Consider the following 113,957-nt stretch of genomic DNA (forward strand, 5'->3'; position numbering starts at 1 on the left):
TTAATCTGGAAGAAAAAAGAATCATTGCGCAGCTCGCTCCGCCGCTCATCAAGGACGGCTCTTCCATTATGGCCGACACGAGTTCCACAGTGTATGAAGCACTGCAAGTGCTTCAGCAGTCCAAGGATCATCTCACCATTATTACAAACAGCGTATCTATTCTTCAGGACTTTGCGTTTTCATCCTTTGACGTTTTTTCTACTGGAGGAAGCCTTCGGAAAAACTCGCGTTCTCTGGTGGGACCGTCAGCCATTCGTTCAGCACAGCAGTACAACGTCGATGCAGCTGTTGTCAGCTGTAAAGGCATTTCCATGACGCAGGGCATCATGGATACGAATGAGCCGGAAGCTGATTTAAAGCAGTACATGCAGAATCAGGCCCGGCAGGTTATTCTGCTTGTCGACCATACAAAGTTCGGAGCTGTCTCCCTGGTCAAAACGTTTCCTTTTGAACAGGTGGACTGCCTGGTAACCAACAAAAAACCTGCGGAGGAGTGGCTCGATTTTTTCGGAGAGCACGGAATTGAGGTTGTTTTCCCTTCATAATAAAGCTCTGTCTCTCTGCTGTGGCTGCAGAGAGACAGAGCTTTTATTTACGAGCTGGTAAGGTGCTGGACCACGTCTTCGGCCATTTGATGGGTTTCCCAGGCCTGTTCATACATGTATTCTGGTATAATGTCCTGTTCCACAAAAGCCAGAAAGGTTGTAATAATAGTTTCAAAGCCGCGCTTTTTCAGCGTGGATTCCCAGTCGTTTTCTCCCTGGTGCCATACGTCTTTATTTTTATGAACACTCACGTCCCGGACATTACTTACCGTCAACGTCTGCTCCTGGTTCATCACGTCTACACGTTCCAGGGATGTGCCGGCTTCGCGGTTCATAATACCGAGCGCTGTCACATTGGGTGACTCAAGCTGAAGCGTCACATGGTGCAAGAGATCATATTCTCCTTTACCGCTCACCGTCATGTTCTCAATTGTTTCCGGGAACAAATACAAAATCGTATCAATCACATGAATAAAGTCGTCAAACACAAAAGTGCGTGCATCCACTGCCTGATGGCCCCGATGCTTTTGAACGATAATCATATTCGTATCCTCTGCTTCCATCAGCTTTTGATAGGAAGGCGCATGCCGGCGGTTGAAGCCGGTCATTAACAGCAGCCGCTTCTCCTTGGCTTTGGTGAGCAGCCGTTGGGCAGATGCGGCGTGGTACGTAATAGGCTTGTCCACATACACGTGGATGCCCATGTCGAGCAGCGCATCTATAATAGGCTCATGCGCTACGGTAGCTGTATGCACAAATGCTGCTTTCATACCGCAACTCAGCCACTCATCCATCTGCTGATACGTGTGAGGTATCGTATACGTATCAGCAATTTCTTTTAACGTGTCCGGGTTTCTTGTATACACGTGCAGTTCTACATCTTTTAAGTTGCTTAAAATCGGGAGATACGCTTTTTTCGCAATGTCCCCGATGCCAATCATTCCTATTTTCATGGTGTCCCCTCCCGGGCCTGAGTTCATCAAGATAACGGTTTCAAAATCAACAGGGTAATTTTGAATATCTTCTTCCCTCAGAATACCATAAATTGTTTCTTCACCGTTTTTTCACCAAATTATTTATAGTAATTTTCTTTTTGTTCTGCTATTTTCTGTACTTCAGCACGTATTTGCTGGTACGCAAGCCGTCCGCCCAGACAAAGCAGATCGTCTTCTTTGCTGTAGGGCGTGCGACTGGTTAAATGATCAATCTGTTTATCCAGATAAGCGGAGAGTAAATTGAGTTCTTCGTTTTTCACAACTCCTCCCACCCTTTTCGTACGGAAAGAATCCGGTCAAAAGAAATGTTATAATAACTGCCTTGTTCATCCTTCCAGTGAATAAGCCGCTTAATGTGATCAATATACGTGCATGTCCCTGTCGTTTCTACATCATTTTCTTCATTTTTCCAGCGCAGCTTCAATTCATGCTTTTCTGCCCAGGCTTTACGGAGAAGACGTTCCTTCTGTTTCCAGTCCTCCGTTTCTTTTTCCCATTCCGCCGCTATCATGCGGGCGATTGTTTTTTGTTCTTCATTCATCAGCCTCACATCCCTTCAAAGAGAAGTATATTACTTCCATTATACAAGAACGTACGTTCGAATAAAGGGTATTTTTTTACTGGATTATTATCTGAACAGAAAAAACCGCTCTCTGTAAGCATTTCTGTAGGCAGAAAAAAATTTTTTCTTCATACTGTACATAGCGTATTTTAAAGGAGGAAAAGCATGCAGGTAGATATTTGGTTTGATGTAATGTGTCCGTTTTGTTATTTAGGAAAACGGCGCTTTGAGACCGCTTTGGAAAACATTTCGTTCAAACACCAGGTGCAGGTGGTCTATCACAGCTTTCAGCTGAACCCGGAAATGCCAAAAAATCCGGATTCGGACATTCACACCTTTCTGTCTGAACAAAAAGGCATGGACCGGGAGCAGGTGCTTGCGTTTCACCGGCAGCTCACCGATCAGGCGCAGGATATTGGTTTGGAATACAACATGGACACAGCAGTACCGGCTAATTCCTTCGACGCCCACCGGCTGCTGCAGTTCGCCACAGAACGCGGCAAAAACAACCGCATGACAGAGCGCCTCCTGCGCGCATATTTTACCGAATCCAAAAACATTGCAGATATCGACACTCTCGCCGGACTTGCAGGAGATGTCGGCCTTGTGGAGGAAGAAACGAAAGAGCTGCTCGAGCTGGACGCCTACACTCCGAGTGTGCAAAAAGATTTGCAGGAAGCATCCTATATAGGAATTGACGGGGTTCCTTTTTATGTATTCGATGAAACGTACACCCTCTCCGGTGCCCAGCCGGCAGAAACATTTGAACAGGCTCTGCAGCAGGTTTGGGATGAAAAGCAGCAGGCATAACGGTAGAAGCTCTTCCTTTCTGGAAGGGCTTTTCGTATAAAGATAGGACGAAAGTAAAGCTTAATACGCCTGAGCACAGGGAAACCTATTCCCATAATTTTAAAATAGGAGGCCTGCGCCATGCTTGCTGTTAAAGTGAATCGTGCGCTCCATAAACTAAACAAACATGCAGCCCCTGCTGCCGAAAATACTTTGAAAAGAAACGAATCGATCGTAGTGAATTTAACCGGCACTCAGGAGCGGAAGGTACAGGACTCGCTTTATTTTCTTGAAGAGGAACAATTAATTTACTGTGCCAGATTAGAAGAACAAACCAACGCAGACCCCCGAATAGACAAAACGCTTGAGCTCATCCCCCTTCCCAGGCTGTTTAACGTTTTGGATGCATAAAAAAAGCCTCCCCGGGGGTGCGGGGAGGCGCATAGAGGGGTTCCCTGTCCAGGGAGATGAACCCGGGGGATCAACACCTCCTATATTAAGCCCCTAATGTAACGCTTGTGTGAAGAGCCTGTTAATATTTTATTATTTTCTTTGAACCTGCTGCTTTTTGCCTGTAAGTACTACAAAACAAAAAATCATGATACCAATTCCAATCCCCCCGGCGAGCCAGAGAGCATTTAACAGCGCGAGTACGGTAAACATAAAGGTAAGTAGAACATATAAAGCAGCAGTGCGCGGCTGCCAGTAAGCCGACACGTCAAACAATCTTCCCTGAAAATGAAGAACTAAATACATAATCGTATGCAGAAGAAAGCCAATAATAAACCATCCCTGGAAATTCGAAAACGGAATATCGTAATACCACCCGCCTTCATTCCATATCCAGTACCCCTGCACCAGATAGTTCACAGGATCGAGCACAAAATCAATTCCGGTGACTAAAAGCGCCCCCAGTAGCACATAAAGAATAAACGCTCCCCATCCACGCAGGCGTGGAAGCATGCCCAGCACATACAGCATTAACGCATGTGAACCGGAAACGATGGCCACCCAGGCTGCTCCAATCGTCAGCGGTACCCCTAGGACCATCGCCCCGAAATCAGAAGCATATTCATAGCTCCCAAAAAAGAGATTCAGCTGCACACCGATCCCTTCAAGAAACATCGAAAGCAGAAAAATAATGGCAGTCAGTCCGCCTCCAGTTTTGCCCCCGTAAGACCGAATCAGAAAAAAAGCTCCAATTACTCCGGTTAAATAAAGAAAAACAGCGTTTGCCCATTCCAGCCATACCGGGAGCAAATCAAATGTCAGCAGCATGATGCCGCATATGTACCAAAAGATAAAAAAACGAAATAAACCTATGTCGAACGGTAAGTTTCTCATGGCCCCTCCTGAAGTTACAGACTATTAATGGATGCCCCTTTCTATTTCCCGGGTAATACCTGTTTTAACTGTATTTTATAAAAAAAACAGAAAACCCCGAAGGATTTTCTGCCTGCAACTAATATTATCTCTATATTTTAAAGTAGCTGACCTCCTGTTGAAGGTCCTCTGCCATGGAAGCGAGTGTTTCAGCCGCAGAGGAGATTTCCTGCATTGAGGCGAGCTGCTCCTGCGTAGACGCCGCCACCTCTTCGGAGGAAGCCGCGTTTTCCTGGGCGATTGAAGAGATATCAGAAGCCGAATGAGAAATACGCTCGACGCTTCCGGCCATGCTCCGGATCGTTCCAGTCACTTCTTCGATCTTTGGAGCCATATGCTCCATGCTGTCAAGAATCTGCTGAAACTGTTTAGAGGTGTCCTCGGATACGGTCAGCCCCTGCTCCGCATTTTTTGACACGCCTTCCATTTGAATCACAGACTGCTCCGCATCATTTTGAATGCTTTTAATCAGCGTACCAATCTGTTCTGCCGATGTGGAGGACTGCTCAGCAAGCTTTCGCACCTCTTCCGCGACGACGGCAAAGCCCTTTCCCTGCTCTCCGGCCCGTGCTGCTTCAATGGCTGCGTTTAAGGCAAGCAGATTAGTCTGACTCGCGATGCCGGTAATAACCTCAAGAATGCTGCCAATTTCCTTGGAGCGGTCCGACAAAGCCTGAATCACCTGATTGGAGGCAGTAACAGATTGATGGATATCCTGCATCTGGGAGAGGTTGCTTTCTACATATCTGCTTCCCTCCCGGGCTCTTTCTGCTGTTTCAGCTGACAGCTGGAGCACGTTGTCCGTCCGTTCTTCAATTTTTTTCACCCCGCCGGTCACTTCTTCAAGCGCGGCGCTGTTATGTTCAATTTTTTCTGTCTGTCTTTCTGCTCCGCTTGCCACCTGTTCGGTAGCAACAGCTACTTCGCTTGTCGCCTGCGAGGTCTGCTCCGAGCTTGCTTTCAACTGCTCTGACGATGAGCTCATATGCTCCACAGACGCAGAAAGCTTAGTGAGAATGCCCCGTAGAGATTCCACCATATGATTAAAGCTTGCGGCAAGCGCCCCAATTTCATCGCTGCTGTTTACTTCCACCTGCCCGGTCAGATCACCGCGGCTGATTTTTTCAGCAGAAGCCTGAAGACGCTGGATCGGCTTCAAAATATTTTTTACGATAAAGTAGACAAACAGAAGCCCTCCAAGGAGTGCAGCGGCAATGACAATACCGGTTCTCCAGAGAATCGGCGCTGCTGCTTCCTGAAACTCGCTCGTATACATCGTGCCGCCGACTGTCCAGCCGGTCGTTTCATTCTGTATAAATTCCATTTCCTTTGCTTCTCCATTCAGCGTGTACGAAAAATGGCCGTCGCTCTTACCGTCGATTTGGCTGTAGATATTTTCTTCCATAGGTTCTCCAGCTTCTGCGTTAGGGTTAACCATATAATTGCCCTGCGTATCCGCCAATACAACATATCCTTCTTTTCCAATGGCCGCTCCTGCTGCCAGAGCCTCCAGGGAGGATAAATCGTAGTCAATAGCCATTACCCCCGAGCCGTCATCCAGCTGCTGGGTGATCGTTACGATCTGAGTTTCCGTTGCTGCGTCTACATAAACGTCGGTAAGTACCGCCTCGCCCCCAGCATCGACTGCTTCCTGGAACCATGGACGTTCTGTGGGATCATAATCCTCCGGCAGTTCCCCCTGGTCCGACGCAAACAGTGTTTCTCCTTAATTCGAGCCCGTGTAGATGGAAATAACCTTGTTATGTGTTTGAATATAATCATTAAAGGTTTCAAGCATACGTTCTTCGGCTTCAGGATCGGTAAATGATTCTTCGGTGACGAGGCCGGCGTAATGACTGATATCAGCAATTCTTGCATTCATTTCTTCATCCACCTGTTAATTAATAAGACCAACGCTTCCCCAGCATTGCTATTCATCTGGCTTCTGACTTCATTTTTGGCAGATGTGTAGGAGCTGAAGCCGATAATAATACCTGGGACCAGCAGCACAAGAAGAAATGATACGTATAATTTTTTTCGCAGCGTTAATGATTGCAGCATAGGCGTCCTCTTTTCTGAATAAATTTTTCTATGTAATATGCCCTCTACTATTATCTATCGGTTTATTGTTGCAATTCTTTGTTTATGAAATCGCTATTATTTACATTTGCATAAAAAAATCCTCTCCATATAAATCAGGAGAGGAAAACATTTTATTGATATTCAAGCTGCACACTGTTCAGCGAAGCAAAAACGCCGTTTTTATGGATCAACTCTTCATACGTGCCCTGCTCAGCAATGCGGCCGCCGGTCACCACCACGATATTATCGGCATGCCGGATCGTCGCAAGCCGGTGGGCGATTACAATCGTCGTCCGGTTCTCCGCCAGCTGGGTCAGCGACTGCTGAATCAATGCCTCGGTTTCCGTATCGAGCGCTGAGGTCGCTTCATCCAAAATTAAAATCGGCGGGTTTTTCAAGAAAGCCCGGGCGATCGCAATCCGCTGCTTCTGGCCTCCGGAAAGCTTTAACCCCCGCTGGCCGATTTCTGTTTCATACCCATCCGGAAGCTCCTCTACGAAGCCGTCCAGGTTCGCCAGCCGGGCAGCTTCTTCAATTTCTTCCTCCTCAGCCGTTAAGCGTCCGTAAGCAATATTTTCCTTCAACGTGCCGTTAAACAAAAACACGTCCTGCTGCACCATGCCGATCTGGGAGCGAAGGGATTCCTTTGTCATCTTCCGGATATCTATACCGTTAATTGTCACAGCACCGGCGTCCACGTCGTAAAACCGCGGAATCAGCGAGCTGATCGTCGTCTTCCCGGCCCCGGAAGATCCGACAAAGGCAACTGTTTTTCCAGCTTGTACCGTTACGTTCATGTCCCGGAGCACCGGCTGGCTTTTATGGTACCCAAAGGTGACATCTTCAAGCCTGATGTCACCTGTAAGCACCGGAGCTTCTACTGCCTCAGGGTGGTCGACAATATCTTTTTCTGCATCTGTCATTTGCACGAACCGTTTAAAGCCAGCCATGCCCTTCGGATACAGCTCTAAAATCGCACTGATTTTTTCTATCGGTTTAAAGAGCACGTTCACGTACAAAATAAAGCCGACAAACTCTCCGTTTGTAATAGCGCCTGTGTAAACGAGCCACGCACCGTAAACAAGCACTGCCAGAATCATGAGACGGGTTGTTAAGAAAATAGTCGCCGTGGTGTGTCCCATCGTCCGGTAGCCCGACAGCTTAGCCCGGCGGTAGCGGTTGTTGTTTTTGGCAAACCGGTCGATTTCAAAGGCTTCATTGGTAAAGGACTGTACTACACGCGCTCCTGAAACGCTGTCCTCCACCCGCGCATTCACGTCACCGATTTCTGCGTACATTTTTGTCCACGCTTTGTTCATTTGAATGTTCGTATAGGTGATAAGCGCAATTAAAAATGGCACAAAAACAAGAGCAACAAGGGCAAGCTGCGGATTAATCGAAAACATAATCGTAAAAGCGCCCGCAAACGTCATAATGGCAATAAATAAATCCTCCGGCCCGTGATGGGCAAGCTCTCCAATATCAAACAAATCGTTAGTGATACGGCTGATAATGTGGCCGGTTTTCGTATTATCAAAAAACCGGTATGACTGGCCCTGGACGCTCTTAAACAACTCCCGCCGCATATCTGTTTCAATGTTAATGCCAAGCTTGTGCCCCAGATAATTAACGATATACTGCAGGTACGCACTGAATAGGTAAATAGCAAGCAGGCCGGCCGAGACCCACACGACGAGGTTCCAATCCTCCTGGGGAAGCAGGGAATCAATAAACCACTGGACGACAAGAGGAAAGACCAGATCCAGGGCTGCAACAGCGATCGCGCTGAAAAAATCGATGAAAAACAGCTGTTTATGAGGAAGGTAATAGGAATAAAAACGTTTAAGCATCAGGGTCTCCTCTTCTAATCAAATTCACGTGGAAATACTTCTTTTATTGTATAGAAATGCTGATGAAATTCAATCATTTTCTACCTGGCTATTTCCATATAATGCAAATAACCATGAAATAATATGAAAACAGGCGCTTATCGGCATGGAAAGCAAATATTAGCTAAAAAACCGCATTAATTACCCGGATTCTTTTTTGTGTTTAATAGACAAACAAAGGAAATATGTTAATATAGATGCACTGAACGCCGTTAGGTATGTTGACCTTCCCGAAAACTTCCTAAGCTTCAGTATACAGCTGTAGAAGCTGTTTTTCTCTGTATATGCGGCGCGCTGTACGCCAAAAAGCCTGAAAGCATTGCTGCTTCCAGGCTCTTTTTTTGATTTTATTTAGATGGCTGTTTTTCTAAAGCTTCGTTGTCATTCCGTTCATGCGGCATAAGCAGCGGCTTCGGAACCGCCCTTTTCTTTGTAGCTTCAGAAACAACAAATATAAGAATAAATGCGATAATCACAATTACCGTACGGAAGGGGAAAAGTACAATTCCGTCTTCAATCATTGGGTACGGAAGAAAGATCGGCAGGCCGATCGCTGGCTCCCCGCCCCCAAGGCGTAAAAAGACCGATGCAATAAATGCCGTAAGGGAACCGTACACATTCGCATTTTTATAAAACAGGGCCATTGTCAGCTGCGGGAATAAAATACAAAAAATCAAATCCGACGCAAGGTACCACAGGGTATATACACTTCCAACATTTAAAGCAATCAGGGTAGAAGCCGCCCCGATAATCACAATCGAGGTCTTGATCACTTTTTTCAGTTCATCGTTGGAAGCTTTTGGACGAATCAGCGGACGGTAGATGTTCCATGAAGCCATCGAGGATGCGGACAGAATCGAGGAGTCCATGGAAGACATAACGGCTGCTGCAAGAGCCCCGAGGCCGATCGCCGCTACCCATCCCGGCGTCAGATGCTGGAGCACCTCTGGCAGTATCATGGCCCCTGTTTCCGGCGCTGAAGTACCAAAGGATGCCCAGTCGACATTATAGCCGATGATACCAATAAGAACAGCCGGGACAGCCGCAATAATACATACGACACCGGCAATGATCGAAAACCACATCGCCGTTTTTTCATCTTTAGCGGAAAGTACGCGCTGAAAATACACCTGCCAGGCAATGCCGCCGAAAATCAACAAAAAGGCATAGTCCCACCAGTTCCAGAAATAATTGCCCCATTCCGGATGGTTCCACCCGTCAAGCGGGGGAAAGAGGTTCGCATAGGTGCCAAGATCTGCCTGATAGTCGTTCCAGTTTACGCTCAGGCTGCCAGTATTGCCAAAGGCAAACGGCAGCACAAGAAACAGGCCGGCCAAAAGCAGAATCATTTGTAGAAGGTCTGTATAGGCAACCGCCCACATACCGCCAAACACAGTGTAGGCAATCGCAATAACGGCTGAAATGACTATCGACGTCGTAAAATCGATCCCTAAAATAGTACCGAAGGTAGTTCCAAGCGCTGTCAGAATCGCGCCGCTCCAGAACATTTCCCCCAGGAGCGCCGGAAGATACAGCAGACCTCCCATTTTCTTCCCAAACCGCTGCTCGAGTGGGTCAATTATAGTTTTGAATTCATAGCGGCGCATTTTTCTCGCATAAAAAATACCGCCAATAATAAGACTGAGGGCATAGCCCCATGGTGCCTGGGCCCATACAAGGCCGTCAACGTATGTTGATTCTGCGGTTCCGTTAACATAACCGCCTCCTACCCAGGTGGCGGCCATCGTGAAAATCATGATAACAAGCGGCAGACTCCGTTTGGCTACCATCATGTCATCGAGAGAATCAGACTTTTTAGCGGCAAAATAGGCGCCCACATAGTACATTAAAGCATAGAAAACGAGCATAGCAATAAAGCCGCTCCACATCACTTCGTCGCCAGTAGCAATTATGTAAAACAGTACCGCTGCTACCAGCAGGACGAATCCCAGACTTTTTAGCAAGTTTAAATTTTTTTCTATCACAAACAACACCTCAATTTTTAATAAAATTCTAAATATTTCGAAAAAAATCCTCAGAGAGATAATGTAAAGCTGTTATCTCTCTTTTTCATCGTCTTCTTCAACTGGAATATATTTAAACAGTTCTCCTGTTTCAATAGACTCCACGAGACGACCCAGCCATTTGTAGTACTTAATCGACTGGCTTAGAATTCGCTGAATCTCCCGTGCTTCTTCTTTTATGGGCTCGTCTGCTTCTTCCGACTGAATCAGCATGTCCAGTTGTTCCCAGGCGCTTTCGATGGCGCTCAAGTTCGTCCGCACTTCTCTCTCCCACTGCTGGGTAAAGAAATTGGTGAAAAAACGGAAGAAATCCTTTTCGGCTACGTAGGTCTGCTTTCGCTTTCCACGCCGATGCGTTTTCTTTACGACGTTGAACTCCTGCAGCTTCCGCACCCCGGTGCTCATACTCGGTTTACTCATTCCGAGTTTTTCTCTCATTTCATCCAGCGTCATATCGCCTTCAACATACATTGTCCCATACAAAGTGCCAACGCTTCTTGTTACACCGTACAAATCCATGGTCTCTGCCAGGGAATCAATTATAATATCTTTGGCGCTTTCGAGTGACTCCCTCCATTCATCCTGGTGATGAGAATCCGTCATGGGCCCCTCCTTTTCTATTAAAAAAATTCAATTTGTTAAATATTTTCTTCACAGTCTCTAATCTTAACGTATAAAAATTTCTTGTCAAACGCCTAATTAAAAATATTAGCCTGTGATTTTTATGTTTATTCCCTGGGAAATAAAAAGCCTTCGGATATACTCGCACGCGCGAGAGAGCCTAATAAAAATTTTAAAATTTATTTATTTCAGGGTAATGACTCCGGGCGCTGGATGAAAATTTCCCTGCAAGTCTTTGACAAGATAATTGAAAGCTGATAGATTTAGGTTATTCAAAACGTTAAATATTTTTTTAACAAAGTTAACGACTAGGAGGCATAAACATATGGATATTCGCATGTACATTGACGGCGAATGGGTCGACGCTGCTAACGGCAAAACCCGGGACATTATTAATCCGCTTGACCAAAGCGTTATTACGCAGGCAGCCGAAGGCTCCCGTGAGGATGCTGTAAAAGCAGTACAGGCTGCCCGCCGTGCATTTGATAAAGGACCGTGGGCCGCTACGCCCGCTTCAGAGCGCGGAGCGTATGTATTAAAGGTCGCCCAGCTCATTGAGCGGGATAAGGAAGAACTCGCAGAGCTCGAAACGCTCGATACAGGTAAAACAATGACCGAAAGCCGTGCTGATATGGATGATATCGCCGGAGTCTTTCATTATTTTGCCGGCCTTGCTGATAAAGACGGTGGCGAATATATCGCTTCTCCACTGCCCAATTCCGACAGCAAAGTTGTCCGTGAACCTGTCGGGGTATGCGGTCAAATCACCCCTTGGAACTACCCGCTGCTGCAGGCATCCTGGAAGATCGCACCGGCTATTGCAACGGGAAACACCATTATCGTCAAACCAAGTGAAATTACGCCGCTTACGACCGTCAAGGTATTTCAATTGATGGAAGAAGCCGGCCTTCCGGCAGGCGTGGCCAACCTTGTGCTCGGAAAAGGCACCGACGTCGGTGCGGAGCTTTCTGAAAGCGTGGACGTGGACCTGATTTCCTTTACAGGCGGTATTGAAACCGGCCGTAAAATCATGCAGTCCGCCACCTCCAATATGAAAAAAATCGCCCTTGAGCTCGGTGGTAAAAACCCTAACATTGTTTTTGCCGATGCGGATTTCGATCTTGCCGTGGACCAGGCGCTAAACGCCGCTTTTTTTCATGCCGGACAGGTTTGTTCCGCCGGAGCACGGCTTTTGGTGGAGGAATCTATCCATGACGATTTCGTTAACGCGATCGTTGATCGGGTGAAAAACATTCGTCTCGGCAGCGGTCAGAATGAAGAAACACAGATGGGACCGCTTATTTCTGCAGAGCACCTGAGCAAGGTCGAAAACTATATCGACATCGGTAAACAGGAAGGAGCAACCGTTGCGGTCGGCGGCGGACGCCCAGACGACGAAACGCTCCAAAAAGGGTTCTTTCTTCTGCCGACAATCTTTACCGACTGCCGCTCCGACATGAGAATCGTGCAGGAAGAAATCTTCGGCCCGGTACTTACCGTGGAAACCTTCACTTCGGAAGAAGAAGCCGTGGAAAAAGCGAACGACACAGTGTACGGCCTTGCCGGCGCTACGTTTACCACCGACATCAGCAAAGCCGAGCGGGTGGCCTCCGGCCTCCGTCTTGGCACCGTCTGGATCAATGACTTCCATCCTTATTTTGCCCAGGCGCCTTGGGGCGGCTACAAGCAATCCGGCATCGGCCGTGAGCTTGGCAAGGTCGGCATGGAAGAGTACACCGAAACCAAACACATCTTCCGTAACACGAACCCGGAAGCTCTGAATTTTTTCTAAAAAACCAGCAAAAATTACGGCGTCTTCCGCTTACGCGGGCTGACGCCTTCCTATAGACATAAACTCTATAAATCATTTCTCGTTTTTTATGTTGAGTAAGTATCATTTTATTAATAACTCTCCACGAAATAACATAGTTGGATCAAAAGTTATTATATAGCTTCACACACATCGTTAAACAAAGAAAATCTTTGGGGGTGCACAATATGAGTGAAACATTTGACTATGTAATTATTGGTGGAGGAAGTGCAGGATCTATACTTGCGAACCGGTTAAGCGCAGATAGAAATAATAGCGTGCTTGTACTAGAAGCAGGGCGAAGTGACTATGCGTGGGACTTACTGATTCAGATGCCGGCGGCGCTGCCATTCCCTGCAGGAAAGAGTCTCTATGACTGGAAGTATCTGTCTGATCCGGAACCATACATGAACGGCCGGCGCATTAAGCATGCGCGAGGAAAAGTACTCGGCGGATCCAGCTCTATTAACGGCATGATTTATCAGCGCGGAAATCCCCTCGATTATGAACGATGGGGTGCAGACGAAGGTATGGAGGAGTGGAACTACGCGCACTGTCTTCCATACTTCAAGCGGTTGGAAAACGCGCTGGCAGCTGAAGAAGGGGACGAGTTCCGAGGTCAGGACGGTCCGCTTAAGCTGGAACGGGGACCAGCAACGAGCCCGTTGTTCGAGGCGTTTTTTGAGTCAGCTGTAGAAGCAGGCTATACGCGCACACCGGACGTGAACGGTTACCGCCAGGAAGGATTTGGGCCGTTTGATAAGCATATCCATAAAGGCAGAAGAATGTCTGCTTCCCGGGCATTTTTACACCCGGTCATGAATCGGAAAAACCTTACCGTAAGAACCCGTGCGTTTGTTGAAAGCATAGATTTTAACGGGACAAAGGCAGAAAGTGTAACCTATCAACACAACGGCAAAACGCTGAAGGTGAACGCAGGAGAGATCATTCTTTCTGGCGGCGCGATCAATTCTCCGCAGCTGCTTCAGCTTTCCGGTGTCGGGGACGCAGAACACCTGCGTTCGCTTGGAATCGAGCCGGTCGTTGATCTGCCGGGTGTCGGTGAAAATCTGCAGGACCATTTGGAAGCATATATTCAGTATTCCTGCCCGCAGCCGGTTTCCATGCAGCCAAGCTTGAATAAGTTGAAAATGCCTTGGATCGGTCTGCAGTGGCTGCTTGGCCGTAAAGGTCCCGCAGCGTCGAATCATTTTGAAGGAGGCGGCTTTGTCCGCTCTAACGAGACTGTTCCTTATCCGAATTTAATGTTCCACTTTCTCCCGGTAGCAGTACGCTATGACGGCAAGAAAGCAGATACAAAGCACGGATTCCAAGTGCACGTTGGGCCAATGTATTCTGATGCACGAGGAAGCCTGAAGATCCGCTCCAGGGATCCAAGGGAGCATCCAAGCATGGTGTACAACTACCTTTCCACGGAGCAGGATAGACACGAATGGGTTGAAGCGATCCGCATTTCCCGTGAAATCATGGCACAACCAGCCATGAAACCATTCAATTCTGGAGAGATCGCTCCAGGGGACGCTGTACAGACAGACGAAGAAATTCTGGAATGGGTTGCGAATGATGCCGAAACGGCGCTGCACCCGAGCGGTACTGCGAAAATGGGACCTGCTTCAGACCCAATGGCCGTTGTTGATCCGAAGACGATGAAAGTGCATGGAGTCGACAATCTTCGCGTAGTAGATGCATCCGTCATGCCCTATGTGACAAACGGAAACATTCATGCACCAGTACTCATGATCGCTGAAAAAGCAGCGGATCTGATCCTTGAGCTTGAGCCGCTCGAACCGATGCATACAAAATTTTATCGTCACGGCGTTGATCCGTCGGATGCAGGGACAATTAAGTCCTAAAATAAAATATAAAAAGGATTCTTTTTATCCAGTGCAGCTTCTTGTAAAAGCCCTCGCTTTGAAAAAAAGGATCTTTTTTCATTCATTAAGGAGGATTTTCCCATGAGCATGAATATGAAAGTCGAAAGCATGTTAAGCTATCACACATTTGAAGTACCTACAGCAATCAAGCACGGCATCGGTGCCATTAAACATATTGGTGAAGAAATCAAAGTCTTCGGCTCTGACAAGGTACTTCTTGTCACAGATCCAGGCATCCATAATGCAGGCGTAACAAAGCCTGTTATCGAAAACCTTGAAGCATCCGGTGTAAAGGTCGTTCTCTTCAACAAAGTAGAGCCGAACCCTCCCGTCCGGCTCATTGAAGAAGGATCCAAATTTTACACAGCAGAAAACTGCAACGGTCTGGTTGCTGTCGGCGGCGGAAGCTCGATGGATACCGCCAAAGCCATCGGCGTTGAAGCTACCCACGAAGGTTCAATTCTCGATTATGAAGCTGCCGAAGGCAAAAAACCGCTGGAGCACCGCATTCCTCCATTTATCACGGTACCAACAACGGCAGGCACCGGCTCTGAAGTAACCCAGTGGGCGGTAATCACAGACGAAGACCGCGAATTTAAATTTAACACCGGCGGTCCGCTTATCCCGGCATATGTGACCATCATCGATCCCGAACTTCACGTTTCCATGCCTCCGCATGTAACAGCAATGACCGGTATTGATGCGATCGCTCACGCAGTAGAATGCTATACAATGAAATTCGCCCAGCCTGTCACAGATGCGGTGGCACTGCTTGCGATTGAGTACGCTGCAAAATACATTCGCCGCGCCTATGCCGACGGTGAGGACCTTGAAGCCCGTTACGGCATGGCTCAGGCAGCAATGCTTGCAGGTCTTTCCTACGGCAGTGAATCTGCCGGCGCTGCACACGCTATGAGCCAGACGCTTGGCGGTATCATTCCAGTAGCCCACGGCCAGTGCGTGGCAGCTATGATGGGACCGGTAATGGAATACAACTGGAAAGGTGCTCCGGAGCGTTTTGCACGTGTCGCCCAGGCATTTGGCATCGACTCTGCACGCATGAGCACCGAAGAAGCAGCTAAAGCTTCTGTGCAGTATATGTATGATCTCGCGGAAGAGCTCGACATTCCTTCTCTCGAGGAGCAGGGCGTAAACCCTGACATGACCGAGCGTCTTGCCAAAGAAGCAATGAACGACCCGCAGACAGAGGGCAACCCTCGCGATCTGAAAGTATCCGACTACGAGTGGATCTACAAGCGCTGCTTCCATCAGGTGCCAAAAACCGTTTAATTTTTACCCTTACGCAAAAGCCGGAAAGAGGACACTTCTCTTTCCGGCTTTTTTTATTTTATCCAACGCAAATTTAAAACTCTTCGTACACGGCCGGATCCTGATCATTTATGCGTCCGTCCGAATGGGTTAATGAAGCAAGCATTTCCATCTCCCGTTCGTCGAGCGCAAAGGAAAAGATCGAAAGGTTTTCAATCTGCCGGCGGGGCGACATTGATTTCGGTATCGGTATTGTGCCTAGCTGATAATGCCAGCGGAGAATAATCTGGGATACCGTTTTATTGTGGTTATTTGCTATTTTACGTAGCGTTTCATCCTGCAGCACATCGCTCGCCTTTGCCAGCGGACTCCAGGATTCGGTTTGAATATCATGCTTTTCGTGCCATTTTCTTGATTCTTCCTGATTAAAATACGGGTGCAGTTCAATTTGATTGATGCTCGGCTTCACGCCTGTCTCTTTTTCAAGACGCTCCAGGTGCTCCGGCAAAAAGTTACACACTCCAATGGATCGGACAAGCCCCCATTTTTTCGCTTCAATCAGTGCCTGCCATGCTTCAACGTACTGGCCCTGCTTCGGGTTCGGCCAATGAATCAGATACAGGTCATAGTAATCAAGCCCAGCGCGGTAAAGCGATTCCTGGATTGCCGGCACAGCCTTTTCATATTCCTGGTAGCGCCCCGGCAGCTTGGAAGTAATACGGAGCTCCTGCCTCGGAACAGAACTACGCCGCACGGCTTCTCCTACTGTGCCCTCGTTTTCATAGTTGTACGCTGTATCGATCAGACGGTAGCCTGCATGAATCGCCCGCTCCACAGCATTGGCCCCTTCGTTTCCAATCACCGCCGCCGTCCCAAAACCGATGACCGGAAGCGTCAGGCCGTCATTCAAACGAATTTCAGGAATTGAATTATTCATCAATGACTCATCCTTTCCCTGGAAGCTTAAAATATGGTCATGCTTTTGTTCGGTAATTGTCTTCCCTTTCCGCGGTGTTTATTAACCTAAGCAAAGAAATAAAGCATTTTTAAAAATTCCCAAAAACAAATATTCCGCCACAGCTTATTCGTTCTGCAGCGAAATATTCAAATGCCTTATACCTGTTTCAATGCTCTCCCTGCTCACGTATAGCGTGATATACCGCTCCAAGAAGATTGGAATGCTGGCGGAATCTGGAAGCAGCAAGCACGGGCTTCACAGTAGCTATTGCCAGACGCTTCAAAAGAACATCTATCTTTTCGTTGATGTGCTCGATAAGATCTTCTCTGGCACTAATGCCGCCACTGATCGTAATCAGCGCCGGATCATACATATACTGAAGATTATAAATTCCGACTGCCAGATAATGATAAAATTCATCTACTGCCTTTAGAGCGTCCGGGTCCTTCTTGTCTGCCAAATGGAAAACTTCTTCTCCTGCATATTTCTCTACAGGGTGTTGTTTTGCTTTAGCAAATCTCTGCACCAATGCCTGCTTGGAAGCAAGGCTGCTCCAGGTCTCTTCTTCACCCGAAGCTGCACTGTTTAAAAGCATATAACCAAATTCTCCGCCATGCAGATGAGCGCCGCGATGCAGTGCCCCGTTTTTTACAATCGCTCCGCCGATACCTGTACCGATAACCACAGCAAGCATGTCCCGGACCTGTGTTGCTGCCCCTTTCCATACTTCTGCATAAGCCGCACAGTTCGCATCATTTTCCATATAAACAGGCAGCCGGGTCGCTTCTTCAAACAGTTCTTTAATATTCGGTCCGTGCACATAAGGCAGAGCACTTGAGCCTTCAATGAAGCCTGTGACAGTAACTGCACCAGGCAGACTGACTGCCACAGCTTTTAAGGAAGTTGGCTGTTCTGCCAAATGCCCTACTTCTTTCTTTAACTCGTGTATAGTTTCAGGTGTTTTGATTTTTCCTTCCTGAACAATGTCTTCATGTTCAGACACAAACCCGTATTTAATAAATGAACCGCCTATATCTACAGCTAAATAAGTATCTATTCCTGTCCTCACTTTTTGGGAACCGCCCTTAATTTTATGTAAAAAGCCGCTTCAGATTCCGGATATCCCAGAAGCCTAAAGCGGCTTGTTTTGTATTAATTCCGAATAAACGGGCTTGTTTTTACTTCATACCTCTGATGCCTTGCTTCTTTGAGTAAAAAAACATACTTGGCCTGATGAATTTTGAACTGGATCGTAAGCTCTTCCGACGGCTCTACGCTTTTATTCAACAGCTGCTGGTACTTCTCCATTTTTTCCTTCGCATCGTAGATATGGTCCTTCAGCCGTTCGAGCTCCTGTTTTTTCAGCTTCTTATTCAGCGGCATACAGATCCCCCTACAGCTCGCGACGTCCTTCAATGGCTTTTGATAATGTTACTTCATCAGCGTATTCCAGATCCCCGCCGATTGGCAGACCATGAGCAATTCTTGTCACCTTCATACCGGTCGGCTTCAACAGCTTCGAAATATACATAGCTGTAGCTTCTCCCTCAATAGTCGGGTTCGTCGCAATGATCACTTCCTGAATCTGCTCGTCCTGCAGCCGGGTTAACAGATCCGGCACGTTAATGTCCTCGGGCCCAACGCCGTCCATGGGCGAAATCGCCCCATGCAGCACGTGGTACAGTCCTGAAAACTCCCGCATTTTTTCCATCGCTATAACGTCTTTGACGTCCTGCACAACGCATACGATAGAGCGGTCGCGCTGCTTATCCTGACAAATATAGCATGGATCCGTATCAGTAATGTGGTGGCAGACCGAACAATACGTCAGTTCCCGTTTTGCATTAACAAGCGCTTTGGCAAATTCGAGAACATCGTCTTCTTTCATATCTAATACATAAAAAGCCAGCCGGCCGGCCGTTTTCGGGCCGATGCCGGGCAGCTTCATAAAGCTGTCGATTAATTGCGAAATAGGTGTCGGATACTGCACCTGATCTCCTCCTAGAACATTCCGGGAATGTTCATTCCTTTAGTAAATTTCCCCATATCCTGCTCAACAAGCTCATCCACTTTCTTCAGTGCTTCGTTCATTGCTGCAAGCATAAGGTCCTGAAGCATTTCAACATCGTCCGGATCAACAACATCTTCGTCAATTTCAATGTCTAAAATCTGTTTATCCCCGGAAGCCACTACTTTTACAGCTCCGCCGCCGGCTGTTGCTTCTACCGATTTTTCCTTCAGTTCTTCCTGAGCCTTCTGCATATCCTTCTGCATTTTCTGCATCTGCTTCATCATATTTGCCTGGTTCTTCATTATAAATTCCTCCTCATATTAGTGATCCACGACTTCGACAAACTCAGAGCCGAAACGCTTCACTGCTTCTTCCACCAACGGATCCGGCGCCTCTTCCTGTGAATCTTCCGGAGCTTCGACTTCTTCGCTCTCTGCTGCTTCCGTTCCATTTTCCTGCTGATGCTGCTTATACTCTTCCTTAACCCTTTCCCATTCATTTGAGAGGATCGTGTATGGCTCCAGTTCTTTCCCTGTGATTTCCCGAAGGGCGTCGATAACTTCCTGGCGGAACTTTGTTTCAATCATGTTGCGGTGCATTTCGTTTTTAAAGGCTAAAAGCACGGCTGATTCATTCACGATCACTGGTTTAGAGTTGTTCAGCCAGGCATGTCCAGGCACGCTTCTCGCCCGCATCGCATTCATCACATTGTTCCATTGATTGGCCAGGTCCTGCAGGTCCTGCTTCGTCGCTGTTTTTAGAATCTCCCTAACTTTACCCTGGGACGGGGAAGAAGAAGCTCCTTTTTTGGAAGCACGCTTGGCCGGTTCCGGCTTCGGCTCTTCAGCTGCAGGAGCTTCCTGAACCGAAGCTGCTGGGGATGCCGGTTTTTCTTTCAATGCTTTTTCAAGCGACGCAATACGGTGTTCGAGACGCTCAGTTCTGTCATCCGAAATACTGCTTTCGGCCACCGGGGCGGCACTGCTAGAAGAGAGGTGGCAGGACTGAATCAGCGCAACCTCCAGAAAGATTTTAGGATGGCTCGACCAGCGCATATCCTGGTGAATTTTATTTAACTGATCAATCATCTGGTAAATCCATTCTGTCGGGACGTCAGAAGACAGGGATTCAAATTCCTGATCAAGCGTAGCCCGGTCCAGTAGCTCCTGCATCCCCGGAGCCGCCTGGTGCAGCAGCATATCCCGAAGATAGTAGATAATGTCTTCCATAAAACGAACCGGGTCTTTGCCTTCCTTTACCAGACGGTCGGCTGCCTGAACCGCTTCAGCTGTATTCTGCTCCTTCAATGCGCGCACGGTATCTGTCAAAAACTGCTGCGAAACGGCACCGGTGATCGCCAGTACGTCCTCTGCCTGGACCGCATCTTCAGCAAACGACATTGCCTGGTCAAGCAGGCTGAGCGCATCCCTCATGCCACCTTCCGCCGCCCGGGCAATCAGGTAAAGCGCCTGTTCCTCCGCCGAATCCTGCTGCTCATCGAGTATATATTTCATGCGTTCGACTAGCGTCTCCGGCTGGATACGCTTAAAATCAAAACGCTGACAGCGGGAAACTATCGTAAGCGGAATTTTGTGCGGCTCCGTGGTCGCCAAAATAAAAACAGCATGCTTCGGAGGCTCTTCCAATGTTTTCAGCAGCGCATTGAAAGCCCCGGTCGACAGCATGTGTACCTCATCGATAATATACACTTTATAACGGATATCCCTCGGAGCGGCAATCACGTTTTCGCGGATATAACGAATTTCATCCACACCGTTATTGGAGGCAGCGTCAATTTCTATTACATCCACGACTGAACCGTCCATAATGCCTCTGCAGGCATCACACTCGTTACATGGTTCAGCTGTCGGAGCCTGCACACAGTTAATTGCTTTGGCGAAGATCTTAGCGGCACTCGTTTTTCCTGTTCCTCTTGGACCGCTGAATAAGTAAGCATGGGAGAATTTTTCCTGCACGAGGGCGTTTTGAAGCGTTTTTGTAATATGTTCCTGGCCTACTACGTCTTCAAGCAGCTGCGGCCGCCACATCCGGTATAAAGCTTGATGGCCCAACCATATTCCCCCCTTCTTTTCCGTTTCTTCCTCTATTCATTATACCTATTTATAAAGGTATTTTCAAAACTCAAACGACCTGAGGAAGCATGCAAATATAAAAATAAAACGACCCCTGAAACGGAATCGTTTAGCTGATATGTTTATAGAGCCGTGCACCTTTCTTCGACAATATTTTCATAAGCGTTACCTGCGCAGTTTGCTCGGTCCAGGCAGCTCTGCGGCACACGGAAGAGTCCGCTTACTGCTGCTTCCTTCCGGACCTGACAGGGTTCGCGGGTTTCCGTTGCGCAGAACCTGGACGTCAACACCACTTACGCAGGGCAGACCCTACAAAAATAAAGCCTCGGAAAGGGATTCGGTCTTGCTATAGCGGATTGCAAGTACAGGGCACCGCTACCTCCCCACTTAGCACGGCAAATGGGTTCACTATATTTAGGCACTTCTTATCGAAGCGCATTAATAAGTATATCTATTTTTTCGATAATATGCAACCGGTGAAGTTTAATCGGCAGACATGGATTTACAAGAACTTTTACCGACTTCTTTTTCTTCCCATTCGGCAATCTTTTCTTTAATCAGATGAGGCGGTGTATGCATGATTTGCTCAGCCGGGACATTCAGCTTTTCGGAAAGCTTCTGCGCTGTTTCCACGGTAAATTGATTTGAACGCACTGGAAAACCTCCTGTTTATTCAATAATTTTGTTAAATATAGCACGGCCTGCTTCTATATTCCAAATAGAATTAAACGACTGTAGAGCTATTCCCCGTTTTCTTTCTTATTATTCTTTTTCTTATCTCTCATTCGCCGGAAAAATGACGTGAGAAGATTTGCACAGGCGGCGCTTTCAACTTCGGGAATGACGTCACAGCGGTGATTAAAGCGCTCCTCCTGAAGCAGGTTCATCAGCGTTCCGGCGCAGCCTGCCTTTGGGTCATACGCTCCAAAAACGACGGAAGGCACCCGGGACTGCACAATAGCCCCTGCGCACATCGGACACGGTTCAAGTGTAACGTAAAGCGTACATTCCTCAAGCCGCCAGCTGTTTAAAAACGTACAGGCTTCCTGAATGGCAATCATCTCAGCATGAGCGGATGCCTGCTGATCTTCCTCGCGCCTGTTCCGCCCCCGACCGATCACTTCATTCTGATAAACGATGACCGCACCAATCGGTACTTCTCCAGCTGCTTCTGCCTGCTCTGCCTCGCGGATGGCTTCCTGCATCCAATATGTATGTAGATCCATTACCGTCTGCCCTCTTTTCACTCGTAACGGATAGTGGCGTTAAAAAAAACTGCCGTCTGGGGCAGTTCTCACTGTAAATTAATGGCGGAGGAGGAGGGATTCGAACCCCCGCGGGCCGCAAAGCCCCTGGCGGTTTTCAAGACCGCTCCCTTCAGCCAGACTTGGGTACTCCTCCGTGCTGAAAAATATGTAGCTTGGTGACTGACAACGATAATCATAGCACAGGCCTAACCGTTGATCAACCCATACAGAAAGAAAATTTCCCCGTTCCTCTACGGCTTACGGAACGGGGAGATATAATTTATACCGGTGCCTGCTGCTGCATCTCTTCAAATTCTTTACTTGTGCACAGCACGTAGTGATCCTTTGTTACTTCCCGGAATTCAGGCTCTTCGCTCTGGTCATGATCTTCCGGGTTATAAGCAAGCCGGCGTCTTGTGCGCTCGTGTACCGGATCCGGCTGTGGAATCGCGGATAAAAGCGATTTCGTATACGGGTGCAGTGGATTTCTGTACAGCTCTTCACTCGAAGTAAGCTCAACCAACCGTCCGAAATACATGACACCAATACGGTCGCTGATATATTTTACCATGGACAAGTCGTGGGCAATAAACAAGTACGTTAAATCCTCTTCCCGCTGAAGCTTTTTCATTAAGTTAACCACCTGCGCCTGAATCGACACATCGAGAGCCGAAATAGGTTCATCGGCAATGATAAATTCGGGCTTCACAGCAAGCGCCCGCGCAATCCCGATCCGCTGGCGCTGGCCCCCGCTGAATTCGTGTGGATAGCGCTCCGCGTGCTCCCTGCTCAGCCCAACCGTTTCGAGCAGGTCATACACACGCTGGCGCCGTTCTTCTTTATCCTTTGCAAGTCCGTGAATATCAATGCCTTCCGCGATGATATCAATGACTTTCATCCGCGGGTTCAGCGAGGAATATGGATCCTGGAAAATCATCTGCATCTGGCGGTTAAACTTTTTCAGCTCCGCCCTGGATTTTTTTCCCTGCACATTTTCTCCCTTGAACAAAACTTCTCCGTTCGTTGCTTCATACAGGCGGATAATCGAGCGCCCGGTCGTTGACTTCCCGCAGCCCGATTCTCCTACAAGTCCAAACGTTTCCCCTTTGTATATATCAAAATTCAATCCATCGACTGCCCGCACGACACTCTTTCTGCCTGTTTTAAAGTGCTGACTCAGATTTTTGATTTCCAGTAATTTCTCATCACTCATATCTACTGTCCTGCCTCCCATTTCCCGTCCATCTCCTCAATGCGCTGCTGTACTGAGGCGGGTGGTTGTACGTCCGGTGAGTTTTCGTGCAGCAGCCATGTCGCTGCGTAATGCGTCTCAGAGACCTGAAACATCGGCGGTTGCTCTTCGTAATCAATTTTCAGCGCGTACCGGTTCCGGGGAGCAAAGGCGTCTCCCTTGGGCGGATGAAGCAGGTCCGGAGGCGTTCCCGGGATGGCAAACAACTCTTCCTCGCGTTGATCCACTGTCGGCATGGAACCGAGGAGACCCCATGTATACGGGTGCTTGGGATTATAAAAGAGTTCATCGACAGAACCGATTTCTACAATTTTACCAGCATACATGACTGCCACCCGGTCCGCTACGTTAGCAACAACGCCTAAATCGTGCGTAATGAAAATGATCGAGGTTTCAAACTCTTCCTGAATATCTTTCATAATATCGAGAATTTGCGCCTGAATCGTTACGTCGAGCGCTGTTGTCGGCTCGTCTGCGATCAATACCTTCGGGTCGCAGGCAAGTGCAATAGCAATGACCACCCGCTGGCGCATACCGCCGGAAAACTGGTGCGGATACTGATTCATTCTTGCCTTCGCATCCGGAATCCGGACCAGCTCCAACAGCCGCACCGCTTCTGTTTTCGCTTCCTCTTTGTTCATGCCACGGTGCATCCGCAGCCCTTCCATCACCTGAGTTCCTACCTTCATCGTCGGATTCAGGGACGTCATTGGATCCTGGAAAATCATCGCAAAATCCTTGCCCCGGTATCTGGTCATCTGTTTATCGCTCAGCTTGGCAAAATCCTCATCCCCGTATAGAATATTGCCGTTCTTAATATACCCCTTCGGTGCCGGAAGCAGTCCCATCAGCGCTTTTGTCGTCACCGATTTGCCCGATCCGGACTCGCCTACGATCGCCAGCGTTTCCCCTTTTCCGACTGAAAAACTAATGTCTCTTACCGCCTGAACTTCACCGTTGGCGGTTTTAAAGGAAACACTTAAATTTTTCACTTCTAAAATGGTTTCATTACTCATGTTCGTTCCTCCCACATTCTAATCGCGCATCTTCGGATCAAACGCATCACGCATACCATCAGCCAAAATGTTAAAGGCAATCATTAGCACCGACAGCACGACGGCTGGAAATATTAATACGTGCGGCGTAGTCTGCAGAGCGTCAAAGCCATTATCAATCAACACCCCGAGCGAAGCGTTTGGCGCCTGCAGGCCCAGACCGATAAAGCTCAGAAAAGCTTCGAAGAAAATCGCACTCGGAATTGTAAACATCGTGTTTATAATGATTAAGCCTAATGTATTTGGCACCAGATGCCTTGTAATAACTTTAGAATTAGATAAACCGAGCGTCTGGGAAGCCAGCACAAATTCTTCGTTTTTCAGCTTTAAGATTTCTCCCCGGACGATACGCGACATTCCGATCCACCCGGTAATCGCTATCGCAAGCGATATAGAGAGAATACCCGGATCCAGGACAACAATCATCAGAATTAAAATAACTAGATTTGGGATACCGGAGAGAACCTCGAGTATCCTCTGCAGAATGTTATCTGTCCTTCCGCCAAAGAAACCGGAAATACCGCCGTAGGCAACACCGATAAACAAATCAAGCAGCGTCGCAATCAGGGCAATGTAAAGCGATACCCTTGTACCGTCCCACGTTCTTGTCCACTGATCGCGGCCGAGCCGGTCTGTACCAAACCAGAAGTTCCCTTCCACGCCGGCTTCTGCATAAGTATCAACACTTGCCTGAACCTGGGCGGATCCTACAGAACCATCGCCTTCACTCAGCGTTTCATATTCTACGTAGTCTCCTTCGCCAAAACGGCTCTCAGCGTTCATTTGCGCCTGCTCGGCAGAGATATGCTCGAATACATAGGTTTCCTGGCCGTCCATATTTAAAAACCCAATGTTTTCTAAAACAGGTGCTTTCGGAGGCAGGTTAGATCTCGATAGATCCTGCTCTCTCGGCGTATATTCATTCATCATTGGGCCAAATATTGCAAGAAGTGTAATTAATACTAAAGCGGCCAGGGAAATCATAGCTGCTACATTTTTACGCAACGCGCGGAACGCATCCTGCCAAAACGTTCGGCTTTTACGGTTTATTTTCTCGGTTTCTCCTTCTCTGACGTCTGCCGGAGAAAACAATTCTTTATTATATTTTTTTTCTTTGTCATTTTCGTGCTGCATAATATATTATTTCCCTCCATCCAGGCGGATTCTCGGATCGATGATGCCGTAGAGAATATCAATGATTAAAATAATCAGAACGAACAAGAAGCTGAAAAACAGCGTTGTTCCCATAATCATTGGATAATCGTTAGTCGTTACAGCTGTAACAAACTGTTCCCCGATCCCGGGCACCGCAAAGATTTGCTCGATAACAAGCGTTCCGGTCAACAGACTGACCGCAAGCGGACCGAGCACTGTAATTAGTGGAATCAGCGCATTACGCAGCCCGTGCTTCAAAATTACAGAAGACCATTTAACCCCTTTGGCTCTTGCCGTCATAATATAATCCTTATTGAGTACTTCAAGCATTTCCGTACGCATAAACCTCGCACAAATTGCCATAGGGAATATTAATAACGCAATTGTCGGCATAATGGTGTGGGCAAGTGTGCCCCATGTGGCGACCGGCAATAGTTGCCATTGCACGCCTAAATAATATTGAAGAAGTCCTGCAAAAATAAAAGACGGAATGGAGGTCCCAATAACTGCAAGCAGCGTGGAGCCAAAGTCTAAAATACCGTTATGAAAAATAGCAGCAATCAGCCCGAGCATAGCTCCCAGAATAGAGCCTATAATCAACGACTGAATTCCGAGCTGCAGGGACGGGCCTATCCGGTTTCCAAGTATCGAGGAAACGTCCCGGTTATCAAACTGAAAAGAAACCCCCAGGTCCCCCTGGACGAGGCCAAGCATGTAGTCAACATATTGCAGCGGCACCGGCTTGTCCAATCCGTACTGCTCCAGCACAATTTGCTGCTGGGCTTCCGGCAGGCGGTCGGCAGCGCTCAGCGGTGTTCCTGGCATCAATTTCATAAGAAAGAATGTAATACTGGCGATAACAAAGAGTGTAATCGCCATATAAACAATCCTTGTGACAATGTAACGAGCCATGTGCTTTTTTCCTCCTTAGAGATTTTTGATGTTTTTCTTTGATACTCATCTTTGTAACTTAACAGGAAACAAGGGAAAAGAGAGTATAAGCCAATTATCATGGATATACTCTCTTGCCCCCTGAAAATATTATTTTATTTAGTTTTTATTCTTCTGTCGCGTCTTCGTTCATGTAGGCCCATTTGTATTCAAAATCAGGACCAGCAGAGTTTACGATAACTCCCTGCAGCGCCGGGTTCCAGAGGTAAGCCTGGGAGCGCTGGTACAATGGTGAAATTGCGGCATCCTCTTCAATGAGAATCTGTTCCATCTGGAGGAAGTTGTCCCAGCGTGCTTCCGGCTCTGTAGCCAAATCACTGTTTGCTTCTTCGAGAAGGGAATCATATTCTTCGTTGGAGTAGCCCATATGGTTATTTTCGCCGTCAGTTTCAAACAGGTTCATGAAGGTGTTTGGATCCACGTAGTCTGGTCCCCATCCGGCAAACTGCATGTCATAGTCCATGTTCGTGTCGCGGTCCAGACGCTCCTGGAAAGGCACTTCTTGAACATCTACCGTAAGCCCTTCAAGGTTGGTTTCCAGCTGTTCTTTAATATAGGCGTTGGTGTTCTGGGCTGTTTCTGTGTCATCACCGAGGAAACCAACCTCTACACTGTCAGAACCAAGCTCTTCAAGTCCCTCTTCCCAGAGGTCCTGAGCTTCTTCTTTGTTTACTTCAGCAAGGTTTCCATTCTGTTCACGGAAGTCTTCTTCACCGTCCGGACTGAATACAAAGTCGGCTGGCATTAAGCCTTCAGCAGGAATAGATCCGTTGTTCAGTATCGTATCTGTTAATCCTTCTTTATCCACAGACATTTGGATAGCCTTACGAATGTTTTCGTTATCGAGAGCTTCGTTGCCTTCCTGGTTCATTTTAAGATAGAAAACAGTCGGCTCCTCTACCGTACGGAAATCCTGCTCCGTGCTGTACTCGTCCACAAATTCTGCACTAACTCCTGTACGGTCCACTTCTCCGGTGTCGTAAAGGTTAACGCCGGTAGATACTTCTTTTACAACCTGGACGTTGATTTCTTCAAGCTGAACAGCGTCTGCGTCCCAGTAGTCTTCATTTTTCACAAACTTCATGCTTTCACCCTGATTCCACTCTTCCATTGTGAACGGTCCATTCGTCATCATGCTGTCAGGTCCTAAGGCATAATCATCTTCCTGCTCTTCCATAAATTCTTCATTTAATGGAAGGAAGGTTGGGAACGTAGCTAATGATTCAAAGTAAGGTGTCGCTTTTTCAAGCGTTACCTCAAGTGTGTGTTCATCCACTGCTTCGACGCCCAGTTCTTCCGGATCTGCTTCTCCCTCACTGATCTCGGTAGCATTGTCGATAACGCCACCCATCATGTAAGGGCCATATTCAGAAGCCGTTTCCGGATCCACAGCACGCTGCCAGGAATAAACAAAGTCTTCAGCTGTGACCGTGTCCCCATTTGTCCAGGTGGCATCCTCCCGGAGGTTGAATGTATACGTAAGAGCGTCATCACTCACTTCCGGTTCCCCCGTAGCAATCCCTTCTTCTGTCTCACCGTTTTCACCGAGGCGATAGAGACCTTCATAAATTTCCCCTGTCCACTGAATACCGTATGTATCGGTGGTGAGTGACGGGTCCATGGAAGGAATATCCGCAGACTGCGCCAGGTTGACTACCTGCTCGCCGCTTGCCTGGCCTTCGCCGCCTCCGTCACCACCGCCGTTGCCGCCGTCTCCGCCGGACTCTCCGCCCCCGCCGCCGGAACACGCTGCAAGCACTGTGCTTGCTGTTAATGCAGAAGCTAATACTGTCATTTTTGTCTTTTTCATAAGATATGTTGACCTCCCCAAAACTTTCGATATTTTATTGTGTAAAATTTCTGTTATCTCTATATTTACAAAGTATACAAGATATTGCGAATATTTTCACTAATTTTTTGATTTTTTGCGAAAATGAAAATTTATTCGCTTTGTCTATACGAAAAGCATTAATATTTTTCCCAAAGGGCAATTATTCGTAAATGAGATATTTCGTTCAGCGGCAGGCAGCAGTTATGCTATAATAATGGGCGTTATAAAATTCCTGAAGGAGTTCCGTCTATGCATTGGAAGCTGAATCTCTCCATATTTGCCGTTAATTTAATAGTTGCTAGCCTGCTGTTTTTCATTTTTTCTCCGGCCTTTGGGCTGCTGAATGTGATCAATTATGTGTTTTATGTAGCTCTGTTTTATCTAATCATTTTCATTGCAGCGTTTGTAATGCGCGGAGGATTTTTTGATGCCATTACCCACAGCTTTCGAAAAGTGGCTCACCGCCTCGCCCCCTCCAGACCTTCAACTCAAGGCTGGGAACAACGGCTTGCTCCGTCCGAGGTCATTCAGACTTCTTTTTTCCGTATGCTTTTCATTCAAACAATTGCACTGGTTAGCCTGGATCTTCTGCTGCTTGCTGTATACTACGCAGTTAATTAAATTTTTCCAGATTCATCAGCGCCCGTGGTACCACCACCTTTAATGTTTATATTCATTCAGGAGTTAAATAAGAGAACGAATCCTTATACTGTTTTAATTCCACATTCACATCAGCGTTCAAAATTCCGTCAATTTGTGCTAAATCTCTGTTAACAAAATTCACTAAATCCTCGTTATTTCTAAAATAAGCCTGTAAAATTAAATCATGATTACCAGAGAAAGCACCGACAAACCTTACTTCGGAAAAACGCTGGAGCTTACTCGCAATTTCGTCCTGCATCCCGAGTTTTGTGCTCAGCCCGATAATCGTCTGTACATCTAGGCCGATTTTGTTCGGATTGGTATGTATGATAAATTCAAAGACGTTATGCCGGAGCATTTTGTTAATTCTTGAACGGACAGTCCCCTCACTTACTCCCAGACAGCGGGCAATTTCACTGTATGACTCCTTGCCGTTAGCCTGCAGATACCCGAGTATCGACATATCTACCTGATCTAATGAAACGCTCATTGGCATCCCTTCTCTTTTTCCCATTCTCACCTTGATGACCTTGCATCCTTTATTACGAATTACCGAGACAACCGCAGCTCAATTTAGTAATTTCGTAACAATTCCCCGGGTGGATTAACGTAATTATAAGTAATTGTTCTTATTATTGCAATATTCGTGAAAGAATTTTATGAATTTTTTTGTAAGATTATATAACACTATATGATTCGAAAAAAGCCCCGAGATACTCCCTATACTACAATGTAATCGCTTTCATTACAATCGCAACCTCGAAAGTATTTTGCATAACTATAAAAAACTCTGGCCGTCTAAAGCGTCCAGAGTTTTATTGAAGCTGGATTATTTTGCTGTAATATATTCTTTGTTGCCCATATAACCGCGCAGCACTTCAGGAATCTTAATGCTGCCGTCCTCCTGCTGATGGTTTTCCATGATCGCTGCCACTGTTCGTCCCAAAGCAAGCCCTGAGCCGTTTAGTGTGTGCACAAATTCCGTTTTTGCATCGCGGTCCCGCTTAAAGCGGATATTCGCGCGCCGGGCCTGGAAATCCTCAAAATTACTGCAGGACGAAATTTCTTTATAGTCTTCATAGCTAGGGAGCCATACTTCGATGTCGTATTTTTTCGCTGCCGTAAAGCCTAAGTCCCCCGTGCACATATTCATCACACGATACGGAAGATCGAGCAGCTGCAGTACTTTTTCGGCGTGGCCTGTTAGAGTTTCAAGCTCTTCATAGGAATCTTCCGGCGTCGTAAACCGTACAAGCTCCACTTTATTAAACTGGTGCTGGCGGATTAAGCCGCGAGTGTCCCTTCCTGCCGAGCCTGCTTCAGATCGGAAGCACGCACTGAAAGCGGTATAGGCTTTCGGAAGTTCTTTTCCTGCGAGAATTTCTTCGCGGTGCATGTTCGTGACAGGAACTTCTGCCGTTGGCACGAGAAAATAGTCCTCTTCCTGGATTTGAAAAGCATCCTCCTCAAATTTCGGGAGTTGGCCGGTGCCGGTCATGCTGTCGCGATTCACCATATACGGGGGAATCAATTCTTCATAGCCGTGTTCATCGCTGTGCAGATCCATCATAAACTGAATCAGCGCCCGTTCAAGACGTGCCCCGGCTCCTTTATAAAACATGAACCGGCTTCCGGTTACTTTGGCAGCCCGCTCGGCATCAAGCATATTCAGATCCACACCGAGGTCCCAGTGCGGCTTCAGGGCAAAATCAAACACCGGTTTTTCTCCCCAGACTCTCACCTCTTCGTTATCTGATTCATCTTCGCCGACTGGAACTGTTTCATGTGGAACATTTGGAATGGAAAGCAGAATATGCTGCAGGCGTTCATCCTTTTCACGGATTTGTTCATCCAGTTTTTTAACCCTTCCTGATACGTCCCGCATTTCCGTAATCAATTCATCGGCGTCTTCTTTGTTTTTCTTTTTAGCTGCGATTTCATCGGATACGGTGTTGCGCCGCTGTTTTAACTCCTCCGTCTCCTGGATCAGTTCCCTGCGTTCGCGGTCGAGTTCTTCAAAGGAATCCAATTCACTGATATCTTCATTTCGCTTCGAAAGCTGCTCTTTTACTGCATTAAAATCATTTCGCAATCGTTTAGGGTCTAGCATAGGTGATTCCTCCTTCAAATAGTAGCTGTTTATATATTATAAAAAAGCCCCGCCCCTGTGAATCAGGGACGAGACTTTAATTTCCCGCGTTGCCACCCTCGTTGCAGTAAACTTTACTGCCGGCTTTCTCTCATCCATTAACGGGGACGAACCGAAAACGGCTACTTTCGTTCACCGTTTTACTCCGGACGGGATTCCTTTCGCATTTTCATCGGTTCACACCAGCCACCGACTCTCTGAAGAAAAAAGCAAAAGTACTATTGTCCATCAACGCGATTGTATTTACACATTTACTGCTGCCTGTGCTTCACGTACCATCTGTACGAAATACTGATGAAACCTGCGGTCGCTCGTCAGCTCCGGATGAAAGGAGCAGGAAAGCAGATGATCCTGCCGTGCAACCACGATTTCATCTTTATATTCTGCAAGCACTTCGACATTTTGTCCAACTTCCGTAATCAACGGGGCCCGGATGAATACCGCTTCGACATCATCCGCGACTCCGCGAATGGAAAGCTCGGTTTCAAAGCTTTCACGCTGACGGCCGAACGCATTACGCTGAACCGTCATGTCCATCAGTTCGAGATGGCCTTCCGGCTCGCCTACCACGTCAGTAGCCATTAAAATCAATCCGGCACATGTGCCAAACACTGGTTTTCCTGCTTTGGCGAACGCCTGCAGCGGTTCAAAAAATTGATATTTTTCCACCAGCCGTCGCATCGTCGTGCTTTCGCCGCCTGGAAAGACCAACCCATCAATTTCTTCAAGCTGTTCTGGCCGTTTTACGATAATAATTTCCGTATCAGGGGCCTCTAAACTTTTGACATGTTCACGAACAGCGCCTTGAAGAGCTAAAACGCCGATTTTCATCACGAGTAAAAACCCCCTGGATTTATATTACTGACTGCGGTCCTGCATACGGTCAAAGCCTTCAAGCTGGGAAATATCCATCCCGCTCATTGCAGTACCCAGTCCTTTGGACAGCTTAGCGATCAGCTCATAGTCTTCATAGTGCGTGGTCGCTTCTACGATGGCCCGGGCAAATTTATCCGGATATTCGGATTTGAAAATACCGGAGCCTACGAATACACCGTCGGCGCCGAGCTCCATCATTAAAGCGGCGTCGGCTGGTGTTGCTATGCCGCCTGCTGCAAAGTTAACGACTGGAAGGCGTCCTTCTTCGCGAATTTGAAGCAGCAGTTCGTACGGCGCACCAAGATTTTTCGCTTCTGTCATTAATTCGTCCTTCGACAGGCCGATCACTTTGCGGATTTGAGACTGGATCAAACGCATATGGCGTACTGCTTCCACAATATTGCCCGTGCCCGGCTCCCCTTTTGTCCGAAGCATGGAAGCTCCTTCACCAATACGGCGGGTCGCTTCACCGAGATCACGAGCTCCGCAGACAAACGGAACCGTGTACTCTGATTTATCCATATGATACACATCGTCCGCCGGTGTAAGCACTTCGCTTTCATCAATATAATCAGCGCCCAGTGATTCGAGCACCCGCGCTTCCACGATGTGGCCGATACGGGCTTTTGCCATTACAGGAATCGATACAGCGTCCATCACTTCCTGAACAATTGTAGGATCTGCCATGCGGGCTACGCCGCCGGCAGCACGGATGTCTGAAGGCACCCGTTCCAGTGCCATAACAGCTACTGCTCCTGCCTCTTCGGCGATTTTCGCCTGTTCTCCGTTAACGACGTCCATAATAACGCCGCCTTTTTGCATTTCAGCCATGCCTCTTTTAACGCGGTCTGTTCCTCTCTCTGCCATACTTCAGCCCTCCAGCTCCATTATTATATCTATTGCCACCGATCTTTGCGGTGTAATAATAACACTCAGTAGTCCTATTGTAACACTATACTATGTCCGGATAAAGCATCTTGTTTGCAGCTGAAAAAGCTTTTATGCCAGCTTTTATTTACCAGCAGCTGCGTGCCATACGCTGATGAACAGGTTGCTGACGCTCTGCACAATATTTCCAAACCACCCGCGCTCCTCTACGGCTTCATCTGCTGTCAAAGGTACTTCTGTACGGCTAGCTCCGCCCTGCACATACGAGGCTTCACTGTTTGCGACGACCACTGTACCGACTTCTTCTCCCTTTTCGATCGGGGCTTCACTTTTGGATACGGCAATTTCATATTCCGGTTCTATTTCCTCCGACGAAATGAGCTCCAGCTTTTCTCCAGCCGTCACGTCTATACTTTCTTCCTGTCCGCCTTCGACTTCAATGGATGATTCCCCATCGATTTCTGCGCCCTTCTCCACGAGTGTCCGGCTTTCAAGCTCACGTTCGGCATAATCGTATAGTTTAGCCGTTTCGGTAAAGCGCGACATTTTCGTTTCTGCATTCATCACTACCGATATATATCTGTTTCCGTCCTGTTCGATCGTCCCGGTAAAAGCATTACCAGCCAGATCAGTGGTGCCTGTTTTCAGGCCGTCCACTCCTTCGTATTCCTGCTCAAGCCCTGGAAGCATTTTATTCCAGTTAATCATATCGGTTGGTTCTTCCGTGCCTTCTTTGAATGTCTTTTTCGGAATGCCAGCCACATCAAGCACTTCAGGATACTCATCTAAAAGATGATAAGCCAAAAGGGCAGTATCGTTTGCCGACATCATGTTCTCTGCATTTTCTTCGCTGCCTTCCGGGGCGTGATCCATCATCATGGAATTATTCAGCCCGGTCGCATTCACGAATTCATAATTTTCCATACCAAGCTCTCCGGCCTGCTGATTCATTCGATCGGCAAAGGCTGCCTCACTGCCCTCGATATGTTCTGCCAGAGCTATCGTTGCGCCATTCGCAGAGTAAATGGCCATAGCCTCGTAGAGCTCTTCCACTGTATAGGTTTCGTCCTGGCGAAGAGGGACGTTTGATAAATTTGTTTGAAGAGAAAGTTCGCGGACTTTATCGCTGATTGCTACTTCATCGTTCCAGCTGATATCTCCGTCCTCGACTGCTTTGTTTACTATGTATTCTGTCATCATTTTGGACATGCTGGCCGCAGAAAGCAGTTCATCGGTATTGTCTTCAAAAACTACCTGCCCTGTATCTGCATCTATCATAATAGAAGCGCTTGCTTCTATATCTGGCTCTGCCGCTTGAGCCGGCACGCTGCCGAACGTCCAGATAGCTGCAGCCGCCACGCAGGCAACACCTGCTGTTTTTAACTTATTTCTCTTCAATCTCTGCACCTCCGTGGTGTTTTGCTATCGCATATTTTACCACAGCCCCATTTTAAAACATACCTGTCATTGTTCCTTTTATAAAGCCGCCTGCACTCGACAACGTTCATAGATATTTCCCGGGAAATATCTATCGACATAAAAAAGACGGGAGCCGGCGGCTCCCGTCTTTCGTTCTTAGGAAGAGTAGTTTGGTGCTTCTTTCGTAATCTGCACGTCGTGAGGGTGACTTTCCCGCAGGCCGGCGTTAGTAATCCGCACAAAGCGGGCATCTTCACGCAAAGATGAAATTGTCGGGGTACCGCAGTAGCCCATACCGGCCCTCAAGCCGCCAAGCAGCTGGTGGATCGTATCCTTCAGCGGGCCTTTATAAGGGATACGGCCTTCAATGCCTTCCGGTACAAGCTTTTGGCTGTTTTCTTGGAAATAGCGGTCCTTGCTTCCCTGCTCCATAGCGCTCATCGAGCCCATGCCACGGTAAACTTTAAACTGGCGGCCCTGATAAATTTCACGCTCCCCAGGACTTTCTGTCACTCCTGCAAGCAGGCTGCCGAGCATCACTGCATGAGCACCGGAAGCCAGAGCTTTGGCGATATCGCCGGAATATTTGATTCCGCCGTCGGCAATAATCGGTACGTTATGCTTATCCGCTTCTTCTGCACACTCATATACAGCGGTGATCTGCGGAACACCAACGCCAGCTACTACACGGGTTGTACATATAGAGCCCGGACCGATGCCGACTTTTACAATATCGGCGCCTGCCTCGATTAAATCCCTCGTGCCTTCAGCCGTGGCCACATTTCCAACTATCAGCACGACATCAGGATAGCTGCTGCGGATTTCTGCAATTTTGTCGAGTACGCCTTTGGAGTGACCGTGGGCAGTATCGATCACAATTGCGTCGGCTTCTGCTTTAACCAGAGCTTCCACACGTTTATCCGTATCGGCGCTCACCCCGACAGCCGCTCCGACGAGAAGTCTCCCCTGGGTATCCTTTGCCGAATGAGGGAATTCGATTACCTTCTCGATGTCTTTAATCGTAATCAGGCCTTTCAGGGTGCCATCCTTTTCTACAAGTGGAAGCTTTTCAATCCGGTGTTTCTGCAGTACATCCTCCGCTTCCTCAAGCGTAGTTCCCACTGGTGCTGTAACGAGATTGTTGGCGGTCATCACTTCTTTGATTCCAATCGAATAGTCTTCGATAAAGCGGAGATCGCGGTTCGTAATGATTCCCACCAGCTTTTGGTTCTCGTCAACGATCGGTACGCCGGAAATGCGGTATTTCCCCATTAGATGTTCTGCATCGAACACCTGGTGGTCCGGGTGAAGGAAGAAAGGATTCGTAATAACTCCGCTTTCTGAGCGCTTCACCTGATCCACCATTTCTGCCTGGGCTTCGATAGACATGTTTTTATGCACTATGCCAAGACCGCCGGCCCGTGCCATCGCGATCGCCATATCTGCTTCCGTCACTGTATCCATTCCAGCGCTTACAACAGGAATATTTAAAGGAAGCTTATCGGTTAACGATGTCCGTACTGATACATCCCTTGGATGAATATCAGATCTTGCCGGTAACAATAAAACGTCATCAAATGTTAGACCTTCTTGGGAAAACTTATCTGCTCGCACGAATCTTCCTCCTTCAAAATGGTTGATTTTACAGGATTTCTCACTGTCCTGCTGCCTGTAACTATATTTATTTCTAATATCTTATCACGTTTGAGCCAGACTCAGAAGTAAAAGGAAGATGTTTTATTTTTCCGAAAATTTATAAACAGGCGCTAATAATTATGTAAAGGATTTCAAAGCTGTATCCACCATGCTAGATCACATGGTGGATGGATGACTTTTCATTTAACTGGACGACCTGACCGTCTTTATCAAGCTGAACCAACGGATATTCTATCTCACGGCGGTCCATGTGCACGATCGAAGCAGAGCTGCCGTCGGCGAGCTGCACTTTCTTTCCGGTCATTACAGTAATGAACTGCTCTGTTAATGTTTCGACGACGGCGGGAGGAAGCTTTCCAAACGACTGCACCGTCAGCTCACGCATTGCATGAAAAGCCGATTTTCCCTCATTCTCCAATCGTTCGCTTGCCATGGCGTGATACATGTCCGCCGCTGCTACAATGCTGCTCAGCACATATATTTTGCCGCTTTTCATCCCGAATGGATACCCGCTTCCATCCTCACGTTCATGGTGCTGCAAAATAGCCAGCAATACCTCATCACTGAGCATACCGGTAGCCTTTGCCATCTGGTAGCTCTGAATCGGATGCTTTCCCGCCTTCTGACGCTCTACGGCAGAAACTCTGGCCAGGGAAGCGTCACATAAGAGCCCGGCGAGCGCCGCTCCAAGCCATTCCTTCCGGGTGCAGCCATGCTTTTTAGCCAGCAGCGCAGCTAAAAGCGCCACTGATACCGCATGATGACTTTCGTACTTTTCCTGTTCTGCAAACTGATAGCTGGTAAATATATGAGAAGCGTTTTCTTCAATATCCTCGAGCAGGGGAGCAACAACGGCACGTGCTTTTTTCATTTCAATCGGGGCTCCAGCTGTCCATGAGCGCCACATGACTTCATGCGCTTCCACTGCTGCATCATAAACGTCTTCAAATCTCGGCTGATGATGCCCCGTGGCTGTCTCAGCCTCTTCAGCTGGAGAAAAGGGATCACCATTGACAAGCACCGGCTTCACTTCAATATACTCCACAAGAAATTGTTTGATAATATCGACTAAATGCTCTGTCAGCGCCGTTTGTTTTCTGACCACCGGTGTTTCGTTCACTGCATAGATATCGTTCACCAGGACGCATCCAGGCACTGCCTGATTAATATGTATCCGCATGGAGACCACTCCATTCCTACTAATATAATACTTATATTTTACTATTTTCCCCGGAAAATACCACTACTTTCCCTGTTCTCATGAAGGTTTTTAGAATAAAATTCCATTTTTCATGCAAAAAAGCCCAGCCGTTTAAACTACGGCCGGACTTCAAACTATTCTTCCTCTGATTCTGTTGGAACGTTTTCTTCTTCGATGGCTTCATGTTCAATTACGGGCGCCACCGTAGAAACAGCCTCGCCTTTATCGAGACGGATGAGGCGCACGCCCTGCGCGTACCGTCCAAGTCTCGAAACATCGCCTACCTGCATACGGATCACCACTCCCTGAATGGTCATCACCATCAGGTCGATGTCCAATGGCACCGAACGCATCGCTGCGAGTTCTCCTGTGCGGCTTGTCAGTTTAATCGCCTTTAACCCTTTGCCGCCCCGGTTCTGCTTACTGAATTCTTCAATTGAGGTAAGCTTCCCGTATCCTTTGTTCGTTACCATTAGTATCATTTCATTCTCTACTGAAATATCCATACCTACTACTTCGTCATCTTCGCGAAGCGAAATGGCTTTAACTCCGGAAGCCGTCCGCCCCATCGAGCGCACGTCCTCTTCATCAAAGTGAATGGACATTCCCTGCTTTGTGCCGATAATTAAGGAATCGTCGCCGGAGGTGAGACGCACGCCGTGAAGCTCATCGTCCTCCCGGACGTTAATAGCGAACAGGCCGCCCTTGCGGATGTTTGAAAAGGCCGACAGCACAGTTCTTTTCGAAATTCCTTTTTTCGTCAGGAAGAATAGATAGGCGTTTTCCGAAAATTCCTCGATCGGAATCACCGTGCTGATATATTCACCTTTATCGATCTGAAGCAGATTAATTAACGGAATCCCTTTAGCCGTACGGCTTAATTCAGGAATTTCGTAAGCTTTCAAACGATATACTTTCCCTTTGTTGGTAAAGAAAAGAATTGTCTGGTGGGAATTGGTCGTCAGCAGATGCTCTACAAAGTCATCCTCATTCGTTCCCATTCCCTGTACGCCCCGTCCACCGCGGCGCTGGCTCCGGTACGTATCAATCGGCATACGTTTAATGTAGCCCTGGTGCGAAATAGTGACCACTACGTCCTGCCGCGGAATAAGGTCTTCGTCTTCGATGGAATTCTCTCCTGCTTCCAGACGTGTCCGACGGTCGTCACCGAATTTCTCCTTCACTTCGGTAAGCTCTTCCCGGATGATTTCGAGCACCCGCTCTTCGTTAGCCAAAATTTCTTTCAACTCCCGGATGCGCTCCATCAGCTCCCGGTACTCCTGTTCAATTTTGTCTCTTTCAAGGCCGGTTAAACGCTGCAGTCGCATGTCGAGAATAGCCTGTGCCTGATCTTCACTCAAATCATAGTTATCCATCAGACCATTTCTTGCGATCTCCGTTGTTTCCGATCCCCGGATCAGCTCAATCACCGCATCCAGATGGTCAAGCGCCACCCGTAAGCCTTCAACAATGTGGGCACGGGCCTCTGCTTTTCGAAGCTCAAAAGCAGTCCGGCGCTTAATAACTACTTTTTGATGCTCGAGATAGTGATACAGACATTCTTTGAGGTTAAGCACCTTCGGCTGGCCGTTCACAAGAGCCAGCATGTTAATGCCAAAGCTCGTCTGCAGCGCCGTTTGCTTGTATAGGTTATTTAAAATAACGTTAGCGTTGGCATCTCTTCGTACTTCCACGACGACCCGCATGCCGTTACGGTCTGATTCGTCGCGCAGGTCAGTAATGCCGTCGATTTTTTTATCGCGCACCAGCTCTGCAATACGCTCCACTAGCCGGGCTTTGTTCACCTGATATGGCAGCTCATCTACGATGATTGTTTCCTTGCCTTTTTTATCCTCTTCAATGTAGGCGTGCGAACGGATAATAATTGATCCTTTGCCCGTCTGGTAAGCCTTCCGGATACCCGAGCGGCCTAAAATGGAAGCAGCTGTCGGAAAATCCGGCCCAGGGATGTATTCCATCAGCTCTTCTACCGTAATATCAGGATCTTCACTCAGGGCGAGTACCCCGTCAATAACTTCTTCAAGACGGTGCGGCGGAATATTGGTAGCCATACCCACGGCAATTCCGGACGTACCGTTAACGAGCAGGTTCGGGAAACGCGCCGGCAGAACCACAGGCTCCCGCTCGTTACCGTCATAGTTTTCCTGATAATCAATCGTATCTTTGTTAATATCGCGGACCATTTCAAGCGATATTTTAGACATTTTTGCTTCGGTATAACGCATTGCCGCTGCTCCGTCCCCGTCCACGGACCCGAAGTTCCCGTGCCCGTTTACGATTGGATGGCGGTAGCTGAAATCCTGTGCCATGCGCACCATTGTTTCATAAACTGCGGAGTCGCCGTGCGGGTGGTATTTACCGATAACGTCCCCAACGATACGGGCGGACTTCCGGAACGGCTTTTCCGGGGTCATGCCGAGCTCACTCATTGCAAATAAAATACGCCGATGCACCGGCTTCATTCCATCACGAACGTCCGGGAGGGCCCGGCTGACGATAACACTCATCGCGTAATCCAAAAACGAGGTACGCATCTCCTCGCCGATACCAATCTCCGTGACTCTGGATTCGTTTTCTGCCATTGCAGTAACCTCCTACTTTCTATTCCAGCAGGCTTGAGTGCCTGTTTCTGCTATATTCGATAGAAACCCCCGCTTTAATCTTCCGCGGGGGTTTCTTTGTTTCACCTTAATGCCGGCTCTTATACGTCGAGGTTCTGTACGTAATGCGCGTTTTCCTGGATAAAGTCACGACGCGGCTCTACGTGATCGCCCATCAGTGTTTCAAACACTTCATCGGCCACCATTGCCTCTTCAAGCGTAACCTGCATGGTTGTTCTGGAATCCGGATCCATGGTCGTTTCCCAAAGCTGGGTCGGATTCATTTCCCCGAGCCCTTTATAGCGCTGAAGATTTGGTTTTGGCTGCGCCGGGAGCTCGGCCAGGGCAGGCTGAAGCTCACGCTCGAAAAAGAGATAGCGAACGTATTTGCCCTGTTGGACCTTGTATAGAGGCGGCTGGGCAATATAAATATATCCTCTTTCAAGCAGCGGCCGCATATAACGATAAAAGAAGGTTAGCAGAAGTGTCCGGATATGGGCTCCGTCCACGTCGGCGTCCGTCATAATAATAATCCGGTGATAGCGAGCCTTTTCGATATCAAATTCGTTGCCGATTCCCGTTCCAAGAGCTGTAATAATGGTTCTGATTTCATTGTTGGCAAGAATTTTATCCAGACGTGCTTTTTCCACGTTCAGAATTTTTCCGCGCAGCGGCAGAATAGCCTGGAAATGCCGGTCCCTTCCCTGTTTGGCTGAACCGCCGGCTGAATCCCCTTCGACGATATATACTTCACTGCTTGCCGCATCCTTCGAGGTGCAGTCGGCCAGTTTTCCCGGCAGGGAACTGACTTCGAGGGCGCTTTTACGACGGGTTAACTCCCGTGCTTTTTTCGCAGCGTCCCGGGCTCTTGAAGCCATAAGCCCTTTTTCTACGATCGTTTTCGCCGTGTCCGGATTTTCGCTCATAAACCTCGAAAAATGCTCCGAGAATAATGAATCTGTAATAGTCCGGGCTTCCCCGTTCCCTAACTTTGTTTTTGTCTGCCCTTCAAACTGCGGATCCGGAATTTTCACGCTGACAATCGCGACCAGTCCTTCACGCACATCGTCTCCGATTAAGTTTGGATCGTTTTCTTTGAAAAGGCTGTTCTTACGGGCATAGTCGTTAATAACTCTCGTCAGTGCCGTCCGGAATCCGGACTCATGGGTTCCACCTTCATGGGTGTTAATATTATTCGCAAACGAATACACATTGCTCGTATACCCGTTGTTATACTGCATCGCAACTTCCACCTGAATATCGTTGCGGTTCGCTTCAAGAAAAATTGGCTCTTTGTGAAGAGTATCCTTCTGACGGTTCAGATATTCCACAAACGAAGCAATACCGCCTTCGTAATGGTAGGACTGCACCTGTTCTTCTTCCGGGCGTTTATCCGTACATGTAATATGGAGTCCCCGGTTGAGAAACGCGAGTTCCCGTACACGGGTAGTGAGCGTTTCAAATTCAAACTCGGTCGTTTCTTCAAAGATATCTGAATCCGGTTTGAAACGGATCTTTGTGCCCCGTTTGTCTGTCTTGCCGACTTTTTCGAGGTCGTGCTGCGGGATACCGCGGCGGTAAGCCTGCTGATAAATTTCGCCTTCCCTGTGCACTTCGATATCAAGCGTTTCGGAAAGAGCGTTCACCACGCTCGCCCCAACACCGTGAAGACCGCCGGAAACCTTATAGCCGCCGCCGCCGAATTTACCGCCGGCGTGCAGTACGGTCATAATAACTTCCACTGCCGGCCTTCCCATTTTTTCGTGCATGCCGACAGGCACACCACGGCCGTTGTCTTCTACGGTGATGCTGTTGTCTTTTTCGATCGTAATATATATTTGGTCGCAATAGCCGCCCATGGCTTCATCAATGCTGTTATCAACAATCTCCCACACTAAATGGTGAAGTCCTCTGGACGTTGTAGAGCCGATATACATGCCTGGGCGCTTCCGGACTGCTTCGAGTCCTTCAAGTACCTGGATCTGACTTTCATCATATGAATTTTGATTCATCGACAATCTGTTCACCTTCGCTTCCTGCGGGATCAAATCTCGCGTGTAGTCCGTAAATACATGCTGCCGTTTTCATGTCTTTATAAGCTTAGTCCTCTTTGGCTGACTGTATTTCTTCATGATATTCATCATATTCTGAAATAATCTGCGATCTGCGTTTCAGCGTTAACGAAGAAATAGGAGAGAAATAAACCTTCTCTTTCGTAACTACGACGGACTTTGCTTCGGAATCTGCAATTTGCTCTTTATCGTCATTTTCGACTGCCTGCAGGAACTGTCTTGTAATACTTGAAGAATCCTGACTGTTGCTGTCTAAAATCGCAATGACATCTTTTGAACGTATTACGGTGCCGTCGCCTAAATGTATAAACAATGTGATTCACCACCTACTGTTTTTCCAATTGTCCCTGGCGGGCAGTAAACACGGTTGCCCGCTCGATTGTCTCATGCTTGATGCTTTCAATGCTTGTCGTTGTAACAAAGGTCTGTACTTTTCCCTGGATCGCGTCAAGTAAATGAGACTGCCGATGCTGATCGAGTTCAGAGAGAACGTCATCAAGGAGAAGGATCGGATACTCTCCTACATAAGCTCGGATCAGCTCTATCTCTGCCATTTTTAACGATAACGCAGCTGTTCGCTGCTGGCCCTGGGATCCGTATGTCTGTACGTCTCTTTCGTTGACCAGAAGCTTCATTTCATCCCGGTGCGGTCCTGCAAGTGACAGTCCACGTCGGATTTCATTTTCCCTGCGGCGCTCAAGCTCTGTCCGCAGCTGTTCAGCGAGTGCTGAGGCTTCCATTTCCGCATGAATGTTTGCGGAAGGGTCATACTGCAGCTCAAGCTGCTCCCGGTCCTGTGTGATCCGTGTATGAATCTCTGAGGCCCATCCTTCAAGCTGCTGTAAAAATCCGTAACGCCGCTGGATTACTTTCACGGCTGCTTCGATGTATTGTTCATCGATGACCTCAAGTGTTAATTCCTGCTCCCGGCTCGGCACGGGAAACATGCCCTTCAGCAGCTGGTTACGCTGCTTTAGAATGCGCTGGTATTTGGAAAGATCGTGAAGATACACCGGACTGATCTGGCCAATCTCCATATCAATAAAACGCCGCCTCATATTCGGCCCGCCTTTTACAAGGTTTAAATCCTCCGGGGCAAACATGACGACGTTGCATGCGCCTATATATTCGCTTAGCTTTTTTTGTTCGATGCCATTCTTTTTTACTTTTTTTCCTTTAGCCGAAAGAATAACTTCGAGATCAACATGACGCTGCTCCCGCTCGACTGAAGCTTCGATACGGGCAAATTCGTGGTCCCAGCCAATCAATTCCCTGTCTTTAGAAGTCCGGTGGGATTTCGCAAAAGCAAGCATATGAATAGCTTCCATCAGGTTTGTTTTTCCCTGGGCATTTTCCCCGACAATAACGTTTACAGTGTTCTCTATTTGCAAGGCAATATCACCGTAGTTGCGATACTGCTTGAGCCGAATGTTTTTTACATACACAGGCCTGTACTCATCCTTCGCCGGTATCGATAGTGAAGCTTCCGCTCTCTTCGACTTCCACTACGTCCCCTGGATATAGCTTTCTTCCCCTGCGGGCTTCTTCTTCTCCATTCACTTCTACAGCGAATTCGGAGAGAAACCACTTTGCCATACCACCTGTATCGATGATTCCAGCTTCTTTGAGGAACTGGCCGAGTGTTATATATTCGGTTGTGATATTAATCGCCTCTCCCATATCGATCCTCCCGACGCCGGATATTAAAGCATAATTATTATTTCTGCCTGTTTCCGAACATATTTCATTCATACTTTATATTTTACTAAAAATAAGCGGAAAATGCCAGTATATCGCACTATTCGTTTCATATTCCCTGTCAGCATAACATAAGAAAAACGGCCTCCTGTTTTATACAAAAGGCCGTATAATTGTTCAACTTTTAATACGTGCGTACCGGCGAAAATAAATGCAGCATCTGATCATGGTCTGTCGGTCGCACCACAAATGGGCTCATCGCCCCGGTAAATTGAATATGAATTTTTTCACTGTCGATTACTTTTAGGGCATCTGTGATATTTTTTCCGTTAAACGAAATGCGAAGTTCTTCTCCGTCTATTTTATCACAATCGATGTTTTCCGTCACTTTCCCAATTTCGGAGGAAACGGAGTTGATCTCCACCCTTCCGTCCCCGAGTGTTTTTAAGTTGATCACGTTGTTTTTTGTTTCTCTTGAAAGCAGCAAAGCCCGGTCAAGTGACTGCAATAATTCTTTCGTAGACAGCTCAACCCCGGTTTTCGTTTCAGAAGGAATCATATTTTTTGTGACCGGATATTTCCCATCAAGAAGCCGGGAATAAAACAGGAGATGTGGAAAACGGAACATTACCTGGGTTTCCGTAATAATAATTTCCACCGTGGAATCATCATCACTCAACAGACGGCTTAACTCATTCAGGCTTTTACCTGGAATGACAATGTTGGACAGATCAGGTGCATCCGAACCTGCTTCGAGATTTGCTTTCCGGAGAGCAAGCCTGTGGCTGTCTGTAGCAGTACAGATCAGTTCTCCGTTCTCACTTTCAAGGTTTACACCTGTCAACACTGGTCGCGTTTCCTGGGCCGACACGGCAAAAACTGTCTGGCGGATCATATCCTTAAGTAAGCTCTGCGGCAGATGGAACATATTTGTATCATCCAGTTTGGGAAGCCGTGGGTATTCTTCTGGGTCCAGACCATTCAGGTTAAATACGACAGAGCCGGAACGGATCGTAGTCGCGAACTGATCCTGTACGACGACTTCAATTTCTTCTCCTGGAAGCTTTTTTACTATTTCCGCAAAAAAACGGGCCTGGAGTACAATGCTCCCCTGCTCCTGCACCTGAACATACTGATTATCGTTTTCCTCTGTGGGAATGAACGTCTCGATGGATATATCAGAATCACTGCCCGTTAACGTTACGCCATCAGCGGCTGCAACGATTTTAATTCCTGTCAGTATTGGAATTGTCGTTCTGGAGGAGACAGCTTTATTTACGTTTTGTACATGTTGCACAAATTGATCTCGATCGACGGTGAAATGCATTAGGTCATCTCCCTTTATATATATTGTTTTTAAAGTAGTAATAGTAGTAGGGCTTGTTAGTAATGTGGATAAATAAGGTTTGAACTGCTAAATCAGGCATTTATAGTTGTGAATAAGCTGTGCATAACTTCGGGTCATTATCCACACCTATGTGCGTAATTGATCGATGATCCCCTGGACAGTTTTTTGCAGTTCTGTATCTGTCGACATCAGATTTGATATTTTTTCGTGGGCGTGAATGACGGTGGTGTGGTCTCTGCCTCCAAAAGCCTCACCTATTTTCGGCAGAGAGGCATCCGTCATTTCCCGGGACAGATACATGGCGATCTGACGTGGAAAAGCAATGCTCTTTGTACGCTTCTTTGCTTTTAATTCCGGCACAGGCATCTGAAACTGGGTGGCCACCCGTTCCTGGATATGCTCAATAGTGACTGTCTTAGGTTGGGCGGTAGGAATGATATCTTTTAAAGCTTCAGCCGCAAGGTCAGCATTCATGTCCTGATTGATCAACGAAGAATAAGCGACGACACGGATGAGTGCCCCCTCGAGTTCACGAATGTTTGTATCGATTTGATTGGCAATATAGAGCATGACCTCGTTTGGAATGTCGAGCATTTCCGCTTTCGCTTTTTTGCGCAGAATAGCGATTCTTGTTTCCAGGTCCGGCGGCGTGATATCAGTGATTAATCCCCATTCAAACCGGGAGCGGAGCCGGTCTTCAAGCGTTGGTATTTCCTTTGGCGGGCGGTCGCTGGAAATAACAATTTGTTTGCTTTCTTCATGAAGAGCATTAAAGGTGTGGAAAAACTCTTCCTGGGTCTGCTCTTTTCCTGCTAAAAACTGAATATCGTCGATAAGCAGTACATCGACGTTTCGATATTTGTTCCGGAAATGCACAGCTTTGTTGTCCCGGATAGCATTGATAAATTCATTGGTAAACTTTTCAGAGGACAGGTACATAACTTTGGCATTTGGATTGTGATCAATAACGTAATGGCCGATGGCATGCATCAAGTGGGTTTTTCCAAGGCCGACACCGCCGTAAATAAACAATGGATTGTACGCTTTGGCTGGTGCTTCAGCTACTGCAAGCGATGCAGCGTGGGCAAAACGGTTCCCGGAGCCGATCACGAAAGTATTAAATGAGTACTTATCATTCAGCATGCTCTTTGGAGGGTCCTGGCTGGAGTCGGACGGAGCTGCTTTTGGGGGCACTGGTTCGTTTTCAACTGGAACTTCAGCCTGCGGGATCACAAATTTCACCTGCAGCGCGGAGCCGGTAATATCTTCTAAAGCGTCAGTAATCAGGTTTGTATAACGGCTCTCAAGCCAGTCACGGGCAAACTCATTCGGTGCTTCAATAATTACGGTATCTCCTTGAAGATCCGAGGCCTCTGTCGCTTTCAACCACGTTTCATAGCTTGGTTTACTTACTTTTTCCTGCATTAGTTCCAATGTCTGGTTCCATAAATCAGTAATATTTTCCAATAAGGACGCACTCCTCTCGTACAGGTTTAGCAGTATACAATGGTTTGGCTGGAGACTCAAATCGCCGGAAAGACAGAAAAGGCTTCTATCTTATCATGGTGAAAGAAAGAAACCCAATAAGTGAATATGCGGGAGATGCATATTGTATGCGTTATAAAATTATTGTGCAATAATAATAAAATTATGTAAAAAAAGAAATACACATAATGCACAGGGCTGTGAATAACATTGTCCAATGGCTGTGGAAAATTATCCACAAAGTTATCAACAGCTGTGGATAAGGTTGCATTGCATGGAATGTTATTAACAGAAACTTAATCCATGATAGCAAATAAAAAGATGAATAACAACGGGAACATATTTGTTTATCCACAAACTCAAGAACTTGTGTATAGAAACTATCCACAGCACTAGATTATGTGTACAGGTTGTTCATAACGCTGTGGGCATTTTTTATGTTCGCTTTTGTTTATCCACACAGCAGGGAAAAATTGCTGGGCACAAATGCAGGAAAAACAGCCGGTGATATCGGTCAGGGGGTGGTTGACAGTTTTTCTTATTCTCTATATAATTTACGGGAATGTTTTCGAACGTTTATTACTCCTTAAGGAGGTGCGATACACTATGGGAAAACCAACATTTACCCCTAACAACCGGAAGCGTAAAAAAGTACACGGTTTCCGTGCGAGAATGGGAACAAAGAACGGTCGTCAGGTTTTGAAAAATCGTCGTCGTAAAGGTAGAAAAGTATTATCTGCATAAGAAGACCACGGATTTTATCCAGTGGTCTTTTTTTCTGTCTTCAGCCGGAAAGAAAAATAAAAATGCCGGCGGTTATTATAGGAAAAGGGGGAACCGGGTGATGAAAAAGCACAATCGTTTAAAAAAGAATCACGAATTCAGCTATATTTTTGCGCACGGAACTTCCTTTGCTAACCGGCAATTTGTGCTTTATACCTTAAAAAAAGAGGAACAGGTTCATTACCGGGCAGGACTTACAGTCAGCAAGCGGATGGGAAACGCCGTAATGCGCAACCGGATCAAGCGCTATCTGCGTGAAGCTGTATCGGAGCTTGAACCCCGGATCCCCGGAGGCTATGACCTGGTAGTGATAGCCAGGAAACCGGTAGCGGATATGGATTACCATGAAACGAAAAAAAGTCTGACCCATGTATTTAAAAAAGCCGGTTTGTTAAACTCAGGTAAAGCAAAGCCCACCAAGTAGACAAAAAGCTGTTTTCGCTTCTGACTGATAAGCGTCTGGGAGCGAAAAATACTTTTAAAATAGAGGGATTTCTGCCGGTGCTGAAGAAATTGTTTACAGAAACCGTGCGTAAATAAACTCAAAATCACTTTACACATACATGTATGTGCAGCATATGCCTATAGATGCCCATAATAAACGAAAAGCGGGTACTGAGAACGTAAGGAATGAGGAGGGCGGGGTAACGGTGAACCAATCGATGAAGGTTTCGGGGAAAACAGTAGAAGAAGCTTTAGATACAGCTGTGCGGGAGTGGGAAACGACAATAGACCGTATCGAGTACCAGGTGCTTGAAGAACCAAGAAAAGGATTTCTCGGTATTGGAGCGAAGCAGGCTTCCATAGAAGTATTCCTTCGGGTCGACCCTGTGGAGGAAGCGGCTGCATACTTAAAAGATCTGGTTCAGGCTATGAACGTAGAAGCAGAAGTGGAAGTACAGATCCTAAGAAAGCATACTGCGATGGAGATCAAAGGCTCTTCTCTCGGCCTTCTGATTGGAAAACGCGGAAAGACCCTCGATGCGCTCCAGCATCTTACGAATACAGCCGCCAATAAGTATGCTGACGCCAAACAGCATATAGTACTTGATGCTGAAAATTACCGTGGGAAACGAAAAGAATCGCTGCAGCGGTTTGCAGAGCGGATGGCCGGAAAAGCTCTCCGGGAAGCCAAAACAATTAAACTTGAGCCTATGGATGCAGCGGAACGAAAAATTATTCATCAGACCCTGCATCAGCATAAAAATATTGAAACAACGTCTTCAGGAAAAGAACCGAGGCGTCACGTAGTAATTACGCCCGGTGTAAAAGAAAAGTTAAAATGAGACAAATTGCCGCCTGGACTGCCGGGCGGTTTTTTAAAAGAAACAGGCAGATGTACACAGGTTATCCACATGTGGATAAAAACCTTTTTCGAACTGCGTTCATATGATATTCTATTTAGTTAGAAGCATATAAGGAAACTGACGAAAGCGATGCCGAAAAAGGTGTCGTCCTTTTCGTGTGTCTAATAGATGAAGAAAAACCCAGGGAGGGTTGATGAATGGAAACAGATACAATTGCCGCGATTTCGACTCCGAGCGGGGAAGGGGCTATTGCGATTGTCCGCCTGAGCGGAGACGAAGCGCTAAATATTGCGGATCATGTGTATAAAGGCAAAAAATCTCTTCATGACGTGGAAACCCATACGATCCATTACGGGCATATTATCGACCCAGCGGACGGCTCCGTGATTGAAGAATCCATGATCTCTGTCCTCAGGGCTCCAAAAACATTTACAAGAGAAGATATCGTGGAAATTAACTGTCACGGAGGACTGGTTTCGGTCAATCGTGTCCTTGATAATGTATTAAGCCAGGGAGCACGGCTCGCGGAGCCTGGAGAGTTCACGAAACGGGCATTTTTAAATGGGCGTATTGATCTTACACAGGCGGAAGGTGTCATGGACCTGATCAGAGCTAAAACCGACCGGGCCATGCAGAGTGCCTTAAAGCAGGTTGAAGGAAGGCTTTCCGAACGCATCCGCAAGCTTCGCCAGAAGCTTCTTGAAACAGTAGCCAATGTGGAAGTGAATATTGACTACCCTGAATTTGATGCTGATGTTGTGACGACAAATGTTTTGAAAGAAAATGTTTCGTTTGTCGGCGAAGAGATCGATCAGCTTCTCGTAACGGCCCGGCAGGGAAAAATTATGCGTGAAGGACTTGGCACAGCGATTATCGGCCGGCCGAACGTGGGAAAATCCTCCCTGATGAATAATTTGGTACATGAAAACAAAGCAATTGTCACGGAAGTGCCCGGCACCACAAGAGACGTGCTCGAGGAGTATGTAAACGTCCGGGGGGTGCCCCTTCGTTTAATTGACACCGCCGGTATACGTGAAACTGAAGATATTGTGGAAAAGATCGGCGTAGAACGCTCTCGCCAGGTGCTGCAGGAAGCGGAACTGATTCTTCTTGTCATCAATAGTGCAGAGCCGCTGTCCGATGAAGACCGAGCATTATTTCAGGCAGTTCAAGGCATGAATGTTATTGTTATAATGAATAAAACGGATCTCCCCAAGCAGGTGGATGAGGAAGAACTCCGGGAGTATACATCCGGCCGGCCGATTATTGCCGCTTCTTTTCTGAATGATGAAGGCATCGATAGTCTTGAAGAAGCAATTGCCCACCTCTTTTTTGATGAAGGGGTGGAGGCAGCGGACATGAATTATTTGTCCAATGCCCGCCATATTGGGTTGTTAAATCAGGCAAAACGTTCGGTGAATGACGCTTTGGAAGCCGTGGAAATGGGAGTGCCAGTAGACATGGTACAAATTGATATTACCCGGGCCTGGGAACAGCTCGGAGAAATTGTCGGGGAAAACGTGCACGACGGATTAATTGATCAGCTGTTTGCCCAGTTTTGTCTCGGAAAATAGATACATCCGCTGCAGGCGGAGGGTAATACTAGAAGGAGGAACCGTAATGAGTTACAACGGAGGAAATTATGACACGATTGTCATCGGCGCCGGACATGCGGGCGTAGAAGCAGGGCTTGCTTCTGCGCGCATGGGAGCTAATACATTGATGCTGACGCTGAACCTGGACGCTGTAGCGTTTATGCCGTGCAACCCGTCCGTAGGAGGGCCGGCAAAAGGCATCGTTGTCCGCGAAATTGATGCGCTCGGCGGAGAAATGGCTAAAAATATTGATAAAACCCATATCCAGATGCGGATGCTTAATACAGGAAAGGGACCGGCAGTTCAGGCGCTCCGTGCGCAGGCTGATAAATTTCTTTATCAGCAGGAAATGAAGCGGACCCTTGAGAACACAGACAATTTAACGATTCGCCAGGGACTGGTTGAGGAGTTGATCGTTGAAGATAACGTATGTAAAGGCGTAGTCACTAATACTGGCGCGAGCTATTACGCTTCCTCGGTCGTAGTGACAACGGGCACTTATCTGCGCGGCAAGATTATTCTTGGAGAACTTGCGTACGAAAGTGGTCCCAATAACATGCAGCCCTCCATCAATTTATCGGACAGCATTAAAGCGCTCGGGCTCGATATGGTACGGTTTAAAACCGGCACGCCTCCCCGGGTGAACAGTAATTCCATCGATTACAGCAAAACAGAGATCCAGCCCGGCGACGAGCAGCCGCGTGCCTTTTCCTACGAAACGGTGGAATTCATTACTGATCAGCTGCCGTGCTGGCTCACCTATACCGGCGCAGAAACGCATGAGCTGATTACAAACAATCTGCAGCGCTCTCCGATGTACTCCGGTATGATCGAAGGAACTGGTCCGAGGTACTGCCCTTCAATTGAAGACAAAATTGTCCGTTTTAACGACAAGCCGAAGCACCAGATTTTCCTCGAACCCGAAGGCAGAAATACAGATGAAGTTTACGTGCAGGGGCTCTCAACCAGTCTTCCGGAGGACATTCAGTTCGGCATACTCAAAACGATCCCGGGACTTGAAAACGTAAAAATGATGCGCCCGGGATATGCGATCGAATATGATGCAATTGTTCCGACGCAGCTATGGCCGACCCTTGAAACAAAAACCGTGGAAGGTCTCTTTACTGCCGGTCAGATTAACGGTACTTCGGGTTACGAAGAAGCTGCTGGGCAGGGAATTATGGCCGGAATCAACGCAGCCTGCAAAGCACAGGGCAAGGAAGGCGTCATCCTTGACCGTTCGGATGCGTATATTGGGGTTTTGATTGATGATCTGGTCACTAAGGGCACCAACGAACCATATCGCCTGTTAACGTCGAGAGCCGAATACCGCCTGCTTCTCCGTCATGACAATGCCGATCTGCGTCTAACCGATATCGGTCATGAGATCGGATTAGTTCCGGAGGCCCGCTACGAACGATTTGTGCATAAAAAAGAATCGATCGAGGCTGAGAAAAAACGATTGGAGAGCTTTACTCTGAAGCCGCATGAAGAAATTAATGATATGCTCATTTCCCGCGGTTCAACAGCGATGAAGGAAGCAGCTTCGGCGGCCCATCTGATGAAGCGGCCGGAAATCGGTTATGCTGATGTTGCTCCATTTGCAGACGCGCCTTCGTCTATTGCGCCAGATGTAGCCGAGCAGGTGGAAATTCAGGTGAAATACGAAGGATATATTTCCAAACAGCTTGAACAGGTCGAGCGGATGAAAAAAATGGAAGAGAAAAAAATTCCAGAAAGCATCGATTACCACTCCATCTCGGGTATTGCGATTGAAGCGAGACAAAAGCTTTCAGAAGTACGTCCGCTTTCTGTCGGACAGGCATCCCGTGTATCCGGAGTGAATCCGTCCGATATATCTATACTGCTTGTGTATATTGAACAGGGCCGTATGGCAACGACGTAACAGTACGTGATCAAGCCCCTGCTTACTGAAAGCAGGGGCTTTTTTTAAGACAACTCCGTTTTGCTGGGGGGTAAGCACCAGGAGGGTGAGTGTTGTCGTATTATCCAGTGAAGGGCAGGAAAGAAAGAATGAGTAAAGAAACGTTTCCGGAATGGCTTGAAGCCATACATATTTCTTTGGACGATAAACAGAAAAAGCAGTTTGAGCAGTATTATCAGCTGCTCGTGGAATGGAATGAGCGCATGAATCTGACAGGCATTACTGAAGAAGGGGAGGTATATGAAAAACATTTTTATGATTCTCTTACCGGGGCTTCCCTTTCGGCCTTTAAGGCAGAAGGCACTCTGATCGATGTCGGTTCAGGAGCCGGCTTCCCAAGTCTGCCTCTCAAGATCTGCTTTCCGGAGCTTCAGGTTACGATTGTCGACTCTTTAAAAAAACGCATCGGTTTTTTAGAGGAAATCGTCAGTGAGCTTGGGCTTGAAGGAGTGACCCTTATCCATGACCGGGCCGAGCAGCTGGCGCGTCAAACGGCGTACCGGGATCAGTTTGACGCAGCGAGTGCCCGTGCTGTGGCTAAGCTTCCAGTACTGCTCGAGCTCTGCCTGCCGTTTGTAAAGCCAGGAGGTGTTTTCATTGCGTGGAAGGGAGCCAGCGGGGAAGAGGAACTGCATGAGGCAGACAACGCGCTGGTAAAATTAGAAGCAGAAGTATTGGCCCCGAAGAAAATGAAACTCCCGGAAGAACAGAGCGAACGAGTGCTATTAACATTCGAAAAAAAGAAAAAGACCCCAAAAGCGTATCCAAGAAAACCAGGGACCCCGGCAAAAAATCCTTTATAATCACCTACGGCTCATTCGACAACCCTTAGAAACGTGATAGAATGAAAAGAGCAAATGTACGAAATCCACTAGTGAAACATCATAGGCCGCAGTTTTTAAGTGAGGTGATATACGGGTATGAAACAGTCGATTCAAAAATGGTTCGGTCTGGGGGACAACCAGGCTGAAAAAAGCGGCATTAATGAACACGAAGTTAAAATGATTCCCATCCATCAAATCATGGCAAATCCTTTTCAGCCACGGACCATCTTTTCAGATGAAAAGCTTTCGGAGTTAGCTCAATCGCTGCAGACGCACGGCCTTCTGCAGCCAATAACGGTCAGAAAGCAGTCCGGAGGCTATGAAATTATTGCTGGTGAAAGGCGTTGGCGCGCTTCGCAGAAGCTTGGATGGAAAGAGATCCCGGCGCTGGTGAAAGAATTTAATGATACCCAGACGGCTTCAATTGCGCTCATTGAAAACCTTCAGCGAGAAGCATTAACAGCGCTTGAAGAGGCAGCTGCATACGCCAGGCTGCTTGAAATGAATCAGCTCACGCAGGCAAGTCTGGCGCAGCGGCTGGGAAAAAGTCAGTCGACCATCGCTAACAAGCTTCGCCTGCTACATCTTTCTGAATACGTTCAGGAGAAGCTGTCAGAAAAAGAAATTACCGAACGGCATGCTAGAGCGCTTCTGAAGCTTCCGGAGGCGGAGCGCCAGGATCGTATCGTTGATGAGGCCATTGAAAAGGACTGGAACGTGAAACAGACGGAAGATAAAATTGCTGCTATGCTTGATCCAAAGCCGAAAAAGACAAAGCAGCCGAAAAAGCACGTCTCCAGGGATACCCGTATTGCCTTAAATACGATCCGGGAGTCGATAGACATGGTGACGAAAAGCGGTATGACAATTGATACTAATGAAGAAGACTATGATGGTTATTATCAGGTGACCATTCGAATACCAAAATCGAAGCAGTAAATAAGAAGAACAGCATGGAACTGGGAAAGTAGGTGTATCGATGGCAAAAACTGTTGCTATCGCCAACCAGAAAGGCGGCGTTGGGAAAACAACAACAGCAGTAAACATTAGTGCCTGTCTGGCACATGTAGGACAGCGGGTGCTTCTCGTGGACATTGACCCGCAGGGTAACGCCACCAGCGGGGCCGGCATTGAAAAAGGGGACGTTGAAAAATGCGTGTATAACGTTCTCGTTGAGGACACGGATATTCGTGATATTGTCCGGGGCACAGCCTTGGAACAACTGGACGTAGTACCTGCCACCATACAGCTTTCCGGGGCAGAAATTGAGCTGGTCTCCACTATTTCCCGGGAAATAAGGCTGAAAAATGCATTGGAGGATGTGGCTGCGCAGTACGACTACATAATAATCGATTGCCCTCCCTCCCTTGGACTTTTAACGATCAACGCGCTTTCCGCTTCGGACTCGATTTTAATCCCTGTGCAGTGTGAGTACTATGCCCTGGAAGGATTGAGCCAGCTGCTCAATACGGTCCGGCTTGTGCAAAAGCACTTAAACCATGACCTGGAAATCGAAGGGGTCCTGCTTACGATGCTCGACGCAAGGACCAATCTTGGATTTCAGGTTATAGAAGAAGTGAAAAAATATTTTCAAGAAAAAGTATTCGAAACGATTATTCCCCGGAATATACGTCTTGGGGAAGCTCCAAGCCACGGTCTTCCAATTATTATGTATGACGCAAAGTCTAAGGGTGCCGAGGTCTATTTAGAATTAGCAAAGGAAGTGGTTGCTGGTGGCCAAAGGTCTAGGTAGAGGATTGAACGCTTTTTTTCCGGAAGAAACAGGCGGCAACGAAGATCAAATCACTGCCGTACCAGTACAGGAATTACGGCCGAACCCTTATCAGCCCAGAAAACGATTTGAAGAAGAGGCGATTGAAGAGCTGAAGCAATCTGTGGCGGAGTTTGGTGTCCTGCAACCCATTCTCGTCCGCAAAAGTATTAAAGGGTACGATATTGTTACGGGAGAGCGGCGGTTCCGTGCTGCCTCAGCGGCAGGCCTAAAAGAAATTCCGGCGATCGTAAAGGATTTAAGCGATGAGCGGATGATGGAAGTCGCGTTAATTGAAAATCTGCAGCGGGAAGACCTGAATCCATTAGAAGAAGCCCATGCGTATCAGCGTCTGGTGGAATCACTCGACATTACTCAGGATGAACTGTCCAAGCGGCTCGGAAAGAGCAGACCGCACATTGCCAATTATATCCGGCTTCTGCAGCTGCCGGCAGAAGTGCAAAAGCTCGTTGAGACCAAGGAGATTTCCATGGGGCACGCCAGAACGCTTCTTGGATTGAAAAAGAAAGAGCTGGCGGTGAAGGTAAGCGAACAGATTGTTAAACAGGCACTCAATGTCAGGCAGACGGAAGCACTTGTTCAGCAGATGAACGAGGGTGTTCCACGTGAAACAAAGCAAAAACAGCCGGCCTCTCCTTTCCTTGAACAAAAAGCTGAGGAACTCCAATCATATTTTGGTACCTCCGTTTCTATACAGCAGGGAAAAAATAAAGGAAAGATTGAAATCGAATTCTTTTCGGATGAGGACCTGGATCGGATTCTTCAGCTTCTGAGTGAAGAAAAAGAATAAAGCAAAGGCTCCCGGTTCATGAACCGGGAGCCTTTGCTAATTTTTGTGAATTTAAAGATAGAGGCCGGTGAACAATATCAGGCATAGGAGGAAACGCGCTCAAGCACCACCATTGGGTGCCCATCGGAAAGACTGAATGTGCGGGAAATGACAAATCCGAATGAATGGTAAAGGTCGATTGCCGGCTGGTTCTTTTCACTGGTGTAGGCGTAAATTAAAGTGTCGAGATGGTGATTTAATAAATATTTCAGCAGATAAGAGGCAAAGCCCCGCCGGAAGAAATCCGGGTGGACGACGAGTCGTGTAATTTGCAGTTTTTTCTCCTGGTACTCATAAGCAATAAAAGCGCGGAGCTCACCCTCCACAAAGTAGCCAACAAAGGTTTCCTTCGATGAACGGATAGATTCTACGGTTTCATTTAGAGCAGGAATATCAAAATTGTCTATAAGCATAGCTTCTGTATAGTAGGCTTGCTGCTGCACAGCAAGAATACTTTTAGCAGTATCGTATTTATGATTGGGTAACAGGACGATCATTATAATCTCTCCTTGCAATGAAAGTGCGGAAAGAACGATAAAAGACATCAGCTATGTAACCTTTGCCGTTTAGGGCAAGCCCGCTCCAGTTCATTTATAGTAAAATATTTAAAGCCAGTCCAAAAGGCTCAAAAATCAATAGCCAAAAGCACAGGATGGAGAGGCTCACCATTGCTTCTAGCAGTTGGACTGCAGCTTATCAGCGCATCCCCAAAGGATTTCAAAAGAATATACAGAGAGAAATAAAGAAATAAATGGAAAAAGGGAGCGGACATTTATGGTGCTGACAGGAACATTGGTCAACGGAGTGACTATTATTATTGGATCATTAATGGGGTTATTGTTTCACCGTATACCGGAAAGAATGAAAACAACTATTATGCAGGCGTTGGCGCTGGCGGTTGTTCTTCTCGGCATTCAGATGGGACTGCAGACAGAACAATTTTTAATTGTCGTGGGCAGTCTGGTAACTGGAGCCTGGGCGGGAGAGCGCCTGCGAATCGAAGATGGTCTGGAGTCGGTCGGCCAGTGGGTGGAAAAACGAATGGGAAGCAGCGGTACAGAGAACACGGTAGCCAAAGGTTTTGTAACTGCCACGCTGGTATACGTGGTGGGAGCGATGGCGGTGCTTGGAGCAATGGACAGCGGGCTGCGTCAGGAGCACGATGTCTTATTTACAAAATCAATGCTGGACGGATTTTCAGCGCTTATTTTTACAACGACTATGGGGATTGGTGTGTTATTTTCTTTTATTCCAGTCGTTATTTACCAGGGGTCCATTGCCCTTTTTGCCGTCCAGATTGACAGGCTGGTGCCGCAGGAGGCCATGGATACCTTTATTACTGAAATGACGGCCACCGGCGGCGTGATGATTATTGCTATCGGACTAAAGCTAGCAGGTCTTTTAGAAATCCGGGTGGCAAATCTACTTCCGGCGATACCGATGGTGGCTTTTTTTGTGTTTATTATCCGTCTGGTCGGCGGATGAAGCCTCCCGGAGAAAGCGGACATGGTCGTCCTCGTTATGGAAAGTTACCGGAGGGGTGGTGGCTTCTTCCTCCTGCAGAACATGCTGCTTTGAGATTGATCGGTCGGCAAGAAGGAAGCTATCTGCTATTAAAGAAGCCATTGTGTCGATAGTATACAGCCTGGTATTTTGCAGTACGAAGTATTCCATCATTCCGCTGACATTCACTATGCCGTTAATGTGCATATCTCCAACCATTGGAAGCTGCTTTTTCATTGCAGCTCCCGGAGTTACTCCTCCTTCATTTAAAGTAACTTTCCCTACATTCTGAAGATAACCAAGACAGGCGTCCACAGCGATAATAAAAGCATGCGGATGCTCTGCTGCAATGATCGAAAGCGTTTCTTCTAAATTAACAGCATGTACCGGGTACTGGAGAGTGCCGTATATATAAAAGTTTTCCAGTTGCTTTTCAAGAAGCTTGCTTCCGGTTAAAGGCCCTAGAGAATCTCCGGTGGAGCGGTCTGTGCCGATACAGACCAGGACGATATCTTCATCTGTGACACGCTCCCGGATATGACCGGCCAGACAGTCCGCCAGCTCTCCAGCACTTCCGGGCTCATCCATGCTGACGTGACAGTGAGTACGGTAGGCTTCACGTGAAACAGCTTTTTTTCCCATAGCAGATAACTCCTTTCCAGAATTCTCCCCAAAAAAATTGTATTAGCCTACTATACCCGCGTTTGGGTAAAAATAACTGTCGTATTTAAGCAAAAGCCGCTCCCGGGCAGAAAGATGATCGTTTAATTGAGGTTTTTGACGGATTACGATAGGATAAAAAGTATCGAAACGTTCAGGTGAGATGAGAAGAAAGGAGAAAACAGGACTCATGGTGGAAAAGCAGCCTTTTGATATCAATAGTATTGTAGAAATGAAAAAACAGCACCCGTGTGGTGTAAACCGCTGGAGAATTATCCGGATGGGCGCCGATATCCGGATTAAGTGCGAAGGGTGCGGGCATAGCGTGATGCTTCCGAGAAAAGAATTCAGTAAAAAGGTGAAAAAGGTGCTCGAATAATTCCGGTAAAGCTGCTCTTGTTGTCGCAAAAGTGAAATTATACTATACTCAAAGCAATATACTAACGATAAAGAGTTGCTTTTAAGGACAGCTGCGGTTGTCCTCTTTGTTATGTTTAGAGAAATATTAATTGAAAGAAAGAAGGAAATAATAAATGGCTTTAACTACAGGTATAGTCGGACTTCCGAACGTTGGGAAGTCAACATTGTTCAACGCGATCACTCAGGCGGGAGCGGAGTCTGCCAACTATCCGTTCTGCACAATTGACCCGAACGTAGGTATTGTGGAAGTGCCGGACAGCAGGCTAGAACAGTTAACAAATATGTTCCAGCCGAAAAAAACGATTCCTACAGCATTTGAATTCACAGATATCGCCGGCATTGTTGAAGGGGCGAGCAAAGGGGAAGGCCTGGGAAATAAATTCCTTTCTCATATCCGTGAAGTGGACGCTATTTCCCACGTGGTACGCTGCTTTGACAGTGATGACGTCACTCACGTTTCCGGAAAAATAGATCCGATCCATGACATCGAAGTAATTAACCTGGAACTGATTCTTGCAGACCTTGAAACAGCAGAAAAGCGGATCGATAAAGTAGCAAAGCTTGCCAAGTCCAAGGATAAAGACGCAATGCAGGAGCATGCGGTACTCGAAAAGATCGTCGAAGCACTGAAAGAAGAGCAGCCCGTGCGCAGCCTGGAATGGACTGAGGAAGAGCTGAAAATCGTCAAAGGCTTCCAGCTTCTCACGATGAAGCCGGTATTATACGTCGCCAACGTCAGCGAAGACGACTTAATGGAAGAAGAAGACAATGAGCACGTCTCCCGCGTCAAAGAATTCGCAGCAGCTGAAGGTGCGGGCGTTGTAGTTATTTCGGGGAAAATTGAAGAAGAACTCGCGGAGCTTGAAGGAGAAGAAAAAAATGAATTTCTTCAGGACCTCGGTATTGAAGAGCCGGGGCTTGACCAGCTGATCCGGGAAGCTTATTCCCTGCTTGGCCTGCAGACGTATTTTACTGCAGGCGAGCCGGAAGTAAGAGCCTGGACGATACGCAAAAATACAAAAGCTCCCCAGGCTGCCGGGGTAATTCACAGTGATTTTGAAAAAGGCTTTATCCGTGCCGAGGTTGTCGGCTACGAAGACCTGATGCAGGCAGGTGCAATGAACAGCGCCAAAGAGGCAGGCAAGGTAAGGCTTGAAGGCAAGGAATATATCGTTAAGGACGGCGACGTCGTTCATTTCCGCTTTAACGTTTAATTTTTCCTCTGGGAATATTGTAAAATGCAATTCAAGCTGATATAATTTTAACTTGCGAGTTAAAAACGGATAAGCGTTTTTTGCTCCTTGTTCTTTTCCACCGGAGAAGAGCCGAAGACCAAAAGGAGGTGACGCAGCATGCGGAATTATGAGGTACTTTACATTATCAGCCCGAATGTTGACGAAGATGGTGTCAAAAACACAATCGAACGGTACAACAAAATCTTAACGGATAACGGCGCTGAAATTGAAAAAGTAGACGAAGTAGGAAAAAAACGTCTCGCATACGAAATCAACGATTTTCGTGACGGGTATTACGTTGTAACCTATATTAAAGGCACCGCGGACGCTACCAACGAATTTGACCGTCTGGTTAAAATCGATGATAACGTAATCCGCCACTTAGTTGTTCGTAACGACGACTAATTTCATTAACAATCAGGAGGGGTTTAAATGATAAATCGTGTCGTGTTAGTCGGTCGGCTGACCGCGGACCCTGATCTGCGTTATACCCCGAACGGCGTAGCAGTCGCTAACTTTCGCATTGCGGTAAATCGTCCATTTACCAACCAGCAGGGCGAACGCGAAGCAGACTTTCTTAACTGCGTCATTTGGCGGAAGCAGGCAGAAAATGTGGCCAATTACTTGAAAAAAGGCAGCCTGGCCGGTGTGGATGGACGTATGCAGAGCCGGAGCTATGAAAACCAGGAAGGCCGTCGTGTAACGGTAGTAGAAGTTCAGGCGGAGAGCGTGCAGTTCCTTGAACCGCGCGGAGCGTCCGGAGGCGGAGGTTCTTCGCAGGGAGGCGGCTATTCTCAGCAGCAGAGCAGCCAGAGCTCAGGTTCAGGCCAGCAAAATCGCGATTCGTCTAATTTAAACGATGATCCGTTTTCGGATAACGGGCAGCCAATCGACATTTCAGATGACGATTTGCCATTCTAAAACCCCTGAGAGCATAAACAATCTTTTATAAAGGAGGATAAACAATGGCAGCAGCAGCACGTCGTAGAGGAAAAAGACGGAAAGTTTGTTACTTCACAGTAAACAAAATTACTCATATCGATTACAAAGATACTGAACTCTTGAAGAAGTTTATTTCAGAAAGAGGGAAGATTCTTCCACGCCGCGTAACTGGTACGAGTGCGAAATATCAGCGTAAGCTGACCCGCGCTATCAAGCGTTCCCGTCACGTAGCATTGCTTCCTTTTGTGCGCGAGCAGTAAGGGAAACATTTAAACACCCTTTTCCAGGTCTTATGCCCGGGAAAGGGTGTTTTATTGTGTGGAAGCTGGCTGTATGTTTAGTCTGCTCCCTCCCCGGGGTATAAATGAAGTAATTGTTAAAGCGTTTTATATACCGGGAAGGAGGTTTTCACATGGACGTTCAATCTTATATTACGAAAATTAATAAACAGCTTGAAGAACTGAAGCAGGATGATATTCAGACCGCAGATGAGAACATAGAAGCGGAGGTTCCAAACGAATCTTCCTTCAAACTACCGAATGAAGAATAAATAGAAGCCCGGCCGCAGATAAATAAACGAAATAAGGCGCTGACGGAAGTCAGCGTTTTTTTAGATATGTACAGCCTTTGACTATTCGGCTGTTCGTCTTTCTTTTTGAAAAGGAATAAGCTAAAATGAACGAATGGAATTTCCATGAATACGAAGAGATAAAGGCAGCACTGGGATAATGTGGGAGTGAAAGCAATCGGGCGGCTGCTGTACATTTATTTGACTGCCTTTGTAAATGAGGTGAACGTGAAGTGAAAAATGCTAGAAGTGTCGCAGAAGCAGCCGTCTTTAGCGCTATTTTCCTGGTGCTGGTACTGCTGTTGATCTTTGTGCCGGTCGTCGGAAGTATATTAACGATAGCGATGCCGCTTCCGTTTATTATTTTTGTGGCAAGAAACGGATGGAAGCCGGGCATTTTTATGTTTATCGTCTGTGCGCTGCTTGCGACTTTGTTTACGGGCGGTATTGGTTTTCCGACTGCTTTGATTTTCGGTCTTGGTGGCATTGCAGCAGGTGCGCTTATTCATCAAAAAAAGCCGGCTTTTGCCGTTTTTGCTGCAGGAACTGTGGCTTATATTATCGGCCTGGTTTTATTTTATTTAAGTTCGGTTCTTCTGTTTAATATTGATCCGATTCAATTAATCCAGCAAACACTGAATGACTCTATTGCCCAGGCGAGAAGCATGATGGAGAGTATCGATCAGAATACCTCAAATCTGGATGCCTTAGCAGAGATGGTCACACTGGTTCAATACATCGGTCCGGTACTCCTTATTGGTACAGGCATTATTCTTTCATTTATAACCCAGGTGTTCGCCCATGTTATTTTGAAGCGTGTCCGGATGGATTATCAGCAGTTTCCGGCTTTTCGAAACTGGAATTTTCCGAGGTCTCTCATATGGTATTATTTGACCGGTTCCATATTTATTCTGATCGGGCTTGAAGAAGGCACAGCTATGTATATTGTTGTTATGAATCTTTTTCCTCTTTTGGAGCTGGCTGTAGCTATTCAGGGCTTTACCGTGATCTTTTATTTCCTGCATGCTAAATCCTATCCGAAATACTACGGGGTTCTCATTATCGTCGGGAGTATATTATTATCAACAATAGCATTATTTTTGGCCCGCATATTAGGTATAATAGATTTAGGTCTAAACTTAAAGCAACGCATTCAAACCGACACGAAGTAGGGGTTGAGTTACATGCCGAAGTTTTTAATACGGCGGTGGTACGGCTATCATATCGTCGGATTGTTCATACTAGCCGGAATAGCACTTGCCTTTCTCACCTGGTTTCAATGGGAAATAGGAGCTGTAGGATTTTTCCTGCTCGGAGCTTTGGCTATTTATGTTATCCAGGCGGAGCGTTCATTTGAAAAAGAGCTTGAACGGTATATATCTACGCTGACCCACCGTGTGAACAAGGCGGGGGAAGAAGCGGTTACCGAAATGCCTATCGGCATACTGCTGTATGACAAGAATTATCAGATACAGTGGGCGAACCCCTTCATTCTTTCCTACCTGCCGAAAGAGTTCATGGGAAAGCCGATCAGTACTGTATCTGAACGTCTGGGTGCAGCGATTAAGCAGGGGGAAAGCGAAATACATTTAACGATGAGAAATCGTCATTATACCGTTTATATTCACCGCGAAGAGCGGCTGCTGTATTTTTTTGATATGACTGAAACGACGGATATTCAGGCGATGTATCAAAAAGAGAAATCAGTTGTGGCATTTATTTATTTGGATAATTTCACCGAAGTTACTCAGGGCATGGACGATCAGACAAGAAGCCGGCTGATGAGTCATGTGACTACCGCTTTGAATGAGTGGGCGGGGGATCATGACATTTTACTGCGCAGCATCGCTGTGGACCGGTTTATTGCTATCATGAATCAGGACGCCCTTGATCATCTTGAGCAGACAAAGTTTGAGCTGCTCGATTACGTACGTGATATTACGAGTAAAGAGAAGGTGACCATCACCCTGAGCATCGGTATCGGTTCGGGCGAGCCGTCCCTGCAGGAGCTTGGTTCACTGGCCCAGTCCAGTCTCGATCTCGCACTCGGACGTGGAGGCGACCAGGTAGCCATCAAGGACGCGAACGGGAAGGTGCGTTTTTACGGCGGGAAGTCCAATGCGGTCGAAAAGCGTACCCGGGTGCGCGCCAGAGTTATTTCCCACGCGCTGCGTGATTTTGTTCTCGAAAGCGACCAGGTCATTGTGATGGGCCATAAAAATCCGGATATGGATGCTATTGGTGCTGCGATTGGCGTGCTTAAAATCGCTGAGGTAAATAATACAGATGCGTATGTCGTCGTAGATCCGGATGAAATTAACCCGGACGTGAAAAAGCTGATGGAAGAAATCGAAAACCATGAATACCTGTGGTCTCAATTTATTACGCCGTCAGAAGCAATGGATGAAGTGACGAAGCATACGCTGCTCGTTGTCGTGGATACACACAAACCCTCCATGGTTATCGAGCCGCGGTTGATTGACCGCGTGAACCGTACGATTGTTCTTGATCATCACCGCCGCGGAGAAGAGTTCATTGAAGATCCGGTGCTTGTATATATGGAGCCGTACGCTTCATCCACAGCTGAGCTTGTAACAGAGCTTCTGGAGTACCAGCCGAAAAAGCTCAGTATGGATGTGCTTGAAGCAACAGCGATGCTTGCAGGCATTATTGTGGATACGAAAAGCTTCGCTATCCGAACCGGATCGAGAACGTTCGATGCAGCTTCATTTTTAAAAATGCACGGTGCCGATACGACTATGGTGCAGATGCTCTTAAAAGAAGACCTCGATCAATACGTGGAGCGATCGCATCTTATCGAGCGGGCGGAGGTCTACCGTGACGGAATGGCTGTTGCCGCCGCTGCGGAAGATGAAATGTACGGCCAGATTTTAATCGCTCAGGCAGCGGACACCCTGCTTACGATGAACGATATCAAAGGTTCATTTGTGATATCTAAGCGTCAGGATGATAAAATTAGTATCAGCGCCCGTTCGCTTGGTGAAGTGAACGTGCAGTTAATAATGGAAGCTTTAGGCGGAGGCGGTCATTTAACGAATGCGGCAACGCAGTTGACCGATACTACGATTGAAGAAGCGGAAAAACGCCTGAAGCAGGCCATTGATGAATATTTGCAAGGGGGCACATCCGAATGAAAGTCATACTGAAACAAGACGTAAAAGGCCAGGGAAAAAAAGGTGAAGTTGCAGACGTATCTGAAGGGTACGCCAGAAACTATTTATTAAAGAAGAACCTTGCTGTGGAAGCAAGCAAAGGCAATCTGCGGGACCTGGAAGCTACGCAGAAAAAACAAAAAGAACGTGAGCAGGAAGAGCTTGAGCAGGCGAAGAAGTTTAAGGAGCAGCTCGAAAAAACAGACGTAGAGCTTACTGCCAAAGCAGGAGAAGGTGGACGCTTGTTCGGAGCGGTTTCCACAAAGCAGATTGCAGAAAAGCTGAAAAGCATGAATATGAAAGTGGATAAACGTAAAATAGAAATTGACCAGCCGATTCGTTCACTTGGCTACACCAAAGTACCAATCAAGATTCATCCTGAAGTCACAGCTGTCGTAAACGTACACGTGACGGAAGAGTAACAGCTGCGTGGATGAATAAAGAGCCTGTTCCCCCGTCATAAACAGAGGGTAAGAACCAGGCTCTTTTTTCAACACGTTCTATAGAGGTGAAAGCAATGAATGATATTTTCACAGAACGGGTCCCCCCGCAGAATATTGAAGCAGAACAGGCTGTTTTAGGTGCTGTCTTTTTAGAGGGTGAAGCACTCATTACTGCCACGGAGCATTTGATGCCGGAGGATTTCTATCGTCAGTCGCATCAGCGTATTTTTAATACGATGATTGAACTGTCTGAACGGGGAGAGCCGGTTGATCTTATTACGGTCAGCACAGAGCTGCAGGCAAAACAGGTGCTCGAAGAAATCGGCGGTCTTTCTTATCTAACCGACCTGGCAAATGCTGTACCGACAGCAGCCAACGTTGGTTACTACAGTCAGGGCGTATACAGTAAGTCCCTGCTGCGGCGGCTGATACGGGCGGCAACTAACATAGTGAATGAAGGCTACAGCGGCGAACATGATGTAGAGGAAGTACTTAACGAAGCTGAAAAGACTATAATGGAAGTATCACAGGAGCGTCGTTCGTCTGCCTTCGTTTCCATCAAAGATGTACTCATTGAAACATATGACAATATTGAAATGCTGCAGAACCGGGAAAATGACGTAACAGGAATTGCGAGCGGCTTTGCCGAGCTCGACCATATGACTGCTGGATTTCAGCGCAGTGACCTAGTGATTGTGGCTGCGAGGCCTTCGATGGGGAAAACGGCCTTTGCCTTAAACATTGCCCAGAACATTGCGACGAAAACTGAAGAAAATGTGGCTATTTTCAGCCTGGAGATGGGTGCTGCCCAGCTTGTGCAACGGATGCTCTGCGCGGAGGGAAACATTGATGCTAACCGCCTTCGTACCGGCGCGCTGCAGGAAGAGGACTGGGAAAAGCTGACGATGGCGATGGGGAGCTTATCTTCGGCCGGCATCTTTATTGATGATTCCCCGGGTATCCGGGTGAACGATATACGTGCGAAATGCCTCCGTTTGAAGCAGGAGCGGGGTATTGGAATGATTCTGATTGACTACCTGCAGCTGATCCAGGGAAGCAGCAGAGGCGGGGAAAGCCGCCAGCAGGAAGTTTCGGAAATCTCCCGTAGTTTAAAAGCTCTTGCGCGTGAGCTCGACGTTCCGGTAATTGCGCTGTCCCAGCTTTCCCGCGGGGTGGAGTCCAGGCAGGATAAACGCCCGATGATGTCTGATTTAAGGGAATCTGGAAGTATTGAGCAGGATGCAGATATTGTATCGTTTTTGTACCGTGATGATTACTATGACCAGGAATCCGAAAACCAGAATATCATTGAAATCATTATTGCCAAACAGCGTAACGGTCCGGTTGGTACGGCCGAGCTCGCTTTCATTAAAGAATATAATAAATTCGTTAATTTGGACCGGCGACACGACGATAATCAAATTCCGCCCGGAGCTTAGACTCCGGGCTTTTTGTATAAGCGAACAAATTAAGCAAATAAAACTTTTAATGTTCGTGTTTTATTGACTTTACGTGCCGTGGTTGATAGACTATCTAAGGGATTTTCTCCATAATAAAATGAGAATATGAAACCTTTAGATGAAGCCAAGTGAACATTATCGGATAAGCAAGAAAAATATGCCTAAGGTGCCGGCAGGAGAGATTGTGGAGGTGGACGCTGTGTCGTCAATAGTAATTGTAGGAACTCAGTGGGGAGACGAAGGAAAAGGAAAAGTAACGGATTACTTATCAGAAAATGCGGAGGTTGTGGCCCGTTACCAGGGTGGAAATAACGCTGGTCATACGATTGTCTTCGGAGGAACTAAATACAAGCTTCATTTAATTCCGTCCGGAATCTTTTATGATAATAAAACGTGTGTCATCGGAAACGGAATGGTTATTGATCCGAAAGCGCTCGTCGAAGAGCTGGAATATCTGCATGAGCGCGGTGTTGATACAAGCAATCTTCGTATCAGCAACCGTGCCCACGTTATTCTTCCTTACCATCTGCGTCTCGACGCCGTAGAAGAAGACAGCAAAGGCACAAATAAAATTGGAACGACCCGTAAAGGCATTGGCCCGGCTTATATGGATAAAGCTGCGCGCGTAGGCATCCGTATTGCTGACCTTCTGGATAAAGATGAATTCCGGGAAAAGCTGTCGCGGAATTTGAAAGAAAAGAACCGCCTGCTCGAAAGAATGTATGATGCAGAAGGGTTTGAGCTTGAAGATATTCTGGATGAATACTATGAGTACGGCCAGTTCTTTGCGAAGTATGTCTGTGATACGTCGGTAGAGTTGAATGAAGCGATCGATAAAGGCCGCCGGGTGCTGTTTGAAGGTGCGCAGGGCGTAATGCTTGATATCGACCAGGGCACATATCCCTTTGTCACTTCCTCAAATCCTATCGCCGGCGGTGTAACGATCGGCTCGGGTGTAGGGCCGTCCAAAATTCAGCACGTGGTGGGCGTCTCCAAAGCATACACGACCCGCGTTGGTGACGGCCCGTTTCCAACAGAGCTGTCTGACGAAACGGGGGAACAGATTCGTGAAGTCGGAAATGAATACGGAACCACTACCGGACGTCCCCGCCGTGTTGGCTGGTTCGACAGCGTAGTCGTGCGTCATGCCCGGAGGGTGAGTGGCATCACCGATTTATCTTTAAATTCCATTGATGTTTTGACCGGTATTGAAACGCTGAAAATATGCAAAGCCTACAAGTATCGGGGAGAGATCATGGAAGAGTTCCCTGCGAGCCTGAAAGTACTCGCAGAGTGCGAGCCGATTTATGAAGAGCTGCCAGGTTGGACAGAAGACATCACCGGTGCTTCGTCGCTCGGTGACCTTCCGGTAAACGCCCGTCATTACATCGAACGTATCTCTCAGCTGACCAACATTCCGATCAGCATTTTCTCAGTAGGACCGGACCGGAATCAGACAAATATGGTCCGCGGTGTGTGGGCTATCCAATAAAAACCACTAAGCATCTGCCATAGAGGCGGATGCTTTTTTCAACGAATCACTTTTTTCATACAAAACTAGTTGAAATTGCATCTGTGACGTGATAATATTACTCATGTTGTCGTTATCCACAGCGACAATTTCTTCGTATCAGGAGCCATTAGCTCAGTTGGTAGAGCATCTGACTTTTAATCAGAGGGTCGGAGGTTCGAATCCTCCATGGCTCACCATGAAAGGCCCGTTGGTCAAGTGGTTAAGACACCGCCCTTTCACGGCGGTAACACGGGTTCGAATCCCGTACGGGTCACCATTTTCTTATCAAGCAGAAAATGAACAGAACTGAAACAGAGGATAAGATTCGCAATGTATTCCCCCTTACTCATTTTTGGAAAGAAGACACCAGAAGGTTGAGGATGCCAGGGAGAGAGCAAAGGGACGTACAAAGCGTACGTGACTGCAGCGAACGAAAGCAGCAGACGATAAGATTCGCAGTGTATACTTTTTAAAAAGGGCCTGTGGTGTAGTGGTTAACATGCCTGCCTGTCACGCAGGAGATCGCGGGTTCAAATCCCGTCAGGCCCGCCATTTTATTTTTCTGATTTACTCATGGCCAGGTAGCTCAGTCCGTAGAGCAACAAGCAAAGCTTCTCCGAACATTCTGCGAGTTGTCCGTCCCGAATTTCTTCATCGAATAAGCAAAGGATGAGGGTAAGGACAGTGGCTTTAAAACCAAGGGCATCAATTAAGCAAAAGCATTCTTTTTAACATGGCTCGATAGCTCAGTCGGTAGAGCAGTGGACTGAAAATCCTCGTGTCGGCGGTTCGATTCCGTCTCGAGCCACCATTTTTATAAAATAACCAGCGCCTGGACTTTGACGTCCAGGCGCTTTTTTCACAGGCTTCAGGCCTCGATAGGAACAGATAAAGAGCTGTGTTACAATGTGAAAGAGAATTGTAATCCTCTTAAATATTTTGCAATAAACATAAAGAGGCATACCTTTGCAGGGTGTTACTACACATAGATGACTGAATTTATGCCTTTTCACATTTGAGGAATGGAGCGGTGGGAACATGGATGAGAAAATATTAGTAGTCGATGATGAACAGCCAATTGCTGATATATTAGAATTTAATCTTCAAAAAGAAGGATTTCAGGTTGTTTGTGCATATGACGGCGACGAAGCTTTAGAAAAGGTGGATAATTTCGGTCCAGATCTGATTCTTCTTGACGTCATGCTTCCAAACAAGGACGGCATGGAAGTATGCAGAGAAGTCCGAAAGCGGTTTGATATGCCGATCATCATGTTAACTGCTAAAGACGGGGAAATTGATAAGGTGCTCGGCCTTGAACTTGGAGCAGATGATTATGTAACCAAACCGTTCAGCAACCGGGAGCTTCTTGCCAGAGTTAAAGCCAACCTCCGCAGGAAGCAGCCGGCAGCGGAAGAAGGCAGCACCGAACCGCAGAATGCTATAAAAATCGGTGACCTTCTCGTAGACCCGGATGCTTATTTAGTAACAAAACGCAGCGAGCCGATAGATCTTACGCATCGTGAGTTTGAACTGGTCCTCTACCTCAGCCGCCATATCGGCCAGGTAATGACAAGAGAGCATCTTCTGCAGGCCGTGTGGGGCTATGATTACTTTGGGGACGTACGTACCGTGGACGTGACGGTGCGCCGTTTGAGAGAGAAAGTAGAAGACAATCCGAGCTTCCCTGAGTGGATTGTGACAAGACGTGGTGTTGGGTACTACTTAAAACATCCAGAACAGGAGAAGTAACGTATGAAGATTATCGATTTTTTTAAATCGATTCATTTTAAACTTATTTTGATCTTCGTGCTGCTGATTTTTGTAGCGATGCAGTTCATTACCGTATTTTTCACGAGCGCCCTTGAAGACACGCTCGTGGAAAATTTTAATGATACGCTCGCCGAGCAGACTGATCTTCTGGAGTATAATGTGCAGGAAGAACTGACACAGAGTCGAGGAGAAGACGATAATACGGTTCAGGAAGATATCGACAGTTTATTAAGCCAATTTGCCAATTCAGGAGCAAATAATAATCCGGGACAGTCGAGTCCGGAAGCCAGAGTGATCGGCTCCAATCAAATTATTTTAGGCACGTCGAATATAAATGATCAGGATATCGTCAATAACCAATCGAACGATGACCTTGTCCAGCGGGCGTTATTAGGGAACACGCTTGAAGAAGTGCGCTGGGATGCCAATAGCGGCCACAGGGTCAGCTTAATTGTGCGGCCGATCGAAGAAGACGGAGAAATTCTGGGCGTATTGTACGTGCGTTCCGACATGTCGAGCGTGTACAGCCTGGTAAATGACATCAGCAGTATTTTAATTGCAGCGAGCATTATTGTGCTGATTTTAAACGCGATCCTTGGTATTTTGCTTGCCCGCACGATTACGAGACCTATTGCAGACATGCAGCGCCAGGCTAAAATTATGGGGGAAGGAGACTTTTCCCGCAGAGTCCGTGTATACGGAAACGATGAAATCGGGCAGCTGGCCCATTCCTTTAACCAGCTGACGCTGAAATTAAAAGAAAGTCAGGCAAGCACCGAGGACGAACGGAAGAAATTAAGCTCGGTTCTGACCCATATGACAGATGGGGTTATAGCTACTGATGAACTCGGGCGCATTATTCTGATGAACAAACGCGCCGAGCAGCTGTTAAACAAAAACAGTGAGGAAATGGAAGGCACATATATTACAGAAGCTCTGCACCTCTCAGAGACAATGACCTCAAGCGATCTATATGATTACAATGAAGCAATTATGCTGGATTTCAGCAGCGAGGAACAGGATTTTCTGCTGCAGGCCAACTTCTCAATCGTACGGAACGAAGACGGGCCGGTTACTGGTCTGATTACCGTGCTTCATGATGTCACGGAGCAGGAAAAGATCGAACGAGAGCGCCGGGAATTTGTATCAAACGTTTCCCACGAATTAAGAACTCCGCTGACTACGCTGAAAAGCTACATGGAGGCTCTCGAAGACGGAGCGATGCAGGATGAAAATCTGGGTCCCCGCTTTTTACAAGTGACCCAGAACGAGACGGACCGAATGATCCGGCTCGTGAACGATCTGCTTCAGCTTTCGCGGATGGACAGTGACGAAATCAGCTTAGACTTTTTTACTGTGGACCTGTCTGAAATGATCAATCAGGTGATTGAACGCTTTGAAATGATTAACAAAGATAAAAATATTGCTTTTTATAAAGAAGTCCCTTCCTATCCGGTATACGTAGACATGGACAAGGACAGGATTTATCAAGTCTTTGATAACGTGCTTTCGAATGCCGTGAAGTACTCGCCAGACGGCGGGGAAATCAGTGTGCAGATGTTTACGCGTGCCGACGCCGTAGATGTTGAAATTAGCGACCAGGGCGTAGGTATTCCAAAAGAAAGCCAGCATCGTATTTTTGACCGCTTTTACCGGGTGGATAAAGCAAGGGCAAGAAATCTCGGTGGTACGGGGCTGGGACTTGCAATTGCCAAGGAATTTATCCATGCGCACGGCGGAAGGATTGCGGCTGACAGTGAATGGAAAAAAGGAACCACTATATTAATTACGCTGCCATACTCAGTGATTAATAAAGCGGAGGCTGGATCATGAAAGAAACAATTAAATCCTGGACGTTATCAATTTTAGTGATAGGCAGCCTGCTGCTTACATGGCAGAACTGGTCGTTTCAGCCTGAATACGAAAATGTTAATTCCTCCGAAAGTGTACAGGAGACGACAGAAATAGCCGAAACAAGAGAAGCGGGAGAAGTCGTACGTCCCAACCAGGGGGTAGTGCGATCGAATGGAAGCAGCTCTCTTATGACAGAAGACCAGGCCGCTTCTGATCTGGATAAAGTTTACAGGCAGTTTGAAGAAGCTGACATCAGCGAAACGTCAGTCACTGACCTGGACCACAATGAACTCTATCAGCGTGCTTCTTCATCAGAATATTCGATAGAGCTCGTTTTTCCTTCAGCTATCTCCTGGTCTATGGTAAATGAATTATTTAGCTTTGAAGATGAAAATAACGAAGTAGAAGAGGCCTTAGATGGATCGATCGACCGCATCATATTAACAGCTTCACCAGGAAGTGAAGAACTAAACGCTGTGTTTGTTTCTTACGATGAGGGAGCTATTGTAAACAGTAATACGAACCTTGATAAAAATGAAATAGAATACGAGCAGTACCTTGCAGAGCATGAAAGTATGCTCACCCATGATGTTGATGAAGATGGTTATGAAAAGCATATTTATCTTCCGCAAAACCCGGGGTCCCGTACTAATTACACTTATGCTTCTACGGATTTATCCACAAAAGAATTTCAACAGGTACTGATGCCCGATGAAAATACCCAGAGCCTGCAGACCTATACGAATGATTCCACTGAAGTTATTACAGATGGCACGAGAGAGCTTCGGATTAATAATGCCGGAGATTACCTTCGTTACGCCAACCCGACTTACTCGGAACAAACAGATGGAAGTGATACGAGCAGTATCATTTCTTCCTTTGAATTTGTAAATAACCATGCCGGCTGGTCGGATGAATACCGGTATTATTCTTCGAGCACGATTGACGGAGAGACAACAGACACTTTTCGTATGAGTAAAGGCGGACTTCCGGTGTTCCGGGAATCCAACGGCAGTGATTTTGCCTCTATCCAGGTGTCAAATGTGGGCACGCAGACCACAGGGTATTCGAGGCCGCTGTTTGATTTGGAAAACAATCCGGTCAGAACAGGAGATGCCGGTGTTTCCACTGATCTGCCGAGTGGAGAAGAAACGCTTGAGGCCGTGCAGGAGCAATGCAGTTCTTCTCTGGTCGAAGATATACAAATCGGCTACAGCATTTCAAGAAATGGGGAGAACTCCGGATACTATGATATGGAGCCCGGTTGGTTTGTCCGCTGTGACGGCAGCTGGTCCCCGGTCGAGTTCGATGAAGAAGGCAACGAAGAAGGGGGAGAATAAAATGGATTGGGCGAGAACAAAGACCATTTTTATACTTGTTTTCCTGCTTCTTAATACATTTTTGTTTTACAGTTATCTAGAACAGCAGATTGAATACCAGGAAAGCTCTGCCTCCCAGACAGGCGATGAGGAATCAGAACAGAGGCTCTATGGATATGCAGAAGAGGATCTGCCTGACAGGATCGAACAGCTTCATCTCGAAGCAAGCTACGTGGATTTTGAAAGCGGCGGACGCTCCCAGAAGGTAGAAGGCAATTCCAATGTTAACGATGTTACGTATATTTCAAACGAACGATTAATTGGAATGAGTGCTACGCTCGAAGATCCTGTGAAAATATCCGAGGATAACCGAAACGAGGATTTAGCCTCTTTTTTAAGCGATTATGTCTGGAATGCAGAAGACTACGAGCAGGGGCAGATGGATGAAGAATTAAACAGGCAGTACTATTACCAAACCTTTGACGACAAACAAATTTATAAACCGGAGGCTTCTGCGCAGCTGGAATTGGTGTTTAACGACCAAAACGAAATTGTCGGCTTTCGCCAGTCGTATTTCGAGCTCGACGCCACCCCGGCAGACGGTACCATTCCGGCAGAGGATGCTATCGAAGCTCTAGGAAACCCGAGCAACGGTATTTTGCAGACAAATGATACAGTGAGCAATGTGAGTGTCGGTTACTTTAACCAGGTGACGCCGCAAGGAGAAAATGTTTATTTATATACACCGATGTATATTGTGGAAGTAAACGGAGAAACCAGATACCTTGTAAATGCCAGAACCCAGCGCGTCCAGTCCTGGGAGCAGGTAATGGAGAATAACGATGAAGAGGGCGTGATGGTTGAACCGGAAGTGCCGGAAAATGGCTCTGATTTGGAGGAAGAAGCTGAGGAAGATGGCTCTGACTCAGGAGAAGAAGCCGAAGAAAATGGCTCTGACCAGGAGGAAGACGCTGAAGAAAATGGGTCAGCGGAAAACGGGGAAGAAGCACCGGCTAATGAATAGGGAAAGCAGGAGGATAGAATGACACTGCAGTTCAGTGTACTTGCCAGTGGCAGTACAGGCAATGCTATATACGTACAGACTGGGGAGCAGCGTTTGTTGATTGATGCAGGCTTGAGCGGCAAAAAAATAGTGGAAAATTTACATGCGATCGGCGTGGAACCGGCAGCTTTGGATGCGCTGATAGTTACCCATGAACACAGCGATCATATTAAAAGCGTCGGTGTATTAAGCCGGAAATACCAGCTGCCGGTTTATGCCAATGTAAAAACGTGGCAGGCGATGGAAGGACTTATCGGCAAGGTGCCCCTTGAACAGAAATTTCACCTTGACCGAAATCAGCCGGCTGCCTTTGGCAATATTGAGCTTGAGCCATTTCACGTTTCGCACGATGCAGCAGATCCTATGTTTTTTGTTTTTCACCATGAAGGCAAAAAGCTGGCACTTGCCACCGATATGGGATACGTCAGCGACCAGATCAAAGGTACGGTCAAAAATGCCGATGCGTACGTTTTTGAATCAAACCATGATATTAACCTGCTGCGTATGGGCCGCTATCCCTGGAATGTTAAAAAACGAATCCTAGGTGATTCTGGACATGTGTCGAACGAAGATTCCGCTTATGCCCTCGCGGATATTGTCGGAGAGCGGACGAGCAGAATCTATCTCGCGCATTTAAGCCGGGACAATAACATGAAAGACCTGGCACGAATGACAGTAAAGCAGGTGCTCGAAGAGGAGGAAACAGGAATAGGCCATACGTTCCATCTCTACGATACGGATCCATTCCTTCCAACAAGCCTGCACACGCTTTAAACCAAAATATGTGATACACCTGCGGGGTATTCTCTATAAACGTAAAAAATTATCAAAAGCATGCCTTTTACTAGACGAGGTGTGCTTTTTCTTCGTACAATAAATATACATCCCGGCACCCGAGACGGGTATGATAAAGGGTCTTCATTTCAATATGTGTCAAAAGCACTGAAATCAGCCCCGGTATCTTATGAAAAAAGGAAGTGTCGGAATATGGGTTATTATGATGATCATGCAAGAAAGGAAAGTCAGAAGCAAAAGAAAAGTCGCAGAAATGTAGGTATCGCAGGCTTTGTGGGGGCAATTATCGGTGCGGGGGTAATGACAGTATCAGCACCGTTTATATATGATTCGGTTTCAGGAGAAAATACTGAAACGATTGACGGGACAGCGGATTTATCGGACAACGGCTCCGGTTCCGACGGCTCTGCGGAGGAAGTCAATGCAGAATCCGGCACGGTGACAGCAGCGGCAAACGAAGTTTCCGGGGCTGTAGTCGGAGTGTTTAATCAGGTCCAATCAGAAAATGCCGGTATTCAGGGCGGTCAGGAGCAGGACGAAGAATCTGTCGAACAGGGCACAGGCTCCGGCGTCATTTATAAAAAGGAAAACGGCTCAGCGTTTATTGTTACCAACAACCATGTCGTGGAAGGGGCAAATTCAGTAGAAATCAGCTTAGAGGATGATACCCGGCTGGAAGCAGAGATTGTCGGTACTGATCCTTATACTGATCTGGCCGTGTTAAAAGTAGATGGCGGACCGATAGACACCGTAGCTGACTTTGGCAGCTCCGATGATCTGCAGGTAGGCGATCAGGCAATCGCTATCGGGAATCCGCTCGGCACAGACCTGTCACGAACAGTGACAGAAGGAATTATCAGCGCGAAGGATCGCAGTATTCCGGTGGATTACGACGGGGATGGACAGGATGACTGGGAAGCAGACGTCATGCAGACGGATGCAGCGATTAACCCCGGTAACAGTGGTGGCCCTTTAGTTAATAGTTCCGGCCAGGTCATCGGCATTAATTCGATGAAAATTGCTCAGTCTTCGGTGGAAGGCATCGGGTTTTCGATTCCAACATCAGTGGCAGTGCCGATCATTGAAGATTTGGAAGAAGACGGCGAAGTAGAACGTCCACAGCTGGGTGTTGCTATTCAATCAATTTCTGAGCTGTCAAGCTACAACTGGACAGAAGAGCTGGGACTGCCGGAAGACGTGGATCACGGAGTGTACGTGACTCAGGTCCAGCCAAATTCTGACGCGCAGGAGGCAGGACTCGAACAAAACGATGTGATCACTCAAATTGACGGCGAAGAAGTGCAGGGAGGCAGCGACCTCAGGAATTATCTCTATAACAGCACTGAAATCGGAGATACAGTTACTATAACGTATTACCGGAACGGGGAAGAGCAGACGACGGATATAGAATTAACACAGACAGCATCCACAGGTGAATAAACCAATTCAGGGCCTTCTATTGAAGGCTCTTTTTTTGTGGATAAATATAGAGATGGTCGAACCGAAGAAAATATATGCTACAATAGACGCTGAGAAAATTGTATAGAAAAAAAAGAACAAACCCCTGCTATACTGCTGTAAAGAACATATAGGAGAATCGTTGGTTGACGTATTGTAAAATGGAAAAAGTGAAGCTTCGGATGTGGATAATATTGTGGATGAAATCGAAAAAATATCCACACCCTGTGAGTATTGCGGAAAAAAAGCAGAATGTATCTTGTCAATTCAGGCTCGTTCACTTGTGAATATGTGGACAATTTCTGTGGAAAAATAAGCTGGAGGGAAAAGAACTGTGAATATATTGATTATTGCCGTCGGTAAATGCAAAGAAGCATTCATCAATGAAGGAATCGCAGAATATAAAAAAAGACTGAGCAGGCACGGCTCCTTGGAAATTGTTGAAGTAAAGGACGAAAAAACACCGGAGCAGGCCAGTGAAAAGGAAAATGAGCAGGTAAAGAATACAGAGGGCGAACGCATTCTCAAAAAGGTTCCTGAACGAGGATATGTGGTTGCTCTCGAGCCGCAAGGCAGAATGATTTCTTCTGAACAGCTGGCTGCAACTTTCCAGGATTTAGCCGTACAGGGAACGAGTACAATTGTTTTTATCATCGGTGGATCGCTCGGCCTATCCGGGGAAGTGTTAAAACAGGCTGATTTCAAATGGTCATTTTCCGCGTTAACCTTTCCCCACCAATTAATACGACTGATGCTTACAGAGCAGATCTACCGTGCAGTACAGATAAATGCGGGGAGTCCGTATCATAAGTGAAAGGAATGTAAAAAGCGCTTACTCTTAAAGGAGCAGGCGCTTATTTAACAGTTAATTATTGTAGGCGCTTAACTGTTCTTCATAGGCGAATTCGACCATAACGAAATCATAGCCCCAGTCGTCGTAAGCGTTTTGCAGAAGCATTTCCTTTGTATCAGTGTCGATGGAAAGCTCTGATAAACTCTGGTAGGCAGCTCTCTGCTCTTCTATGACGAAATCCTGCATAACGTAGTCATCAGGCCAGTCGCTCTCTGCATTTTCTTTAATGCGGGCCTCTGCCTCTTCTTCAGTAATTGAAGCGATAACGTTCGTATAGCTTCCCTCTGTCTCTTCGCTGGAGTCAGATGAAGCTTCTGTCTCTTCCTCGTCGTTCAAGACCTCTGCTTCTTCTTTTAATTCCGCGTTTTCTTCCTTAAGCTCATCGTTTTCTTCCAGTAAATCCTGGTTCTTTTCCTTTAAATTTGCTTTCTTTTCTTTTAGATTGTTATTTTTCTCACGGAGTTCTTCATTTTTTTCCCGCAGATTGGACACTTTTGTTTTCAGTTTCTCGTTCTTTTCCTTTATTTCCTGCAGTTCTTCTTTCGCAGAAGACCCTGAAGCAGCTTCGGTCTCTATAGAAGTACTGCAGGCTGAAAGCATGAATAAGGAAACAAGACCTACGACAGGTACAAGCTTTTTATTCATATAACCTCCTAATAAAATGTATTTAATAGTTATATAGTACTGCCGGTGAGAAGGATAAACAAGCATTTGTTTGCCGGCCGGTGCTTTTTATCGGCGGCGGCTTTTTCGCAGGGAGGCTTTACTTTACGGACAAAAATTCGGCGCTTTTAGGTTTTTTAAACCTAAAAGCGCCGATGCCTTTATCATAATACGAAAACGTTTAATGTAATGATAGCTCCCATTATCGTTCCAATTAAGCTGAAAATGACTCCGGCCAATGCTGCTTTTCTTCCTCGATAATGATAGTTGTTAATGTCCTTTAACGCTTTAATCCCGGTCCACAAACCAATAATACCGAAAATTACACTGAAAGGAAAAAGAATTACAAGAAAAATGAATGCATCAAACCCTAGGACTAAGGAAATGATGGCTTTAAGGCTTCGTGGCTTGGTCGCCACTGTATCAGTTTCGTTCATGGGCTGCCGCTCCTTCACTATACCAGATCACATTATCGTCTTTTTTATCGTAACGCGGCTGTGAAGCAAAAACAATGAATAGGAGTGGCATTCTATTGACATTTCCCAGGCTGCTAACGTTTGATCTTTCTAAAAAAAGGATATTAAGGATTTAGAGCATATAGTAAAAGAAATCAGCAGGCGAAGGAGTCGACACGGCTATGGAAATTCTGCAGAATGACTGGGCTCCTGTGCTCGAAAAGGAATTCGAGAAAGAGTACTATCAGGAGCTGCGGGAATTTTTAAAAAAAGAGTACCAGGAAAAGACCGTTTATCCTAATATGCACGATATCTTTAACGCGCTGCATTATACAGGATATGAGAATACAAAAGTCGTAATTCTCGGTCAGGATCCCTACCACGGGCCGAAGCAGGCCCACGGGTTAAGTTTTTCCGTAAATCCGGATGTTTCCATCCCGCCATCGCTGAAAAACATCCACGCAGAGCTAGAAGAGGATCTGGGCTGTGAAAAACCGCGTCATGGTTCCCTCGTTTCCTGGGCCAAGCAGGGAGTACTTCTGCTGAATACAGTACTTACGGTGCGAAAAGGGGAAGCGAATTCGCACAAAGGACAAGGATGGGAAACCTTCACAAATGAAGTAATCCGGCAGACTAACGAAAAAGAGTATCCCGTAGTATTTATTTTATGGGGCCGCCATGCTCAGGCAAAAGAAGAGCTTATTACAAATGAGCACCATTTAGTCATTAAATCCCCACATCCGAGTCCGTTTTCTGCCAATAAAGGATTCTTTGGGAGCCGCCCGTTTTCAAAAACAAATCAGTTTTTAAAAGAGGCCGGGCGTCCGGAAATTGACTGGTGTATTCCAACAGAGGAGGAAGATCGTACATGAGTATTCAAACATCTGTAACAACCTTAGCAAACGGAGTAAAAATGCCATGGCTGGGCCTTGGCGTCTATCAGGCGGAAAAAGGTGAAGAAGTAAAAAATGCTGTTTTAACCGCTCTAGAGGCAGGCTACCGCTCGATTGACACCGCTTCTTTTTATGACAACGAAGAAAGCGTCGGAGAAGCAATTCAGGAAAGCGGAGTTCCGCGTGATGAATTGTTTATTACTACAAAGCTGTGGAACAATGAACACGGCTTCGACGAAGCGCTGGAAGCCTTTGAGCGCTCCCGTAAAAAACTCGGCGTCGATGTAGTGGACCTTTATTTGATCCATTGGCCGGTTCCTGGAAAGTTCAAGGAAACCTGGGGAGCGCTTGAGAAGCTGTATAAAGACGGCAAAGTGCGTGCAATAGGAGTCAGTAACTTTACCGACCAGCATCTTGAAGAACTGCTGAAAACAACAGAAATCACGCCGATGCTGAACCAGGTGGAGTTTCACCCGCGCCTTTTCCAAAAAGCCCTGTTAGAATACTGCCAAAGCCATGATATTCAGCTTGAAGGCTGGAGACCGCTTGGCAAAGGCGATCTTCTTGAACACGATGCGGTGAAGGAAATTGCTGACAAGCACGGCAAAACGCCGGCACAGGTTCTGATACGGTGGGCGCTTCAAAATAAGGTTGTATCTATCCCTAAATCTGTTACAGCCGAACGGATCCGTTCCAATGCAGAAGTGTTCGATTTTGAACTCGATACGAAGGATATGGATACGATCAACGGCATGAATGAAAATGCCCGTTATGGTCTGCACCCGGATGAGTTCGATTACGCGTCAACGACTAAATAATGAAGTAAAGCAGCCGGCATATTCGCTATGCCGGCTGCTTTTTATGTTTACCGTCTTTAATACTGTTGAAGACTAGTTTCGATCATGCTCGTTATTTGCGGATCGGTGGGCTTGGTGCTGCTTTTGAAGCTGCCGAGAACTTCACCATAACGGGAAACAAGAAACTTCTCAAAATTCCATTCGATCTCACGCTCTGGGCTGGTCTGCTCAAGGAGCCAGTCGAACAGGGGGTGTTTTTCGTTTCCTTTGGCATGAACTTTATCAAAAATATCGAAGCTGACCCCGTAATTGGTTTCGCAAAATTCTGTGATATTTTCAATAGTGTCCGGTTCCTGGCCGCCAAAGTCGTTCGAAGGAAAGCCCAGCACCTGAAAACCCTGGTTTTTGTAGCGTTGATACAGCTCCTCCAATTCTTCGTACTGCGGAGTAAAGCCGCATTCTGAAGCGGTGTTGACAATCAGCAGAACCTCTCCCCTGTACTCGTGCAATGTTTTTTCTGTGCCGTCAGCATGAACGGCCTCAATGTTGTAAATACTGGCAGTCATAATTTCCTCCTTTGAGCGAATAATACTTTTCGTATAACCTCCGTCATCCCCATTCAAACTCCTCTGCTGTGAATAAAATGCAATTAATGCAGGAAATAGCGGGAAGGTTTTTCAATTTCATCAGGATGCTATAATATTAACCGATATGGATGAATGAGGAAAGAAGGCATCAGGATGAAGCGGACGAAACTTCTATTTTTAGCAGCTGCCGTATTAACAGGCAGCTTGTTTACCTACTTACAGCTCCCGGCTGGATGGCTGCTCGGGGGACTCGTGACAGGGATTGTCTGTGGGATGGCGTACAAACGGCTCGTTTTTGATGGCTGGCCATTTCGCACCGTTCTTGCCCTGATTGGCTGCAACATTGGTTTTATGATGGAGCCCGGCATCTTTGCTCTTTTGGGACAATATATTTTCCCGCTGATTCTTACCCTCAGCTTAACAATGGCGCTCGGTGTTGGTCTCGGCTGGCTGATGAACCGTTGGACGGATCTGGACCCGCTGACGGCTTACTTTTGCTGTGTGCCGGGAGGAGCTTCAGAGGTGATCGGCTTAAGCAGCGATTACGGAGCTGATAACCGGATGGTGGCCGCATTTCATACTACTCGAATAACGCTATTTGTGTTAACAATACCAATTTTTATCGGTCTTACGACGCCGGCGGACATTGGCTCGATAGGAAGTGCCGGAGCGTCGGTTTCCGAAGTTTCCCCTGCCATAATAGGAGTGTTCGGCATTTGCGTTGTAGTTACAGTTCTGCTTTATTATTTATATAAAGTGCCGGCGGGGACGTTGTTTTACGGATTAATTATCGGATTTGCAGTTGGCCACTGGGTGGTGACAACTGATAACGGACTACCGTCTGTTGTTGGCGGAAGCGGCCAGGCTCTGCTCGGAGCGATGGTTGGTATCCGTTTTGACCGTCCGACCTTTTACAAATTAAAAGAGATCGGGCGGCCGAGCGCGGTGCTTCTCGGGTTTTACTTCATTTTCAGCCTGCTGCTCGCTCTGATGTTTCACGCTGCGACTGGCCTCTCCTATGTAACGAGTCTGCTTAGCACAGTCCCGGCAGGAGCAGCAGAGATGAGCAGCACAGCGATTGCCTTAAATCTTGAACCAACCCTTGTATCGAGTCTTCATATTATAAGAGTGCTCGTTTTGTTTATCTGCCTGCCATTTTTTGTCCGACTGCTGCAGAAGCTGATTCAAAAACAGTCAGTATAGCAGAACTGAATAGAAATAAACAGTTGGGACGATAATTAATTTTATCGTCTTTTTTTGCGGCAGAAAATGCTGGAATAAGAATAAAAAAGCTATTATTTTACGAGAGCGCTTTCAAAAATAATGGGAACAAAATTATTTCGTAAAAAGTAAACCTTTTGAACCCCTTATATAGCACTGGTTTTTCGAATTTTTAAACAAACAGGATAATATTTTTGTGTGAGATTATCTTACATATCACTAGATTCTGAAAATTTAAACGGTAAAATACTATTTAACGCAAGATGTTAACTAAGTTCACATGAATCTTGCACGATAATAACAGAGGGGGAAAAAACGTGGATCCGATAGTATTGCTTGATAACCTTTGGGTTATGATGGGATTTATTTTAGTTATTCTTATGCAGGGTGGATTTATTCTATTGGAAGCAGGTTCGACCCGGATGAAGAACGCAGGTCACATTGCAGGAAAAACAATCTTTACGCTGGGGATCTCATCACTTGTCTTCTGGGCTGTCGGGTACGGCTTTATCTACGGTAACGACGTTGGAGGCATCATTGGACTTTCGAACTTCTTTTACGGAGACGCAAGCACTGCAGACGGCTTAACGCCTGCCATCGACTTTATTTTCCAGCTCGCGTTTGCGGCGATTGCCCTTACGATTGCTTTTGGCGGTTTCGCTGAACGTGCGAAGCTTGCAGCTTACGTAGTCTTTGCTATTTTGTTCTCCGCGATTGTATATCCAATAATTGCACACTGGATCTGGGGCGGCGGCTGGATTTCCGGTCTTGGCAAACAGGACTTTGCCGGTTCTACAGTAGTCCACCTTACTGGTGCGATGGGTGCTCTTGCGGCAACAATTTTACTTAAGCCACGTATTGGGAAATACAATAAAGACGGTTCGGTCAACAATCTTCCAGGTCACAACCAGGTGTTTACTGCTTTAGGGGTACTTTTCCTGTGGGTCGGCTGGTTCGGCTTTAACGGAGCCAGTACTTTCGGTGTAGCAGACGGCTTCTTTGGCTACGTTGCAATGAATACACAGTTGGCAGCGGCAGCGGGAGCCTTTGCAGCACTTCTGATTGCCTGGGCTGTGCTCGGGAAAGCAGATGTACCAAGCATGCTTAACGGAGCACTTGCAGGGCTGGTAGCAATTACCGCTTCCTGCGCCTTTGTAGCTCCATGGGCTTCCGTGGTTATCGGTGCAATTGGCGGGATGCTCTGCTTCTTCAGCGTTCGTTTCTTTGAAAAACGCAACATCGACGATCCGATTTTCGCCCTTTCCGTGCACGGTATGGCTGGTATCTGGGGAACGCTTTCCACCGGTTTCTTTGCCACACCACAGCTTGCTGAAATGAACGGCGGCCGTGCCGGTTTATTCTACGGCGGCGGGCTGACCCAACTGGGTGTTCAAGCTATCAGTGTCGTAGCGTGCGGCCTGTTTGCACTCATTGCTTCGTACATTATTCTCTTAATTACAAAATCGCTCATCGGCGGACTTCGTGTATCGGAGGAAGAAGAAATCATGGGTCTTGATATGAGTGAGCACGGCGCATATGGCTATCCGGAAAATGTTCAGCCTACGCCGGACAATTCGTCGGAAAGAACAGGAGCATAAAATATGTCGAATTCTTCATTCTCACAAATACAGGGATTTTCAGCAGAACCTTCCTTTAAGAGCTATGAAGAAATAAAAAAAGACAAAGAAGAGAAGATGGACGATTTGGCGGGAGAGCCAGTAAAGCTTAATGAAGCCCACGATACGTGGATTTCAGAAACGGTTACTCTTGCTGTTCATCATCATCAGAGTGAGCGGGGAGATCTTCCTGCTCACTTTGCTTTTTTTCTTATGGGAAGCGCAGGAAGACAGGAACAGGCGAAGTTCAGTGATCAGGATCACGGTATTGTTTTTGAAGGGACAGACGAAGAACATCAGGATTATTTTCTCGGCCTGGGAGCGGAAATACGTGAAGGAATGGCGATCGTTGGATACCCGCGCTGTGAAGGGCTGGTTATGGCTTCGCATAAACGCTGGTGCCACGGAGTGGAGGGGTGGAAAAGGCAGGTGGATGGCTGGATTGAAGCCGATGAATGGGGACCGTTCCGTCACCTGCTTACCTTTATCGATGCCAGGACGCTTGTGGGAGAAGATGAGCTTCTTGAGGAAGTGAAGGAGCATGTCTTCGAGCAGGCCGACCGGGGAGATGTGCTAAAACGCCTATCAGAAAATACCGCTTACCTGCACAAAGGGCTCAATGCTTTCGGCCAGCTTCTTCCGGAGGAAAAAGGGCAGTATGCAGGCTCGATGCACATTAAAGATGTTGGATTTTTTCCATACGTTCATGCCCTGCGCCTGCTTGCCATTCACGAAAGAATCCATGCCTCCTCCACGATAGAACGCATCCGGCAGGTGTCGGAAAAGCACTCCTATGTGAAGGGCAAGGACGTACACTTTAAAAATCTGCTGGAGCTTCGGGCTTCGTTTTCCAGGAAGCAGAATGTTTATGAAGACGTTCACTACGTGCCGGTGCAGCAGCTTTCGAAAGCCCAGAAGTCCGAACTGAAATCTGCATTAAAAGAAGGAAAACATTTGTTTCAGCATACAAAAAAAATCATGGAGTCGGGTGATTTTTAAATGTTCCAATGGATGCGCAGTATTTCGAGTCGATTTGGCGGTCTGGACTCCACGAATCCCCAGCATCAGTCTTTTATGCGTCAGCTGCAAAAAGACGTAAAAGCAGAACAGCCTCTGCAGAAATCGCTGTCTTCGTTGAACGTCACCGTCCTTGATCTGGAAACCTCGGGCTTTAACGCGGACGCCGGAGATAAGATATTGTCGATGGGAGCTATTAAAATTAAACACAACCGGCTGATTCGGGACGATGCCTTTTATACGCTTGTCCAGGAACCGGAAGCCGTGTCTCCGGAGGTAAGCGAAGTCACCGGCTTAACAGCGGAAGAACTGGAAGCAGACGGTCAGTCGATCAGCGAGGCACTCGAGCAGTTTTATCAGTTTGCCCAGGCAGATATACTCGTAGCGCATCACGCTTCCCACGAACGAAAGTTTCTGCAGAAGTATACGTACCGGACGATGGGTACAAACCTGCAGCATCGTCTGTTGGATACTTCGTTTGTGTTCAGTATTGCTGCCCCGGACTTTGAATTTCGTTCGCTCGATGACTGCTGCAACTATTACGACATTCCGATAAAAGGCAGACACAATGCTCTCGGGGATGCCATTATGGCTGCCGAGCTCTGGACACGATCCATCCAAACAGTACAGGAGCTTGGCTATGAGACGCTTCAGGACGTATATGCACATCTCAGTCACCGCCGAAGGTAGCTCCTTACGGCGAGCTGAAAAAAATTTATAAAGGAGGAGGGCGCGGTGAAAGGTAATATTCCTCGTAACGCTGCTTGTTTTCCCATTAGCGTGGTACAAGAAATCACATCATTGTCAGCTCGCCAAATCCGTTACTACGAAGAACAGGGGTTGATCAATCCGGAACGAAACCAGGGGAACCAGCGCCTGTTTTCGATGAATGATATTGATCGGTGTCAGGAAATCAAAGAGCTTATCGACCAGGGGTTAAATATTGCCGGTATCAAAGCCGTGCTCTCCGTCCGGGATAAGAGTTCAAGTTGAGAAATTACGGCAGAATCCGGATTAATAAAAAAGTCCCTTTTCAAAAAAAATTCTTTATATCTGTTTGAATAAAGAAGTGAACGGGAACACTTTCGAAACAACGGAGGTGTTTTATTCATGTCATTTATTATAGTAGAAGATATTCAAGTGCCGGCGAAAAAATTCGACGATCTTGAAAACGCCCGTGAAGACGCATCAGAAAAGGAAGTAATTGTCCGCAATAACGATGGCCAGTACTGGGTGGTTGACGAAGAAGACTATGCGAAGATCGAAGCCTACGGCTATGAGCTTGTAGAGAAGTAAACGCAGACGTACAAGAGTCCGTGCCTAATTTAGGGCGGGCTCTTTTTTAAATGTAAATGCACCCGGGACAAGAGGGAAGAGGGTTTCAATGGAAAGAAGAAGTGAAAAAGTACAAGTAGTGCAAAAACGAATCAGGCCATTACAAATAACAGGATTTAAAAGGGGGGGACTGGAATGACACGCTATGAAGATGACAGTTTATCGCTCCATACCGATCTATATCAGGTGAATATGGTGGAAACGTATTGGCGGAGCGGCATGCATACCCGGAAAGCCGTATTTGATCTATATTTTCGGGAGCTTCCGTTTGGCAATGGGTTTGGCGTATTTGCCGGATTGGAACGGGTCGTACATTTTTTGGAAAATTTCCGGATGACCAAGGAAGACCTTACTTATCTGCGGGAAGAAGCAGGGTACGGAGAAGATTTTCTTTCCTATCTGGCAGACCTCCGGTTTACCGGCAGCGTGTATGCGATGAAAGAAGGCGAGCTTGTTTTTGGCAACGAGCCGATGATTAAAGTAGAAGCCCCGCTCGGAGAAGCACAGCTGATTGAAACCGCGCTGTTAAACATGGTGAACTACCAGACACTGATTGCTACGAAAGCAGCCCGCATCAAACAGGTGACGGGTGGAAACGGACGAGCGATGGATTTCGGCCTGCGCCGGGCCCAGGAGCTTGACGCCGGACTGTGGGGAAGCAGAGCGGCCTTTGTCGGCGGTTTTGAAGTAACGAGCAATGTCAGGGCCGGAAAAGTATTCGGACTTCCTACAGCGGGCACACATGCGCATTCTATGGTACAGGCATGTGAAACAGAGTATGAGGCCTTTAAAATGTATGCCGAGCACCACACGGATTGTGTATTTTTAGTGGATACGTACGACACTCTCCGCTCGGGTGTACCTAATGCCATCAAGGTCGCAAAAGAGATGGGTGAAAATATCCGCTTCAAAGGCGTGCGTCTCGACAGCGGGGACCTGGCCTATCTGTCCAAAGAGGCAAGAAGGATGCTCGATGAGGCCGGCTTTACCGACACCCAGATTATCGCCTCCGGAGACCTGGATGAATATACAATTACCAATTTAAAATCCCAGGGAGCAGCAATTGATACGTGGGGCATCGGTACAAAGCTTATCACCGGGTATGACCAGCCTGCTCTTGGAGCTGTATACAAGCTTGTGGCGATTGAGAACAATAACGGTGACATGCGCGACACGATGAAAATTGGAGCAAAAAAATCGGGCAATCTGGAAAAAATGACTACCCCGGGCGTGAAAAATGTTTACCGAATAATAAATACTGAAAACAAACGCTCGGAAGGGGATTACATTACGCTTTCCGAGGAAGAGCCAAACGAGCAGGAGGAACTGCATATGTTTCATCCGGTGCACACGTATATCAGCAAAAAAGTGCAGAATTTCAAAGCGGTGAACCTTCATGAAACAATATTCAAAGACGGCAAGCTGGTTTACAGTCTGCCATCCATGACAGATATCCAGGCCTATATGCAGTCAAATCTGCCGCTTTTATGGGAAGAGTACAAACGGTCGTTAAATCCTGAAGAATACCCAGTCGATTTAAGCCCGAAATGCTGGGAAAACAAAGTGCAGAAGATGCATGAAATTCAAAACGAATTTAGTCGGTAATAGAACAGTCTGCCGTGCCGGATTTTTTGGTTCGGCATTTTTTTTTATGTTATCTGCCGGAAAATTGCGAACGTCTCGTGACAATAAGGAGAAACATAGGGATGCGGGCTGTACATATGATATAATTTGACAGAATTCCAATTGTGAATGCTTTGAAGCAGAGAAAGGGAGGGGCAGAGCCTATGCAGATATCTGTTCAGACCGTGATTGAAAAAATGGAAGAGGAACTGCTCCAGCTAGCAGAGCAGGGGGAAAAGGGAGACGAGCGGGCGCTGCAGGAGCATGCAAGAACGCTTCGAAACTATTGTGATATTCTGCTTTCTTCAAAGGCCGGAGAAGCGAAGACCCCGGCTGCAGAAGCACCGCAGCCAAAAGCAGCGGCTCCTGCTCCAAAAACTCCTGTATCCCCAGGACCGCGCTGGGAAACAGCTGAGGAGGAAAAAGAAATTCCATCAACGGAAGGCAATTTACTGGATTTTTAATTAAGAAGGAGACTTAGGCATGCTGTGGAAAGTACTCGTTGTGTTAGGGGCAGTAAACGCTGCTTTGGCAGTGGGAATTGGGGCTTTCGGCGCCCATGGCCTGGAGGGCCGGTTGTCGAACCGGATGCTTGAAACGTATAATACCGGAGCGCAGTATCATATGTATCATTCACTGGGACTGATCGCTATCGGCGCTGTAGCAGCTTATACCGGCGGAGGATCAGCGCTGCTGGGATGGTCCGGATGGCTTTTGTTTGCGGGAATTGTTTTATTTTCCGGCAGCCTGTATGTGCTGTCGCTTTCTGGCATCTCCTGGCTGGGGGCCGTAACTCCTTTAGGTGGAGTGGCTTTTATTGCCGGATGGGTTTGTTTAATTATTTACGTGCTGAAAGCCTAAGAAGGGCCGGCTGCGGGAGTTTATCCGCAGCCGGCCCTTCTCTTTTACTTATAGGTATTAGACTGCTCTGGTACGGTCAATCCGGCCGAGGAAAAGTGCAAGAGCGAGGCCGGCAGCAAACATCACCAGGCTGATGATAAAAGCGATCACGCCGTCATTTAAGCCGGGGAATATAACGTAAAGCGATCCAAGAAGCAGGCCGGTAATCACCGCATACGTTCCGACAGTATGAGCACGCAGCAGGTAACGAAGGAGGTTACTCATAATAGCGATCCCTACGAGCACACCGACACCGAAGGTGAAAAGCACGGGCAGGTTCAGTTCTGTTAAGGCGTTGATCACCGTCTGATAAACCCCGATTATTACGAGCACAAATGAACCGCTGATGCCGGGGAGGATCATCGCTGTGCTCGCAAGCCATCCTGAGAAAAATAAGGTAGCAAAGCTTCCCGGGGTGCCGGTGGCAATAACGGCTGCCTCCTCATCCCCCTGGAAAAGACCTGAAAGAAGGACAATCACGGCTGCGATCAGCAAAATGACGTAATGATGCTTTTTAAAATTCGTTTTGTAATTCACCTTGTATAGAATAAAAGGAATCGTTCCGAGAATTAATCCAAAAAAGAAGAAAAATGTCGGCTGCGGGTGTTCGGCAAGCAGCCATTCAAGCAGATGGGCAAGTGACAGGATAGCTGTCCCCATCCCTACACCGAGAGGAATTAAAAAGCCGAGCTGCTGCTTCCACTGGCGTGAAAAAAGCAGGCTGATGGCAGACAACAGCCGGTAGTAAATACCAAGAATTAGCGCCAGAGTGCCGCCGCTTACGCCCGGGATAACGTCACTTGCTCCCATGGCCATGCCGCGTAAAATATTTTTCCATTCAATCATGTACATCGGGACTCCTCGTTCATCAAAATTGGTTTATGTAAAAGCTGCAAATTTTTCACAGCATCAATTCTTTATATCATGTTTTGAAAGAAATTACTATAAGCCGCCGTCGGCCCATGAAAAAAACCGAACGAAGGGTTCGGTTTAAAAAACGGCGCCGGGCTCAAGCTCTTCATTTTCTTCACGCCGCAGGCTGCGTTCAAACACAAACGGGCCGAACGGGATGACGGATACAATAACAGCAATAAGCATACGCAGAAACGGCCAGCGCTTTTGTGCCCAGACAAACAAAGCAATAGCTACATACAGGACGAACAAGCCTCCGTGGGCAGCCCCAACGACGGTCACAGCCATGTCAAAGCCTGCCCCGTATTTTAAAGGCATAGCAATAAAAAGCAGAAGCAGAAATGAGATTCCTTCAATGATACCGGCCCATCTAAGCGATTGGAGAGAATTCATGCACGGCCTTCCTTTCTAATGTCAAAATCACGATAAGAATATATCGTTAACATAGCATAGGGAAAGGCCCGGTACAATGAACGAATTGTGACAGTTGAATCAGGAACGGACCGTAGCATATAAGCTGAAGGAACGGTTCCATCGCTTTACAGAACGCTGATAAGTCATCCCAATATTTTCAGCTACTTTAATAGAAGGTGTGTTTTCAGGATCAATGATTGATATAAGCATTGAAATATCGAGTGAATAAAACGCGAAATTCCGGACCGTAGCAGCGGCTTCAGATGCATATCCGTACCCCCAGTTCTCCGGTGTGAACAGGTATCCAAGTTCAATAGAAACGCTGCCCTCTATTTTTTCGGGGACAAGTCCGCACTGGCCGATAAAGCGTTGGTTTTGCCGGTCTTCCACGATCCACATCCCGACTCCGTACGATAGATAGTGACTTTTATTCCAATGGATCCATTCATCGATCTCTTTTTCGGACTTTAACGCCGAGTAATAGCGCATAACGTCTTTGTCCTGGAAAATGTTTTTCAGCAGCCGATGGTCTTTATGCTGCATGGAACGAAATGAAAGACGTTCTGTGGAGCGGGGTAGTCGCAACGCTTTCACCTCTTTGATTAATTGATGGCCGTCAGTGTTTCCATAAAGCATGCAAACGGCTGTTTACAGCTGTTTGGAAAGAATATTCTTTTGAATTTCCTGATTTTTTTCCGCAAACCGCTCATTGTGGGAAGATACCATGGCTTTTGCGCCGGCACCGGGTTCAAGAAACTGTTTGACGCTGTTCGCAGCTGAAGCGCCTTCCACAAACGCACCGGCAATCAAATGGACCTTTCCCTGGTGATTGGTAATATCGCCAGCAGCAAATAATCCTTTGATATTTGTCCGCATCTGCTCGTTTACAAGGATTTTATTTTCTTCTGTCTGTAGCTGCAGGTTTTCGAGAAGCTCGAACTCCATCTGGAAACCGTGATTCACGATGACAGCATCTACTTCTTTTTCCATACTTTCGTTGGTCTCGAGGTTTGTGCAGAGCACCCTTTCGATAGCAGTGCCTTCGGCGTTGCCGTGAAGTTCCGAAAGAGCAAACGGCGTCTGTACATTTACTTCGGAATCCTTCATTTCCTGAACGTGCCGTTCATGGCCGCCGAACTCATCGCGCCGGTGCACAACTGTGACTTCGCTTGCGATCGGGCAGAGAGCGTTCGCCCAATCGACAGCAGAGTTGCCGCCTCCAGAAATGATAACCTTCTGGTCACGGAATTGCTCAAGCTGCTGAACGGTATAGTGCAGATTTGAAAGCTCAAATTTTTCTGCTCCTTCGATGTCGAGCTTTTGGGCATGAAGAATGCCGTGGCCGACAGCAATGATAACCGCACGGGAATAATAGATGCCTCCAGTTTCTGCCTCCAGACGGAAAAGCCCAGCCTCATCCTTTTCCAAGTGAATAATTTTTTCATTTGTAGTAATGGCCGGGTGGAACGTTTCTGCCTGTGCCACCAGCTGATCCATCAGCTGTTTCCCGGAGGAAGGAGGCAGGCCGCCGACATCCCAGACAATTTTTTCAGGGTAGGCGTGAATTTTCCCGCCCAGGTCAGGCTGAGCTTCGATTATATGGGTGTCGAGCGCCCGCATTCCGCAGTAAAAAGCAGTGTATAGACCAGCAGGCCCGCCGCCGATAATAGTAACGTCATGTATGTGAAAGTCAGACAAGGTGTCCAGCTCCTTTAGTGATAATCGTTATCAATTACATTGTACGCTCTTTTTGTACAAAAGTAAAAGGAAGATAAAAATAGCTTCACAAACAAAAAATGTTCCACGTGAAACATTTAGGGCTCCGGGGTAGAGAGCTTATAATACGTGCCGCCGCTGTGCTCAGTAAAATGAGTAAGAAAATTAAATAATTAAAGAAGCGCCATTTTCCGGCCCGGACTCCGGCTGCTATAAAATGAACCGTAAGCAGTACAAATAATGCCCATAAAAAACGAATTATATTTTTCTCATCCAATTAACCTGTCTGGTAAAGCAGATTCACAGAAAAGTGAAAAAATGTTCTTTATTTGGTGTGTGTTTTGGGATAAGGGTAAATTAAGTAAGCGGTTCATCATAGATGTTCTTAAGTATAAAAAAGCCCTGCAGCAGCTGCTGCAGGGCTTTCCTTTTATGCGAATTATTCTTTGGCAGAGGTGGACGTTTGGGCATTAGCTACTTGGATATCATTGTCGTTAACCGTGACCATGATGCTTTGTACATCTTCTTCCTCAAGCATAAGATCAGCAATGCCGTCTTCTACTTTTTCTTCGATTACCCGGCGGAGAGGGCGGGCACCGAACGAAGGATCGTAGCCCTGATCGGCCAGCATGCGTTTTGCATCCTCAGACACGGTAACATTCAGTCCCTGCTCGCTGGCTGCTTCTAAGATGTCTTTGAGCATGAGATCTACAATGGTAACAAGGTCCTCGCGAGCCAGTTCTTTGAAGCTTACAATGCTGTCGAAACGGTTCAGGAATTCAGGACGGAAATAATCGCTGAGGGATTCCATGATTTTTGGTTCTACCTGGTCTTTGTCTCCAAAGCCGACCGTAACGCGCTTCATTTGTGAACCGGCGTTTGAAGTCATAATGATGACTGTATCCTTAAAGCTGACCGTGCGTCCTTGACTGTCAGTCAGGCGGCCGTCTTCCATGATCTGCAGGAACATATGCTGCACATCAGGGTGGGCTTTTTCAATTTCGTCCAGAAGAATGATGCTGTAAGGCTTCCGGCGCACTTTTTCTGTGAGCTGGCCGGCTTCATCATGTCCGACATATCCTGGTGGTGAACCGATAAGCTTGGACACGGAATGTTTTTCCATATATTCACTCATGTCGAGGCGGATCATTGCTTCAGGATCGCCAAACATTTCAGAAGCGAGTGTTTTGGACAGCTCTGTTTTCCCGACACCGGTTGGTCCGACAAATAGGAAGGAACCAATTGGCCGGCTACCGCGGCGAAGGCCGGCACGATTTCTGCGAATCGAGCGGGCAACTTTGCTTACTGCTTCTTCCTGCCCGATAACATTTGCATTCAGGCGTTCAGGCAGATCACGCATTTTCTTTTGTTCATCGCGCTGGAGGCGGCGAACCGGGATACCAGTTTTATTTTCCACGATCATCTGGATCGTCTCTACATCAACGGTTGGTGTTTCTTTTTGAATATTGCCGTTTTGTTCGGCTTCCTTAACCTGTTTCTGCAGCTTCGCCTCTTCATCACGAAGCTTAGCTGCGCGTTCGTAATCCTCCTGCTGAGTAGCACGCTCTTTTTCCGCAGCAATCTGTTCAAGGCGGCTTTGCAGGGATTCGCTGTCATCATCGCTGTGAGCGAGATTTATTTTGGAGCCTGCTTCATCCATTAAATCGATAGCTTTGTCCGGCAGGAACCGGTCCTGTACATAACGGTTCGATAAATTAACGCAGGCTTCAAGTGCTTCATCGGTAAAAGCAACGTGATGGAATTTTTCATAGTTTGCCTGCAGGCCTTTTAAGATCGCTACGCTGTCTTCGAGGTTTGGTTCGTTAACCATGACCGGTTGAAAGCGGCGTTCAAGCGCTGCATCTTTTTCAATTTTGCGGTACTCGGCTAGTGTCGTTGCACCGATCAGCTGAATTTCTCCGCGGGCGAGCGCCGGTTTCATGATATTGCCGGCGTCTGAAGAACCTTCTGCCGAACCTGCGCCAACGATTTGGTGAACCTCATCGATAAAGACGATGACGTCCTGGCGCTCCTGCAGTTCTTTGAGCAGCTGTTTCATGCGTTCTTCGAATTGGCCGCGCACCCCGGTATTTGCTACGAGGGAGGTGACGTCGAGCAGGTAGATGCTTTTGTTTTTCAGCTTGTTTGGCACGTCTCCTTCTGAAATGCGGAGGGCGAGGCCTTCAGCGATGGCTGTTTTACCGACACCAGGTTCACCTATAAGAACCGGGTTGTTTTTATTGCGGCGGTTCAATGTTTCAATGACCCGCTCAACTTCTTTATCGCGGCCGATAACTGGATCAATGAGACCGGCGCGTGCAACATCAGACAGGTTTTTACCTAAGTCGTCAAGAAGGCCGCCGCCCTGGCCGCCGCCAGATTGAGCCTGTTCCTGACCCTGATTTGAGCCTTGTTCTGCTCCGCCCATCATGTTGTTGAAGAATTGATCAAATGGGGACTGGGAGCCGCCGAAGCCGCCCTGGCCGGATGGCTGATTCATGCTTTGACGGATTTCTCTATAGCACCGTTCACAAAGGTGCATTTTTTGATGACTTCCATTAACATTCATGTTCAGTTCAATGCGTGCTGGACGCTGTTCGCAATGTTCACATCTCATCATACTGAACCGAACCTCCTTATTTTAAAGTAGTATTATTGACGTGTGCATCGTTCATTATCATCTTCGTAAGGTCAAAATTATTTCATTGACTTTGACTATCTTTGACCTTGTAACAGTATTATATACCCGCTTCCCGTATAATGCAAGAGATAAATTTGATTTTCTCTGACCAATTGATTTACACCCACATAGTAGGAAATAGAGAAGAGAAATTCAAGAAATATGCTTGGGTATTATCTGTGAAAAACGGTAAAGAATGTATTAACTTTTTTACGAAAGTCTAAACATTTCTGACCAATAAAAAGGTATCGAATTTGAGTAAGGATAAAAGCAGTGAAGGATTTACAGGGAAAAAGGGAAAGGAAAAGAAACAGAATTGCTCAGAAAGGACGAAGCCAAATGAAAAACAATGAGAAGCATTCACCCGCTAAAACGTACAGGTTATCAGAACCCCGTCATTTGTTTGGAGAAAGCGGTCCGGTCTTAAGAAGAACGTTTCATGCCGGGGATATACATCTGGTGGAGGTAAAACGAAAAATTGAAAATGGGAATCCGGTGGAAGCAGTGAGCGTGGCCGGAGAGTTAAAGGTAAAACTGTTCCGGTGGACACTGCTTCGCGTGGATATCCCCTCGCTGACAGTTCATTTGCACCGGCCGAAAAAATGAGCGGATATACGAAGTGGAAATATAAAAATCACGCACTCTGACTGTAGACTCCCTTCCACTTAGTCTTTTCTTTTCAGGATGGACGTGAGAAGATCACGATAGACAGCATTTTGTATGCGCTGACATTTCAAGGGAAAGGGTGACTGTGATGACTTGGGAACCGGAAGAGATGAAGAAAAGAGATGAGGAAAGCATCTGGCATGCCATGAGACCTTACAGCCCAGGGGGAGGCATGATTATAGAGAAGGCGGACGGTTCGTGGGTGACAGACGTGGATGGGAATCATTACCTTGATGGCATGTCTGGTCTCTGGTGCGTAAATGTCGGCTACGGGCGAAAAGAAATTGCCGACGCCGCCTATGAGCAGATGCTGAAGCTTCCATTCTATCCTTTAACGCAGAGCCATACTCCGGCCGTTCAATTGACAGCAAAGCTTGATGAATGGCTTGGCGACGGCTATATGTACTTTTTTTCCAACAGCGGATCTGAAGCAAATGAAACTGCTTTAAAGCTGGTGCGTCAATATTTTCAGCAGATTGGTGAAGGCAGCCGTTATAAAACCATCTCCCGCTACCGCACCTATCACGGCAGCACACTCGCCACAATGGCAGCAGGGGGACAGACGCAGCGAAAATACCGGTATGAGCCGCTGCCGCCGGGATTTGTGCATGTGACGCCTCCGGATCCGTACCGGAAGCCGGAAGGTCAGAGTGATGAGGATTACAGCCTGGCTTGTGCAGATGAAATTGAACAGGCCATTTTGTGGGAAGCGGAAGAATCTGTAGCGGCGGTTATTATGGAGCCAATCATTAGCGGTGGCGGAGTGCTGATTCCCGAACCCTCCTATATGAGACGGGTCCGGGATATCTGTGACCGCTACGGCGTTCTTTTAATCAGCGATGAAGTTATTTGTGGTTTCGGACGGACCGGGAAGCGCTTTGGATTTATGCATGCAGACGTAAAGCCGGATATTGTAACGATGGCGAAGGGAATAACGAGCGGATATATGCCGCTGTCTGTAACTGCAGTACGAAAGGATATGTACCAGGCGTTTACTGGAAGCGAAGCCTATGATCATTTCCGCCACGTGAATACCTTCGGGGGTCACCCAGCAGCCTGCGCAGCCGCTGTGAAAAACCTGGAGGTCATGGAGCGGGAAAAACTGGTGGAGCGATCCGAGAGAAAAGGGAGGGAGCTTCTGGAGGCGTTAAAGGAGCTGGAGGAGCTTCCCCACGTAGGTCATGTGCGGGGGCGTGGACTTTTGGCCGGCATTGAATTTGTTGAAGACAAAACGTCTAAAAAGGCGGCACCGGAAAAGCTCGTGAAGCAAATTCTTGCAGACTGCAGGAAAGACGGGGTCATTGTTGGCAAAACATCCGATATTGCCAGGCACCATAACAATGTTTTAACCCTTTCCCCGCCGCTGAATATCGAAGATAAAGATCTTCAGCTGCTCATTACGACCCTGAAAAAGCATGTAAAAGCTGCAGTACACCCGGCCTAAAATATAGACTTGCACCTGCCTCGAGGCGGGGGCATTTTTGAAGCGAAAATCGATCTTTTAATCCTTTTTGAAAGCGCTCTCTGTTATAATTAATAAAGGAGGTGTATGACAAATGAAGGCAGCACGCTGGTACGGGGCACGGGACATTCGCGTCGAAAACGTGAAAGAGCCTGAAGTATTGGGAGACAAAGACGTCAAAATTAAAGTGAAATGGTGCGGGCTTTGCGGAAGCGACTTGCACGAATATTTGGATGGGCCTATTTTTATTCCCGCAGACTCTCCCCATCCTCTGAGCGGGGAAAAAGCTCCTATTGTAATGGGACATGAATTTGCCGGAGAAGTCGTGGAGACTGGAGCGGGAGTGAACCGGGTGCAGGTGGGAGACCGGGTGGCAGTGGAACCGATTCTCTCCTGTGGCACGTGTAAGGCCTGCATGGAGAATAAATACAATCTTTGTGAAAAGCTTGGCTTTCATGGTTTGGCCGGAGGCGGTGGAGGTTTTTCCGAGTATACAGTCGTAGCTGAACATATGGCCCACTCGATGCCTGCAGAGCTTTCCTATGAGCAGGGGGCATTTGTAGAGCCGGCTGCCGTCGCTCTGCATGCTGTACGGCAAAGCAGACTGCGGGCCGGAGACAAAGCTGCCGTGTTTGGAACCGGTCCTATTGGTTTACTGGTTATTGAAGCTTTAAAGGCCGCTGGTGCCGCTGCAATTTATGCGGTAGAGGTTTCGGAAGTGCGGAAACAGAAAGCAGAAAATTTGGGAGCCGTGGTTGTCGACCCCTCTGAAGCTGACGTGGCTGAAAAACTCCGTCAGTTGAGCGGTGGCGGGGTAGATGTCGCTTTTGAAGTCACCGGGGTGCCAAAAGTACTTCCTCAGGCCATAAACAGTACTTCATTTGAAGGAGAAACAGTGATCGTCAGCATTTGGGAAAATGAAGCGGCGATACAGCCAAATACGATTTTGCTGCAGGAGCGAAAAGTGACTGGAATTATTGCTTACCGGCACATTTATCCTGCCGTTATGGATTTGATGAAGCAGGGATATTTTCAGGCTGAGCAGTTTGTTACACAAAAAATACCGCTGGATAATGTAGTAACCGACGGGTTTGAAGCACTATCCAAAGAAAAAAGTCAGATTAAAATATTGGTGTCACCAGAATAACGAAAAAGAGTCCTTGCCGCCTGAGCCCATGCATGCGGCAGGGGCTTTTTCGTAAATAATGTAATCTAAGAATAGCTCAACGCACAGGAATGTGTTCAGTAAGAATTTTCAGGGCAGGAGGTAAGGTGATGGAACGCTCATATTCGCCGGCAGTTCATGACGCCATTACGTACATGCATGAGCATCTTCACGAAACAATGAATCTTGCCGGGCTAGCCGCGCAGGCTGCCTATAGTCCGTATCATTTTTCGCGACTGTTTAAAAAGAGTGTTGGGGTGCCGCCGTTGTATTACCTGTCTGCTCTCCGGCTTCAGAGGGCAAAGGAGCTGCTGCTTGAAACAGCTCTTCCTGTACGTGACATTGGTATGGAAATCGGCCAGCAGAGCGTAGGAACGTTCACGACAAGCTTTGCGTCGAGGGTAGGAATGACGCCGGGAGTTTTTCGTGCCTCAGCTGCTGCCACAGAGGAATCTTTGTCCTCGTTAAGAAAGCCACGCCATTGGGCCGAGCCGGTTTTTCCTTCGGCGGAAACGTGTGTCAAAGGCCGTATCTACAGTGAAGCGCCTTTTGAAGGGTTTGTATTAATTGGACTCTTCCCACGGCCGATGCCGGAGGGCCTGCCGTTGTACGGCACGCTGTGCGATGCGTCGGAAGAATACTGTATCCGTGGGGTGAAGCCCGGAATATATTACATGATGGCCACATCGGTCGCCTGGAAAATGAAGGTGGCCGATATTCTCATCCCTCATCACACACTTCGTACACGCTCAAAAGAACCTTGTCATGTAGACGGAGCACTTGCAGAAGAAAATAGAGACGTTTATTTATACTCGCCGCGCCTCGATGACCCTCCTATTCTCATATCATTGTCGCTGTTGATGAATAATTTTCTAGAACGCCAGGCTAAAACCGCAATCGGGAAGAAATAGGGTGGAAGCGGCCGTGCTATAGTGAAGGTAATCATTAAATAGAGGAGGGTGTTTACGATGATTACCGGGATGACTCCGTACCTCACTTTTAACGGGAAAGCTCGGGAGGCGGCCGTTTTTTATGAAAAAGCCCTGGGGGCAAAGGTTATTGAAATGCAGACTTATGCAGAGGTCGAAGGCATGGAAATACCACCCGGAGCCGAAGAACTCATTATGCATGCTTATTTAAAAATCGGTGATATGGAGCTGATGCTCTCGGATACGTTTCCAGAAAGCCCTGCTCTGGAAGCTCCGGGAAATCTGGTGTCAATCGCACTTAGCATGAGTGACGCTTCCTCGGCAGCAGAAACATTTCACGCTCTTGAAGCCGGCGGGGAAGTAATCATGCCTATGGCAGAAACGTTTTTCAGTCCGGCTTACGGGCAGTTGAAGGATCAGTTTGGTGCGCTGTGGCACGTGGTTGCTTACGAAGAAGGAAAATGACAAAGAGGGAGGTACAGAGGCAATGAGTCTGCAGACAAAGCAGATATTTGTAAACATTCCGGTTAAAAACCTCGAGGCTTCGATGGAGTTTTTTCAGACTGTTGGCTTTTCATTTGATCAGCGCTTCACGGGTGAAAATGCTGCTTGCATGATACTGGGAAGCGGTATGTATGTCATGCTGCTTCAGGAAGCATTTTTTCAAACCTTTACCAACAAAAATGTGGCGGATACGAGCAGGGAGGCGGAAGCCATTCTGGTCATTTCTGCAGACAGCAAGGAAGAGGTAAATGAGATCGTACAAAAGGCACTGGATGCAGGGGGACGTCCTTCCAACGAACCGATGGATGGGGGCTTTATGTACGGATGGAGCTTTCAGGACATCGACGGGCATCTCTGGGAAGTAATGTATATGGATGAAAACGCAGTGTAGCAGTAAAGCAGCAGTAAACAACAGCAGCTTCTCCGGAAGAAAGGAGCAGTATTTAATGGAAATCATGCCTTTTCAGGAATGGAAGGAAACAAAACTGACCCTTCAGCTTCTCTCTCAGATTCTCGGGAAAATACGGCTTGAAACAGCGCCGCAGGAGCCACAGTGGGAGCATGTGATGCTTGAAGTTACCCGTAATGGATTCTCTACAGGAATGCTGCTTAAGGAGCGCAAGGCATTTGAGCTCGAAATAGACATTCGGAACAGCCGGCTTGTGCTGGCAGTCGAAGATGCTGTGGAAACCAAAAAGCTTGAGGATGGTACGTCCATTCAAACGTATTACGAGTGGGTTTTCAGCTGTCTTCATCAGGCCGGGGTTCACGTGCACATTCATCCCATACCACAGGAAATGCCAGTGACGGTATCGTTTTCGGAAGACCAGGTGCACAAACGGTACGATGCAGAGGCAGCCATGAAGGGACTCAAAATGATGCAGGCAGCGTATCAGGAGGAATTGGCTTTTATCGGGCCGCTTAGGTGCCGGAAAATCAAACCGGGTTTATTCTGGGGCACCTTCGACGTTTCGACGATCATCGTGGAGAGTATTCCGGAACCTTTTCCGGAAGACAAAACGATAGAAAAGGCTGCTTTTGATGAACAGTTTATCGAATTTGGATTTTGGCCTGGCGATGATAATACAGCTGTGCCTGCTTTCTTTGTTCTGCCGTACCCCTTTCAGCAAAAGGATTTAAACAGTCCAGAGCTTGAGCCTGAAAACGCTTATTATGATCAGAACGCGAGCGAATACTTTCTGCCTCTTACAAACGGCTTTGATGAAAAGGCAATACAGAGGTTTTTCCATACGACGTTCGCTTTACTGCATGCAGAACTCGGATGGAAGGACCGGGAATACTTTTACCGCCCGCTTTTAATGAAAAAGCCTCCAACCATTAAATAGTGAAACCCCGTGCAGGTCCTGCTGCACGGGGTTGATGTTTATACGGCGAGAACGCGTCCATCTTCATATACACGGTACGTTTGGAGCAGTCCGTCGTCGCCCTGTTCAATAAGGGAAAGGTCGAGTGCCTGCACCTGGTAATAAGCCTTGCCGCTTTCACTGATCGAAGGGTATTGATCGATTTTTAATTCCGCATCTGTGCCTTCCTGATCGCGTACTGTCTGGAGTGCTTCATAAGGGGTGAATTCCTGCTTCTGTTCCTGCTGAACAGTCGTTGGGGTTTCAGAAGCCTGCGCCGGAACAGCCGATCCTGTTACAAATAAAGCTGCGAGACCGACGATAGAAAAGAATTTTTTCATAGATGATCTCCTTTCAGTTGAAGGTACATTTCCTTATTCCCTCCATGAAATGAAACGTAACCAACAGCAGCAAATTCAAATCGAAAGTTGGCCCTTTGCCTGCGCAATTAAATAGTCTTGAATCATAAGCACGGCAGAGGAGGCAGCCACTGCTGCAATTCCCGGCTCCTGAACTGATTAAGAGGAAACAGCCTCCTGAATATATTTTTCGTAAGAAGCAGCATCTTTACCACTAAACAGCACAAAGCGGATATGCCGAACAGAAGCAGCGCGAGAAAGCTGCTCCAAAAAGGCGGGCATAAAATCCTCAAGAGCCTGATCGAGAGGGTAGCCAAAAGCCCCGGTGGAAAGAGCAGGAAACCCAATACTTGTTATGCCTTTGTCTTCGGCCAGCTGCAGGGCGTTAAGGTAGGCGGCACGAAGAAGTTCGTCAGAAGGCTTGTCGACTCCGTATACGGGTCCAAGACAGTGAATAATGTAATCGTTTGGCATTTGAAATCCTTCTGTAATCACTGCTTCCCCAGGGGAAATAGGAGCAAGCGATTTGCAGGCTTCCTCGAGCTCCGGACCGGCCGCCCGGTGAATAGCACCGGCAACCCCTCCGCCGATTAAAAGTTGGGCATTGGCGGCATTAACGACAGCTTCAAGACCGTCCTGCTTTGTAATATCTCCTTTTACAGATTCAATGGTGATACCCTGAAATTCTGTCTGCATAATAGCTTTCGCCTCCAATACATCGTTTGTAGAGGCTTTTCCCTCATCTTTGTTTTTTTATGCGGAGAGTCTTTTGTTTATCATTTTTTATACAGGGGTAGGGTATTTGCAGGAATCACATGAAAGGAGGCGGGCTAATGGCACACGAACACGGGAATCATGGACAGGAGCATGAAGAACATGAGGGTCATGGCGGCGGACATGATCATCATGAACACCACAGCGCTATGATTGCTGACTTTAAAAGGAGAATTTTTGTCTGAATCATCTTATTGGAAAAACCCGGGAGGCAGAAAGCCTTCCGGGTTTTTAATGGAATCATAATGGTTTGTTCTACCGTTTCTTTTCGAACGTTTCAGCTCCGCTATCTGTACCTGCAATGATCACATCTGCCATATTAGCAAATAACCCTGTTTCCACGACGCCGACCAGCTGAATCAGCTGTTGGTGCAGCTCTTCCGGCCGCTCGATCAGCTGAAAATCACAATCGAGTACGTAGTTGCCATTATCTGTTTCAAATGGGTCGCCGTGGTCGCGGCGAAGGACGGGGTCACAGCCCAGCGATTGAATATCGCGTGCTGTTTTCTGCCACCCAAAGGGCGTGATTTCGACTGGTAGTGGAAAGGAGCCGAGCTGCTGGACAATTTTGCTTTGATCAACAGCAATAATCAGCTTATCTGCTGAGTCGGCAATAATTTTTTCTCTTAACAGGGAACCGCCGCCTCCCTTGGTCATATGAAAGTCAGGATCGACCTCGTCTGCCCCGTCAATCGCCACATCAGCTTTTGTCATTCCGTTAGAGAAGTATACGAGCGGCACGTGAAATTCCTTTGCCCACTCCTCGGTAGCAGGGGAGGAGGGAATACCCTGGACGTGCATCCCCTGCTGGAGTAGTTCTCCAAGCTGCTTCATGACCCAGTACATAGTGGAGCCGGAGCCCAGTCCGACAATGGAATTATCTGGAATATACTCGACAGCCTTTACTGCTGCGTCTTGTTTTTGCTGTTCCCTGGACATAAAAAAAGCTCCTTTAGGATGTATTTAAGCAGGCTATTTCCTTTTCTGCTTCTGGTCAAACCTGGGGGAGACGGCCTGCGGCTTCAGCTGCTGGTCCCGGCAGAAATGAGCTTCACCCCATTTGGATCGACAGTCTCTTCAAGAGCAGGATGTGACAGCCGGGCTGAATGAAGAGCATGCCGGCGAGTGATCAGAGATTGTACGCCGGAAGGGTTAGGGTGAAGCAGCTGATTGATTTCCTGCTCGAGACCGTCCGCAGTAGTTTCAATGTTGAGGCTCTGAAGCCGGAAGGAGCTGTCAATCTCGTCAACCGCCTCCTGATGCGTCTGAAGCTCTACCCGGAACGAATGACTAGTGGAAATAAACGTTCTTTTTTCTCCTCGCTGGATATGCAGTCCGGCCGTCTCAGCCTGCTGGCAAATAATCCCGAGCCGGCGTTCATTTGTCAGGTAGCCGATATGGTCAAACATGACCCGCTTGCCCTGGCCGAATGTAATATTGACGGAACCTCTGCGCATCTCAATAATACGGAATGTGATTGGTCTATCACGGAAATCATCCCAATCCAGCGGAGGGTCAAAGGAATGATAGCTGCCGTTGTATTTTCCAATACGCTGAGAGACGCGAAACCCCAGTCGGGCATAAAACGCTTCGGTTTGTTCTAAATAAGGCGTCCAGAGATGATAATGAAAAAGCATAGGGCAGCCTCCTGTTTCCATTTACTTCCATTGTACCAAAATAATCCAAAAGAAAAACCAGCTGTCATAATTATGGTAAAAGAGGGTAGAGAAAAAGTGAATATATCAAGATAAAAAGGAGTGTCTTCAATGACGGAGCCAGTATTTATCATTTCTACCGGGAGAAGCGGATCAACAGCTGTGTCTAACTGCATTCATCTTCACCCTAAACTTGTAAGCCTGTCTGAATTGATTCTTTCTGTTCATTATAATTTTGGGATCAGCGGTGAGGGATGGAAGGAATTCGATAAACAAACGTGGACGGGCAGCGAATTTTGGAGGCTGCTCGCCCAAAAAGAGCCGGTACGGCTGGCTCCGTACGAAAAGAAAGGGTTATACAATAAAGAAGTGCTTTATGAGAGAACAGAACATACGCTATTTAACGAGAAAACGGGCCTGCCGGCTATTGCGTCCATCACCCTTCCTCATTTAACCGATGAACCGGATAAGCTGTATCAGGAGCTTGAAGGAATCGTGCCGGCGTTTCCGGAAGGATCGCTGCCGGAACAGTACCAACGCCTGTTTAAGTGGTTGCAGCAGCGATTTGATGGTGATACGAGTGTGGAGCGTTCCGGATTTTCTACAGACGCAGTCGAATACTTAATAGACATGTTCCCGAATGCGAAATATGTTTTTTTATACCGGAATCCGCGGGAAATTGCCGTGGCTTTTAACCGCTTCCAGACGATGAAGATGGGAAAAGCTATTTTAAAGGCGATGGAAGAAAAAGGGGCTGACCCCTCCGATCCGTCGACAGAGGCTGAAAAGCTTGGCTCCTATCGGTGGCTTCACCCCGATTATTTTGAGCTTGAACAACTGCATCAGATAGATATGCCGTACCAGGAACTTGGGTCCTGGATTTCGAAGTCCTTGCTGCATGCAGGTCGTGTGATCGAAGATCTGCCGGAGACTCAGCAGCATTGGCTTCGGTATGAAGACCTGTTGAAAAAACCGGAAAAAGAGCTCCGGCGTCTGATTAGTTTTATAAACCCGCCGTCGGCGTCACAAGAAGCAAACGAACAATGGATAAAAGCAGGAGCTAAACTTATCAATCCCAAGCCGGAGACGTGGCCGGAGCTCCCGGAAGACAAAAGAACTGCGCTCGAAAAATCGGTGCAGCCGGCCCTTCGTTATTTAGGATATGAATAACTGGAAGTTTACGAATCCATATAAGTGGAAACAGTATTTAAAACCAGTAACTCCAGACACAGATTAAAATACAGAAAGGCTGGTCTAAAATAATGAAGGCAGTAACGATTCAAGGCAAAGAACACATGGAAGTCAAAGAAGTTGCAGACCCGAAAATTGAACGCAGCGACGACATGATTGTACGCATTACAGCCAGTGGTATTTGTGGATCGGACTTGCATTTATATAAAGGCGGTATTCCGACTCCGGAGGATTACGTTGTCGGCCATGAGCCGATGGGAATCGTAGAAGAAGTCGGTCCTGATGTAAAAACGCTGAAAAAAGGAGACCGTGTTGTTATTCCATTTAACATTGGATGCGGGGAATGCTATTACTGCACCCATCAAATGGAAAGCCAGTGTGACAATTCCAACCCGCACGCTGAAATGGGCGGGCTGTTTGGCTTCTCTGAGGATTTCGGAAACTTCCCAGGCGGCCAGGCGGAATATCTGCGCGTGCCATATGCTGATTTTACCTCCTTTAAAGTACCGGAAGACAGCGAGCTGAAGGATGAAAGTGTATTGTTTCTTTCAGACGTCGTTCCGACTGCATTCTGGAGCATTGAAAACAGCGGAGCGACTTACGGGGATACTATCATTATTTTAGGCTGCGGACCGATCGGGTTAATGGCGCAGAAATTTGCATGGATGAAGGGGGCTTCCCGTGTCATAGCGGTGGATCAGGTGCCTCATCGTCTCGAGCATGCAAGAAGAACCAACAACGTGGAAACGTACAATTTCAGTGAAACAAAAGAAATAGGCAAGCTGCTTCATGAAAACACAAAAGGCGGCGCAGATGTAGTCGTTGACTGTGTAGGTATGGATGGTACCGTGCCTCCGGATACCACGTTCGGTTCCGAGAGCGACAATCAGTTTGGTACTATCAGCCCGATTGTGACAGCTTCCCAATCTGTAAAGAAAAACGGAGTCGTGCAGCTGACTGGTGTTTACGGCACCGAAGCCAACAGCTTCCCAATCGGTGACTTCTTTACGAGAAACGTCGCGCTTACGATGGGACAGGCACCAGTCATTCATATGATGCCAAGCCTTTACCGGATGATTGAAAACAAACTTTTCGATCCGACGGATATTATTACGCACCCAATCCCATTGGAGGATGCAGCTGAAGGCTACCGTATCTTTGACGAAAAAGAAGATGGTAATATTAAAGTGATTCTGAAGCCATAAAATAATTCTAATATAATAAATGCGGACCCCTTAATCTTATACAGGGTCCGCATTTATTATGTTAAAAATAGAGAGATTAAAATAAAATGTTCCACGTGAAACACGGTATTAAGCATTTTTATAATAGACCAGGTTGTCGGTCCATGCATCGTTTTCGTAAATGAATCTCCGGCGCAGGCATTCGTATTCCATTCCGGTTTTTTCTGCAAGAGAAATGGATGGGTGGTTATCGACATTAATATGAGCTTCGATCCTATGAAAATGCAGATCATCAAAAGAAGCGCGTAGAACCTCCTGAACGGCTTCTTTGCCAAATCCCCGATTCCAGTGCTGGTTATGAATCATATAGCCGAGCATGCCCCATTGAAACTCTTCCCGTATTAACGTAGTAATATCAGCATGTCCCAGGTGATTTCCGTCTTTATGAAAAATATCGTATATATAGGTGTAGTCCTGCGCGGCCATTTCTTTTCGCTTTCGAATCATGTCCGTAAATTGTGCTTTTGTAAAACGATTGATTTTTGGGCGCCCGGGGTCGTATAAATGCTGGGATACTTTTCTTTTCGAGAGGGCCTGCTGGTAGTTATCAAAATCACTTGGCTGCAGGGGGCGTAGGATCAAACGCTCTGTCCTCCTGTGTTTTTGCGAAATGTTCATCATACATCTCCTATATTTAATATATCAATATAATATAAGGCTAACTTTTAAACATGTTTTCAAATGAAAAAGCCCCGTCTCTTTGAGCAAAGAGAGGAGCTTAAGGATGCTGTGAAGTTAATGAATATGTTTGACGCGTCCCACCTGGCCGTCTTCGAGCCGGACTTTAATACCGTGCGGATGGCTCGGGGAATTGGTCAGCAAATCCTTAACGATCCCCCGGGTCAGCGTGCCGCTCCGCTGATCTTTTTTTAATACAATATCCACTTCTGCTCCCGGGGTTACATCTTTACGCTTTGTGCCGTCCATAATATGTCCTTCCTTTCAACGGTGATGCTTTATTATAGCAGACAATCGAAAAGAGAAAACAATAAATTCTCTTTTCTGAATTGCTGCACCACCGGTTTAAATAAAAATACCGAGCCATACGGCACTTAGCATGGCGACCAGCAAAAGGCTCTTTTCTACAGCTGATACATGCTCGGGGTTGGAGTTATCCATTCGGCTGACAAGAATAAGAGATACGGCCATAAGCACGGCCAGCCCTGCTGCCGCCCACAGACGGTCATTACCGAGCCAAAAAATGGTGAGCCCCGAAATCACTAAATAACATACAGCGGGCATATGAGCGTAGGATGAGCCAAATTTACGTGTGAACCAGACTACAGTGGTGCGCTTTTCGGGAGAGGCCTGCATATCCGCTTCCCGGTCCGGAATATGGTGGACCATCACCCAGGCCAGACAGATCATGGCATTTATAAATGCGTTCTGCCAGGCCCATTCCGGAATATTTCCAAGCGCCAGCCATGCTCCGCCGAGACCGAGCGAAAATATGGACGGGAACAGGCTCAGCCATTCTCCGAGAAATGGTTTATAGCTGAGGCTTAGCGGGGGAAGGGAATAAGAAGCCGCTGCCCAGACGCCTATAAGAAGAAGCAGGCCTACTTTAATATAGCCGAAGAGAAAACAAAGTACAGCGATGCCCATCAATGCGATAGCAAGCCATTTTCCGACCAGCCATAACGATTTTAAAGACATGGCATTAGTCTGCAGAACGCGGCTGCCTCCGGAAAGAATAGCAGGGCTGTGTTCATCCGTGCCTGAAAGATAGTCAGCATAATCATTAAAAGCGTGAGTGAGAAGTCCGTGAATAAGGAAAGCGCCAATGGCGAGAAGAATAAAAACGGCTGTTAAATAAGGAGCAGAGAAAGACGAAAATAAAAAAAGCGGCAGCATGGTAGAGACAATCGTAGCGATGCTTGAGGATATAACGGCAATGGCACGAACAAGCATCCACGCACTGCGCAGCGTCCCGGCGAATTGATTGGCCATTCACATCTTTCCTTTCTGGTTCCAGATGATTTCAATTTTTCTGGTACCAGTATCCCATTTCCTGGCGGTTTCGTACAGCATCCAGGTGAGAAGAGGAGGCATAGAACAGTAAAAAGGGCGCTGTTCTATAAAAGAACAGCGCCTGCGGCTGCACCGCTGATAACGATTATCCACGGCGGAAGCTTCCAGAAGGCAAGCATCGTGAATAGAAAAGCAGCTAGTATAAAATCCAGTGAGGACGTAATGGATGAGGTCCAGATTGGATTATAAAAGGCAGCCAAAAGAATACCTACAACAGCAGCATTTACACCGGTCAACACGCCTTTCATATGTGTATTTTTACGAAGCAGGGACCAAAACGGCAGCGCTCCGATAATTAAAAGGAAAGCCGGTAAAAAAATGCCTGCAGAAGCGACCAGTGCTCCCTGCCAGCCGGACAGGACAGTGCCCAGGTAGGAAGCAAAGGTGAATAAAGGTCCTGGTACAGCCTGGGCTGCCCCGTAGCCCGCGAGGAACGTCTCTTCACTCATCCATCCGGTCGGGACAAATTCCCGTTCCAGCAGAGGAAGCACAACGTGACCGCCGCCGAATACAAGTGACCCGGCCCGGTAGAAGCTGTCAAACATGGCTACAAAGGTAGAGCCGGTCCATTCCCGTAAAAGCGGAAGTAGAGCGAGCAGAACAAAAAAGAGTGTCAGGCAGAAAGCACCTGTTTTGCGCGAAACGGTTTCGATAACATCCGTATTATCTGCCTCCTGGACTGAGCGGTACAGCACCCAGCCGGCTCCACCTGCTGCCAGTATGACGAGTACCTGTGCAAGTGAGGTCTGCCATAAAAGGGTACCGCTCATGGCGAGCAGGGCGATGGTGCGACGCTGAAGATCAGGGGTGAGTTTCTGGGCCATTCCCCATATCGCATGGGCAACAACTGCTACAGCGACAATTTTCAAACCCTGGAGCCATCCGGCATCGCTGACGTCGAGGCCCTCAACTGTGAGGGCGAAGATCACTAAAGCAATAACGGAAGGAAGTGTGAATCCCAGAAAGGAAATAAACCCTCCAACGAGACCTCCACGCACAATGCCTATTCCTATGCCGACCTGACTGCTGGCGGGGCCGGGCAGGAATTGACATAAGGCGACCAGGTCCGCATAGCTCTGCTCGTCGAGCCACTTTCTGCGCCGTACGTATTCTTCATGAAAATAGCCTAAATGGGCGATAGGACCGCCGAAAGAGGTCAGTCCCAGCCGGGTGGAAATCAAAAATATTTCGAGCCATTTTTGGCCCAATGTTTTCCCCATGGCGTTCTCTCCAGTCTTTACTTGATTTCTTTAAACAATTCATAAGCTTTTGCGCGGGCTTCCTGCAAAATGCCGGCCCCTTTATCTGTAGTAGTATAATATTTACGGATTTTTCCGTTTACGTTTTTATTTTCTTTGTATAAAAGGCCGTCATTTTCCATAGCATGAAGAATAGGGTAAAGAGTGCCCGCACTCATTGAATAGCCGTGCTCCTGCAGTTCCTCAAGCATCCATTGCCCGTATACGGGATGCTCGGAGGCATGGTGCAGAATGTGAATGTGAATAAAGCCTAAAAAAAGCTTGCGAAGCGTTTTATCTTCCATGATCGCTCATCCTTTCGGATTCCGATATCGAAACCCGATATCGGAATAATAACAATTATTTTTTATTATAGCAAGAGGGGAATACAAATTTGAAACCTTGCCGGAAAAATGAAAAAACGGCTCCGCCGGTCAGCCAGCGGAGCCGTTTTAGGTGCTTAAAGACTGTTCGTCTGTTCAAGTTCTGCTTCTACAATGTAACGATCAGGAGCACTGCCGATATAGTCAAAGGGGTAGCAGGTGGTGAGCGTAAGCGTCGGTTTGTCTTTGTCTACAATGACAGAGCGGTCCTCCGCGTCCGTCACCCATGTTTTCTGCAGCCGGTAAACGTATTGGGTGTTTTCATACTCGACAATAAGAGAGTCCCCGTCCTCAAGTTCGTCAAGCCCGGTGAAGACCGTGTCGCGGTGGCCGCTGAGCACTGTGTGGCGGGACTCGTCCGGAGTGGTTGTCCATTCGCTGACATACATACCAACGCCCTGGTCAAGCGCTTCATCATCTGTACCCCAATAGACGGAATAAGAGTTTCCAAGCTCCGGAATTTTTAATTTGGCTACATTTTCGCCTTTGTCCCATTGATCTATTTCATCGCTCATCACCGCCGAATCTCTGCTGTTGTCGGGGGAGGAAGCTTTATCGGGACTCGTGTCTGCATTGTTTCCTTCAGGCAGCGTATAGGCTTCTGGTTCCCCGGCAGCTTCCGCGGTAGAAGAATCGTCCTGCTCTTCGGAGCTATTATCGTCCGGAGCTTCATTCGCAGAATCATTGATTACGTCTTCTTCGTTGTTGGAAATTTTATCTACTCCTGCTCTAGCATCAAACCACTGGTATCCGAAGTACCCGGTAATACTCAGGCCGATAACAATCATCGCAATAAATACTTTTTCCATATATCCTCACTCCAGTAAAGGGACGTAACAGACCACAATAAACATTACTATTATTTCCATAATACACGGTCCATGGAGAAAAAAACAACCTTCACCAAAGAGGTGAAGGCTGCGTGATCGAAAGGTTGTTATGCCTGCTGACGGCGTCTTGTCCAAAGCAGGGCTCCGCCGGCGAGGCCGGCCAGAGCCAGGCCGCCAGCCATATAAGCCGGCTCGGCGCTTGCTGTTTCAGGCATTTCTCCGCCTTCAGCGCCTTCTTCCATTGAAGCACCGTCTTCGGACATGCCTTCTTCAGGCATTTCTTCCATGCCGTCCATTCCGTCCATACCTTCCATTTCATCCATCGGTACAGCCTCATTCATGACTTCCTCCGGCACTGTAATATCACCGACGCTGTTGAAATTGGAATAGGTGGAATCAGCTGTCAGGTTCATGTCTGTTGTGATTTCTTCCATCTCATACGAAGCATCCAGATTAATGGTGCTCGCTGTCATATAATGAGTGTCCTTATCTACGGTCAAGCTCATGGATACGTCCTGAATATCAATCATACTCCAGGTTTCTTCCATCATTTCCTCGTCAGCCATGCCGCTGCCCATATCCGACTGCATCATTTTACTGGCTGCTTCTTCTATCTCTTCACCGCTTCCTTCGTATGTGAGCACGTAGGAGTTCTCGGTCTCTTCTACGTCCATTTCGTCAGCAAAGGACTCTGAAGCTCCCATGTGCATGCCTGGATTTGTGGTCATCTCTTCCATACCACCCATCATGTCGCCGGGCATCATCGTCCAGCTGCCATCCGGCATTTCTATATAGTAGCCGTCTTCTGTCCAGTACATTTCTGTGGAGACTTCTTCACCGCTGACCGGATCGACCGTATTAGTTGTCTGGTGAAGAGCGAAAGGATCCATCGTAATATCCTGTTCCGATGTGGAGCTGTTTCTTATTGTTTCCCCTTCGCCAGCGGCGTTGGTAATTTCCTGTGAAATTTCGGTGGTGGCAGAATAGCTGTCGAGCTCAGCCATAGTTTCATTTGACTGCTGCAAAACATCCCCTGCATTCATTTCTTCTCCCTGGGCGGGTACGGCGATTACACCGAGAGCTAAAAAGCCGGCGCTGCTTCCTGTTATCCATTTTTTCATCCTTATTCGTCCTTTCTTTTCTTTCATGTATTCGGCAAAAGCTTATGTGGTAAACCACTGGCTTCTGGTATTCTATGGTAATTTTACCTTATAAATGTCGGTAATAAACGCATTTTTTAAAAATTTGTGAAAAATTATGAGAAAAAAAGCCTATGCAGCCATATTTTATGGAGGCTTCAGGCTTAAAAAACCGGCGGGAGCTTAAGCATGCCGGGTACGGGGGAAATATCTGCTTTTTTTCGTGCGGCTGCTTTTTACATGAAGAAGAATAAGCCCGGAAATCACCAAAAATAAGCCGGCAGCCTTCATCCATCCAAATGATTCCTGAAAAAGCAAAATGCCCGCCACGGCTGTTAAGGCAGTGCCAAGACCTGCCCATACAGCATATGCAACAGATAATGGGATCGATTTTAAGGCGAGGCTCAGGAAGAAAAAAGCCCCGATAAATGCTATAAAAACGGTCAGAGAGGGAATAAGGTTGGTGAAACCTTCGGAAAGCTTCAAGGACGTCGAAGCAATAACCTCAAATAAAATCGCAGCAAATAATAGAAGAACAGCACGCATACATTATTCCTTCCTTTCATCCTAAATTCATCAAAAGAATACCAATTACCAGAAAGACAATACCTAAAATGTTCGTTTTATTCATCTTTTCCCTGAAATAAAAAACGCCGATGCAGGTAGTCAAAATGGTGCCAAGGCCACTCCATGTAGCATAAACGACACCGAGCGGAAGGGTTTGAAGAACAAGAGCGAGCAGGTAAAAAGCAATACCCATCCCGGCTGCAAAGCCAATAGACGGAAGCAGCCTGGTAAAGCCATACGAAAGCTTGAGCATGGAAGAAGCGAATACTTCGCATACGACAGAGATAATAAGGAGCACATAAACCATTACATTTCTCCTTCGTCAAAGCGCCCCAAAAGGTTTTGAAGCAGACGTTCAGCCTGCGAAAGGGGCATGGTATTAATTTCAAAAATATGTGAAAACCAGATACCGTCACTTAACAGCCGAATCATTGAGGCTTCATCAGCTTGAAAAGCATCAGAAGCAAAAAGTGCCTGCCAGCGTTCATTGTATTCCTTCCAAAGATCGAGCACCTCTTTGTAATCAGCAAGGGTGGCAAGCAGGCTCGCATTTATTAAAAAATTACTTCCCGATCGAAGCTCTTCGAGTGTTGCTTCCGCATAAGCTTTAATATAGCTGCCGGCATTGCTACGTTTTTCTTCAATTAGTTCATGAAACCGGGCCAGTGCATAAGCGTTCATTTCGTATACGAGCCGTTCTTTATTTGGAAAATGGTAAAGCAGACCGCCTTTACTCACTTCCGCTTCATCTGCCACTGCGTGCAGAGTAAGGCGGTTAAAGCCGTCCCTGCGGATAATGCGGGCGGCAGCATGCATAATTTCCAGTCGTTTACTCATTGTTGATTCTCCTTTAACAGTTAACAGTCTGGACGGTATAGTAAAAAGTGTACCAGAGGCACGGATAAAAGGCGAAGAAGTAGCCAGCCTATCCATAACCGGTGCAAAGATCTGTATAAAAAAAGATTGAGCCGCGGAGCGCAGAGGCGCAGACGGGGACCTGAATGGTGGGAGGATGGCCGTGGTGTTTAGCCAACTTTTTGTGAATTTAACCATTTTAGTGACGTTCCTTTTTTTTTATTACCAGGTATTCCGTGAGCATTCCTTTTCGCGTGTAACCACTATTCCGATGAGGCTGTTTACCGGCGTGCTGTTTGGCGTACTCGGCATGGTGTTGATAGGGTTTGGCATCAGAGTAAACGAATACACCCTGATCGACCTGCGCCATATCCCAATTATGCTTAGCGCTTTGTTTGGCGGATGGATACCTGCGGTAGCGGCTGCGGTCATTATTTCGTTTTCCCGTATCGCCCTTGGTGGAGGGGCGATTGTTTTGTACCCGCTAAGCATGATTATTTTCAGTACAATGGTGTCTATTTTTATCGCCCGGATGGTTCGAAATCCGTGGCTTGCAGCATTCTATATGCTTCTATGCTCCAATATTTATTTTCTCCTTATTATGATGTACCAGCTGAATACTGTGAAACTTTATACGGAAGTGACACTCAGCTATTGGTTTGTGTCCTTTGCCGGAGCATTTGCAGCAGTATATATGGTAAAACGGCTGACTTATTCCAATCAGCTGCTTCATAAGTACCGGTCGGAGTCTTTAAAGGACCCGCTCACGGGCCTTGATAATCCGAGAAGCTTTGCCTATTCGTTAACAAAAAATCTCGAACAGGCTTCGAAAATGAAGCAGTCGGTGTCATTGCTCATTATCGATATAGATCATTTTAAAGATATTAATGATCGATACGGCCATGCAGCTGGAGATGATATTTTGAGGCAGCTTGGCACTGTGCTTCTTGAAATGGTCCGGCCCGAGGATTCTGTGTACCGCAAAGGCGGAGAAGAATTTACGATTATATTGTCCAACTGTCCAGCCTCCAAAGCAGTCGATATCGCTGAACGAATAAGAGAGCGGGTGGAAAAATATCCTTTCCTCACGGATCACCAGACATTGTATATTACTGTGTCGACCGGGGTTTCTATATTTCCTGAGACAGCTGTAGAGGAAAGAGAGTTGTTTAAGCAGGCAGATGACGCGTTGTATCAGGCAAAAGACCAGGGGCGTAACCAGACATGCATGTACTCGAAAAAAGACCTTATAAAATAGGTCTTTTTTATTGTTTGTAAATAATTGAGTCTTTTTTATAAATATGTATTCGAAAAAGTGTTTTTAAAACAGTTTATTGGGTATAAAGTATTAATGATATATAATAAAAAAGAACTAGAGAGGTATTAACCATGCAAAAAACAAAAAATAACGATCAGGTGTTAGACACGTCCCAGGTTTTACGTGCGCTGGAACAGTCGCTCGCTATCATTGAGTTCGATCTCAATGGAAGGGTGCTGTGGGCAAACCACAATTTTGCTGCGACGATGGAGTATCATGAAGAAGATATGGCAGGAATGCATCACCGGCAGTTCTGCACTCCGGATTTTGCCTCGAGCCGGGATTATGAAAGATTTTGGCAGGATCTGCGCGCAGGAAAATCCTTTCAGGATAAAATACAGCGGATGACGCGAAGCGGTAAGCTGGTAAGGCTTGAGGCTACGTACATGCCGGTGCTTGATGAGGCGGGGAATGTACATGCGGTGTTGAAGGCGGCGACAGATATTACCCTCCGGGAAGAAGAAATGACAAAGGTATCAGATTCTGTGCAGAACATGTCTGAAGATCTGTTAAAGAGGGCGGAGGACGGTATGACAAAAAGTCGTGAGATTACTGAAAACTCCCAGCAGGTAGTGGAAGAGGCAAATAACAATCTTGTAATTTTGGAGTCATTGGAGCAGCAGGCAGATTCTATCAGGGGGATCGTAAAAACGATTCGTGAAATTGCTGACCAAACGAATATGTTAGCTTTAAACGCAGCGATTGAGGCTGCAAGAGCCGGGGAGCACGGCCGGGGGTTTACGGTAGTGGCAGATGAAGTACGAAAGCTGGCGACGAGAGCTCATTCCTCCATCCAGGAGGTAAACAGTCACGTCGAGGGGATCACTGGGGAAGTGAGCAAGATCAGTGAGGGTACGATCCGTTCCCAAAAAGGAATG

At 47.1% G+C, this 113,957-nt stretch carries 119 protein-coding genes, 5 tRNA genes, 1 other RNA gene, 1 pseudogene and 1 other annotated feature (2 of these 127 cut by a window edge); of the genes and pseudogenes, 62 read left to right on the top strand and 64 right to left on the bottom strand.

Features of this window, described 5'->3' with window-relative positions:
• Positions 1-545 carry the 3' portion of a DeoR/GlpR family DNA-binding transcription regulator gene (locus Q9M42_RS04325; protein ID WP_322525629.1) on the top strand. Its footprint begins 193 nt before the window's first position, so only the last 545 of its 738 coding nucleotides appear in the window; its start codon lies beyond the left edge, outside the window; its stop codon occupies positions 543-545.
• Positions 546-592: 47 nt separating this feature from the next.
• Here the strand turns inward: Q9M42_RS04325 and Q9M42_RS04330 are convergent, their stop codons facing one another.
• From Q9M42_RS04330 to Q9M42_RS04340, 3 genes are all read right to left on the bottom strand, one after another.
• A complete protein-coding gene (locus Q9M42_RS04330; RefSeq protein WP_322525310.1) occupies positions 593-1,498 on the bottom strand; it encodes a Gfo/Idh/MocA family protein in 906 nt (301 codons plus the stop codon).
• A gap of 119 nt (positions 1,499-1,617) precedes the next feature.
• Positions 1,618-1,800 (bottom strand): hypothetical protein, encoded by a 183-nt coding sequence (locus tag Q9M42_RS04335; protein WP_322525311.1) that lies wholly within the window; start codon positions 1,798-1,800, stop codon positions 1,618-1,620.
• Entirely contained in the window at positions 1,797-2,081 is a 285-nt protein-coding gene (locus Q9M42_RS04340) for a YolD-like family protein (protein WP_322525312.1), read from the bottom strand. The genes Q9M42_RS04335 and Q9M42_RS04340 overlap by 4 nt, the downstream gene beginning before the upstream one ends.
• Positions 2,082-2,267: 186 nt before the next feature.
• Here Q9M42_RS04340 and Q9M42_RS04345 point away from each other — a divergent pair, with 186 nt between their 5' ends.
• A complete protein-coding gene (locus Q9M42_RS04345; protein ID WP_322525313.1) occupies positions 2,268-2,912 on the top strand; it encodes a DsbA family oxidoreductase in 645 nt (214 codons plus the stop codon).
• A gap of 120 nt (positions 2,913-3,032) precedes the next feature.
• Positions 3,033-3,302 (top strand): hypothetical protein, encoded by a 270-nt coding sequence (locus tag Q9M42_RS04350; protein WP_322525314.1) that lies wholly within the window; start codon positions 3,033-3,035, stop codon positions 3,300-3,302.
• Positions 3,303-3,434: 132 nt separating this feature from the next.
• Here Q9M42_RS04350 and Q9M42_RS04355 read toward each other — a convergent pair whose 3' ends face one another.
• The 7 genes from Q9M42_RS04355 to cudC all read right to left on the bottom strand — a co-directional run bounded on the left by Q9M42_RS04355 (position 3,435) and on the right by cudC (position 10,872).
• On the bottom strand, positions 3,435-4,235 hold the full coding sequence (locus Q9M42_RS04355; protein WP_322525315.1) for a carotenoid biosynthesis protein: 801 nt from the start codon (positions 4,233-4,235) through the stop codon (positions 3,435-3,437).
• A 130-nt stretch (positions 4,236-4,365) separates the two neighbouring features.
• Positions 4,366-5,991 (bottom strand): methyl-accepting chemotaxis protein, encoded by a 1,626-nt coding sequence (locus Q9M42_RS04360; protein WP_322525630.1) that lies wholly within the window; start codon positions 5,989-5,991, stop codon positions 4,366-4,368.
• Positions 5,992-6,000: 9 nt separating this feature from the next.
• Positions 6,001-6,156, bottom strand: coding sequence for a hypothetical protein (locus Q9M42_RS04365; RefSeq protein WP_322525316.1), 156 nt, complete (start codon positions 6,154-6,156; stop codon positions 6,001-6,003).
• Positions 6,153-6,335: a hypothetical protein gene (locus Q9M42_RS04370; protein ID WP_322525317.1), complete on the bottom strand. Its 183-nt coding sequence runs from the start codon at positions 6,333-6,335 to the stop codon at positions 6,153-6,155. The genes Q9M42_RS04365 and Q9M42_RS04370 overlap by 4 nt, the downstream gene beginning before the upstream one ends.
• Positions 6,336-6,487: 152 nt before the next feature.
• Positions 6,488-8,206: an ABC transporter ATP-binding protein gene (locus tag Q9M42_RS04375; protein ID WP_322525318.1), complete on the bottom strand. Its 1,719-nt coding sequence runs from the start codon at positions 8,204-8,206 to the stop codon at positions 6,488-6,490.
• A gap of 386 nt (positions 8,207-8,592) precedes the next feature.
• Complete coding sequence (locus Q9M42_RS04380) at positions 8,593-10,209, bottom strand: sodium:solute symporter family protein (RefSeq protein WP_440972308.1); 1,617 nt, start codon at positions 10,207-10,209, stop codon at positions 8,593-8,595.
• 93 nt (positions 10,210-10,302) lie between these two features.
• Positions 10,303-10,872, bottom strand: a complete 570-nt coding sequence (gene cudC, locus Q9M42_RS04385) for a choline uptake/conversion transcriptional regulator CudC (protein WP_322525319.1) — start codon at positions 10,870-10,872, stop codon at positions 10,303-10,305.
• A 343-nt stretch (positions 10,873-11,215) separates the two neighbouring features.
• On the opposite strand from cudC, the gene betB reads away from it, so the two are divergent.
• From betB to Q9M42_RS04400, 3 genes are all read left to right on the top strand, one after another.
• On the top strand, positions 11,216-12,682 hold the full coding sequence (betB, locus tag Q9M42_RS04390; protein WP_322525320.1) for a betaine-aldehyde dehydrogenase: 1,467 nt from the start codon (positions 11,216-11,218) through the stop codon (positions 12,680-12,682).
• A gap of 206 nt (positions 12,683-12,888) precedes the next feature.
• Positions 12,889-14,574, top strand: a complete 1,686-nt coding sequence (gene betA / locus Q9M42_RS04395; RefSeq protein ID WP_322525321.1) for a choline dehydrogenase — start codon at positions 12,889-12,891, stop codon at positions 14,572-14,574.
• Positions 14,575-14,676: 102 nt separating this feature from the next.
• Positions 14,677-15,885, top strand: coding sequence for an iron-containing alcohol dehydrogenase (locus Q9M42_RS04400; protein ID WP_322525322.1), 1,209 nt, complete (start codon positions 14,677-14,679; stop codon positions 15,883-15,885).
• 73 nt (positions 15,886-15,958) lie between these two features.
• On the opposite strand, the gene Q9M42_RS04405 is transcribed toward Q9M42_RS04400, so the two are convergent.
• The 16 genes and pseudogenes from Q9M42_RS04405 to Q9M42_RS15530 all read right to left on the bottom strand — a co-directional run.
• On the bottom strand, positions 15,959-16,801 hold the full coding sequence (locus Q9M42_RS04405; RefSeq protein ID WP_322525323.1) for an aldo/keto reductase: 843 nt from the start codon (positions 16,799-16,801) through the stop codon (positions 15,959-15,961).
• Between the two features lie 187 nt (positions 16,802-16,988).
• Positions 16,989-17,891, bottom strand: coding sequence for an ROK family protein (locus tag Q9M42_RS04410; protein WP_322525324.1), 903 nt, complete (start codon positions 17,889-17,891; stop codon positions 16,989-16,991).
• Positions 17,892-17,974: 83 nt separating this feature from the next.
• Positions 17,975-18,205, bottom strand: coding sequence for a YaaL family protein (locus Q9M42_RS04415; protein WP_322525325.1), 231 nt, complete (start codon positions 18,203-18,205; stop codon positions 17,975-17,977).
• Between the two features lie 10 nt (positions 18,206-18,215).
• Positions 18,216-18,812: a recombination mediator RecR gene (recR, locus tag Q9M42_RS04420; RefSeq protein ID WP_091615138.1), complete on the bottom strand. Its 597-nt coding sequence runs from the start codon at positions 18,810-18,812 to the stop codon at positions 18,216-18,218.
• A gap of 11 nt (positions 18,813-18,823) precedes the next feature.
• Entirely contained in the window at positions 18,824-19,135 is a 312-nt protein-coding gene (locus Q9M42_RS04425; RefSeq protein ID WP_022792923.1) for a YbaB/EbfC family nucleoid-associated protein, read from the bottom strand.
• A gap of 18 nt (positions 19,136-19,153) precedes the next feature.
• Positions 19,154-20,905, bottom strand: coding sequence for a DNA polymerase III subunit gamma/tau (gene dnaX / locus Q9M42_RS04430; RefSeq protein WP_322525326.1), 1,752 nt, complete (start codon positions 20,903-20,905; stop codon positions 19,154-19,156).
• 151 nt (positions 20,906-21,056) lie between these two features.
• An RNA gene (gene ffs, locus Q9M42_RS04435) (signal recognition particle sRNA large type) lies at positions 21,057-21,322 on the bottom strand.
• Between the two features lie 87 nt (positions 21,323-21,409).
• Positions 21,410-21,580, bottom strand: a complete 171-nt coding sequence (locus Q9M42_RS04440; RefSeq protein WP_322525327.1) for a YycC family protein — start codon at positions 21,578-21,580, stop codon at positions 21,410-21,412.
• A gap of 86 nt (positions 21,581-21,666) precedes the next feature.
• Entirely contained in the window at positions 21,667-22,152 is a 486-nt protein-coding gene (tadA, locus tag Q9M42_RS04445) for a tRNA adenosine(34) deaminase TadA (RefSeq protein ID WP_322525328.1), read from the bottom strand.
• An 82-nt stretch (positions 22,153-22,234) separates the two neighbouring features.
• Positions 22,235-22,327 (bottom strand) — tRNA-Ser (locus Q9M42_RS04450).
• A 126-nt stretch (positions 22,328-22,453) separates the two neighbouring features.
• The gene (locus tag Q9M42_RS04455) at positions 22,454-23,386 is read right to left on the bottom strand and encodes an ABC transporter ATP-binding protein (protein WP_322525329.1); all 933 of its coding nucleotides are present in this window, start codon (positions 23,384-23,386) and stop codon (positions 22,454-22,456) included.
• Positions 23,387-23,388: 2 nt separating this feature from the next.
• On the bottom strand, positions 23,389-24,441 hold the full coding sequence (locus tag Q9M42_RS04460; RefSeq protein ID WP_322525330.1) for an ABC transporter ATP-binding protein: 1,053 nt from the start codon (positions 24,439-24,441) through the stop codon (positions 23,389-23,391).
• Positions 24,442-24,459: 18 nt separating this feature from the next.
• Entirely contained in the window at positions 24,460-25,614 is a 1,155-nt protein-coding gene (opp3C, locus tag Q9M42_RS04465; protein ID WP_322525331.1) for an oligopeptide ABC transporter permease, read from the bottom strand.
• Between the two features lie 6 nt (positions 25,615-25,620).
• A complete protein-coding gene (gene opp3b / locus Q9M42_RS04470) occupies positions 25,621-26,547 on the bottom strand; it encodes an oligopeptide ABC transporter permease (RefSeq protein WP_322525332.1) in 927 nt (308 codons plus the stop codon).
• A 145-nt stretch (positions 26,548-26,692) separates the two neighbouring features.
• Positions 26,693-28,396, bottom strand: coding sequence for a peptide ABC transporter substrate-binding protein (locus tag Q9M42_RS04475; RefSeq protein WP_322525333.1), 1,704 nt, complete (start codon positions 28,394-28,396; stop codon positions 26,693-26,695).
• Positions 28,393-28,446: pseudogene (locus Q9M42_RS15530) on the bottom strand (stage V sporulation protein M); the annotation flags it as partial. The gene Q9M42_RS04475 and the pseudogene Q9M42_RS15530, both read right to left, overlap by 4 nt.
• A gap of 220 nt (positions 28,447-28,666) precedes the next feature.
• On the opposite strand from Q9M42_RS15530, the gene Q9M42_RS04480 reads away from it, so the two are divergent.
• On the top strand, positions 28,667-29,038 hold the full coding sequence (locus tag Q9M42_RS04480) for a DUF3899 domain-containing protein (RefSeq protein WP_322525334.1): 372 nt from the start codon (positions 28,667-28,669) through the stop codon (positions 29,036-29,038).
• 52 nt (positions 29,039-29,090) lie between these two features.
• On the opposite strand, the gene Q9M42_RS04485 is transcribed toward Q9M42_RS04480, so the two are convergent.
• The 14 genes from Q9M42_RS04485 to dnaA all read right to left on the bottom strand — a co-directional run bounded on the left by Q9M42_RS04485 (position 29,091) and on the right by dnaA (position 46,454).
• Complete coding sequence (locus Q9M42_RS04485) at positions 29,091-29,549, bottom strand: Lrp/AsnC family transcriptional regulator (protein WP_022792933.1); 459 nt, start codon at positions 29,547-29,549, stop codon at positions 29,091-29,093.
• Between the two features lie 339 nt (positions 29,550-29,888).
• The gene (gene serS, locus Q9M42_RS04490) at positions 29,889-31,169 is read right to left on the bottom strand and encodes a serine--tRNA ligase (protein ID WP_322525335.1); all 1,281 of its coding nucleotides are present in this window, start codon (positions 31,167-31,169) and stop codon (positions 29,889-29,891) included.
• A 61-nt stretch (positions 31,170-31,230) separates the two neighbouring features.
• Positions 31,231-31,449: a binding site (T-box leader), on the bottom strand.
• A gap of 2 nt (positions 31,450-31,451) precedes the next feature.
• The gene (gene pdxT / locus Q9M42_RS04495) at positions 31,452-32,042 is read right to left on the bottom strand and encodes a pyridoxal 5'-phosphate synthase glutaminase subunit PdxT (protein WP_322525336.1); all 591 of its coding nucleotides are present in this window, start codon (positions 32,040-32,042) and stop codon (positions 31,452-31,454) included.
• 24 nt (positions 32,043-32,066) lie between these two features.
• Positions 32,067-32,951 (bottom strand): pyridoxal 5'-phosphate synthase lyase subunit PdxS, encoded by an 885-nt coding sequence (gene pdxS / locus Q9M42_RS04500; protein WP_322525337.1) that lies wholly within the window; start codon positions 32,949-32,951, stop codon positions 32,067-32,069.
• A gap of 144 nt (positions 32,952-33,095) precedes the next feature.
• Entirely contained in the window at positions 33,096-34,370 is a 1,275-nt protein-coding gene (locus Q9M42_RS04505) for a D-alanyl-D-alanine carboxypeptidase family protein (protein WP_322525338.1), read from the bottom strand.
• A 177-nt stretch (positions 34,371-34,547) separates the two neighbouring features.
• Positions 34,548-36,005: an IMP dehydrogenase gene (guaB, locus tag Q9M42_RS04510; protein ID WP_322525339.1), complete on the bottom strand. Its 1,458-nt coding sequence runs from the start codon at positions 36,003-36,005 to the stop codon at positions 34,548-34,550.
• A 193-nt stretch (positions 36,006-36,198) separates the two neighbouring features.
• On the bottom strand, positions 36,199-37,227 hold the full coding sequence (locus Q9M42_RS04515; RefSeq protein ID WP_322525340.1) for an HD-GYP domain-containing protein: 1,029 nt from the start codon (positions 37,225-37,227) through the stop codon (positions 36,199-36,201).
• A 155-nt stretch (positions 37,228-37,382) separates the two neighbouring features.
• Positions 37,383-39,851, bottom strand: coding sequence for a DNA gyrase subunit A (gene gyrA, locus Q9M42_RS04520; protein WP_322525341.1), 2,469 nt, complete (start codon positions 39,849-39,851; stop codon positions 37,383-37,385).
• 119 nt (positions 39,852-39,970) lie between these two features.
• Positions 39,971-41,887 carry a DNA topoisomerase (ATP-hydrolyzing) subunit B gene (gene gyrB, locus Q9M42_RS04525; RefSeq protein ID WP_322525632.1) on the bottom strand — a complete coding sequence of 639 codons (1,917 nt, stop codon included), beginning with the start codon at positions 41,885-41,887 and terminating at the stop codon, positions 39,971-39,973.
• 82 nt (positions 41,888-41,969) lie between these two features.
• Positions 41,970-42,254 (bottom strand): extracellular matrix regulator RemB, encoded by a 285-nt coding sequence (remB, locus tag Q9M42_RS04530; RefSeq protein WP_022792942.1) that lies wholly within the window; start codon positions 42,252-42,254, stop codon positions 41,970-41,972.
• A gap of 13 nt (positions 42,255-42,267) precedes the next feature.
• A complete protein-coding gene (recF, locus tag Q9M42_RS04535; protein ID WP_322525342.1) occupies positions 42,268-43,386 on the bottom strand; it encodes a DNA replication/repair protein RecF in 1,119 nt (372 codons plus the stop codon).
• Between the two features lie 10 nt (positions 43,387-43,396).
• Positions 43,397-43,621: a S4 domain-containing protein YaaA gene (gene yaaA, locus Q9M42_RS04540; protein WP_322525343.1), complete on the bottom strand. Its 225-nt coding sequence runs from the start codon at positions 43,619-43,621 to the stop codon at positions 43,397-43,399.
• Between the two features lie 202 nt (positions 43,622-43,823).
• Complete coding sequence (gene dnaN / locus Q9M42_RS04545; protein WP_322525344.1) at positions 43,824-44,966, bottom strand: DNA polymerase III subunit beta; 1,143 nt, start codon at positions 44,964-44,966, stop codon at positions 43,824-43,826.
• Between the two features lie 147 nt (positions 44,967-45,113).
• Positions 45,114-46,454, bottom strand: coding sequence for a chromosomal replication initiator protein DnaA (gene dnaA / locus Q9M42_RS04550; RefSeq protein ID WP_322525345.1), 1,341 nt, complete (start codon positions 46,452-46,454; stop codon positions 45,114-45,116).
• A 624-nt stretch (positions 46,455-47,078) separates the two neighbouring features.
• Between dnaA and rpmH the strand changes: the two genes are divergently transcribed.
• The 9 genes from rpmH (at position 47,079) to Q9M42_RS04595 (ending at position 55,508) form a co-directional block, all read left to right on the top strand.
• Positions 47,079-47,216: a 50S ribosomal protein L34 gene (gene rpmH / locus Q9M42_RS04555; RefSeq protein WP_079474470.1), complete on the top strand. Its 138-nt coding sequence runs from the start codon at positions 47,079-47,081 to the stop codon at positions 47,214-47,216.
• 100 nt (positions 47,217-47,316) lie between these two features.
• A complete protein-coding gene (gene rnpA / locus Q9M42_RS04560) occupies positions 47,317-47,679 on the top strand; it encodes a ribonuclease P protein component (RefSeq protein WP_322525346.1) in 363 nt (120 codons plus the stop codon).
• Positions 47,680-47,905: 226 nt separating this feature from the next.
• Positions 47,906-48,541 (top strand): RNA-binding cell elongation regulator Jag/EloR, encoded by a 636-nt coding sequence (jag, locus tag Q9M42_RS04565; protein WP_322525347.1) that lies wholly within the window; start codon positions 47,906-47,908, stop codon positions 48,539-48,541.
• Positions 48,542-48,759: 218 nt separating this feature from the next.
• Positions 48,760-50,136 carry a tRNA uridine-5-carboxymethylaminomethyl(34) synthesis GTPase MnmE gene (mnmE, locus tag Q9M42_RS04570; protein ID WP_322525348.1) on the top strand — a complete coding sequence of 459 codons (1,377 nt, stop codon included), beginning with the start codon at positions 48,760-48,762 and terminating at the stop codon, positions 50,134-50,136.
• A gap of 46 nt (positions 50,137-50,182) precedes the next feature.
• Entirely contained in the window at positions 50,183-52,063 is a 1,881-nt protein-coding gene (gene mnmG, locus Q9M42_RS04575) for a tRNA uridine-5-carboxymethylaminomethyl(34) synthesis enzyme MnmG (RefSeq protein ID WP_322525349.1), read from the top strand.
• A 128-nt stretch (positions 52,064-52,191) separates the two neighbouring features.
• Positions 52,192-52,905 (top strand): 16S rRNA (guanine(527)-N(7))-methyltransferase RsmG, encoded by a 714-nt coding sequence (gene rsmG, locus Q9M42_RS04580; RefSeq protein WP_322525633.1) that lies wholly within the window; start codon positions 52,192-52,194, stop codon positions 52,903-52,905.
• A gap of 117 nt (positions 52,906-53,022) precedes the next feature.
• Positions 53,023-53,865, top strand: a complete 843-nt coding sequence (noc, locus tag Q9M42_RS04585; RefSeq protein WP_322525350.1) for a nucleoid occlusion protein — start codon at positions 53,023-53,025, stop codon at positions 53,863-53,865.
• A gap of 40 nt (positions 53,866-53,905) precedes the next feature.
• The gene (locus Q9M42_RS04590; protein WP_022792953.1) at positions 53,906-54,679 is read left to right on the top strand and encodes a ParA family protein; all 774 of its coding nucleotides are present in this window, start codon (positions 53,906-53,908) and stop codon (positions 54,677-54,679) included.
• Positions 54,660-55,508, top strand: coding sequence for a ParB/RepB/Spo0J family partition protein (locus tag Q9M42_RS04595; protein ID WP_322525351.1), 849 nt, complete (start codon positions 54,660-54,662; stop codon positions 55,506-55,508). The genes Q9M42_RS04590 and Q9M42_RS04595 overlap by 20 nt, the downstream gene beginning before the upstream one ends.
• A 77-nt stretch (positions 55,509-55,585) precedes the next feature.
• Here Q9M42_RS04595 and Q9M42_RS04600 read toward each other — a convergent pair whose 3' ends face one another.
• The gene (locus tag Q9M42_RS04600; RefSeq protein ID WP_322525352.1) at positions 55,586-56,044 is read right to left on the bottom strand and encodes a GNAT family N-acetyltransferase; all 459 of its coding nucleotides are present in this window, start codon (positions 56,042-56,044) and stop codon (positions 55,586-55,588) included.
• 277 nt (positions 56,045-56,321) lie between these two features.
• Here Q9M42_RS04600 and Q9M42_RS04605 point away from each other — a divergent pair, with 277 nt between their 5' ends.
• Positions 56,322-57,032, top strand: a complete 711-nt coding sequence (locus Q9M42_RS04605; protein ID WP_322525353.1) for a DUF554 domain-containing protein — start codon at positions 56,322-56,324, stop codon at positions 57,030-57,032.
• Here Q9M42_RS04605 and yyaC read toward each other — a convergent pair.
• Positions 56,970-57,692 carry a spore protease YyaC gene (yyaC, locus tag Q9M42_RS04610; protein WP_322525354.1) on the bottom strand — a complete coding sequence of 241 codons (723 nt, stop codon included), beginning with the start codon at positions 57,690-57,692 and terminating at the stop codon, positions 56,970-56,972. The two genes, Q9M42_RS04605 and yyaC, sit on opposite strands and share 63 nt — an antisense overlap.
• Positions 57,693-57,900: 208 nt before the next feature.
• Between yyaC and Q9M42_RS04615 the strand changes: the two genes are divergently transcribed.
• The 22 genes from Q9M42_RS04615 to rlmH all read left to right on the top strand — a co-directional run bounded on the left by Q9M42_RS04615 (position 57,901) and on the right by rlmH (position 76,537).
• A complete protein-coding gene (locus Q9M42_RS04615; protein WP_022792959.1) occupies positions 57,901-58,089 on the top strand; it encodes a DUF951 domain-containing protein in 189 nt (62 codons plus the stop codon).
• 154 nt (positions 58,090-58,243) lie between these two features.
• Positions 58,244-59,344 carry a redox-regulated ATPase YchF gene (ychF, locus tag Q9M42_RS04620; RefSeq protein ID WP_322525355.1) on the top strand — a complete coding sequence of 367 codons (1,101 nt, stop codon included), beginning with the start codon at positions 58,244-58,246 and terminating at the stop codon, positions 59,342-59,344.
• A gap of 138 nt (positions 59,345-59,482) precedes the next feature.
• A complete protein-coding gene (rpsF, locus tag Q9M42_RS04625; RefSeq protein WP_022792961.1) occupies positions 59,483-59,770 on the top strand; it encodes a 30S ribosomal protein S6 in 288 nt (95 codons plus the stop codon).
• Positions 59,771-59,797: 27 nt separating this feature from the next.
• Complete coding sequence (gene ssb / locus Q9M42_RS04630; protein ID WP_091615222.1) at positions 59,798-60,286, top strand: single-stranded DNA-binding protein; 489 nt, start codon at positions 59,798-59,800, stop codon at positions 60,284-60,286.
• A 44-nt stretch (positions 60,287-60,330) separates the two neighbouring features.
• Positions 60,331-60,567 (top strand): 30S ribosomal protein S18, encoded by a 237-nt coding sequence (rpsR, locus tag Q9M42_RS04635; protein ID WP_022792963.1) that lies wholly within the window; start codon positions 60,331-60,333, stop codon positions 60,565-60,567.
• A 152-nt stretch (positions 60,568-60,719) separates the two neighbouring features.
• Positions 60,720-60,857: a hypothetical protein gene (locus Q9M42_RS04640; RefSeq protein WP_322525356.1), complete on the top strand. Its 138-nt coding sequence runs from the start codon at positions 60,720-60,722 to the stop codon at positions 60,855-60,857.
• Positions 60,858-61,108: 251 nt separating this feature from the next.
• The gene (locus tag Q9M42_RS04645; protein ID WP_322525357.1) at positions 61,109-62,047 is read left to right on the top strand and encodes a YybS family protein; all 939 of its coding nucleotides are present in this window, start codon (positions 61,109-61,111) and stop codon (positions 62,045-62,047) included.
• Positions 62,048-62,059: 12 nt separating this feature from the next.
• Positions 62,060-64,030: a DHH family phosphoesterase gene (locus tag Q9M42_RS04650; protein WP_322525358.1), complete on the top strand. Its 1,971-nt coding sequence runs from the start codon at positions 62,060-62,062 to the stop codon at positions 64,028-64,030.
• A complete protein-coding gene (rplI, locus tag Q9M42_RS04655; RefSeq protein ID WP_022792967.1) occupies positions 64,027-64,470 on the top strand; it encodes a 50S ribosomal protein L9 in 444 nt (147 codons plus the stop codon). The genes Q9M42_RS04650 and rplI overlap by 4 nt, the downstream gene beginning before the upstream one ends.
• 95 nt (positions 64,471-64,565) lie before the next feature.
• Entirely contained in the window at positions 64,566-65,930 is a 1,365-nt protein-coding gene (gene dnaB / locus Q9M42_RS04660) for a replicative DNA helicase (protein WP_322525359.1), read from the top strand.
• 220 nt (positions 65,931-66,150) lie between these two features.
• Positions 66,151-67,443 (top strand): adenylosuccinate synthase, encoded by a 1,293-nt coding sequence (locus tag Q9M42_RS04665; RefSeq protein ID WP_322525361.1) that lies wholly within the window; start codon positions 66,151-66,153, stop codon positions 67,441-67,443.
• Positions 67,444-67,585: 142 nt separating this feature from the next.
• Positions 67,586-67,661 (top strand) — tRNA-Lys (locus tag Q9M42_RS04670).
• A gap of 5 nt (positions 67,662-67,666) precedes the next feature.
• Positions 67,667-67,741, top strand: a tRNA-Glu gene (locus Q9M42_RS04675).
• A 199-nt stretch (positions 67,742-67,940) separates the two neighbouring features.
• Positions 67,941-68,016 (top strand) — tRNA-Asp (locus Q9M42_RS04680).
• Positions 68,017-68,199: 183 nt separating this feature from the next.
• Positions 68,200-68,275 (top strand) — tRNA-Phe (locus tag Q9M42_RS04685).
• 227 nt (positions 68,276-68,502) lie between these two features.
• Complete coding sequence (gene yycF, locus Q9M42_RS04690) at positions 68,503-69,213, top strand: response regulator YycF (protein WP_322525362.1); 711 nt, start codon at positions 68,503-68,505, stop codon at positions 69,211-69,213.
• 3 nt (positions 69,214-69,216) lie between these two features.
• Positions 69,217-71,067, top strand: a complete 1,851-nt coding sequence (gene walK, locus Q9M42_RS04695; RefSeq protein WP_322525363.1) for a cell wall metabolism sensor histidine kinase WalK — start codon at positions 69,217-69,219, stop codon at positions 71,065-71,067.
• The gene (locus Q9M42_RS04700; protein ID WP_322525364.1) at positions 71,064-72,428 is read left to right on the top strand and encodes a YycH family regulatory protein; all 1,365 of its coding nucleotides are present in this window, start codon (positions 71,064-71,066) and stop codon (positions 72,426-72,428) included. Before walK ends, Q9M42_RS04700 begins: the two co-directional genes overlap by 4 nt.
• A 1-nt stretch (position 72,429) precedes the next feature.
• Entirely contained in the window at positions 72,430-73,431 is a 1,002-nt protein-coding gene (yycI, locus tag Q9M42_RS04705) for a two-component system regulatory protein YycI (protein ID WP_322525365.1), read from the top strand.
• Positions 73,432-73,449: 18 nt separating this feature from the next.
• On the top strand, positions 73,450-74,244 hold the full coding sequence (locus tag Q9M42_RS04710) for an MBL fold metallo-hydrolase (RefSeq protein ID WP_322525366.1): 795 nt from the start codon (positions 73,450-73,452) through the stop codon (positions 74,242-74,244).
• A gap of 213 nt (positions 74,245-74,457) precedes the next feature.
• Positions 74,458-75,705, top strand: a complete 1,248-nt coding sequence (locus Q9M42_RS04715; protein WP_322525367.1) for a S1C family serine protease — start codon at positions 74,458-74,460, stop codon at positions 75,703-75,705.
• Positions 75,706-76,057: 352 nt separating this feature from the next.
• Positions 76,058-76,537, top strand: a complete 480-nt coding sequence (rlmH, locus tag Q9M42_RS04720) for a 23S rRNA (pseudouridine(1915)-N(3))-methyltransferase RlmH (RefSeq protein WP_322525369.1) — start codon at positions 76,058-76,060, stop codon at positions 76,535-76,537.
• 51 nt (positions 76,538-76,588) lie between these two features.
• On the opposite strand, the gene Q9M42_RS04725 is transcribed toward rlmH, so the two are convergent.
• Both Q9M42_RS04725 and Q9M42_RS04730 read right to left on the bottom strand, forming a co-directional pair.
• Entirely contained in the window at positions 76,589-77,221 is a 633-nt protein-coding gene (locus tag Q9M42_RS04725; RefSeq protein ID WP_322525370.1) for a hypothetical protein, read from the bottom strand.
• Positions 77,222-77,403: 182 nt separating this feature from the next.
• Positions 77,404-77,676 carry a DUF4190 domain-containing protein gene (locus Q9M42_RS04730; RefSeq protein WP_322525371.1) on the bottom strand — a complete coding sequence of 91 codons (273 nt, stop codon included), beginning with the start codon at positions 77,674-77,676 and terminating at the stop codon, positions 77,404-77,406.
• A 200-nt stretch (positions 77,677-77,876) separates the two neighbouring features.
• Here Q9M42_RS04730 and Q9M42_RS04735 point away from each other — a divergent pair, with 200 nt between their 5' ends.
• Together Q9M42_RS04735 and Q9M42_RS04740 are read left to right on the top strand one after the other, a co-directional pair.
• Positions 77,877-78,566, top strand: coding sequence for a uracil-DNA glycosylase (locus Q9M42_RS04735; RefSeq protein ID WP_322525372.1), 690 nt, complete (start codon positions 77,877-77,879; stop codon positions 78,564-78,566).
• The gene (locus Q9M42_RS04740; protein ID WP_322525373.1) at positions 78,563-79,405 is read left to right on the top strand and encodes an aldo/keto reductase; all 843 of its coding nucleotides are present in this window, start codon (positions 78,563-78,565) and stop codon (positions 79,403-79,405) included. The genes Q9M42_RS04735 and Q9M42_RS04740 overlap by 4 nt, the downstream gene beginning before the upstream one ends.
• A 56-nt stretch (positions 79,406-79,461) precedes the next feature.
• On the opposite strand, the gene Q9M42_RS04745 is transcribed toward Q9M42_RS04740, so the two are convergent.
• Positions 79,462-79,950, bottom strand: a complete 489-nt coding sequence (locus Q9M42_RS04745) for a glutathione peroxidase (protein WP_322525374.1) — start codon at positions 79,948-79,950, stop codon at positions 79,462-79,464.
• 174 nt (positions 79,951-80,124) lie between these two features.
• Here Q9M42_RS04745 and Q9M42_RS04750 point away from each other — a divergent pair, with 174 nt between their 5' ends.
• The 9 genes from Q9M42_RS04750 to Q9M42_RS04790 all read left to right on the top strand — a co-directional run bounded on the left by Q9M42_RS04750 (position 80,125) and on the right by Q9M42_RS04790 (position 87,644).
• Positions 80,125-81,174, top strand: coding sequence for an AbrB family transcriptional regulator (locus tag Q9M42_RS04750; protein WP_322525375.1), 1,050 nt, complete (start codon positions 80,125-80,127; stop codon positions 81,172-81,174).
• Between the two features lie 335 nt (positions 81,175-81,509).
• Positions 81,510-82,790: an ammonium transporter gene (locus Q9M42_RS04755; RefSeq protein WP_322525376.1), complete on the top strand. Its 1,281-nt coding sequence runs from the start codon at positions 81,510-81,512 to the stop codon at positions 82,788-82,790.
• A 3-nt stretch (positions 82,791-82,793) separates the two neighbouring features.
• A complete protein-coding gene (locus tag Q9M42_RS04760) occupies positions 82,794-83,807 on the top strand; it encodes a DUF294 nucleotidyltransferase-like domain-containing protein (protein WP_322525377.1) in 1,014 nt (337 codons plus the stop codon).
• Complete coding sequence (locus Q9M42_RS04765; RefSeq protein ID WP_322525378.1) at positions 83,808-84,515, top strand: exonuclease domain-containing protein; 708 nt, start codon at positions 83,808-83,810, stop codon at positions 84,513-84,515.
• A gap of 90 nt (positions 84,516-84,605) precedes the next feature.
• Complete coding sequence (locus tag Q9M42_RS04770; protein WP_440972311.1) at positions 84,606-84,818, top strand: MerR family transcriptional regulator; 213 nt, start codon at positions 84,606-84,608, stop codon at positions 84,816-84,818.
• A 117-nt stretch (positions 84,819-84,935) separates the two neighbouring features.
• Positions 84,936-85,121 (top strand): hypothetical protein, encoded by a 186-nt coding sequence (locus tag Q9M42_RS04775; protein ID WP_322525379.1) that lies wholly within the window; start codon positions 84,936-84,938, stop codon positions 85,119-85,121.
• A gap of 174 nt (positions 85,122-85,295) precedes the next feature.
• Positions 85,296-86,765 (top strand): nicotinate phosphoribosyltransferase, encoded by a 1,470-nt coding sequence (locus Q9M42_RS04780; protein WP_322525380.1) that lies wholly within the window; start codon positions 85,296-85,298, stop codon positions 86,763-86,765.
• 182 nt (positions 86,766-86,947) lie between these two features.
• Positions 86,948-87,247, top strand: a complete 300-nt coding sequence (locus tag Q9M42_RS04785; protein ID WP_322525381.1) for a DUF5327 family protein — start codon at positions 86,948-86,950, stop codon at positions 87,245-87,247.
• Positions 87,248-87,266: 19 nt separating this feature from the next.
• Positions 87,267-87,644: a DUF423 domain-containing protein gene (locus Q9M42_RS04790; protein WP_322525382.1), complete on the top strand. Its 378-nt coding sequence runs from the start codon at positions 87,267-87,269 to the stop codon at positions 87,642-87,644.
• 57 nt (positions 87,645-87,701) lie between these two features.
• On the opposite strand, the gene Q9M42_RS04795 is transcribed toward Q9M42_RS04790, so the two are convergent.
• The 5 genes from Q9M42_RS04795 to Q9M42_RS04815 all read right to left on the bottom strand — a co-directional run bounded on the left by Q9M42_RS04795 (position 87,702) and on the right by Q9M42_RS04815 (position 93,342).
• Positions 87,702-88,529 (bottom strand): DUF368 domain-containing protein, encoded by an 828-nt coding sequence (locus Q9M42_RS04795; protein WP_322525383.1) that lies wholly within the window; start codon positions 88,527-88,529, stop codon positions 87,702-87,704.
• Positions 88,530-88,673: 144 nt separating this feature from the next.
• A complete protein-coding gene (locus Q9M42_RS04800) occupies positions 88,674-88,988 on the bottom strand; it encodes a DUF3817 domain-containing protein (protein WP_322525384.1) in 315 nt (104 codons plus the stop codon).
• Positions 88,989-89,087: 99 nt separating this feature from the next.
• Positions 89,088-89,645, bottom strand: coding sequence for a GNAT family N-acetyltransferase (locus Q9M42_RS04805; protein ID WP_322525385.1), 558 nt, complete (start codon positions 89,643-89,645; stop codon positions 89,088-89,090).
• Positions 89,646-89,657: 12 nt separating this feature from the next.
• Positions 89,658-90,707 (bottom strand): NAD(P)/FAD-dependent oxidoreductase, encoded by a 1,050-nt coding sequence (locus tag Q9M42_RS04810; RefSeq protein ID WP_322525386.1) that lies wholly within the window; start codon positions 90,705-90,707, stop codon positions 89,658-89,660.
• 457 nt (positions 90,708-91,164) lie between these two features.
• Positions 91,165-93,342 carry an ATP-dependent Clp protease ATP-binding subunit gene (locus tag Q9M42_RS04815; protein ID WP_322525634.1) on the bottom strand — a complete coding sequence of 726 codons (2,178 nt, stop codon included), beginning with the start codon at positions 93,340-93,342 and terminating at the stop codon, positions 91,165-91,167.
• Positions 93,343-93,744: 402 nt separating this feature from the next.
• Here Q9M42_RS04815 and Q9M42_RS04820 point away from each other — a divergent pair, with 402 nt between their 5' ends.
• The 7 genes from Q9M42_RS04820 to Q9M42_RS04850 all read left to right on the top strand — a co-directional run bounded on the left by Q9M42_RS04820 (position 93,745) and on the right by Q9M42_RS04850 (position 99,477).
• Positions 93,745-94,011 (top strand): hypothetical protein, encoded by a 267-nt coding sequence (locus Q9M42_RS04820; RefSeq protein ID WP_322525387.1) that lies wholly within the window; start codon positions 93,745-93,747, stop codon positions 94,009-94,011.
• A gap of 148 nt (positions 94,012-94,159) precedes the next feature.
• Positions 94,160-95,515 (top strand): aspartate aminotransferase family protein, encoded by a 1,356-nt coding sequence (locus Q9M42_RS04825; protein WP_322525388.1) that lies wholly within the window; start codon positions 94,160-94,162, stop codon positions 95,513-95,515.
• Between the two features lie 112 nt (positions 95,516-95,627).
• Positions 95,628-96,680 carry a 2,3-butanediol dehydrogenase gene (locus Q9M42_RS04830; RefSeq protein ID WP_322525389.1) on the top strand — a complete coding sequence of 351 codons (1,053 nt, stop codon included), beginning with the start codon at positions 95,628-95,630 and terminating at the stop codon, positions 96,678-96,680.
• A 128-nt stretch (positions 96,681-96,808) separates the two neighbouring features.
• Positions 96,809-97,609: an AraC family transcriptional regulator gene (locus tag Q9M42_RS04835; RefSeq protein ID WP_322525390.1), complete on the top strand. Its 801-nt coding sequence runs from the start codon at positions 96,809-96,811 to the stop codon at positions 97,607-97,609.
• A 57-nt stretch (positions 97,610-97,666) separates the two neighbouring features.
• A complete protein-coding gene (locus Q9M42_RS04840) occupies positions 97,667-98,092 on the top strand; it encodes a VOC family protein (RefSeq protein ID WP_322525391.1) in 426 nt (141 codons plus the stop codon).
• A gap of 22 nt (positions 98,093-98,114) precedes the next feature.
• Positions 98,115-98,522, top strand: a complete 408-nt coding sequence (locus tag Q9M42_RS04845; protein WP_322525392.1) for a VOC family protein — start codon at positions 98,115-98,117, stop codon at positions 98,520-98,522.
• Positions 98,506-99,477, top strand: coding sequence for a DUF5996 family protein (locus Q9M42_RS04850; protein ID WP_322525393.1), 972 nt, complete (start codon positions 98,506-98,508; stop codon positions 99,475-99,477). The genes Q9M42_RS04845 and Q9M42_RS04850 overlap by 17 nt, the downstream gene beginning before the upstream one ends.
• A gap of 38 nt (positions 99,478-99,515) precedes the next feature.
• Here the strand turns inward: Q9M42_RS04850 and Q9M42_RS04855 are convergent, their stop codons facing one another.
• Positions 99,516-99,836 carry a hypothetical protein gene (locus tag Q9M42_RS04855; protein ID WP_322525394.1) on the bottom strand — a complete coding sequence of 107 codons (321 nt, stop codon included), beginning with the start codon at positions 99,834-99,836 and terminating at the stop codon, positions 99,516-99,518.
• A 177-nt stretch (positions 99,837-100,013) separates the two neighbouring features.
• The gene (locus Q9M42_RS04860; protein WP_322525395.1) at positions 100,014-100,550 is read right to left on the bottom strand and encodes a macro domain-containing protein; all 537 of its coding nucleotides are present in this window, start codon (positions 100,548-100,550) and stop codon (positions 100,014-100,016) included.
• A gap of 137 nt (positions 100,551-100,687) precedes the next feature.
• Between Q9M42_RS04860 and Q9M42_RS04865 the strand changes: the two genes are divergently transcribed.
• On the top strand, positions 100,688-100,813 hold the full coding sequence (locus Q9M42_RS04865) for a hypothetical protein (RefSeq protein WP_322525396.1): 126 nt from the start codon (positions 100,688-100,690) through the stop codon (positions 100,811-100,813).
• A gap of 70 nt (positions 100,814-100,883) precedes the next feature.
• On the opposite strand, the gene rpiA is transcribed toward Q9M42_RS04865, so the two are convergent.
• Both rpiA and Q9M42_RS04875 read right to left on the bottom strand, forming a co-directional pair.
• On the bottom strand, positions 100,884-101,567 hold the full coding sequence (rpiA, locus tag Q9M42_RS04870) for a ribose-5-phosphate isomerase RpiA (RefSeq protein WP_322525397.1): 684 nt from the start codon (positions 101,565-101,567) through the stop codon (positions 100,884-100,886).
• Positions 101,568-101,650: 83 nt separating this feature from the next.
• Positions 101,651-102,265: a hypothetical protein gene (locus Q9M42_RS04875; protein ID WP_322525398.1), complete on the bottom strand. Its 615-nt coding sequence runs from the start codon at positions 102,263-102,265 to the stop codon at positions 101,651-101,653.
• 129 nt (positions 102,266-102,394) lie between these two features.
• On the opposite strand from Q9M42_RS04875, the gene Q9M42_RS04880 reads away from it, so the two are divergent.
• Both Q9M42_RS04880 and Q9M42_RS04885 read left to right on the top strand, forming a co-directional pair.
• Positions 102,395-103,453, top strand: coding sequence for a sulfotransferase (locus tag Q9M42_RS04880; protein WP_322525399.1), 1,059 nt, complete (start codon positions 102,395-102,397; stop codon positions 103,451-103,453).
• 92 nt (positions 103,454-103,545) lie between these two features.
• Entirely contained in the window at positions 103,546-104,679 is a 1,134-nt protein-coding gene (locus tag Q9M42_RS04885) for an alcohol dehydrogenase catalytic domain-containing protein (protein ID WP_322525400.1), read from the top strand.
• A 108-nt stretch (positions 104,680-104,787) separates the two neighbouring features.
• Here Q9M42_RS04885 and Q9M42_RS04890 read toward each other — a convergent pair whose 3' ends face one another.
• The 10 genes from Q9M42_RS04890 to Q9M42_RS04935 all read right to left on the bottom strand — a co-directional run bounded on the left by Q9M42_RS04890 (position 104,788) and on the right by Q9M42_RS04935 (position 111,743).
• Entirely contained in the window at positions 104,788-105,300 is a 513-nt protein-coding gene (locus Q9M42_RS04890; protein ID WP_322525401.1) for a GNAT family N-acetyltransferase, read from the bottom strand.
• 153 nt (positions 105,301-105,453) lie between these two features.
• Entirely contained in the window at positions 105,454-105,645 is a 192-nt protein-coding gene (locus Q9M42_RS04895) for a YwbE family protein (RefSeq protein ID WP_298786688.1), read from the bottom strand.
• Between the two features lie 96 nt (positions 105,646-105,741).
• On the bottom strand, positions 105,742-106,668 hold the full coding sequence (locus Q9M42_RS04900) for a prenyltransferase (RefSeq protein ID WP_322525402.1): 927 nt from the start codon (positions 106,666-106,668) through the stop codon (positions 105,742-105,744).
• 125 nt (positions 106,669-106,793) lie between these two features.
• Positions 106,794-107,969, bottom strand: coding sequence for a chromate efflux transporter (chrA, locus tag Q9M42_RS04905; RefSeq protein WP_322525403.1), 1,176 nt, complete (start codon positions 107,967-107,969; stop codon positions 106,794-106,796).
• 17 nt (positions 107,970-107,986) lie between these two features.
• Positions 107,987-108,292: a PadR family transcriptional regulator gene (locus Q9M42_RS04910; protein ID WP_322525404.1), complete on the bottom strand. Its 306-nt coding sequence runs from the start codon at positions 108,290-108,292 to the stop codon at positions 107,987-107,989.
• A gap of 155 nt (positions 108,293-108,447) precedes the next feature.
• Positions 108,448-109,179, bottom strand: a complete 732-nt coding sequence (locus Q9M42_RS04915) for a class D sortase (protein WP_322525405.1) — start codon at positions 109,177-109,179, stop codon at positions 108,448-108,450.
• Between the two features lie 128 nt (positions 109,180-109,307).
• The gene (locus Q9M42_RS04920; protein ID WP_322525406.1) at positions 109,308-110,321 is read right to left on the bottom strand and encodes a DUF6612 family protein; all 1,014 of its coding nucleotides are present in this window, start codon (positions 110,319-110,321) and stop codon (positions 109,308-109,310) included.
• Positions 110,322-110,522: 201 nt separating this feature from the next.
• A complete protein-coding gene (locus Q9M42_RS04925) occupies positions 110,523-110,885 on the bottom strand; it encodes a DMT family transporter (RefSeq protein ID WP_322525407.1) in 363 nt (120 codons plus the stop codon).
• A gap of 16 nt (positions 110,886-110,901) precedes the next feature.
• The gene (locus tag Q9M42_RS04930) at positions 110,902-111,213 is read right to left on the bottom strand and encodes a DMT family transporter (RefSeq protein WP_322525408.1); all 312 of its coding nucleotides are present in this window, start codon (positions 111,211-111,213) and stop codon (positions 110,902-110,904) included.
• Entirely contained in the window at positions 111,213-111,743 is a 531-nt protein-coding gene (locus Q9M42_RS04935) for a TetR/AcrR family transcriptional regulator (protein WP_322525409.1), read from the bottom strand. Before Q9M42_RS04935 ends, Q9M42_RS04930 begins: the two co-directional genes overlap by 1 nt.
• 184 nt (positions 111,744-111,927) lie before the next feature.
• Between Q9M42_RS04935 and Q9M42_RS04940 the strand changes: the two genes are divergently transcribed.
• On the top strand, positions 111,928-113,019 hold the full coding sequence (locus Q9M42_RS04940) for a GGDEF domain-containing protein (protein ID WP_322525410.1): 1,092 nt from the start codon (positions 111,928-111,930) through the stop codon (positions 113,017-113,019).
• A gap of 131 nt (positions 113,020-113,150) precedes the next feature.
• Positions 113,151-113,957, top strand: the 5' portion of a protein-coding gene (locus Q9M42_RS04945; RefSeq protein WP_322525411.1) for a methyl-accepting chemotaxis protein. Its footprint extends 108 nt past the window's final position; 807 of the gene's 915 nt are visible here — the first part of the coding sequence; its start codon is at positions 113,151-113,153; the stop codon falls past the right edge of the window.

The sequence above is a fragment of the Marinococcus luteus genome (genome assembly GCF_034497705.1).
GTDB classification, from domain to species: domain Bacteria; phylum Bacillota; class Bacilli; order Bacillales; family Marinococcaceae; genus Marinococcus; species Marinococcus luteus_A.

What these genes read in the sequence shown, in the direction of transcription:
- Q9M42_RS04330 (WP_322525310.1), bottom strand. Translation starts at nt 1,498, where the DNA reads ATGAAAATAGGAATGATTGGCATCGGGGACATTGCGAAAAAAGCGTAT.
- Q9M42_RS04340 (WP_322525312.1), bottom strand. Translation starts at nt 2,081, where the DNA reads ATGAATGAAGAACAAAAAACAATCGCCCGCATGATAGCGGCGGAATGG.
- Q9M42_RS04345 (WP_322525313.1), top strand. Translation starts at nt 2,268, where the DNA reads ATGCAGGTAGATATTTGGTTTGATGTAATGTGTCCGTTTTGTTATTTA.
- Q9M42_RS04350 (WP_322525314.1), top strand. Translation starts at nt 3,033, where the DNA reads ATGCTTGCTGTTAAAGTGAATCGTGCGCTCCATAAACTAAACAAACAT.
- Q9M42_RS04355 (WP_322525315.1), bottom strand. Translation starts at nt 4,235, where the DNA reads ATGAGAAACTTACCGTTCGACATAGGTTTATTTCGTTTTTTTATCTTT.
- Q9M42_RS04365 (WP_322525316.1), bottom strand. Translation starts at nt 6,156, where the DNA reads ATGAATGCAAGAATTGCTGATATCAGTCATTACGCCGGCCTCGTCACC.
- Q9M42_RS04370 (WP_322525317.1), bottom strand. Translation starts at nt 6,335, where the DNA reads ATGCTGCAATCATTAACGCTGCGAAAAAAATTATACGTATCATTTCTT.
- Q9M42_RS04375 (WP_322525318.1), bottom strand. Translation starts at nt 8,206, where the DNA reads ATGCTTAAACGTTTTTATTCCTATTACCTTCCTCATAAACAGCTGTTT.
- cudC (WP_322525319.1), bottom strand. Translation starts at nt 10,872, where the DNA reads ATGACGGATTCTCATCACCAGGATGAATGGAGGGAGTCACTCGAAAGC.
- betB (WP_322525320.1), top strand. Translation starts at nt 11,216, where the DNA reads ATGGATATTCGCATGTACATTGACGGCGAATGGGTCGACGCTGCTAAC.
- betA (WP_322525321.1), top strand. Translation starts at nt 12,889, where the DNA reads ATGAGTGAAACATTTGACTATGTAATTATTGGTGGAGGAAGTGCAGGA.
- Q9M42_RS04400 (WP_322525322.1), top strand. Translation starts at nt 14,677, where the DNA reads ATGAGCATGAATATGAAAGTCGAAAGCATGTTAAGCTATCACACATTT.
- Q9M42_RS04405 (WP_322525323.1), bottom strand. Translation starts at nt 16,801, where the DNA reads ATGAATAATTCAATTCCTGAAATTCGTTTGAATGACGGCCTGACGCTT.
- Q9M42_RS04415 (WP_322525325.1), bottom strand. Translation starts at nt 18,205, where the DNA reads ATGCCGCTGAATAAGAAGCTGAAAAAACAGGAGCTCGAACGGCTGAAG.
- Q9M42_RS04425 (WP_022792923.1), bottom strand. Translation starts at nt 19,135, where the DNA reads ATGAAGAACCAGGCAAATATGATGAAGCAGATGCAGAAAATGCAGAAG.
- tadA (WP_322525328.1), bottom strand. Translation starts at nt 22,152, where the DNA reads ATGGATCTACATACATATTGGATGCAGGAAGCCATCCGCGAGGCAGAG.
- Q9M42_RS04455 (WP_322525329.1), bottom strand. Translation starts at nt 23,386, where the DNA reads ATGAGTGATGAGAAATTACTGGAAATCAAAAATCTGAGTCAGCACTTT.
- Q9M42_RS04460 (WP_322525330.1), bottom strand. Translation starts at nt 24,441, where the DNA reads ATGAGTAATGAAACCATTTTAGAAGTGAAAAATTTAAGTGTTTCCTTT.
- opp3C (WP_322525331.1), bottom strand. Translation starts at nt 25,614, where the DNA reads ATGCAGCACGAAAATGACAAAGAAAAAAAATATAATAAAGAATTGTTT.
- opp3b (WP_322525332.1), bottom strand. Translation starts at nt 26,547, where the DNA reads ATGGCTCGTTACATTGTCACAAGGATTGTTTATATGGCGATTACACTC.
- Q9M42_RS04475 (WP_322525333.1), bottom strand. Translation starts at nt 28,396, where the DNA reads ATGAAAAAGACAAAAATGACAGTATTAGCTTCTGCATTAACAGCAAGC.
- Q9M42_RS04480 (WP_322525334.1), top strand. Translation starts at nt 28,667, where the DNA reads ATGCATTGGAAGCTGAATCTCTCCATATTTGCCGTTAATTTAATAGTT.
- Q9M42_RS04485 (WP_022792933.1), bottom strand. Translation starts at nt 29,549, where the DNA reads ATGAGCGTTTCATTAGATCAGGTAGATATGTCGATACTCGGGTATCTG.
- serS (WP_322525335.1), bottom strand. Translation starts at nt 31,169, where the DNA reads ATGCTAGACCCTAAACGATTGCGAAATGATTTTAATGCAGTAAAAGAG.
- pdxS (WP_322525337.1), bottom strand. Translation starts at nt 32,951, where the DNA reads ATGGCAGAGAGAGGAACAGACCGCGTTAAAAGAGGCATGGCTGAAATG.
- Q9M42_RS04515 (WP_322525340.1), bottom strand. Translation starts at nt 37,227, where the DNA reads ATGCGGATACATATTAATCAGGCAGTGCCTGGATGCGTCCTGGTGAAC.
- gyrA (WP_322525341.1), bottom strand. Translation starts at nt 39,851, where the DNA reads ATGGCAGAAAACGAATCCAGAGTCACGGAGATTGGTATCGGCGAGGAG.
- yaaA (WP_322525343.1), bottom strand. Translation starts at nt 43,621, where the DNA reads ATGGGAGAGGCGATTAATATCACAACCGAATATATAACACTCGGCCAG.
- dnaN (WP_322525344.1), bottom strand. Translation starts at nt 44,966, where the DNA reads ATGCATTTCACCGTCGATCGAGATCAATTTGTGCAACATGTACAAAAC.
- rpmH (WP_079474470.1), top strand. Translation starts at nt 47,079, where the DNA reads ATGGGAAAACCAACATTTACCCCTAACAACCGGAAGCGTAAAAAAGTA.
- rnpA (WP_322525346.1), top strand. Translation starts at nt 47,317, where the DNA reads ATGAAAAAGCACAATCGTTTAAAAAAGAATCACGAATTCAGCTATATT.
- mnmE (WP_322525348.1), top strand. Translation starts at nt 48,760, where the DNA reads ATGGAAACAGATACAATTGCCGCGATTTCGACTCCGAGCGGGGAAGGG.
- mnmG (WP_322525349.1), top strand. Translation starts at nt 50,183, where the DNA reads ATGAGTTACAACGGAGGAAATTATGACACGATTGTCATCGGCGCCGGA.
- rsmG (WP_322525633.1), top strand. Translation starts at nt 52,192, where the DNA reads ATGAGTAAAGAAACGTTTCCGGAATGGCTTGAAGCCATACATATTTCT.
- noc (WP_322525350.1), top strand. Translation starts at nt 53,023, where the DNA reads ATGAAACAGTCGATTCAAAAATGGTTCGGTCTGGGGGACAACCAGGCT.
- Q9M42_RS04590 (WP_022792953.1), top strand. Translation starts at nt 53,906, where the DNA reads ATGGCAAAAACTGTTGCTATCGCCAACCAGAAAGGCGGCGTTGGGAAA.
- Q9M42_RS04600 (WP_322525352.1), bottom strand. Translation starts at nt 56,044, where the DNA reads ATGATCGTCCTGTTACCCAATCATAAATACGATACTGCTAAAAGTATT.
- Q9M42_RS04605 (WP_322525353.1), top strand. Translation starts at nt 56,322, where the DNA reads ATGGTGCTGACAGGAACATTGGTCAACGGAGTGACTATTATTATTGGA.
- yyaC (WP_322525354.1), bottom strand. Translation starts at nt 57,692, where the DNA reads ATGGGAAAAAAAGCTGTTTCACGTGAAGCCTACCGTACTCACTGTCAC.
- Q9M42_RS04615 (WP_022792959.1), top strand. Translation starts at nt 57,901, where the DNA reads ATGGTGGAAAAGCAGCCTTTTGATATCAATAGTATTGTAGAAATGAAA.
- ychF (WP_322525355.1), top strand. Translation starts at nt 58,244, where the DNA reads ATGGCTTTAACTACAGGTATAGTCGGACTTCCGAACGTTGGGAAGTCA.
- rpsF (WP_022792961.1), top strand. Translation starts at nt 59,483, where the DNA reads ATGCGGAATTATGAGGTACTTTACATTATCAGCCCGAATGTTGACGAA.
- ssb (WP_091615222.1), top strand. Translation starts at nt 59,798, where the DNA reads ATGATAAATCGTGTCGTGTTAGTCGGTCGGCTGACCGCGGACCCTGAT.
- rpsR (WP_022792963.1), top strand. Translation starts at nt 60,331, where the DNA reads ATGGCAGCAGCAGCACGTCGTAGAGGAAAAAGACGGAAAGTTTGTTAC.
- Q9M42_RS04640 (WP_322525356.1), top strand. Translation starts at nt 60,720, where the DNA reads ATGGACGTTCAATCTTATATTACGAAAATTAATAAACAGCTTGAAGAA.
- Q9M42_RS04650 (WP_322525358.1), top strand. Translation starts at nt 62,060, where the DNA reads ATGCCGAAGTTTTTAATACGGCGGTGGTACGGCTATCATATCGTCGGA.
- rplI (WP_022792967.1), top strand. Translation starts at nt 64,027, where the DNA reads ATGAAAGTCATACTGAAACAAGACGTAAAAGGCCAGGGAAAAAAAGGT.
- dnaB (WP_322525359.1), top strand. Translation starts at nt 64,566, where the DNA reads ATGAATGATATTTTCACAGAACGGGTCCCCCCGCAGAATATTGAAGCA.
- yycF (WP_322525362.1), top strand. Translation starts at nt 68,503, where the DNA reads ATGGATGAGAAAATATTAGTAGTCGATGATGAACAGCCAATTGCTGAT.
- walK (WP_322525363.1), top strand. Translation starts at nt 69,217, where the DNA reads ATGAAGATTATCGATTTTTTTAAATCGATTCATTTTAAACTTATTTTG.
- Q9M42_RS04700 (WP_322525364.1), top strand. Translation starts at nt 71,064, where the DNA reads ATGAAAGAAACAATTAAATCCTGGACGTTATCAATTTTAGTGATAGGC.
- yycI (WP_322525365.1), top strand. Translation starts at nt 72,430, where the DNA reads ATGGATTGGGCGAGAACAAAGACCATTTTTATACTTGTTTTCCTGCTT.
- Q9M42_RS04710 (WP_322525366.1), top strand. Translation starts at nt 73,450, where the DNA reads ATGACACTGCAGTTCAGTGTACTTGCCAGTGGCAGTACAGGCAATGCT.
- Q9M42_RS04715 (WP_322525367.1), top strand. Translation starts at nt 74,458, where the DNA reads ATGGGTTATTATGATGATCATGCAAGAAAGGAAAGTCAGAAGCAAAAG.
- Q9M42_RS04725 (WP_322525370.1), bottom strand. Translation starts at nt 77,221, where the DNA reads ATGAATAAAAAGCTTGTACCTGTCGTAGGTCTTGTTTCCTTATTCATG.
- Q9M42_RS04730 (WP_322525371.1), bottom strand. Translation starts at nt 77,676, where the DNA reads ATGAACGAAACTGATACAGTGGCGACCAAGCCACGAAGCCTTAAAGCC.
- Q9M42_RS04735 (WP_322525372.1), top strand. Translation starts at nt 77,877, where the DNA reads ATGGAAATTCTGCAGAATGACTGGGCTCCTGTGCTCGAAAAGGAATTC.
- Q9M42_RS04740 (WP_322525373.1), top strand. Translation starts at nt 78,563, where the DNA reads ATGAGTATTCAAACATCTGTAACAACCTTAGCAAACGGAGTAAAAATG.
- Q9M42_RS04745 (WP_322525374.1), bottom strand. Translation starts at nt 79,950, where the DNA reads ATGACTGCCAGTATTTACAACATTGAGGCCGTTCATGCTGACGGCACA.
- Q9M42_RS04750 (WP_322525375.1), top strand. Translation starts at nt 80,125, where the DNA reads ATGAAGCGGACGAAACTTCTATTTTTAGCAGCTGCCGTATTAACAGGC.
- Q9M42_RS04760 (WP_322525377.1), top strand. Translation starts at nt 82,794, where the DNA reads ATGTCGAATTCTTCATTCTCACAAATACAGGGATTTTCAGCAGAACCT.
- Q9M42_RS04765 (WP_322525378.1), top strand. Translation starts at nt 83,808, where the DNA reads ATGTTCCAATGGATGCGCAGTATTTCGAGTCGATTTGGCGGTCTGGAC.
- Q9M42_RS04775 (WP_322525379.1), top strand. Translation starts at nt 84,936, where the DNA reads ATGTCATTTATTATAGTAGAAGATATTCAAGTGCCGGCGAAAAAATTC.
- Q9M42_RS04780 (WP_322525380.1), top strand. Translation starts at nt 85,296, where the DNA reads ATGACACGCTATGAAGATGACAGTTTATCGCTCCATACCGATCTATAT.
- Q9M42_RS04785 (WP_322525381.1), top strand. Translation starts at nt 86,948, where the DNA reads ATGCAGATATCTGTTCAGACCGTGATTGAAAAAATGGAAGAGGAACTG.
- Q9M42_RS04790 (WP_322525382.1), top strand. Translation starts at nt 87,267, where the DNA reads ATGCTGTGGAAAGTACTCGTTGTGTTAGGGGCAGTAAACGCTGCTTTG.
- Q9M42_RS04795 (WP_322525383.1), bottom strand. Translation starts at nt 88,529, where the DNA reads ATGATTGAATGGAAAAATATTTTACGCGGCATGGCCATGGGAGCAAGT.
- Q9M42_RS04800 (WP_322525384.1), bottom strand. Translation starts at nt 88,988, where the DNA reads ATGAATTCTCTCCAATCGCTTAGATGGGCCGGTATCATTGAAGGAATC.
- Q9M42_RS04805 (WP_322525385.1), bottom strand. Translation starts at nt 89,645, where the DNA reads ATGCTTTATGGAAACACTGACGGCCATCAATTAATCAAAGAGGTGAAA.
- Q9M42_RS04815 (WP_322525634.1), bottom strand. Translation starts at nt 93,342, where the DNA reads ATGAGATGTGAACATTGCGAACAGCGTCCAGCACGCATTGAACTGAAC.
- Q9M42_RS04820 (WP_322525387.1), top strand. Translation starts at nt 93,745, where the DNA reads ATGAAAAACAATGAGAAGCATTCACCCGCTAAAACGTACAGGTTATCA.
- Q9M42_RS04825 (WP_322525388.1), top strand. Translation starts at nt 94,160, where the DNA reads ATGACTTGGGAACCGGAAGAGATGAAGAAAAGAGATGAGGAAAGCATC.
- Q9M42_RS04830 (WP_322525389.1), top strand. Translation starts at nt 95,628, where the DNA reads ATGAAGGCAGCACGCTGGTACGGGGCACGGGACATTCGCGTCGAAAAC.
- Q9M42_RS04835 (WP_322525390.1), top strand. Translation starts at nt 96,809, where the DNA reads ATGGAACGCTCATATTCGCCGGCAGTTCATGACGCCATTACGTACATG.
- Q9M42_RS04840 (WP_322525391.1), top strand. Translation starts at nt 97,667, where the DNA reads ATGATTACCGGGATGACTCCGTACCTCACTTTTAACGGGAAAGCTCGG.
- Q9M42_RS04845 (WP_322525392.1), top strand. Translation starts at nt 98,115, where the DNA reads ATGAGTCTGCAGACAAAGCAGATATTTGTAAACATTCCGGTTAAAAAC.
- Q9M42_RS04850 (WP_322525393.1), top strand. Translation starts at nt 98,506, where the DNA reads ATGAAAACGCAGTGTAGCAGTAAAGCAGCAGTAAACAACAGCAGCTTC.
- Q9M42_RS04855 (WP_322525394.1), bottom strand. Translation starts at nt 99,836, where the DNA reads ATGAAAAAATTCTTTTCTATCGTCGGTCTCGCAGCTTTATTTGTAACA.
- Q9M42_RS04860 (WP_322525395.1), bottom strand. Translation starts at nt 100,550, where the DNA reads ATGCAGACAGAATTTCAGGGTATCACCATTGAATCTGTAAAAGGAGAT.
- Q9M42_RS04865 (WP_322525396.1), top strand. Translation starts at nt 100,688, where the DNA reads ATGGCACACGAACACGGGAATCATGGACAGGAGCATGAAGAACATGAG.
- rpiA (WP_322525397.1), bottom strand. Translation starts at nt 101,567, where the DNA reads ATGTCCAGGGAACAGCAAAAACAAGACGCAGCAGTAAAGGCTGTCGAG.
- Q9M42_RS04875 (WP_322525398.1), bottom strand. Translation starts at nt 102,265, where the DNA reads ATGCTTTTTCATTATCATCTCTGGACGCCTTATTTAGAACAAACCGAA.
- Q9M42_RS04880 (WP_322525399.1), top strand. Translation starts at nt 102,395, where the DNA reads ATGACGGAGCCAGTATTTATCATTTCTACCGGGAGAAGCGGATCAACA.
- Q9M42_RS04885 (WP_322525400.1), top strand. Translation starts at nt 103,546, where the DNA reads ATGAAGGCAGTAACGATTCAAGGCAAAGAACACATGGAAGTCAAAGAA.
- Q9M42_RS04895 (WP_298786688.1), bottom strand. Translation starts at nt 105,645, where the DNA reads ATGGACGGCACAAAGCGTAAAGATGTAACCCCGGGAGCAGAAGTGGAT.
- Q9M42_RS04900 (WP_322525402.1), bottom strand. Translation starts at nt 106,668, where the DNA reads ATGGCCAATCAATTCGCCGGGACGCTGCGCAGTGCGTGGATGCTTGTT.
- chrA (WP_322525403.1), bottom strand. Translation starts at nt 107,969, where the DNA reads ATGGGGAAAACATTGGGCCAAAAATGGCTCGAAATATTTTTGATTTCC.
- Q9M42_RS04910 (WP_322525404.1), bottom strand. Translation starts at nt 108,292, where the DNA reads ATGGAAGATAAAACGCTTCGCAAGCTTTTTTTAGGCTTTATTCACATT.
- Q9M42_RS04915 (WP_322525405.1), bottom strand. Translation starts at nt 109,179, where the DNA reads ATGGAAAAAGTATTTATTGCGATGATTGTTATCGGCCTGAGTATTACC.
- Q9M42_RS04920 (WP_322525406.1), bottom strand. Translation starts at nt 110,321, where the DNA reads ATGAAAAAATGGATAACAGGAAGCAGCGCCGGCTTTTTAGCTCTCGGT.
- Q9M42_RS04925 (WP_322525407.1), bottom strand. Translation starts at nt 110,885, where the DNA reads ATGCGTGCTGTTCTTCTATTATTTGCTGCGATTTTATTTGAGGTTATT.
- Q9M42_RS04930 (WP_322525408.1), bottom strand. Translation starts at nt 111,213, where the DNA reads ATGGTTTATGTGCTCCTTATTATCTCTGTCGTATGCGAAGTATTCGCT.
- Q9M42_RS04935 (WP_322525409.1), bottom strand. Translation starts at nt 111,743, where the DNA reads ATGAGTAAACGACTGGAAATTATGCATGCTGCCGCCCGCATTATCCGC.